Here is a 114,759-nt window from a genome sequence, read left to right on the forward strand (position 1 = left end):
GACGGAGACCAGCAGCCGGGAGCCGGTCAGGACCGCCGAAACGACGGCCGAGAGGTCCTCGCCGTGGACCCGGCGCTCATCGTCTTCCTCCATGGCCACTGTTGTACCGCTCCGTCAGAGTCCCCGGGCCCTCCTTCAGGCCGGAATTGCGGCACATCACCACCCAGCGATGCCCTGAAGTCCCCTTTTACGCGAAATTTCACGATTCGGCGGGCGAAGGCCTGATGAGACGCCCAGCCCCACGCCACGGCTCCGCGCGACACCCGGACCTCTCGCCCCCGAACGCCACGGCCGTGGGCGGACGAGGAGCCCTTCGTTCTCCGCGCCGGCGGCTGGTCACCAGGGCGCCGCATGCTCACCCGCGAGGAACTTGCGCGCATTCTCAAGCTGTACCTGATTGATGATCTTTATCCGGTTCAGCCGGTCCCGATTCTTCGCGATGATCTTCTGCTGGGCGTCCCGTAAAGCCGCCAGCCGTACACCGTGGTAGTTCGTCCTGGTGCGGCACGCCACATCGGCCCGCGCCGTTTCGAGCTCCGCCGCGCTGAGGGGAACCCGCGGAAGCTCGTCGTTGGCCGCGGTCACCGCCCATCGCGGATCTCCAATGGCGGCACTGGTGTCTGGATAGTCGAGGCCCACCGCCTTCATGCAGGCGCTCCACGCGCGTTCCGCCGCCCGGCTGCGGGAATCTCTGAAAGCGGCTTCGGCGGCGGCGTCGGCGAGTATGAACAGGTCCTGCTCCTCGCGAAGCCTGGCGGGCCGGCCGGCGAGGAGATCCAGCGTTCCTCGGCCGAGGAACGCTTCCGTCGCGCCGGCGCATCCTCCAGCGGGGAGCGGCCTGCCGCGGAAACTCCGCTTGGTACCGTCCAGGACGGCGGCCTGGTCGTCGGTCACGACATAGCCGGTGTATCCGGGGTTCATCCGAGAGGGCGGATTCGCGTAGCCGTGCTTCGCCGCTTGGGCGCCGTCCAGCCAGCCCATGGCGAGGGCGTTCCGGGGCAGCGGATGGTCCGGATACGGGGTGCGTTCCAGCCGCGCGCCGAACGTGCCCGTACAACCGGCCAGCAGCAGGAACCGGGCCTTGTCGACGAGCTCACGTGCGGGCGCAGGCAGATCGAACGCGTCCATGGGGAGCACGAGGTCGGCGACGGCTCGTGGAGTCGGAAGCACGGGAGCCGGCGCCACCCGCCCGCTCGCGGTGCAACCCGTCACGATGATCATGCAGACCGCGGCCGGCAGGCAGCGTCCGATGTTCCGCTTCACCACAGGAGGACTCCCTTTCAGCGGGTGCATCCGGCGCGGCAGCCGGGTGGCACCACGGGGCGGACATCGGTCCAGTAAGGCCTTTTGATGATGACGGCCAGCCACACGGTCTTCTCGGACAGGCTCGGGTGCGGAGCCACCTCCTGGACGGCCAGCGCCTCCCCGCTCCGCTTGTCGATGACCAGCTGGATTTGAACCGCATCCCGCGCGGGCGGGAACTGCACGATCAGTCCCTGACGGCCGAGCACATCGCCCGCCTCGTCGATCACGTCCGCGCCCGGCAGAGCGGCCAGCATCCGGTACCCCGCCGCCCGCGTACCGGGAGTGGCCGGAGTCTGCGCGACCAGCTTGACACCGGCTCCCACCAGCCATTGGTCCCGGCTCAGCGCGGAGCCGGCGGGGTAGCTCTCCAGCAGCCGGGCCCGCAGTGCGGCGGCCTCCTGAGGAAGGGCGAGGAGTTCGCCGAGTGTCGGGGTGAGGCCGTCGGCGAGCTTGAGCGCCTGGTCGAGCTCATGGCGGGCGTAGAAGCGTCCGTTGGGGTCGCAGCCTCGCGCCGGGCAGAGCTTGGGCGAACCCGCCTTCTTCCACGCGCGTTCGGCCGCAGGGCCGTAGGGTGCGGCCGACACCGCTTCGTACCAGGTGTATCGGTGGCCGTCGCGCCCGATGACCAGCACGTTGTTGCCCCGTTCCTGAACCGGGTAGCCCTTCGCGGCGTCCTTGGTGAGCGAGACTTCCTGGGTTTCCAGCCGCCAGTAGCCGCCCGTGGCCGGCGGCTGGGCCGCGAGCCGGTCGGCCGCCGCGCCGAGCACCCCCTGGACTGGGGACACCGCCGATTCCTCGCCCGGCTTGGGCACGGCGACCACCATGATCGTGATCACCAGGACGACCGCCGCCGCTGCCAGCACCGCCATCAGGCCAGGTCCACCGCGTCTGACGCCGCCCGCCTGCCGTACGCGCCGCACCGTGGCCGGATGCGTCTCGCGTACCGCGCCGAAGACGCGGGCCCGCGCGGCGGCCAGCTGCTCGGGCGAGGCGGCTGGCACGTCCGGCATCACCTCGTCGATGAACTGGAACTCCCTCATCACACCTCCACCCCCAGAGCGTCGCGCAGCTTGGTCCTGGCCCTGCTCAGCCGGGACGCGACCGTCCCCTCGGCGACCCCCAGCGCGGCCGCGACCTCGGCGTAGCTCAGCTGCCCGTAGGCCGCGAGCAGCACCGCGTCGCGCTCGCCAGGTGAGAGGCCCGCCAAGGCCCGGGCGAGCCTGCCGACCGCCACCCCCGCCGCGAGCCGGTCCACCACCCGCTCGTCGTACCCCAGGTCGTCGGGCGGCGGCCCGGACCTGACCAGCGCGCGGTAGTGGCGCAGCTCCGCCCGCCGGTAGCGGGCGATGAGCTTGGTCGCGATGCCGTACAGCCAGGGGCGCACGGCCCCTTGTGTGGCGTCGAACGCCTCGCGCCGCTGGAACGCGACGAGGAAGGTCTCCGCCGCGAGATCCTCCGACATGTCCAGGGGGATCCGGCGGGCGATGTAGCGGCGGATCTCCGCGTAATGGGCATCGAAGACCGCTTCGAACGTGTCAGGGGCAAGCGTCACTCAGGGCTCCAGAATCAGGCCGACATCCCTTCTTGCCCGCTGCCGCCCCACTCTTCCCGACAATTTTTCGAACGGGTCACGTGCACGCCGACGTCACCGGATCTTCGGCATCCTGGGCGGCGGCAGCGACGATCCCGGCGAGTCCATGATGGTCTTCACCATGCCGGCCGTCTTCGCCGAGTTCGAAGCCGGCCTGCCCAAGACAGGGAGCACGAGCAGATGAGCTTCGGCGCGTTCGCCCGCAAGGTGCGCGATCCCGCCCTGCCCCACCGGCGGGTGTCCGCGCTGCGCTCGTGCGTACAGCTCTATCGGCCGATCGGCTTCGAGGCGACCCTGAGTTTCCTGCACGCCGAAGCCGGGCCGTTCCGCACCGACGAGGCCGCACACCACCTTCGCGCATGCGTGCGGACATGTCTGAATACGGACGGTCAGCTACCCCCTGAGCAGCGCCGGCTGCTGACCGTGGCCCGGCACCTTCAGGTGGCGACGTCGCCTCTGTAGTGCAGCCGGTCGATCACCTGCTCCCGGTGTACCGCCGCCACGCCTGGAGGGACCTACAGGGGAAGGATCGCCGATATGGCCGTCAGAGCGGCCTGTAAGACGATGATGCCGACGACCGAGCGAAGGATGATCAGCTTCCAGTAGAGCGCCCGCATCACCCGCTGCGCCCGCACCCGTTCGGGGTCCTCACGCTCACTGAGGACGGGCCCCAGCAGAAACGGCCCCGACCCCGGCCGCCGCCAGAGCGCCGCCACCAGCAGCAGGACAGCGCCCGCCGCACATGCCTGCGCCACGATGTTCATGACCGTCGACAGCAGCCCATGAGTCGCCATCCCACGAGCGATCACCAACAAGGCAGCGGTTGCGGCGAGGAGAACGCAGGCGGCGGTGTCCGCGTACAGGATTCTGCGACGACTGCGAGCGGTGTCCGAGGGAGAGGGGACCGGCTCTGTCATCTGGCGACCGTAGCGGAGAACCGACCCTGAGTGACAGAGATCCGCCCGCGTCAGCCCGTCACGTCTGCCAAGGACCGGCGGACCGCGGCCGTGTCGTCGTCGAAGGTGACGCCCAACCGCATGATCATCTGCGGATACCTGCCCGAGCAGACCTCGACCCTCAGGAACTCCCGCAGCAGCTCCATCTCCAGCACCTGCGTGTGAAAGGCCGCGCTGACCCCGTACGCCGCCGCGTGCAGCAGGACGTGCTGCAGCGCCTCCCCCGCGCTGATCCAGTCCTCCCGCCCGTCACCGGCCGTGGTGAGCAGCGCCACCACCCCGAGCCCCGGCTCGGCGCCGCCCTCGCCGCCCCAGTCGTGGCGCCAGGCGTAGTCGCGTTGCGGGAAGTCGGGGTCGGTGCGCACCGCGTGCCGGGGGTAGCCCGTGGCGGGCACCCCGTCGTCGCGGCTGCTGCCGGGCGGGCGGGCCCACCGGATCACTTCCAGGTTGAAGCGCCGATCCTGGCTCTGCACCCCCTGCGCGGCCCGGGTGAGCGAGGCCAGCACGTCCACCGCCGCCGGTGCGCGTACCGGCGTCAGCTCGGCGCCCTCGGCCGCGGCCGCCCTGACCAGCCGGTCGATCAGCCGATCGGGGACGGGCACCTCGGCGAAGCCGGCGCGGTGGGTGCGCCGCCGCTCGATCTGCTCCCCGAGCAGCCGTACCGTCTCGTCGGGGCTCGTCTCCGCGCCCGGCCTGAGCGTCGCGAGCAGCGACGGCCGGTCCGGGTCGGGCAGGACGCGGACGACGGGCTCGTAGCCGTGGCAACGCAGCGCCGTCCGCAGGGTGAACAGGGCCGCGCCGCAGCTGATCGACAGCTCTCGGCCGGAGGCGTCTCCCACGCGCAGCTTCCTGTCGGTGTCGGCCTTGAGGCTGATCTCCTCGCCGGACACCGAGAACGTCCACGGCTGGGTGTTGTGCACGGACGGCGCCCAGCGCGCGGCCTCGACCGCGGCCTCCATGGCGGATTCCAGCGTGTGCTGCCTCGCCGAACGGATGCTCATGACCGTTCCCCCTCCATCGAACGATGTGCCCAGCACACCACGACGACGAACCTCCTGGTCAGGGGCTTAGGTCAATACCTTCGCGGACGTCTCGCCGGGAAGAAAGGACTTTCGTCCCTGTACGCGGACGCCCGGCGGTCGGCAGGCTGCTGGAGTGACGTACCACCACGACCAGCCGCCGGACGCCGATGACACGCGACGGCTCCAGGAACTGCCCCCGGCCGAGGCACTGCGGCTGCTGGCCGGCGTGCCGTTCGGGCGGATCGTCTTCACCCGCCAGGCGCTGCCCGCGATCAGGCCGGTGAACCACGTCGTCGTGGACGGGCACATCGTGATCCGCTCCGATCCCGGCACGATCCTCGGCGTCCAGGTGGCGCGGGCGGAGACCGTGGTGGCGTACGAGGCGGACGAACTGGACGGGCACGAGCGCCTGGGCTGGAGCGTGATCGTCACCGGGGTCGCGCGGGCGGTGACCGATCCCGGGGAGGCGGCCCGGCTGAAGGCGCTGCTGCGGCCGTGGGTGGCGGGCGGGATGGAGCAGGTGATCCGGATCCGTCCGGAGATCACCACCGGATTCCGGCTGCTCCCCGCGGCGGGCGCACCTGAACGTACGGAGGCCGATCTGCGCGGATAGCCGGAACGCGGGTCAGAACCTGATCCAGGCGGTCGACACGCTCAGCCCCGTGACGGTGCGGCACTGCAGGCGGAACGGTTCCGGCGGCTTCTCGTTCAGGACGAACACCCCCATCTCATCCACCGCCGCCACGTGTGAGTACCCCGACTCGCTCAGCACCTGGATCCGCCCCGCCTGGGGCGGCACGAGCTGGCCGATCAGCGTGCGTTCGGTGATCTCCAGTTCGATGCTCAGCTCGGCGGCCACGAACGTCAGCGCCCGCAGCGCGGCGGAGTCGGCGCGCAGCAGCGCCGCTTCCTCGTCCTGCCGCAGGCCGGAGTCGTAGGCCAGCTCGGCGAGTTCGGCGTCGATGTTGTGCCAGGCGAAAGCGGTCTTCCCGGCCTCGACGAAGTCGCGTGGGACGGCGTCTGCGGCCGTCAGGGCCACGATGAGGCGAGCGAGAAGTTCCTCGTCGTCCCACACCTCAGACATGATGTTCACCTTCTCTCGATTCCAGGTCCGCCCGCATGAGGGCGACCAGGGCGGCGTCCGCCCGCAGCCGCGCCAGGCAGCGGGCTCTCGTGGGGCCGACGCTGCCCATGGCCATCCCCAGGCGGCGGCAGATCTCGTGGTACGGCATCTCTTTCATGAGCAGGCCGAGCAGCCGCCGGCAGTCGGGTGACAGCCGGGCGAAGGCGGCGCGCAGCACGGCGTCGCGTTCGGCGTCCTCCACGACCTGCTCGATCGTGGTGGTGCGGTCGTCCATGGTCATGGCCACGTCGAGCAGCTGCTCGGAGTGGTCCTGCTTGCGTCTCGCGCGGCGTACGCGCAGGCATTCGTGTTTCGTGGTGGTCGCCAGCCAGGCGCCGATCTTGTCGGGGTCGCGCAGGCGGCCGAGGTGCTCCACCGCGCGCATCCACACGTACTGGGCCACGTCGTCGATGTCGCGGCGGTCGAGCCCCTGGTCCCGGCAGATCGACCACAACATCGGGGCGTACCGCTCGACGAGCACGTCCCACGCACCCTGGTCACCCGCGCGTGCGCGGACGACCAGGGCCCCGACGACGGACCTCTGCGGCATGACCAAGCCTCCTCCGGCGGTCCTCGCCCCGGTCAGCTCCTGCGCCGAAGCACCGGTCAGCTCCTGCCGGCGCACCGGTCAGTTCCTGCCGACGCACCGTTCAGTTCCTCCTGGGCCGGACCACCTCGATGCCACTCTCGGCGAACCCGTCCAGCTTGACCACACCTTGCCCGCTCAGCAACCGATCCGCCGCCTCCCCCGCGCCGATCCCCTGCGTGCAGGCCTGATGGGCCAGGTAGCCGGCGGTGTAGGCGGCCGCGAAAGAGCTGCCGCTCCAGGTGGCGTGGCCGGGGTGCGGGAAGGTCGCGTGCCGGTCGCTCACGACGACCTTGCCGGACGGTACGTGCAGATCGGCCATCCGGACCAGCCCCGGCAGGTACAGTCCGGGCAGATCGACGCCCGGCGCCAGGCAGTCGGTCCACGGGGCCTCCTCCGGCGTGGGCGAGAAGTAGGCCGGCAGGCCGTCCTTGTCCTTCGCCCCGACCGCGATCACCGTGGAGCTGGCGGCGGGCCACATCGGGATGTTCGACGGCAGGTCGGAGAAGACGGCGCCGGCGGGCGCCCGCTCCTTCGCCTGGCCGTGGTTGCCCAGCGCGGCCACCTTGACCACGCCGGACGTACGCTCGCAGGCGCGCGCCAGGGTCAGCGGCTCACGCCCGTCCGCCGCCGCGCTGCCCAACGCGATGATCATGAGGTCGAGGTCGTCGTCCAGGCTCTCCACCAGCCGGGTGGCCAGCGTCCACGAGGTCGTGACGAGCCGCTCGGCGTCCAGCACCGGGTAGACGACGAAGTCGGCGTCGGGCGCCTGCCGCGCCGCCACCGAGGCGACGAAGACGGCGTGCCCGCTGAAGGAGACCCACTCGGAGCGCGGGCTCAGCAGCGCTCGCGGGGAGTCGATGACATAGCGGCCCGCCAGCGCCTCGTGCGGGTGCAGCGGCGTGTCGAAGACGCCGATCCGCGGCCGCCGCCTGGAGCTGTCGGAACGCGCGGGAAGGTCGAACGCCGCGGCCGGTTTGGGGTCTCCCGCGCTCCCCCCGCTGTACGGCGAGCCCTCGATGTTCTCGTAGACCCGGTTCTTGGCCACGATCGGCTGGTAACCGGCGTGCTTGGCGGCCGAGCTCTCCCGCAGGTGGAACAGCAGCAGATCCAGCGGCGTGGGCGCCTCCCCCGGCTCGTAGCCGCCCGCGGCCCGCGCCCTGACCCGCTGTTCGAGGTCGCCGCCGAGCCGGGTGACCGCCTCGGCCACGCCGACCAGCCCGTACAGGTTCAGCCCGAGGCCCTTGCTGCTCTCGATCGGCTCCACCTTGATGCCGAGGCCGGACAGCTCGTGCCGGACGAGAGCCTCGTCCTTCAAATCGACGACGATCTGATCGGGGTAGAACGCCTCGATCCTGCGCCGGACCACACCGTACTGACCGGTCGTCATCGCTTCCTCCTTCGCTGGGGTGGTGAAAGCGCGCGCCGAAATACAGAGAGGAGTTGTTGCCGGGTTGATACATCACAAAGCACGGTTTTCACGGCACACTCACCAAGGTGAGTCAGAGCCCCCCTGATCTCGCCACCGAGTTGCTCAGGCTGGCCGAGGCCGATCCCGCGCGGTTGACGGAGCTGGCCACGGAGGTCGCCCGCCGGGCGCGTACCGGAGGCGACCTGAAGCTCGGCTCGTCCGCCCACCGCGCCCTGGGCATCGCCGCGCTGCACGTGACGGACCTGCGCACCGCCGAGCGGCACCTGCGGGACGCGATCCGGCTCGCCGTGCGCGCCGGCTCCCCCGAACTGGCCGCCGAGGCGCGGCTGCGGCTGGCGTTCGTCCGGTGCGTCCAGGGGCGGATGGAGCAGGCGATCTCCGAGGTGGAGCTGGCGCTGCCCGACCTGCACGGCGCCGGCCGGGCCAGGGCGGAGGCGCAGCGGGCGGTGATCTTCAACCATCTGCGCCGTCCCGAGGACGCCCTGGCCTCCTACCGGCTCGCCGTTCCCGTCCTGAGCCGGGCGGGCGATCATCTCTGGCTGCAGCGGGTCCTGTCGAACCGGGGCATCGTGCACGGCTACCGGCACGAGTTCGCCGCCGCGGAGAGCGACTTCCAGGAGGCAGAACGGCTGTGCCGGCGGCTCGATCTCGGTCTGTCGCTGGCCGTCGTGTGGCAGAACCTCGGCTGGCTCAACGCCCTGCGCGGCGAGGTGCCGGCCGCGCTGCGCTACCTCGACCAGGCCGAGGAGCGCTTCCGTACCCTCGACACCCACCAGCTGTGCTGGACCCTGGCCGACCGCACGGAGCTGCTGCTCTCGGCCGGGCTGATCGCCGAGGCCAGGGAGGCGGCCGAGGAGACCGTGCAGGAGTTCGAGCGCCGCGGGCGCAAGGTGGGGCTGCCCGAGGCGCGGCTGCTGCTGGCCCGCACGGCCTATCTCGTACGGGATCACGAGGAGGCGGTACGCGAGGCCCGCCGCGCGGCGCTCGCCTTCGGCCGCCAGCACCGCCGCGAGTGGGTGGCGGTGGCGCGCTTCGTGGCGCTGAGGTCCCTGGCCGCGATGAGCGCGGACGATCGCGCCTCCTCTACCGGCGGGCGGGACGGACGGGTGAGTGTGCGTCAGATGGAGGAGTGCGCCGCGGAGCTGGCCGAGACCGGCTGGCCCGCCTCCGAGGTGGAGGCGCGGATGATCGCCGCGCGGCTGGCTGTGGACGCCGGCCGGCCCGCGCGGGCGGAGCGGCAGTGGGAGATCGCCGCGCGGCGCCGCCACCGGGGCCCGGCCGGCGAACGCATCCACGCCTGGCACGCGGCGGCGCTGCTCCGGCTGGCCAGGGGCAACGTCCGCGGCGCCCGGAGCGCGATCCGCACGGCGTTACGCCTGCACGACGAGCACCGCGCCACGCTGGGGGCGACCGACCTGCGGGCGCACGCGTCCGAGTCGCGGGTGGAGGTGGCCGAGCTGGGGTTGCGGCTGGCGCTGCGGGACGGCGTCCCCGCCGACGTCCTGACCTGGGCGGAACGGGGTCGCGCCCGCCACCTGCTGATGCGGCCGGCCAGACCCGCCCACGACCGGCACCTGGCGGAGGCGCTCGCGCAGCTCCGCCTCACGGTCGCCAGGATCGACGAGAGCCGGACGGCCGGGGAGGACACCGGGGCGCTGGTGGAGCGGCAGATCACCCTGGAACGCGAGATCCGCGACCACTGCCGCCGCCAGGCGAAGACCCCCACCGAATCCGTCCCCACCGCGCCCGCCCCTTCCGCGCCCGCCCCCGCCAGACCCGTCTCCACCGAACCCATCCCCACGGAACTCACCCCCACCGAACCCATCCCCACCGAACCCAGCTCGGCCGAATCCGCCCCTCCCACGCCCATCCCTGCCGGACCCGTCTCCACCGAACCCAGCCCCACCGGGTCCAGCCCCACCGGTCCCGTTCCGTTGCGGCAGGTGGCGGAGGCGCTCGGTGAGCAGGCGCTGGTGGAGTTCGTGCAGGTGGACGACGTGCTGCATGCGATCACCGTGGCCGGCGGGCGGAGCAGGCTGCACGTGCTGGGGCCGCCGGCGGCCGTGCGCACGCTCGTCGACCGGGTGCCGTTCGCGCTGCGGCGGCTGGCCCGGCGTACCTCGGTGCCGGGCAGCCAGGCCGCCGCGCTCAACCTCCTGCGCGACACCGTCGCCAAGCTGGACGCGCTGCTGCTGCGGCCGCTCGCCGCCGACCTGCGCGACCGGCCCCTCGTGCTGGTCCCGAGCGGCCCCATCCAGGCCCTGCCCTGGTCGCTGCTCCCGTCCTGCGCGGGCCGCGCGATCTGTGTGTCCCCTTCGGCGACCCTCTGGTACGCCGGCAGCCAGGCGGGCCACGCCCGTTCCGGGGACGCCCGGGTGGTGGTGGCCGCCGGTCCCGGGCTGCCGGGCGCCCGCTCGGAGGCGGAGGGGGTCGCCTCGATCCACGCGGTGCCGGCCCTGGTGGACGACGCCGCCGGCGCGGAGGCGGTGCTGGCCGACCTGGACGGCGCCGCCCTGGCCCACGTCGCCGCGCACGGCCGCATCCACCCGAGCAACCCGCTGTTCTCCTCCCTGCGCCTGGCCGACGGCCCGCTCACCGTCTACGACCTCGAACGCCTGCGCCGGGCACCGGAGATCGTGGTCCTGGCCGCCTGCGACACCGGGCGCTTCGTCGTCCGGCCCGGCGACGAACTGCTCGGCCTCAGCGCCACGTTCCTGGCCCTGGGCACCCGGACGATCGTGGCGCCGGTCCTGTCGATCCTGGACACCGAGAGCACCACCCTCATGATCGCGCTGCACAAACTGCTGGCCGCCGGCCACTCCACCGCGTCGGCGCTCGCCCAGGCGCAACAGCAGGTGGCCAGGGACAACCTGGAGGCGTACGCGGTCGCGGCCGGCTTCGTCTGCCTGGGCGCCGACTCGACGATGCCGTCGTAACCGTCCAGCACGGCGGGGCGGGCACACCCGGCGTGCCCGAGCGGCGCAGATTCGACTACGTCCGCCCGGTCACCCGGTGAAGGACATCGCTGGTGCTCGCCGCAGGAGCAATCAGCCGACTGAGTGCCACTTCCACAGCTGGTTTCCCTGGTTGGAAGCTCCGCACTCCCATGCTTGGACGATATTGCTCTCACCATGCTCCTTGACGTCGAGGCACACCGAGAAGCCAGGGTTTGATGCGCTTAACTGCATCCATCCAGGAGATGCCTGGCGGCCGGTCCACCAGCGTTGGTGGTCGCCGCCGTCGCAGAACTCCATTCTCATCGGGTCGCCATGACCATAGGAGGTGATGCACTTGTCGGCCGCATCCACATCGTGGCTCCGGATCTGCACGTAGCCGCTGCCGAGCTGGTGGAAGTACCAGCTCTGGTGAGCGTTCGTATGACACGGAGCCATCTGAAGGGACGGGCCGCCCCTGCCGCCAGCGTTCTCGAGGCATTTGCCCGAGGTGTCCCCATCGCCGTTGACCAGCCTTGACCCGACAGCCATCTCGCGGGCCGAGGGCGAGGCCTCGCTTGCGAGGGCCGAACCGCCGGTACTCACCACAAGGCTGGAGATGAGGGTCAGCATGGCGGACAGGCGCACAGCGCGTCGGACGTGCGGCCGGTCCGTGCGGGGTTCGCGGTGGTTGATCGAGTTCATGATTTTCTCCCCATGTCGGCGGCTTTTGAGCCGCGTTGGACGCGTTCGCATCGCCTGCGTTGCGTTGGAACATTGCGGCCGCTCGCCAACAGTGGACGGACCTGAGTGAGCGCGGCCGTTCATTCGCTGGCCAGTTGTGGCCAGCGCAGGTTCGCCGGCGGGCATCCGGTCGCCGACGGCACCGTTCCTCGTGCTCGTTCAACAGTATTTCAGCGTCTACTTATATAAGTCAATACTTAGATTAAGCCCATCGGCCCTGCGCGACGACAGCCGTGGAGTTCCGGCGGGGAGCGCCGTGCGCGAAGTGTTCACCGATCCTTGGCACATCTCGTCTATGTCTGACGAGACAGGGCCCGAGATCATGACAAGGATGGTCGCATCCCCGCAAGGAGGTCCACCTGTGCCCACACCGCCAAAGCCCCGGCCCGCCTGGCCGGCCCGGGTCGCTGTCGTCCTCGCCGTCCTGTCGTCCCTCGTCGGCCTGGCCGGCGTCGCCCCCGCCGGCGCCGACGTCTACAGCTCCTGTACGATCTCCCGCTGCTCCGACGCCCGCTCGGCCCGGGCGACCTGGTCCGGCAAGGGCTTCCCCACCTCCGCCGGCTGGTACTCCTGGCCCGACGGCCGTTACAACTACACCGGCGGCCGCTTCTACAACCGGGAGGGCCGGCTCCCGGCCGGTGCCACCTACTACGAGTACGACGTCTACAGCCGATCGCGGGGCGGCGCGCGGGACGCGTACCGGATCGTGGTGAACCGGAGCACGGGCGCGACATGGTTCACGCCCGACCACTACACCGACTTCTACCGCCTCTAGGACCGCCATGAGCTCCGCCGCACGCCCGCTGCCGCCCTGGCTGACGGTCTCCACCGGCCCGGCGCCCATGGTGGTGGACGGGCGGGCCTGCGCGACCCGCGCCGCCTTCTTCGCGGAGGTGGCGCGGGCGCTGCGCCTGCCCGGCTACTTCGGCCGCAACTGGGACGCGCTCACCGACGCGCTGCGCGATCTCGGCGCGGTCGCCCTGGTGGTGGAGCACGCCGAGGACCTGCTGACCGGCGAGCCTCCCGAGCAGTTCGGCGCGCTGCTGGCCGTGTTCGGCGACGCCGCCGGGTCCGGGGTGACGCTCACGCTGTGCACGGACGAGGAGCACGAGCCCCTGCTCCGCCACCGCGTCACCGACCTCACCGGACGGCCCGCCTAGCGCGGGGACCGGAAACGATCACCGGGTTGGCGCCTGGCTGCCGCCTTCCCATCAATTCTTGTCGCGAGCGTCCAGCATTTCCCTGATCTGTCCGGCGTCCGGACCTGAATGGGCGCTGGGGAACGGGGATACGCGTAGTCCCGCGAGATGGATGTCGAGAAAGCGCTCCCAGGCGTCGGGGGCGACGGAGCCGCTCACGGCGACGACACCGCGCACGCCCCAGATCAGGATCTGCAGGTCGCCCTTCGTGGTGCTGTCGTTGATCATGCGATGCTTCTTCGCCTGGGCCAGGAGTTGCTCGAAGAGGCTGTCGAGTTGCTCGCCCACGCCCGGTCCCAGGCCACGGATGAACCGGTCGGAATAGCCGAGGTGGTCGATCAGAGATCGGCTGAGGAGGCGGAGGAATTCCTCCAAGCCTGTTCCGTCTCCTCGCGCGAGGGCCCCCTGCGCGGCTGCGACGAGGTTCTCGTACATCGTGCCCACCAGGTGGTCGAGCAGGAGTTCTTTGTTCGGGAAATGGCGGTACACGGTGCCGACGCCGACGCCCGCACGGCCGGCGACGACTTCCATGCCCACCTCGGTTCCCAGCTCGGAGAACACCTCATGGGCGGTCCGCAGGATCAGCTCCTGGTTTCGGGCCGCGTCTCGGCGCACGAGAACTCCTCTCCCGGCGCGCCGGGGACGTCCGTTCCCCCGGCACGCCTTGCCAGTTCACCCTGCTCAACCGGCGGCTCGATCGGAGCCGTCCGTTGCGTGGCGGGGGTTTCGGGTATCAGCAGCGCAGCCGCGGCGGCCACCACCAGTACCACCGCCATCGCGGCGAAGCCGAGTGTATAGCCGGACCCCTCCGGCAGGCCGTTCGGCATCAGGTGGGAGGTCACGACGCTTGCCATCAGCGCCGCGCCGATCGAGCCGCCGATCGTTCGGATGTTGGCGTTCATGCCGCTGGCGACGCCGGTTTGCGACGGCGGAACGGCCGCGACGACGAGACCGGACATCGCCGCGTAGACGAGTCCGAGTCCGACTCCGATGAGGGCTGAAGACAGGTAGATCTCCCACGTGTGCTCGTGTGCGACGGCGAGCAGTGCCATGGAGGCGCCGGCGATGAGGCAGCCGAGGACCACGACCCGCTTGGCGCCGATGATCGAGCCAAGGCGGCCGACGAACGCGCCCGACGCGAACATGGTGATCGACGAGGGCAGGAGCAGCAGACCGGACTCGGCGATGCTGGCGCCGAAGCCGTAGCCGGCGGAAGGAGCGGTCTGGACGAACTGCGGCAGGAAGGCGAAGACCGCGTACATCGCGGCGCCTGTGAGCAGAGCGACCAGGTTGCCGGTCCACACGGCCTTCAGGCGCAACATCCGCAGGTCGATCAGGGGAGTCGCGGCACGTCGCTCGGCGGCGATCCATGCTCCGCCCAACACGAGCGCCCCGGTCAGCAGGCCGATGACAGCCGGTGAATCCCAGCCCCAAGCAGGCGCCTGATTCATCGCCAGCAGCAGGCACACCAGCCAGGCCGAGAGCAGGACCGCGGGCAGCCAGCTCACCGTTCCGCCCCTGCGTGCCGGCGATGGCGGCACGAGGAGGTGAGCCGCGGCGGCGGCCGCGACCGTCGCGATCATGGGCAACCAGAACAGCCAGCGGTAACCCAGGTAGTCGACGATGGGACCGGCCAGGACGATGCCGAGACCCCCGCCGACCGCGCTCAGCGAGGCGATCAGCCCGACGGCACCGGCGACTCTGCCCTTCGGGAACTCGTCGCGGATGATGCCGAAGGACAGCGGGAGAGCGCCGGCGCCGACACCTTGGACAACCCGAGCGATGATCATCACCGTGATGTCCGTGGCCAGCGCCGCCAGCAGGGACCCCAGGGACAACGCCAGGAGAGTGAAGACGAGGACACCTCTCCTGCCCAGGATGTCGCCGACACGGCCGATGATCGGCGTGCAGATGGAGGCCGACAGCAGGTACGCGGTCAGGACCCACGTGACGGTGCCCTGGGTGGTGTGCAGGACCGTGACCATCGTCGCGAGGACGGGAGTCAGCAGGGACTGCATCAGGGTGTAAACGACGACTGACGCCGCCAGGACGGCGAAGGTCGCGTTGAGTGGTATACGGCGGGTTCGGGTGTCCAAGGGGATCTCAACCTTCCAGCGGTGCGGTTTACGCCGAGGACTATACCCGAAACGGAAAAGGACTTCCGCTTCCGTTTTCAACCTCCGTCGCCGCGACGAACTCTTCGTCGTCAGGACTCAGCAGGCGGGGACGGTCTCCTGATGATCGTTTCCGGTCACGGCATCAGGAGAGGCGATCGGTGAGCTGGGTGGCCAGGTGGTCGGCCAGGGCGGTGAGGGAGTCCAGGCCCGGGCCGTTCCTGGCGATGCGGTAGCCGTGGCGGCGGCCCCAGAACGCCGTCCGCACGGCGTGGAAGTGGGCCCATCGCAGCACGCGGTCGCGGTCGAGTTCGGCGGCCTCGGCGAAGATGTGCAGGGCGCGCAGGACGGCCGCGCGCAGGTCGCCGGCTCCCAGGAGGAGGAGCGCGAGCGACTTGAGCAGCGTGCCGCCGTCGTAGGCGGGATCGCCCGCGTAGCCCTTGGGGTCGACGGCCAGCCAGGGTTCGCGGTCGGCGCGCAGGATGTTTCTCGGATGCAGGTCGCCGTGGATGAGAAGGTCCGGCTGGACGCGGCCGAGCTCCCGTACGGTCGCCACGGCGGCGTCCACGACGTACGGCGGCATCGTGTGCGCCAGCTCACCGGCGTCCTTGCGCAGTTCCTCCTCCCACTCCCCCGCCCGTTCCCGCAGCCGCGGCAGGCCGGGTGGCGCGGGGACGGCCAGGCGCCGGTTGACGCGCCCGGCGACCGTCACCATCTCCTCGACCTCCGCGACCTGCGCCAAGGTGGACGTGCAGGCCCGTTCGAGCAGCATGGCGAAGTGCTCGTCGGCGCGCTCGTACAGGATGACCGCGCCGCGTCCGCCCCACGCCGCGAACGCGTCCGGCTCGTGCACGTTGCCCGGATGCGGGAACGACACCTTGATCACGGCGCTCGCGCCGTCCCGCCTGCGCACCGGCACGACGACTCCGACGCCGCCGTGCGTGATTTCGCCCTCCTGGACTCAGTCCCAGCGCTCGAAGAGGCGCCCGGCGATGCCGGGCAGTTCGGCGAGCCAGGCCGCTCCCGGCTGCCCTTCGCGCTCGACGGTGCCGCGGGCGAACGCCTCGGGTATCTCGATCATCCGAGCACCCTAGCCCGGCCGAATCGAGTCCGCTCTAGCCGTGGATGCCCCACTATGACCACGGACCCTCAGCGCGGCGGGGCCGGACGGGCGATGCTCGCGAGGCGGGCGCGGGTGCGGGCCGGGGCCGCGTCGGGCAGCTCGCCGAGGATGCCGGCGAGGGTGACGCCGTCGAGGCTGCGCCGCCAGGCGGCGTGCGCGTCGGCCATCTTGGCGGCCAGGACGCAGATCCGCTCGCACTCCTCGGGTGGCAGCGCGCCCCGCCCCTGCCGGCGGATCTCGCGGCACTCGTACGGCGAGGCCGCGCCGTCGACCGCCTCGACGATGCTCAGCAGCGTGATCTCGGAGGCCGGCCGGGCGAGCCTGAAGCCGCCTCTCGGCCCGGTGGTCGCCGCCAGCACGCCGGCCCTGACCAGCGCCTGCAGCTGCTTGGCCAGGTAGGGGGCGGGCAGGTCGTAGTAGTCGGCCAGCTGCGCCGCCGACGCGGTGGCTCCCGGGTCGAGCTGCGCCAGTGTCGTGGCGCAGTGCAACAGCCATTCGGTGCTCACGGGCAGCTTCACGCCGTCCAGACTATCCCAGATATTGAGGATCCGTTTAGTCCGAGATATGGTCGGCAGGCAACAGACCAGCAAGGGGGAGATCATCATGCGGATCGCAGTCGCCGGCGCGACGGGGAACATCGGCGCGCTCACGGTCGCCGCGCTCGAGCGGGCCGGGCACGACACCGTGGCCATCAGCCGCTCGCTCGGCGTCGACCTGCTGAGCGGCGAGGGCCTCGACGACGCCCTCGCCGGGGCCGACGCCGTCGTGGACGTCGTCAACGGCCCGGCGACCGACCGGGAGGAGACGGTGGCCTACTTCGGGACCACCACCCGCAACCTGCTCGCCGCCGAGCAGCGGGCCGGGGTGCGCCACCACGTGCTGCTCTCGATCGCCGGGGTGCACAAGATCGAGGGCAACGCGCACTACGCCGGCAAGCGGGAGCAGGAACGCCTGGTCACCGCCGGCCCGGTGCCGTGGACGATCGTGCCGGCCACGCAGTTCCACGACTTCGCGGCCATGGTGGCGAGCTGGACCGAGCGGGACGGCGTGGCCGAGATCGCGCCGCTGCTCGTGCGGCCGATCGCGCCCGCCGACGTGGCCGACGTCCTCGCCGAGCTCGCCGTGGGCGCGCCGCAGGGCCGGTACGCCGACGTCGCCGGGCCCGAGCAGCAGGACCTCGTGGACATGGCCCGGCGCACCCACCAGGCGCAGGGCAGGAAGGTGAAGCTGGTGCCGACGTGGTCGGGGCTGTTCGGCCCGTCGATGGCGGGCGACGTGCTGCTGCCCGGCGAAGGCGCCCGCATCACGCCGACGACGTTCGAGGACTGGCTGGCCGGCCTGCACCCCGGCGGCCACTGATCGACGCGGCGGACCGCCCGCCGGCCGGCACCCCGGCGGCGGCTGATCCACGCGGCGGACCGGCACCCCGGCGGGGGCTGATCGACGCGGCTGACCGACGGCCGGCCGGGATTCCGGCGGCCGCTGATCCGCACGGGTGCGCGAAGGGGCAGAATGCCCCTGATGCTGGATCTTCATCGGTTACGGCTGCTGCGCGAGTTCCGGCGGCGGGGCACGATCGCCGCCGTCGCGCAGGCGCTGTCGTACAGCCCGTCCACGGTGTCGCATCAGCTCGGCGAGCTGCAGGTCGAGGCCGGGGTACGGCTGCTGGAGCGCGACGGGCGGCGGCTGCGACTCACCGAGGCGGGGCACGTGCTGGCCCGGCACGCCGAGGTGCTGCTGGCCCGCCTGGAGCAGGCGGAGGCCGAGATGGCCGCGGCGGCCGGGGCCGTCGCCGGGGTGGTGCGGGTCGCGGCGTTCCAGACCGCCGCCGTGCACCTGGTCGCGCCCGCCCTGGCCGCGCTGGCGCGGGACCATCCGGGCGTGCGCGGGGAGATCACCGAGCTGGAGTCAGACCAGGCGCTCGACGCGCTGCTGCGCCGCGAGACGGACCTGGCGATCTGCGACGACCACGACGGCCGGCCCCGGCGGGAGCTGCGCGGGCTCACCTTCGAGGACCTGTACGCCGAGCGGGTCCGCCTCGTCGTGCCCCGGGGTCATCCGGCCAGGGAGCTGGCCGATGTGGCGGGGGCGACGTGGGCGGGCGGGCACCGCGGCACCAGCCACGAGCGGCTGGTGCGCGAGGTCTGCCTGGTCAAGGGCGGCTTCCAGCCGGACCTGCGGCATCGCGCGACCGACCTGCTCGTCCTGCTGGCCCTGGTAGGGGCCGGTCAGGCGGTCACGCTGCTGCCCGATCTGGCCGGGCCCGAGCGGGAGAGCTCGGTGGACGTGCTCGACATCGGGGTCGGCCGCCGCATCTTCACCGTCGTACGCGACGACGGCCTGAGCCGGCCGGCCCTGGTGGCGACCCGCGCGGCCCTGCGCACGGCCGCCGCCCGCTTCACATAACCGGCGAACCGTGCGCCCCCACCGCCACCTTCACGTCAGCGAGCGGGCCGCGCGTCCGTCGCCCTCGTCAAGCGACCCGGGCCGGACCAGCGGTCACCTGCCCAGGCCCGTCAGCGCGTCGTCGATGATCTCGGCGGCCGTGTCGATCTCGTCGTCGCTGACCGTCAGCGGCGGGGCGATGCGCAGGCAGGCGGTGGAGCCGGCGGCCCGGCCCTTGGTGATGTTCAGCGACAGGCCGCAGGACAGGCAGGCGTCGGTCAGGGCGTCGCCGAGTTCGGCGGCCGGTTCCCTGCTCTCCCGGTCCTCGACCAGCTCCACGCCCCACAGCAGGCCGAGCCCGCGTACCTCGCCGATGGCCTCGTGCCGCTCCCCCAGCTCCCGCAGCCGGCCGCCGAGCCGTTCGCCCGCCTTGGCGGCGCGGGCGGCGAGGTCGTCGGCCACGACCAGGTCGATCACGGCGAGGGCGGCGGCGGCCGGGAGCGGGTCGGACTGGTGGGAGGTGAAGTACATCAGCCCGCGCTCGTAGGCGGCCTCCTCGATGGCGGCCGTGGTGGTGACGGCGCCGATCGGCAGGCCGCCGCCGAACGTCTTGGACAGCGTCACGAGGTCGGGCACGACGCCGGCCAGGTCCATCCCGAACATGGCGCCGAGCCGGCCGAACCCGGTCTGCGCCTCGTCCAGGATGAACAGCATCCCGCGCTCGCGGGCCAGCTCGGCCAGCCTGGCCAGGTAGCCGGGCGGCGGCACCACGACCCCGCCGGACGACAGCACGGGCTCGGCGATGACGGCGGCGCGGGCGCCGGTGGTCTGCTCGTCGTACAGCTCGAAGCCGACCTCCAGGCAGGTCATGTCGCAAGTGTCCGCGCAGTGCCGGATCGGGCAGCGGTAGGAGTACGGGGCCGGGACGGTGAAGACGCCGGGGACGGTCGGGCCGTGGCCGCGCCGCCCGGCGGAGAAGGTCAGGGCCTGGCTGCCGGCGGTCATGCCGTGCCAGCTCCTGGTCAGCGCGACGACCTCGAACCCTCCGGTGACGAGTTTGGCGATGCGGACGGCGCCCTCGTTCGCCTCTCCCCCGGTGCTGACGAACATCGAGTGGTCCAGCCCCGGCGGCAGCAGGCCGGCCAGCCGCTCGGCGAGCTCCAGCACGGGCGGCGACAGGAAGCGGGAGTTGAGGTGGATCGCGGTGTCGAGGGAGCGGCGGATCGCCTCGGCGATGCGGGGGTGGTTGTGGCCGATGGTGGCGCAGATCTGCCCGGAGGTGAAGTCGAGCAGGCGGCGCCCGTCCACGGTCTCCAGCCAGGAGCCGGAGGCGCGGGCGATCACGTCCGGGGAGAACTCGCCCGAATAGCGGATCAGAGGTGACATGCGCCGATCGTGCCTCCGGCTGAATCGCCTGGTCCAGCGCAGGTTTTCGACCGTTATCCGGTGACAGACCCGCACGGTCGGGCGGTGGCGGGGTGAGGGAGCTGACAGCGCTGTCTTGACACGGTGAGTTGGGTTTGCGAGGTTCTATGCAGATCGGGGTTGACAACGTTGTCATGTTCTTACTGGCCGCTGAACCGTACGAGAGGTCCCCGATGAAAAGATCCGTCCTGACCGCACTCTTATCCCCCCTCATCGCCCTCGCTCTCGCCGCTCCCGCCACCGCGGCACTCACCGCGCAGAAAGGCCCGACTCCCATTCCGAATCCCGGCCCCACGGGCACCCCGTCCCCAGGCCCCTCCTACAGCCCGCCGCCCGATCCGAAGCCGGCCGAACCCGCCGCGCCCGCCGGGGAGGTGAGCAGGGCGGCCCGCGACGGCCAGAGTCTGGCCAAGGCCGAGGGCGCCGCCTTCGCCTCCTCCTTCGAGCCCGGCGATCCGCAGCCGACCTGGGTCAACACCTCCGAGAAGTCCCGTGACATCACCGGCTGGCTGCCCGGCGGCATCGAGGGCACCCTCTCCGACAAGATCACCGCGATCTCGGCCAGCGGCGAGAACATCGGCGGCGGCGAGACGAAGGAGAACCTCGCCGACACCGACGCCGGCACCAAGTGGCTGGTCTTCGCCGCCACCGGCTGGGTCCAGTACACCCTGTCCGAGCCGGTCACGGTCGTCCACTACGCGCTGACCTCGGCGGGCGACGTCCCCGAGCGCGATCCGCGCGACTGGGAACTGCAGGGCTCCCCCGACGGCCGCACCTGGGTGACGCTCGACACCAGGACCGGCGAGACGTTCGGCGCGCGCCTGCAGCGCAAGGAGTACCGCTTCGCCGGCACGACCGCCTACCCGCACTACCGGCTCAACGTCACCCGCATCGGCGCGGGCTCCACGCTGCAGCTGGCCGAGTGGGAGCTGTCGGACGGCAGCACCGGCCCCAAGCCGCCCAGCGCGATGCGCACCCAGGTGGGCAACGGGCCGCACGGCGGCCACGTGTCCAAGCCGCGCGCCGGGTTCTCCGGCCTGCGCGCCCTGCAGTACGCGGGCGGCACCACCTCGGCCAAGGGCGGCCGGGCCACGAACAAGGTGTTCGAGGTGGACATCCCGGTCACGGCCACGACGGAGCTGTCGTACGTTGTCTTCCCCGAGTTCACCGCGGCCGACCTGCGCTACCCCAGCACGTACGTCTCGGTGGACCTGGCCTTCTCCGACGGCACCCACCTCAGCGGCCTGAAGGCGGTCGACCAGCACGGCGTCCGGCTGGCGCCGCGCGAGCAGGGCGAGTCCAAGACGCTCTACGCCGACCAGTGGAACTACAAGCTGTCCCGGATCGGCGAGGTGGCCAGGGGCAAGCGGATCAAGCGCATCCTGGTGGCCTACGACAGCCCGGCCGGGATGGCCGGGTTCCGCGGCTGGGTGGACGACATCAAGATCGTCTCCGAGCGGCGGCGGCAGCCGTACGAGGGGCGCGGCGAGCAAAGGTCCGGCCCTTCGCAGTACGTGGTGACCACCCGGGGCACCCATTCGACCGGCGGTTTCTCGCGCGGCAACAACTTCCCGGCCACGGCGGTGCCGCACGGGTTCAACTTCTGGACCCCGATGACGGACGCGAGCTCGATCAGATGGCTGTACGAGTACCACCGCGCCAACAACGCCGCCAACCTGCCCGAGATCCAGGCGTTCACCGCCAGCCACGAGCCCAGCCCGTGGATGGGCGACCGGCAGACGTTCCAGTTCATGCCGTCGGCGGCCGAGGGAGTGCCCGATCCGTCGCGGACCGGCCGGGCGCTGGCCTTCCGCCACGAGCGTGAGGTGGCGCAGCCGCACCTGTACGCGGTGACGTTCGACAACGGGCTGAAGACGGAGATCGCGCCGGCCGACCACGCGGCGCTGGCCCGCTTCACCTTCCCCGGCACCGCCGCGAAGCTCGTCTTCGACAACGTCAGCAACGACGGCGGGCTGAGCCTCGACGTGTCCGGCGGCGTCGTGACCGGCCACTCCGACGTGCGCAGCGACCTGTCCACCGGGGCCACGCGCATGTACTTCTACGCCGTCTTCGACCGCCCGGTCACCGGCGGCGGCAAGCTGACCGGCCAGGGCCGCGACGACGTGCTCGGCTACCTGTCCTTCGACGCGGGCTCCGCGCGCACGGTGAACATGCGCATCGCCTCCTCGCTGATCAGCGTGGAGCAGGCGAAGAAGAACCTGGAGCTGGAGGTCTCCGCCTCCGACACGGTGGAGACGGTCAGCGAGCGGGCGCGCCGAGCCTGGGACGCCAAGCTCGGCGTGATCGAGGTCGAGGGCGCGAGCCGCGACCAGCTCGTCACGCTCTACTCCAACCTCTACCGTCTGTTCCTGTATCCGAACTCCGCCTTCGAGAACACCGGCACCGCCGGCGCGCCGGTCTACCGGCACGCCGTGCAGTCGTCGACCGAGACGCCGCCGGTCACACGGGTGGCCGACGGGAAGGTGTACGTCAACAACGGCTTCTGGGACACCTATCGCACCACGTGGCCGGCGTACGCGCTGCTCACGCCGCGCGCGGCGGGCGAGATGGTGGACGGGTTCGTGCGCCAGTACGAGGACGGCGGCTGGATCGCCCGCTGGTCCTCGCCCGGCTACGCCGACCTGATGGTCGGGACGAGCTCCGACGTGGCCTTCGCCGACGCCTACCTCAAGGGGATCACCGGGTTCGACCCGGAGAAGGCGTACGAGGCGGCGCTGAAGAACGCCACCGTCGCCCCGCCCACCCGCCACGTGGGCCGCAAGGGCCTGTCGACCTCCCTCTTCCTCGGCTACACCAGCATCCAGTCCACGGGCGAGGCCATGTCGTGGGCCATGGACGGCTACATCAACGACTTCGGCCTGGCGAACATGGCCAAGGCGCTGGCCGGGCGCTCGACGGGCGCGAAGAAGGCCCGCTACCTGGAGGAGTACGAGTACTTCCGCGATCGGGCGCGCAACTACGTGCACATGTTCGACCCGGCGGTCCGCTTCTTCCAGGGCAGGAACGCCGACGGCTCCTTCCGCCGCAAGCCGGCCGCCTACGACCCGGGCCTGTGGGGTTACGACTACACCGAGACCAACGGCTGGAACATGGCCTTCCACGCCCCGCAGGACGGCCGCGGCCTGGCCAACCTGTACGGCGGCGCGGACGAGCTGGCGGCCAAGCTGGACGCCTTCTTCGCCACCCAGGAGCAGGCGCTGTCACCGGGCTCGTACAACGGGATCATCCACGAGATGACCGAGGCCAGGGACGTGCGCATGGGCCAGTACGGCCACAGCAACCAGCCCTCGCACCACATCGCCTACATGTACGACTACGCCGGTCAGCCGTGGAAGACCCAGGCCAAGGTGCGGGAGGCGCTGTCGCGGCTCTACCTGGGCAGCGAGATCGGCCAGGGTTATCCGGGCGACGAGGACAACGGGGAGATGTCGGCCTGGCAGGTCTTCAGCGCGCTCGGCTTCTATCCGCTGCAGATGGGCAGCCCGTACTACGCGATCGGCTCGCCGCTGTTCGAGAAGGCGACCGTGCGCCTGGAGAACGGCAGGACGCTGGTGATCAGGGCGAAGGGCAACAGCGCGCGCAACGTGTACGTGCAGGGGCTCAAGGTGAACGGCAGGCCGTACGGGAAGACGTACCTGCCGCACGATCTGATCGCCAAGGGCGGCGAGCTGGAGTTCGAGATGGGGCCGCGGCCGTCGCGCTGGGGCACCGGCCCGGACGCGGCGCCACCGTCGATCACCCGCGACGACCGGGTGCCCGCCCCGCTGCGTGACGCCACCGGGCCGGGGCGCGGCACCGCGTCGGCGGCCGGCGGCGCGGACGTGAGCGCGCTGTTCGACGACGACTCGGCGACCCGGGCGGCGCTGCCCGCGTGGGTCGGCTACCGCTTCGACGGCGACCGGCGGGTGAGCCACTACACGCTCACCTCGGGGTCCGGCGGGCCCGAGGAGGACCCGGCCGGCTGGGTGCTCGAAGGCTCCGCCGACGGCGAGAAGTGGAAGGTGCTGGACGAGCGGAGCGGCGAGAGCTTCGCGTGGCGGCGGCAGACCCGGCCGTTCAAGGTGGCCAGGCCGGGCGCGTACGCGCACTACCGGATCACGTTCACCGGCGGGACGTCGCTGTCGGAGATCGAGCTGCTCGCCGCGGCGGCGCCGTCCACCTCTCCGGTGGTCGTCGAGGCCGGCGGCGCCTTCGCCGCGCCCGGCGAGAGCGTCACGCTGACCGCGAGGGTGTCCAACCACGCCGACCGGCCCGTCACCGGCTCCCTGACCGCGACGGTGCCGCAGGGCTGGAGCGTCCAACCGGCGTCGGCGGACTTCGGCCGGCTCGCGCCGGGCGCGTCCAGGACGGTGGAGTTCCAGGTGGCGGTGCCGGCGGCGGCCGGTCCCGGATCCCATCCGGTGCTGCTGTCGGCGGTCTCCGCCCTGGGGACGACCGCGGAGCGGGTGACGGTCACCGTCGTCGGCGACACCGTGCAGTTCACGCCGGGCACCCCGGCGGAGGAGCCCTGGCTGCTGGACGAGGGCGGCTCCCAGCTCGACGGCGAGGTGCACGACGGGCGGGCCCGCTTCACCGACGGCAACGCGGCGGCCGTCTACCGGTTCGAGCTGCCGGCCCGGGTGACCGGGGGCACGCTGACGCTGGACATCGGCAACCAGTTCCTGGTCGAGGTCTCGGCCGACGGCCAGACCTGGCGGACGGTGCTGCGGGAGGAGGAGAACGTACGCGATCTGTCCAACCGCGAGGAGCGCGCGCTCGACCTGCGCGAGGTGCGGGGTGACAGCCGCGGCTTCTTCCTGCGCGTCCGCGACAGCCGGCCGCAGGACGGCTGGGGGTCGTGGCTGGCCAGGGTACGGCTCGACCTGACCAGCGGGTGAGACGACGGCCGTGCCCGGGGGATCCCTCCGGGCACGGCCGTCCGCTTCGGCGGGCTCACCGGCTGAGCCCGCTCGCCGTGGCTCTTACTGCACGCTGAAGCCCTGCTCCTGCCCGTACTTGACGGAGGCGTCCTGCCACGCCTTGAGCCCGTCGTCCAGCGTGGTCGAGGAGATGTAGGCCTTGCCGACGCTGTCGTTGAAGACGCTGTTGGCGTACACCTGGTACGGCAGGTACGACCAGCCGGGCACGACCTGGGCGGCGGCCTCGGCGAGCACCTGGTTGACCTGCTGGTCGCCGAAGTAGGGGAATTTCTTGTCCTTGAACTCCGCCGCGTTGAGGTGCGCGGTCGTGGCGGGGAACGCGCCCGCGTCCAGGCGGGTCTGGACGCCCTCGTCGACGCCAGCGTACTTCATGAACGCGTAGGCCAGGGCCTTGTTGGCGCTCGCCTCGGGGACGGCCAGCGAGCTGCCGCCGTTCTCGGAGGTGGCCTTGCCGCCGCTCTCCCACTGCGGCATCGGCGCGACGCGCCACTTGCCGGACGCCGCCTTGACGCCGCTCTCGAAGTTGGCCGGCATCCAGGCGCCGATCACGAGCGTGGCGATGGTGCCGTCACCCAGGCCCTTGTACCACTCGTCGCTCCACCCGTTGATCGGCGCGAGCAGCTTCTCCGAGATGAGCTGCTGCCAGGCGGCGGTGAACTTCCTGGTGCCCTCGTCGGCGAAGTCGATCGCGACCTTGGTCCCGTCGACCTGGTACGGCTTGCCGCCGGCCTGCCAGATCATGCTGGTGGTGAAGCCGGCGTCGCCGGTGTCGCTGGTGATGTACGCCTTCGGGTCGGCCTTGTGCAGCTTCCTGGCCGCCTCGATGTACTCCTCCCAGGTCTCCGGCACCTTGATGTCGTGCTTGTCGAAGACGTCCTTGTTGTAGAACAGGGCCATCGGGCCGGAGTCCATGGGCAGGCCGTAGATGCCGGTGCCGGAGCGGACCGAGTTCCACGGGCCGGGGGTGAAGGTGCCTTCGAGCTTGTCCGCCCCGAAGGGCGTCAGGTCGGTGACCGACTTCGACAGCGCGAACTGCGGCAGGGCGTAGTACTCGATCTGCGCGACGTCGGGGACGCCGGAGCCGGCCTTGATCGCGTTCTGCAGCGCGGTGTACTGGTCGTCGCCGGTGCCGGCGTTGACCAGGTTGACCTTGACCTTCGGGTACTTGGCCTGGAAGCCGGTGACGACCTGCTTGAGCGTCGGCTCCCAGGCCCAGACCGTGATCGTGCCGCCGGCGTTCAGCGCGGCCTCCTGGTCGGTGGCCGACGTGCTCTGGGCCGGGGCCGCGCCCTGCCCGCCGTCTCCCGGCGAGCCGCAGGCGGTGGCGATCAGCGATACCGACAGGGCCGCGCCCGCTAGGAGAGCGCGGCGGCGGGTTATCGTCATGGTTGTCCCTTTCGTGGAGATGCGGCGCCGGTCACTCCTTGACGCTCCCGGCGGCCAGGCCCGACTGCCAGTACCGCTGGAGCAGCAGGAACGCCACGATCAGCGGGACGATGGTGAGCAGGGAACCGGTGATCACGAGGTTGAAGATGGCTTCGCCGCCCGCGGTGGTCGCCTGGGCGTTCCAGGCGCTGAGGCCGAGGGTCAGCGGATACCAGCCGGGGTCCTTCAGCATGATCAGCGGCAGGAAGTAGTTGTTCCACGTCGCGACCACGGTGAACAGCAGCACGGTGACGATCCCGGGGGCCAGCAGCGGCAGGCTGATCCGGAAGAAGATCTGGAACTCCCGCGCGCCGTCCATCCGGGCCGACTCGAGGATCTCCCTCGGCACGGCGTCGACGGCGAAGGTCCACATGAGGTAGAGGCCGAACGGCGACACCAGCGACGGGATGATGACCGCCCACGGCGTGTTGGTCAGGCCGAGGCTGGAGAACATCAGGAACGTCGGCACGGCCAGCGCCGTCCCGGGCACCGCGACCGCGCCGATCACGACGGCGAAGACGGCGGTCTTGCCGGGGAAGTCGAACTTCGCCAGGCCGTACCCGCCGATGGTGGCCAGCAGTGTCGCGCCGCCCGCGCCGGCGACCACGTAGAGCAGGGTGTTGAGCAGCCAGCGGGTGAAGATGCCGCCGTCGTAGCTGAAGGCGGTGGCGATGTTGGAGAACAGCGCGAAGTCGTCGTCGAACCACAGCCCGAAGGAGTTGAGCAGCCCCTCCTGCGTCTTGGAGGCGTTGATCGCCAGCCACGCCAGCGGGAGCAGCGTGTAGATCAGCATGATCGAGGTCAGCACCGTCAGCGTGACGCTGCGCCGGCGGCGCGGCGAGGGGCGGCGGTGGCGGATCACCAGGGGGCCGCGGGTGGTGGCGGTCACGGTCAGACCTCCTTGCGCATGCCGCGCAGCTGGACGGCGTAGGCGATGATCATCGTGATCACGCCCATGACGATCGCGACGGTGGCCGAGTAGTTGTACTGCTGGCCGGCGAAGGACAGCGTGTAGGCGTAGTAGTTGGGCGTGAAGGAGGACGTGATCGCGTTCGGCGCCAGGTTCTTCAGGATCGCGGGCTCGTTGAAGAGCTGGAAGCTGCCGATGATGGAGAAGATCGTGGCGATCAGCAGGGCGCCGCGCAGGGCGGGCAGCTTGATCGCGACGATGATCCGGAACTGGCTGGCGCCGTCGATCTCCGCGGCCTCGTACAGCGACGGGTTGACCACGCGCAGGGCCGAATACAGGATCAGCATGTTGTAGCCGACGAACTCCCAGGTCACGACGTTGCCGAGCGAGGCCAGGATCAGATCGGCCGACAGCGGGTCGGGCAGCCGCACGCCGAGGAGGTCGCTGAGATTGGCGACGAGGCCGAAGCGGGTGCCGTACATGAAGGCCCACATCAGCGTGGCCACGACGGCGGGGACGGCGTAGGGCAGGAACACCGCGATGCGGAAGAAGCTCGCCCCGTACAGCCGGCCGCTGTCGATGGCCAGCGCCACCAGCAGCGCCAGGAACAGCATGATCGGGACCTGCACCACCAGGAAGACCGCCACGTTGCCGAAGGCCGACCAGAACAGCGGGTCGGCCAGCGCCTTGAGGTAGTTGTCCGCGCCGACGAAGGCGGTGCCGCCGATCAGCTGGGTCCTGAACAGGCTCAGATAGATCGAGTACGCGATCGGCGCCAGGAAGACGAGCGCGAACACCGCCATGAAGGGTCCGACGAACCGCCAGCCCGCCCAGGACCGACGCGCCCTGGGCACTGTTGCGACCACCCGTGCACTCCTCACTCGCCGCTTTTCGTCAACGCAAACACCTACTGCGGGGGGAGGCGTGGGATGGCCGCTGACCGAGGGTCGCCGTGGGGTGTCCCACAGTTATGTTTACGTAAACTTCCGTTGCGGTATCGTGGCACCGGCCGTACGGGCCGGTCAAGGCACCCCCCGGGATGCTCGTTGCGGAGGCAGGCGGACGATGGCAGTGACGACCGGGCAGGACCAGGATCCCGGCCCCGAACCGGGAACCGGCAGCGCGCAGCGCGGCGGCTCCGGTGTGCCCGGCGGGCGGCGCAAGCAGCGGGTCTCCATGGCCGACGTCGCCCTGCGGGCGGGGGTCTCCTCGCAGACGGTCTCCCGCGTCTCGAACGGTCATCCCGGCGTGATCGACTCCACCCGCGAGCAGGTGCTCAAGGCGATGCGTGAGCTGGGCTACCGGCCCAACAGCGCTGCCCGCGCGTTGCGTTACGGCCAGTTCAACACCATCGGCGTCATCCTCTTCGGGCTGTCCTCGACCGGCAACAGCCGCACCGTCGAGGCCATCGCCACCCACGCCGCCGCCGAGGGCTACGCGATCACGCTGACGCCCATCGACGTGCCGACCCAGGACAACGTGCTGGGCGCGTTCACCCGGATGGGCGAGCTGGCCGTGGACGCGGTCATCGTCATCATCGAGGTCCACCTGCTCGACGCCGGCACCGTCACGCTGCCGCCAGGTGTGCACGCCGTGGTCGTCGACTCCGACGCCGGCGACCGCTACAGCGTGGTCGACACCGACCAGGCCGACGGGGCGCGGCGGGCCGTGCACCACCTGCTCGGCCTGGGGCACCGGACCGTCTGGCACGTGACGGGGCCGCGGACGTCGTACGCGAGCCAGCGCCGGGCCCAGGCCTGGCGCGACACCCTCCGGGAGGCCGGGCGGCCGGTGCCCGAGCCGCTGCACGGCGACTGGTCGGCCGGGTCCGGCTACGCCGCCGGGCTCACCCTGGCCGACGAGCCCTCCTGCACGGCGGTCTTCGCCGCCAACGACCAGATGGCCCTGGGACTGCTGCGCGCCTTCCACGAACGCGGACGGGCCGTGCCCGGCGACATCAGCGTGGTGGGTTTCGACGACATTCCCGACTCCGCCTTCTTCGTCCCGCCGCTGACCACCGTGCACCAGGACTTCGCCGAGGTCGGGCGGCGGTGCGTGCAGCAGGCGTTGGCGCAGATCCGCGAGAACGAGGCGTCCCGCCCCGGCACCGACCTCGTCCCGACCCGCCTGGTGATCCGCGCCAGCACGGCCCCGCCCCGGCAGCCCTGACACCGGCAGCCCTGACGCCCCGCTCCGGCAGTCCTGACACCGGCAGCCCTGCCCCGGCCGGCCCTGCCGTGAGGTGAAGGGCGTCCGGCCCTGATGCGGGTCGCCCGGGCGTCCGGCGCGCCATTTGCCCTAGAGCCGACTCAAGGTCATAGCGTCGCCGACATGAGCACTGAACAGCACGAACTCGGTTCCGGCTTCGGAATCCGCAGCACCACCGCAGACGTCCTGCGGGGCATCGACCTGTCCGGGCGGCTGGCCCTCGTCACCGGCGGCTACTCGGGCATCGGGCTGGAGACCACCCGGGCGCTGGTGGGGGCGGGCGCGCGCGTGATCGTCCCGGCACGGCGTCCGGAGGCGGCGAAGCAGGCCCTCGCCGGCATCTCCGGCGTGGAGGCCGAGGAGCTTCGCGAGGCCGCCGGCGCGGACGCCGGTGGCGCCGGCGTCGAGGTCGCCGAGCTGGACCTGGCCGATCTCGGCAGCGTACGGCGCTTCGCGGAGCGCTTCCTCGCCTCCGGGCGCGACCTCCACCTGCTGATCGCCAACGCCGGCATCATGGCCGGCCCTGAGCGGCGGGTCGGCCCCGGCTGGGAGTCCCAGTTCGCCGTCAACCACCTCGGCCACTTCGCCCTGGTCAACCGGCTCTGGCCGGCGCTGGCGCGGGGCCGGGCGCGGGTGGTGTCGGTCTCCTCCAACGGCCACCAGCTCTCCGGGATCCGCTGGGACGACGTGCAGTTCGAGCGCGGGTACGACAAGTGGCTGGCCTACGGGCAGGCCAAGACCGCCAACGTGCTGTTCGCCGTGCACCTGGACGCGCTGGGGAAAGAATCGGGCGTGCGCGCGTTCGCGGTGCATCCCGGCGCCATCGCCGGCACGTCCCTGGCCCGTGACATCCCGCCGGAGGAGTTCGCGGAGCTGAAGAAGGCCATCGAGTCCACGCCAGGCAACCCCGGCTGGAAGAGCGTGCAGGAGGGCGCCGCCACCCAGGTGTGGGCGGCCACCTCGCCACAGTTGGAGGGGCTCGGCGGGCTCTACTGCGAGGACGGCGACGTGGCCGACCCCCTCCCGCCCGGCGCGTCGCTGGTCGCCGGGGTGGCCGAGTGGGCGGTGGACCCGCGGGAGGCGGCCCGCCTGTGGCGACTTTCGGCCGACCTGACCGGCGTGAACGCCTTCGGACCGGCCGGAACCGGCTGAACGCCTTCGCGCCCCGCTCGCACCCAGCCGTCCGGCGCGAACGGCTCCGCACCGCCGCCCGCCCGGCTGACCTCCCGCGACACGGCTTCTGTGACGGCTGTCTGACTTCACCGACTGCTACTCTCTGTTACATATTGATGACGTTTCGTGTAGTAGGGGGAGCTCTCGTGAAGGTCGTCTGTGTCGGCGGCGGACCCGCCAGCCTGTACTTCTCGATCCTGATGAAGCGGGTGGATCCGTCCCACGACATCACCGTCTACGAGCGGAACCCGGCCGGATCGTCGTACGGCTGGGGCGTGACGTACTGGGACGAGCTGTTCCACTTCCTGCACGGCGTCGACCCCGAGTCCGCCCGCGCCATCAGCGAGTGCTCCGTCCGCTGGGACAGCTGGATCGTGCACCTGCACGACCGGGCCACGATCACGGTGGAGCACGGTGACGAGGGCTCCGGCGTCAGCCGGCGGCGGCTGCTCGACATCTTCACCGAGCGGGCGCGGGCGCTCGGGGTGCGGATCGAGTTCGAGCGGGAGGTCACCGACGAGCGCGAGTTCCCCGACGCCGACCTGATCGTGGCCGGCGACGGCGTCAACAGCGTGCTGCGCGAACGCCACGCCGCCCACTTCGGCACCGAGATCGCCGTCGGGCGCAACAAGTACGTCTGGCTGGGCACCACGAAGGTCTTCGACTCCTTCACCTTCGCCTTCACCGAGACCCCGCACGGCTGGATCTGGTGCTACGGCTACCGCTACGACCAGGACCGCAGCACGGTCGTGGTCGAATGCTCGCCGGACACGTGGCGGGGGCTCGGCTTCCACGAGGCGAACGAGGCCGACAGCCTGGCCCTGATGGAGAAGCTGTTCGCCGACATCCTCGACGGCCACTCCCTCATGGGCCGCACCCAGATCGACGGCAGCGCCCACTGGCTGAACTTCCGCACCGTGACCAACCGCAGGTGGTACCGCGACAACGTGGTGCTGCTCGGAGACGCCGCGCACACCACCCACTACTCCGTCGGCGCGGGCACTACGCTCGCGCTGGGCGACGTCGCCTTCCTGGTGGACGCCCTGCACGGGGACCCGCGGCTGGCCGGCGCCCTCGCCCGTTACGAACGCGAACGCCGCTCCGTGATCCGGGCCCCGCAGCGGGCGGCGCGCTACAGCGCCCGGTGGTACGAGAACCTGCCACGCTACATCGACCTCCCGCCGCACCAGATGATCACCCTGCTGGACCAGCGGAACTCACGGGTGCTCGCCTACACCCCGCCGTGGCTCTACTACCGGATCGGCCAGATCACCGGCCGCCTGTCGGCCCTGAGGTCGGGCGGCGGCCCCACCTGGCAGTCGCGCTCGTCGGAATAGAGCAGTTCACCAGGTCAGGGCCCGCTCACCGGAGCAGAGCGGCGCACCGGATCAGCGCACGTTCGTCAGAGCAGGGCGGCTCACCAGGGCAGGGCTCGCTCGCGGACCAAGGTGGCGAGTTCCTGTGCGGCGCGGCCGTCGGTCTCGAGGCGCAGGTCGCCAGAGCCCGCGCGTTCCAGCGCCTCCGCCTCGGCCGCGGCCCGTTCGGCGACGCGGTCCAGGGCCCGCGGGCCGAGCCCTTTCAGCTCGTCGCCCGGCAACTGCGGCGCCTGCCCGCCCGCACGCAGGCGGATGCGCTCGGCGAGGGTGGCCGGGGCGGCGTGCACGCGGCACACGGTCAGGTCGACCTTGGGCAGCCGGGCGGCGCAGGCTCGGATGACGTCGTCGGTGTCGGGTCCGCCGGAGACGATCAGGCATCGGGCTCCGGCCGCGCGGTGCCCGGCCCAGACGGCGGCGAGGTTGCCCGCCACGAGCCGGCGCAGGTCAGGGTCGTCGTGCGGGGCCGGTCGCAGCGCGCCGATCTGCTTCACGTCGACGTACGCGGCGCGCACGCCGGTGCGGACGACCTGGCTGAACACCTCGTACCCGACCGTGGACTTGCCCGTCCCCGTGGCGCCGGAGAACCACAGCACGGGCACGGGCTCCCCTTCGACCGCCGGCCCCTCGAAGCCGCCCGCAGGAGTCGGCCCGCCCATCGTGGACGCCTCGTTCCGCCCGTTCGTCGTGGAAGGGCCGAACGTCGTGGACGCGCCGGACGTCGTGTGCGGCCGGTCGCCGGTGCGGGACAGGATCAGCCGGGCGGTCTCGCCGACGGTCAGGCCGGTGGAGTCCACGCACAGGTCGGCGTAGTCGGTACGGTCCTGCGCCAGCGCCTCGGCGACGGTCTGCGCGACCAGGTCGGGCCGCCATCCCCGCCCGAGGAAGCGCCGTTCGAGCTCGCCGGCGTCCACCCGCAACCGGCACACCGTGAACGCCGCGTCCGGCATCAGGCTCGTGTACGCGCCGATCTCGTCCCGCGTGTCCACGAAGCCCGCCAGCACGACGCGGCGCACACCCTCACGCCGGAAGTTGGGCAGCATCGCGGCGAGGTTGCGCGCCCTGATCGCGTGCGGGCCGCCGTCGGGGTCGGGGTAGCACAGCCCGATCTGGTCGCCGTCGACGAACGCGGCCGTGACGCCCGCCCGGCCGAGCTGGGCGAACACCTCCCAGCCCGCCGAGGACTTCCCGGCGCCCGACGGCCCGGACAGCCACAGCACGGACAGGGGTACGTCGCTCATCCGCCCGAAGGTAGCCGCCGCCATGAAAGGATCGCGAACGGTTTTCGCCCGACAGTAGTAGAACGGAACCCTACGTTCCCGTACACTGGATCAATGAGCAGCCCACCCATGAGCGGCCGCAAGGCGCAGGCCGCGCGTAACGACGAGTTGATCCTCCAGGCCGCGCGAGCCGTCTTCACCGCCGACCCCGGCGCCCCCATCGCGGCCGTGGCCGAGAAGGCGGGCGTCGGGATCAGCGCGCTGTATCGCCGCTATCCGAGCAAGGAGGCCCTGCTGCAGAAGTTGTGCGGCGACGGGCTGAAGCTCTACATCGAGGTCGCCGAGCGGGCGCTGGCCGACGAGAGCGACCCGTGGGAGTCGTTCGCCGCCTATCTGCGCGGCATCGTCGAGGCCGACAGCAGCTCGCTGACCATCAAGCTGGCCGGCACGTTCACCCCCACGGAGGAGCTGGGCCGCGACGCCGCCAGGACCTCGGCGCTGGCCGTCGAGGCGCACGGCCGGGCGGTGGCGGCGGGCGTGCTGCGGCCGGACGTGACGCCGGCCGACGTCGCGCTGCTGTTCGAGCAGCTCGCCTCGATCAAGCTGGGCGGCGACGAGCGCGCGGCGCAGCTGCGGCAGCGCTATCTCACGCTGGCGATGGACGCGCTGCGGGTGCCGCCCGCCCACCGCGACCTGCCCGGCCCGCCGCCGGCGGACGCGGAGCTCGCGACCCGCTGGCGCCCGCAGGCTTAGTCCTCGCCGGCCTTCCAGTGATACAGGTACGACATCAGGAAACCGAGCAGCCCGGTCACCCCGGCCGACACGGTCATCGCCATGCCGAGCGCGGACACGGCGCCGGAGACCAGCGCGGAGCTGCCCGCGATCAGCCCGGCCGCCTGGATCAGCACGACGGCGACGCCGAGCACGAGGAACAGCACGAGGCCGATCTTGAACAGGACCATGGTGAGACTCTTCATGACGGGCTCTCCTCTCAGATCGGCAGCGCGCCGACGGCGATCAGCACGCCCATGACCAGGGTCGGGACGACGAACCAGACGATCAGCCGGCCGAACGTCCTGGCCGGGTCCACCTGGGCGATGCCGCTGGCGATGTAGATGGGGGCCGCTCCCGGCGGCGACGCGCCCTCGGTCGAGGCGAAGACCAGAATCGCGGTGGCCGCGGCGGCCGGGGCGATCCCGGCCGCGGTCAGCGCGCTGAAGGCCACCCCGCCGACGGCGGCGATCGTCGCGGTGCCGGTCAGCGGCGCGGCGATGACGACGAGCAGCAGCCCGACGAGCGTGGCGATGACGACGGCGGGCGCGTCCAGAGCCTGCATGATCGCGGTCAGCTGGTCGACCAGGCCCAGCTCGCCCAGGCTGGCGGCGGCAGCGAAGGCGAAGAACAGGGTCGCGCCGATGACGGCGTAGCGGGGGGCCATGTCGCCGAGCAGCTCGCTCCACGCGCGGCCGGTGCGCGGCAGCCGACGCCAGGCCACCGCGAACGTGGCCAGCACGGTCAGCACCGGGATCCACACGACGATGCTGATGTCGTCGGCCGCCTCGCCGACCCGCGACTCCATCAGCGCCACGCCGAAGTCGAGGGTCATCAGCACCGGGATGAGGATGCCCGCGTACACCAGCAGCGACGTCCATCCGGCGCGCAGGGCCGCGCGCAGGGGCAGCAGGTCGGAGGCGTCGGTGGCGGCGATGCGGTGCCTGCGCACCCACAGGAACACCACGACGAACCGGTAGGCCACCGTCCACAACCCGCCCACGAGGGCGGGCACGAAGAGCTGGTCGGCGGTCAGCACGGGCGCCACCGCGGCCGAGCCGAGCAGCAGGAACATCGACGAGCTCGGCGGGATCGAGATGCCCAGCCCGGCGTTGCCCGCCACCAGCGAGGCGGCCAGGTCGGGGCGCCAGTTAGAGCGGATCATCCACGGGATGGTCACCGAGCCCACGGACGCCGAGATGCCCGACCCCGAGCCTGAGGGGCCGCCGAGGAGGGCGGCGGCGGAGGTGGAGACGTAGCCGGCGCCGCCGCGCAGACGGCCGAACACCGAGTTCAGCACGGTGACCTGCTCCTGGATGAGGCCCAGCTTGGTGAGCAGGTAACCCATGAAGACGAAGGCCAGGGCGGCGAAGACGACCTCCTCGGCGAACGCCTCCGCCAGGCCCGCCCAGGCCAGCTCGAAGAACCTGGTGCCGCGAAAGAGGCACACGCCGGCGAAACCGATGAGCATCGCCTCACCGATGTTGCGTTTCAGCACGCCGTTCCAGACGACGATGATGGCGATGTAGGCGATGAGCGCCCATACGGCTATTCCCATGGCGAAGGACCTCCAATGGGGGTGGTGCGGGGGTGGTCGGCACGCGCCGGCGGCGGCCTGCTGTCAGGTGATGGCGTCCGGCGACGGGTTTGAGTGGTGCTGGGCGAGGTCGGGTGGGCCTGCCGGACGTTCCGCGCGGCCGGACGAGGCGGCGGGACGTTCCGTGCGGCCGGACGGGCCTTCTGGACGTTGCGCGGGGTCGGGTGGGTCGGTGAGGCGGGCGGCCAGGGCGACGGTGCGGCGGGCTCTGGCGACGATGGGGACGTCCAGGAACCGGCCGTCGGGCAGCGCCACCGCCCCGACGCCGGCCCGTTCTGCCTGCTCCGCCGCGGCCACGATCTCGGCGGCCCTGGCCACCTCCTCCTCCGCCGGGCGGAACGCCCGCCTGATGACGGGGATCTGGCGCGGGTGGATCGCGGTCCGGCCGAACAGGCCGATGGCGCGGCCCGCCCGGCAGGAGTCCGCCAGGCCCGCCTCGTCCTTGACGTCCGGATAGACGGACATGGGCACCGGCGGCAGCCCGGCCGCGGCGGCGGCGAGGACGACCTGGAGCCTGAGCTGGTTCATCGCCTGCTCGTCGGTGACGGCCAGCTCGGCGGCCAGGTCCTGCTCGCCCAGCGCCACGCCGGCCACGCTGGGGTGCGCGGCGATCTCGCGGGCGGCGAGGATCCCGGCCGCCGACTCCAGCAGCGCGTACGCGGGCGCGCCCGTCACGGCGTCGAGCGCGGCCGTGGACTCGACCTTGGGCAGCCGTACCCCGTCGGCGAACGGCCCGACGGCGGCCAGGTCGTCGCGCCCGCGGGCGGTGGCCGGGTCGTTGACCCGCACGTGCAGCCGCGGCCACCGGGCCGGCCGCCCGTGCTGGGCGCGGAGGTAGGCGACGGCGTTCCGCCGGGCCTCGTCCTTCTTGGCCGGCGCGACCGCGTCCTCCAGGTCGATGATGACGACGTCGGCGCCGGAGGCCACCGCCTTGTCGAACCGCTCGGGCCGATCGCCGGGAACGTACAACCAGGTCACGGGCGGCGCCTGCACGACCTCGGAGGCGGCGGGCCCGGAGGCGGCGGGCCGGTCGGGGGCGGTCATGCGATCACCCCGTCCGCGCGCAGCGCGGCGATGCGGTCGCCGGGGTAGTCGAGCTCGGCCAGCACCTCGTCGGTGTCGCGGCCCAGCCGCCGCCCGGCCCAGCGGATCTCGCCGGGCGTGTCCGAGAGCCGGAACAGCACGTTCTGCATGGTGAGCGAGCCCAGCTCCTCGTCCGGCACCTCGACGAAGGTGTCCAGGGCCGCGTACTGCGGGTCCTCGGCCAGGTCGGAGACGTCGTAGATGGGCGCGACCGCGGCCTGCACCTCCTCGAACCTGGCGATGACCTCGTCGGCGTCGCGCTCGGCGATCCAGGAGGCGACCGCGGCGTCGAGTTCGTCCACGTGCTGCACGCGGCCGTGCCCGCTGGCGAACCACGGCTGCTCGACCAGGTCGGGCCGCCCCACCAGGGTGACCACGCGCTCGGCGATGGGCTGGGCGCTGGTGGAGATCGCCAGCCAGCGCCCGTCGCGGGTGCGGTAGGTGTTGCGCGGCGCGTTGCTGCTGGAGCGGTTGCCGGTCCGCTGGGGCACGACGCCGAGCGCCTTGTACGCGGTCATCTGCGGCCCGAGCAGCCCCAGGATCGGCTCGATGATGGCCAGGTCGATGACCTGCCCGCGGCCGGTGCGCTCGCGGGCGCGCAGGGCGACCATGATGGCGTACGACATGGCCAGGCCCGCGATGCCGTCGGCCAGGGCCAGCGGCGGCAGGGTGGGCGGCCCGTCGGGCTCGCCGGTCATGGCCGCGAAGCCGCTCATGGCCTCGGCCAGGGTGCCGAAGCCCGGCCGCTTGGCCATGGGCCCGAACTGCCCGAAACCGGTCATCCGCGCCACGATCAGCCGCGGGTTGAGCTCCAGGAGGTCTTCGGGCGCCAGGTTCCAGCGTTCGAGGGTGCCGGGGCGGAAGTTCTCGATCAGCACATCGGACCGTTCGGCCAGGCGGCGCAGGATCTCCTGGCCCTCGGCCCGCGACAGGTCCACGGCCGCGCTGCGCTTGTTGCGCGACAGCGTCTTCCACCACAGGCCCACTCCGTCCACGGAGGCGCCGTGCCCGCGCGAGGGGTCGCCCCGGCGGGGATGCTCGATCTTGATCACGTCCGCGCCGAAGTCGCCCAGCATCATGGCCGCGGAGGGACCGGCGAACAGCGTCGCCGCGTCGATGACCCGCAGGTCGTCGAGGCTTGTCATGGGTATGTAACTTATAAGAAATATGTCATAGGTCAACTATGTGACCATTTTGCGAGACACTTGGCGACATGTCACCCAGCGAGCCGCGGCCGCCGATGAGCAAGGCCGACTACGTCTACAGCGTGCTGCTCGACGAGATCCGTACGGGGCGGATCCCGGGCGGGACGGCGCTGCGGGCCGGGGAGGTGGCCAAGCGCCTGGGCGTCTCCGTCACGCCGGTGCGCGAGGCGCTGCGCAGGCTGGAGAAGGACCGGCTGATCAGCTACGAGGCGCACCACGGCGCGACCGTGGTGGACCTGGGGGACGAGGCGCTGGCCGAGTACTACGGGCTGCGCGCCGTGGTCGAGGGCCTGGGCGCGCGGCTGGCGGCGGCCAGGATCACCCCAGGGGAGCTGGACGGGCTGCGCGCGCTGCACGCCTCGATGACCGAGGACGCCGCCCAGGGCAGGAACGACCGCCTCGGCGAGCAGAGCAGGCGCTTCCACCTGACCATCGTCGACATCGGCGGCCCCGCCTTCCTGGGCGAGCACGCCAGGTCGGTGCGCAACAGCTTTCCGGTGCCCGCCGAGGCGTCGCTGTGGCTGGACGAGACGCAGGTCAAGGCGCAGCTGGAGGCGCACGAGGGCATCCTGGCCGCGCTGGAGGCGGCCGACGGCGACAGCGCGGAACGCATCATGATCGACCACGTCCGGCGCGCCGGCGAGTTCCGCCAGCAGCAGTGAGCCACCCGGCCGCCCGGCCACCCGCCGCGCCCGACCATCCACTGCGCCCGCCTGCCCGGCCGCGTCCGCCTGCCCGCGTCCAGCCACCCAGCCACCCAGCCGCCGCGCCGTCAGCCCCAGCCCCAGCCCCAGCCCCAGCCCCAGCCCCAGCCTCAGCCTCAGCCGAGGAGTCTGGCGTGTAGCTCGTCCAGGATGCCGGGGGTGGCGTCCACGGCGTGCGCCGACAGCGACAGCCGGGCGAACGCCTGCTGGTGCTCCTCCACCCGCCGCCGGTCCTCGACCACGATCGGCGCGTGCAGCAGGTGCAGCACCAGCACGTCGGGGCGGGATCGTTCGGGGAAGCGCAGCAGCGTGAACGGCGGCCCCTGGTAGAGGAAGCCGGTCTCGGCGCTGGGCCGGGCGACCTGCACGGCGATGTGCGGCTGCTTGGCGGCCATGGCGACCGCGTCGAGCTGGGCGATCCGCTCCTCCGGCCGGTGCAGCGGCGGGTCGAGCAGCGCGGGCCGGTCGAGCACGGCCCACAGGTGCGGCCCCCGCGGCCGGTCGAGCACCTCCTGCCGGACGGCGACGACCCGCGCCGCCTCGGCGGCCCGCTCGTACGCGCCCCCGCCGGGCTCTCCCGACGACCAGCACGGCGATCCGGCCGGCGCGACCGGCGGCACCGCCGACAGGGCGGCGGCCAGCGCGTACGCCGGGATCTGCAGCAGCGGCGGCACCAGGCGCGGCCCGTAGGTGTAGATCACCTGCGCCCCGTCCTCCAGCTCCAGGTACGCCGACAACCCCAGCGGCACCCCCGGCGCGTCGTACCAGCCGGGCACCCGCTCCTCGCGCAGCAGCGACAGCAGCCGGGGCGCGTGCTCGCCCTGGCCGTACAGCTCCAGCAGGGTGCGCACGGTCGCCTCGCGCGGCGCGACGAGGCCGTGCTCGATGCGGAAGATCGTGGAGGTGTTGAGCCCGGCGGCCTGCGCGGCCGAGGCCATGGACAGCCCGCTCCAGGCCCGCAGGGAGGAGAGCCGGGCCGCGACAACGCTCAACTGCATACGTCTGTCACGACCGTCTGTGACAAAAATCAGCGTTTGCACCTGGTCTGTTGCAAGGGAGTGACGGCTGATGCACGATGGCCACTCTAATGGTCTGACACGTCATGCATACGCCGATCCGAAAGGCCCGACACTGTGGCGGACGCGTGGATCCTCCATCCCGACTACCGGACTCCTCCGGCCCCCACAGACGCGGACTTCCCACCGGGTCCCTGGCGCCATCCCGACGGCGGCCAGATCATGAACGGCACCTACGAGCGGCCCCTGCCCAAGCTGCGGACGGAGGTCGTGACCGTCTGGTACGGCTACGCCCTGAGCCGCTGGCGCGGCCCGCGCATGCCGAGGTTCAGCAGCCCGATGGTGTCGGCCTGGAATCCGGTGCTGGCCCAGGGCCTGGCCGCCGCGCCCGGCACGCCGACGCCGTACCGCGACGAGCTGTGGTGCGACCGGTGGATCGCCGAGGCGCTGCTGTACGGGCGCAAACCGTACGGGGCGTTCACCCTGCCGGCGGACGAGGCGCTGCGCTGGTGCGGCAAGAGCGGCGGGACGAGCCTGATCTACCACGCGCGGACGGAGGACGACGAGCTGGTGCGGGTGGTGGCGGGCACGTCGGAGCGTTACGCGCAGCTCTTCGACCTCGACGCGCTGATCGCCGACTACCGGGAGGCGCTGCCGGAGGAGCTGGCCGAGCCGGAGGTGCGGGCGCTGGAGGAGCACCGCTCCTGTTCCCCCGCGCTGCGTTACGTGCTGTGCGAGGACGCCGAGGCGCTCTTCGCCCGGGCCCCGCTTTCGGTCCGCGGCCTGACGCTCGGCTATCCGCCGCGCGAGACGGCCACCCGCATCGCCGCCCACGTCACCTCGGGAGCGGCGACGTGAGCCTGTCCGGCGTCAAGGGGATCCTGTTCGACCTGGACGGCACCCTGCTCGACCACCGCGGCGCGGCCGACGCCGCGATCACCGCCTGGCTGGAGGATCACTCCCCCGGCCATCCGCGGCTGGGCGAGGCGGCCGCGTTGTGGGCCGGCTTCGAGGTGCCGTACCTGGCGATGTGGCAGGCGGGCCGCTGCTCGGCGCAGGAGCAGCGGCGGCTGCGGCTGTCCGCCCTGTGCGCGGAGCTGGCCGTTCCCGTCCCGGCCGACCTGGACGCCGCCTACGCCGGCTTCGCCGCCCGTTATCGCCGCGGCTGGGCCGCGTTCCCCGACGTCGCGCAGGCGCTGGCCGGGCTCGGCGGGTTCACGCTGGGGGTGCTGACGAACGGCACGCAGCGCATGCAGGAGGAGAAGGTCCGCGTGATCGGGCTGGACGGCCTGGTCGGTCCGGTGCTGACCGGGGAGGTGCTGGACGGCCGGTTCAAGCCCGCGCCCGGCTGCTACGAGGGGGCCGCGGCGGCGCTCGGGCTGAGTCCGCGGGAGGTGCTGCTGGTGGGCGACGACGTACGCAACGACGTGACCGGGCCGGCGGCGGCCGGGATGCGCTCGGTCTGGCTCGACCGGCTCGGCGCCGAGCCCCCGCCCGCCGGTTTCCCGCGCATCACCTCGCTGACCGAGCTGCCCGGCCTGCTCCCCTGATCACCGGGGTACGAACTCCGCCAGCGCCGACGCCTCCAGGTCGAACCCGCCCACGTGCGCCAGGTAGTCCCCCTTGACCAGCGGATCCCCCAGGTAGACCCCGCCCGCGCTGCGCACCAGCAGGGCTCCCGCCGCCACGTCCCACGGGTTGGACCCGGTGCCGTACGCGGCGTCCGACCAGCCGGCCGCGACGTGGGCGAGCTTGAGCGCGGCGCTGCCGACCTTGCGTACGGCGGAGAAGGAGCGCAGCAGCCGGCCGTAGCGCTCCAGCGCGAGCTCGCCGCCGGCGCCGAGGTCGAGCGGGGTCGGGTAGCTGGACAGCAGCATGGCCTCCCGGTCGCCGGTCGCCCCCGCGCTGCGCAGGGGTTTGCCGTTGCACCAGGCGCCGTCGGGGGTGGCGGTGAACTCGTCGTCGCGCACCGGGTCGTACACGACGCCGGCCACCAGCTCCCCGCGTACGGCGGCGGCGATGGACACGCAGAAGAACGGCAGGCCGGCGGCGAAGTTGGCGGTGCCGTCGATGGGGTCGACGTACCAGACGAGGTCGCCGGAGCCGGTGGTGCCGCCCTCCTCGCCCACGATCGCGCTGTGCGGCGCCCGCGCGTCGATGACGGCGCGGATGCTCACCTCGGCCGCGCGGTCGTGCTCGGTGACGGGGTCGTGGAAGTCGCGCTTGGTGCTCACGTCGGGCCGGGACCTGAAGGCCGCGCGCAACTGGGGGCCGACGGCACGGGCCGCCGCGGAGGCGGTGTCGAGCAGGTGGGTCACATCCATGCCCTCTCCCCTACCGCTCGCGCGCCCGTGGCACACGCTTGAACGCTACCTGACTCGTTTGTCAGGACATTCTGACCTGCGTTAAGCTGATCAGCATGACCGCGAACCTGGCCATCGACCTGGATCGATCCAGCCCCGTGCCGCTCTATTTCCAGGTGGCCGAGCAGATCGCCGAGGCGATCCGGCGGGGCGACCTGGCCCCCGGCTCGCGGCTGGACAACGAGATCCTGCTGGCCGACAAGCTCGGCCTGTCCAGGCCCACGATCCGCCAGGCGATCCAATACCTCGTGGACAAGGGCCTGCTGGTGCGCAAGCGCGGCGTCGGCACGCAGGTGGTGCACGGGCAGGTCAAGCGCTCGGTCGAGCTGACGAGTCTCTACGACGACCTGCGCCGGGCCGGCCAGGAGCCGGCCACGCAGGTGCTGGTCCTGGAGCCGCGGCCGGTGCTGGAGGAGATCGCCGCCATCCTGGGCGTGCCGGCCGGCTCCGAGATCCTCTATCTGGAGCGGCTGCGCTTCGCGGCGGGCGAGCCGCTGGCGGTGCTGCACAACTGGCTGCCGATCGGCCTGGCCAAGCTCACCGCCGCCGATCTCGAAGGCCGCGGCCTGTACGAGTTGCTGCGCGGGGCGGGCGTGCGGATGCGGGTGGCCAACCAGCGCATCGGCGCGCGGGCCGCCACGCAGGCCGAGGCCCGGCTGCTGGAGGAGCGCCGGGGCGCGCCGCTGCTGACCATGCTCCGCACCACCTACGACGACCAGGGCCGGGCGGTCGAGCACGGCTCACACGTCTACCGGGCCTCTCACTACTCGCTGGAGGTCACGCTCATCGAGCGCTGAGCGTCGTCGTCCTCCTCCGCGCCGACCACCCGGGCGGCGCGGCGCTTGAGGAAGAGGGTGGTGGCGACGCCGAACAGGACGGCCACCACGAGCCCCGCCCAGGAGAAGCCCTTGAGCCACTTCTCGGCGACGAGCCCGAGACTGTAGATCACCGCGGTGGTGCCGCCCGCCCAGACGATGCCGCCGAGCACGTTGGCGACGGCGAACCTCCAGTACGGCATGCGCAGCGCCCCCGCCAGCGGCCCGGCCAGGATGCGCAGCAGGGCGATGAAGCGCCCGAAGAACACCGCCCACATGCCGAACCGGTGGAAGTACTCCTCCGCCCTGCCCACGTGCCGGGGCCCGAAGTGCTTGGGGAAGCGCCGCCCGAGCCGGGCGAACATGGGAGCGCCACCCTTGCGCCCGATCGCGTATCCGGCCGAGTCGCCGACGATGGCGCCGGCGCTCGCGCAGGCGCCCACCCACACCGGGTCCACCACGCCCCTGGAGGCCAGGATCGAGGCGCTGACCAGGACGATCTCGCCCGGTAGCGGGATGCCGAGGCTCTCCAGCCCGATCACGAGCGCGACCGTCGCGTACAGCCATCCGGCGGGGATCGCCTGCAGCCACTCGTCGATGTGCACCGGCCAACACTAGCGCCGCCCCGGACCTGACCGGCACAGAAATCCGAGCCCCCGGCCACCCCGCTCGCCCGCGGCCGGGCGCGGGCGTTCCGGTCAGCGTTCGCTGTCGAGCTCGGCCATCATGACGTCCGGGTAGCGGTCGCCGGCGGCGGCGCCGGCCGGGACGGCGGCCTCGATCGCGGCCAGGTCGCCGGACGACAGCTTCACGTCGAGCGCGCCGAGCGCCTCGCTCAGCCGCTCGCGGCGGCGGGCGCCGACGAGCGGCACGATGTCCTCGCCCTGCGCGAGCACCCAGGCGATGGCCAGCTGCGCCACCGTGGCGCCCTTGCCGTCGGCGACCGCCCGCAGCGCCTCCACCAGCGCCAGGTTGCGGGCGAGGTTGTCGCCGGAGAAGCGCGGCGAGTACGCGCGGAAGTCGCCGGCGTCCAGCTCGCGGTCCTTGCTCCAGTGGCCGCTCAGCAGCCCGCGCGACAGCACGCCGTAGGCGGTCACGCCGATCCCCAGCTCGCGGCAGACGGGCAGGATCTCCCGCTCGATGCCCCGGGACAGCAGCCCGTACTCGATCTGCACGTCGCTGATGGGATGCACGGCGTGGGCGCGGCGGATGGTGTCGGCGCCGGCCTCGGACAGCCCGATGTGGCGTACGTGGCCCTTGGCGGCCTCCTCGGCGATGGCCCCGACCGTCTCCTCGATGGGCACGGCCGGATCGACGCGGGAGAGCCGGTAGACGTCCACGTGGTCGGTGCCGAGGCGGCGCAGCGTGTAGGCGAGCGAGTTCTTGACCGCGACCGGCCGGCCGTCGACGCCGTGCCAGCCGCCGTCGTGGTCGCGCAGCGCGCCGAACTTCACGCTGATCCGCACGGCGTCGCGCGGGCGGCCGCGCAGTGCCTCGGCGATGAGCAGCTCGTTGGCGCCCATGCCGTAGAAGTCGCCGGTGTCGAGCAGGGTGATGCCCGCGTCGAGCGCGGCGTGGATGGTCGCGATGGCCTCGGTCCTGTCGGCCGGCCCGTAGAGGTCGGTCATGCCCATGCAGCCGAGCCCGAGGTCGGACACGGCGGGGCCGTCGGTTCCCAGAGTTCTCATAGGCAAAGTATGCCCATGAGACTGACAGATTTCAAATTCTGTCAGTCGCTAGTAGGCGCGTCGCGTCGGCCCGGGAGGCGACCCGGACGAACCTCAGGTGCGCGTTGGCCGGATCGGCCCGCGCCCGGGCGTAACGCTCCCGGTAGACGGCGTGCCGCCGCCACGCCCACCACAGGATCGACTCGTCCTTGTCGAGCAGGAACCGGAAGGACTCCTTGTTGCCGTTCCAGAGCTCGGCTCCGGTGGTCATCCTGCGCAGGGTCCTGACCAGCAGCCGGCGCATCACGGTGCGCCTCGGCAGGTCGATCCAGACCACGGTGTCGGCGCGCGACCACACCAGGTCCCGCACGGCGGAGTAGTTGCCGTCCACCACCCAGCCGTCGGCGGCGGTGAACCGCTCGACCTCGGCGCGGAACTCCTCCTCGGGACGGGGCTGCCAGCCGGACATGTGGAAGATCGAGTCGAGTTCGAGCCAGGGCACGCCCAGCCGTCCGGCCAGCGCCGAGGACAACGTCGACTTGCCGGAACCGGAGTTCCCCACCACGGATACGCGTTTCACCCGCGAATCCTCTCAGGCGGCCGTCGTCCGGTCCGCCCTGTTTCGGACGGGTTACGTTCGTCGATGAGCCCCTCCGCAACCCTTGGCAACACACCTCCCCGACACCTAAGGTTCAGTGCAATGCCACACATTACTGGGAAGATTCATGACGTCTAAGCAGGTCAAGGCCCTGGCCGGAGCCGTACGCACGGCCGCCGGGGCCGTACGACCGGTGCCGGGAGCGCGCATCACCGGTGGTCTGTTACACCACTGGCAGGTCCGCAACGGCGCGGCCACGATCCCGCACACCATCGAGCAGCTCCGGGCGGCGGGCAACGTCGCCAACCTGAGCCGGCTCCTGGAGCAGGATCCCGCCCCCTACCGCGGCCGGTACCCGTTCCTGGACACCGATCTGTACAAGACCCTGGAGGGTCTGGCCTACGAGCTCGGCGACGGCCGCGCGGCCGAGCCGGTACGGGAGTTCTACGACGAGGTCGTCGGCCTGCTGGAGCGGGTCCAGGCCGAGGACGGCTACCTCAACTCCTTCTTCCAGGACCCGGCGGCCGCCAGGAAGCCGTGGGAGGACCTGGCCTGGGGGCACGAGCTGTACAACCTGGGCCACCTCATCCAGGCCGCCGTCGCCGCGGCGCGCCGGATGGGCGACGAGCGGCTGCTGCGCGTGGCCGGGCGCTTCGCGGACCTGGTCGTGGAGCGCTTCGCCGAGCGGGGCGTGTGCGGGCATCCCGAGGTCGAGATGGCGCTGGTCGAGCTGTACCGGGAGACGGGCGTGCGCGCCTACCTCGACCTGGCCGCCGCGTTCGTCGACCGCCGCGGTTCCGGCCAGATCGAGCACAGCATCTTCTCCGCCGACTACTTCCAGGACCACGTGCCCTTCCGCGAGCTGCCGTCGGTGACGGGGCACGCGGTGCGGATGGCGTACCTGGCGGCCGGGGCCGCCGACGTCTTCCTGGAGACCGGCGACCGGTCGCTGTTCGCGGCGCTGGAGCGGCTCTGGGACGACATGGTGGCGAGCAAGCTCTACCTCACCGGCGGGCTGGGCAGCCGGCACTCCGACGAGGCCGTCGGCGACCGCTACGAGCTGCCGTCCGAGCGCGCCTACAGCGAGACCTGCGCGGCCATCGCGGTGATGCAGTGGGGCTGGCGGATGTTCCTGGCCACGGGCGGCGCGAAGTACCTCGACGTGTTCGAGCGGGTGCTCTACAACGCCTACGCCGTGGGCCTGTCGGAGGACGGCCGGGCGTTCTTCTACGACAACCCGCTGCAACGCCGTCCCGACCACGAGCAGCGCAGCGGCGCGGAGCCCGGCGGGGAGCCGCTGCGCCGCTCCTGGTTCGGCTGCCCGTGCTGCCCGCCGAACATCGTGCGCTGGATGGCTCAGCTGGCCGACTACGTGGCGGCGGAGCGGGACGGCGCGCTGCTGATCGCCTGCTACACCCCGGCCAGGATCACGGGCGAGCGGCTGGACCTGGCGATGGAGACCTCCTACCCGTGGGACGGCGACGTCCACCTGACGGTCGGGCGGGCGCCGGAGGAGCCGTACGGGATCGTGCTGCGGGTGCCGGGCTGGGCCCGCGGCGCGACGGTCACCGTCAACGGCGAACCGCACGACGCCGCGCCTTCCGCGAAGCGCGCGGAGGCCGCGGCAGACTCCCCCGGCGGGAGTGCGGACGGTGGCTGGCTGAGGATCGAGCGGCGCTGGGCGCCCGGCGACGAGGTGCGGCTCACGCTGCCGATGCCGGTCCGCGCCCACGGCTCGCACCCCCACCTCGACGCCACCAGAGGCGCGCTCGGCATCGCCCGCGGCCCGCTCGTCTACTGCGTCGAGCAGCAGGACAGCCCGTCGGCCGCGGTCGACGACCTGGTGGTCGGCGTGGCCGACGTCGCCGGCGCGCGGACCGGGCGGCGCGGCGAGGCCGTCGTGCTCGGGGTGACGGCCGGCGCCGCTCCCCCGCCGTCCACCGAGCTCTACCCCGAACTGTCCCTGGAGCGGGCGGCGATCACGGAGACGGCGGTCAGCGCGACCTTCGTCCCGTACTTCCTGTGGGGCAACCGCGGCCCCGAAGCCATGCGGGTCTGGGTCAGGTCCCGCACCACCGACGGAAAGAAGGCGACATGAGGAGATCGGCGGCGCTGGCGAGCGTCACCATGACCGGCGTGCTGGCACTCACCGCGTGCGGCGGCGGCGCCGCGCCCGCGGGCGGTGGCCCGGGCGGGTCGTCGTCGGCCCCCGCGACGGGCGGCACCGTGCACGTCCTGGCCAACGCGGACTTCTCGCACCTGGACCCGGCGCGTGGCTGGGACGGCGGGGTGAACAACTTCTACCGGCTCATCTACCGGGGGCTGACCACGTTCGGCGCCGGGCCCGGCGAGGAGAGCACGAAGGTGGTCCCCGACCTGGCCACCGACACGGGCACGCCGTCCGACGACGCCAAGACGTGGACGTTCACGCTGAAGGACGACCTGTTCTTCGAGGACGGCACGCCGATCACGAGCGAGGCGGTCAAGTTCGGGGCCTCGCGGGCGTTCGACCCCGAGGCGGGGATCGGCTCGCCGTACGGGAAGCTGCTGCTGGACGCGCCCAAGGGCTACAAGGGCCCGTACGAGGACGGCGACCTCGACACTATCGAGACCCCCGACGCCAAGACGGTCGTCTTCCACCTGAAGAAGTCCTTCCCCGACTTCCCGAGCGCGCTGACGCAGCCGAACTTCGTCCCCTTCCCCAAGGGCACGGGGGCGGCGGCCGCGTTCGACACCAAGCCGATCGCGAGCGGGCCGTACAAGCTGGAGAGCTACCAGCGCAACGCCTCGCTCAAGCTGGTGCGCAACCCGTACTGGAAGGCCGAGACCGACACCGTGCGCAAGGCCAGGCCGGACGCCTTCGAGTGGACGTTCGGGCTGGACGCGGCCACCATCGACGAGCGCATGCTGGCCGGTCAGGGCGCCGACGCCGACGCCATCATGGGCACGCCCGCCATCCAGGCCGCGACGGTGGCCAGGGCGCAGGCGCCGCAGATCAAGTCGCGCACGCTGAGCGGGCTCGGCGGCTGCACCACGTACATGTCGCTGAACATGACGAAGAAGAACCTGGACGACGTCAAGGTGCGCCAGGCGATCAACCACGCGGTCGACAAGGACACCGTGGTGGCCGCCCTGGGCGGCTCGCAGCTGGCGCTCAAGGGCACCTCGATCCAGCCGCCCACGATCGTCGGCCGGGTCGACTACGACCTCTATCCGCACGACGTGGAGACCGCCAAGAAGCTGCTGGCCGAGGCGGGCCTCGCCGGGGGCTTCGAGCTGACGCTGGACACCCGGCCGGTGCCGAAAATGCAGGCGGCCGCGGTGGCGATCCAGGAGGCGCTGAAGCAGGTGAACATCACCGTCAAGATCAACAACATCGACACCTCCACCTTCTACGAGGTGATCGGCACGCCCGCGCAGCAGCACGACGCGGCCATCACCGGCTGGTGTCCCGACTGGGCCTCCGGCGCCACGTTCCTGCCGCCGCTGTTCGACGGCCGCAACATCACCGCCAAGGGCAACGCGAACCTCGCGCAGATCGACGACAAGAAGATCAACGACCGGATCGACGAGATCGCGGTCATGCCCGACGTGCAGGCGGCCAACGCGGCCTACGGCGAGCTGGACAAGCAGATCATGGAGCAGGCGCCGATGGTGCCGCTGGCCTACGAGAAGGTGGTCACGGTCACGGGCTCGAACATCGCCGGCGCGTACCTGTCGAACGCCTTCTCCGGCGGCATCGACTTCGTCTCCGTCGGACTGGCGAAGCCGACGAAGTAGATGACCGTCGCAGCTCATCCGCAGCAGCAGGTGGCGGGCGCGCCCGCCACCTCGGGCCGGCGCGTCGCCGGCGCGCTGCTCCGCGACCGCGCCGCCGTCCTCAGCACCGCGTACCTCACGCTGATCGTGCTGATGGCGCTCGGCGCGCCGCTGATCAGCGCGATCATCGGCCACGGCCCCAACGACTTCGACACCGCCGCCGTCAACACCGACCTGGGCGGGATCCCGCACGGGTCGCTGGGCGGGATCAGCGCCGGTCATCCGCTCGGCGTCGAACCGCAGAACGGCCGCGACATCCTGGCCCGCATCGCCTACGGGGCCCGCGTCTCGCTGCTCATCGCGGCCGCGGCCACCGCGCTGACCACGCTGCTCGGCGTGGTGCTGGGCATGCTGGCCGGGTTCTACCAGGGCTGGGTGGATCAGGTGATCTGCCGGGTCATGGACTTCCTGATGGCCTTCCCCGCGCTCATCTTCATGATCGCGATCCTGTCGTCGCTGCCGCAGGGCAACCGGTCGGTGCTGCTGGTCGTGGTGATCAGCGTGTTCGGCTGGCCGTACCTGGCGCGGGTCGTGCGCGGGCAGACGATGACGCTGGTCAACCGGGAGTTCGTGGAGGCCGCGCGGGCCTCGGGCGCCTCCACGGGGGCGCTGGTGTTCAAGGAGATCCTGCCGAACCTGCGCAGCTCCCTGATCGTGATGACCACGCTCGCCGTGCCCGGCTACGTGGGCACCGAGGCGGGCCTGTCGTTCCTCGGCGTCGGCGTGGCGCCGCCCACGCCGTCGTGGGGGCAGATGATCGCGAGCTCGGTCGGCTGGTACGCCGTCGATCCGATGTACTTCGCGGTCCCCGGCCTGTTCCTGTTCCTGACGGTGCTGTCGCTGACGGTGCTCGGGGACCGGCTGCGGGCCGCCTTCGACGCTGGGGAGGCCTCCTGATGGCGCGTTACCTGGCCGGACGGCTCGCCGGAGTGGTGCTCATCCTCTTCCTGGTGTGCCTGTTCACGTTCGTCATCTTCTTCACGCTCTCGCCCGACCCGGCGGTGATGATCTGCGGCAAGACGTGCACGCCCGACCGGATCGACCAGATCCGGGACGTGCTCGGCCTGAACCAGCCGTTCCTGACGCAGTTCACCGGCTTCCTCGGCGGCATCTTCGCCGGGCGCGACTACGGCCACGGCGCGAACCTGGTGCACTGCGCCGCGCCGTGCCTGGGCTACAGCTTCCAGACCAACCAGTCCGTGATGGACATGGTGGTGGAGCGGCTGCCGGTCAGCGCCACGGTCGCGATCGGCGCGGCGGTGCTGTGGCTGCTGTTCGGGATCCTCGCCGGGCTGCTCAGCGCGGTCAAGGAGGGCACCTGGTGGGACCGCACCGCCATGGGGCTGGCGCTGGGCGGCTCCAGCATCCCCAACTACGTGCTGGCGCTGGCGCTGCAGTACGTGCTCGTCGTGCGGCTGCAGGTGCTGCCGTTCCCGCAGGCGGTGGCGTTCGGCGACGATCCGGTGGTGTGGTTCCAGTCGTACCTGATGCCGTGGATCGTGCTGGCCACCGGCTACGCCTGCCTGTACGCCCGGCTCACCCGCGCCAACGTGATCGACACCCTGGCGGAGAACTTCATGCGCACGGCCAGGTCCAAGGGCCTGAGCCCGGCGCTGACCATGCGCAGGCACGCGCTGCGGCCGGCGCTGACGCCGATCGCGACGATCTTCGGCATGGACTTCGCCGCGCTGCTCGGCGGCGCGCTGATCACCGAGACGGTGTTCGGCCTCAACGGGGTCGGCAAGATGGCCGCCGACTCCATCGCCAAGAACGACCAGCCGGTCATCATGGCGGTGACGCTGCTGGCGGCGTTCTTCGTGGTGATCGGCAACGTGGTGGTGGACCTCGTCTACACGAGGCTGGACCCGAGAGTGAGGATCACGGCCCGATGAGCGACCTGCTTGTGGTGGAGGACCTCACCGTCACCTTCCCGACCACGCGCGGCCCGGTGGAGGTGGTCAAGGGCGTGTCCTTCACGGTCGGCCGGGACGAGACCGTCGGCATCGTCGGCGAGTCCGGGTCCGGCAAGTCCATGACCAGCCTGGCGATCATGGGGCTGCTGCCCAAGGGCGCCAGGACCCGTGGCAGCGTCCGGCTGGACGGCACGGAACTGCTCGGCCGCCCCGAGCGGGAGCTGCGCCGGCTGCGCGGCGACCAGCTGTCGATGATCTTCCAGGATCCGCTGTCGTCGCTGAACCCGTACTACACGGTGGGGCTGCAGATCGAGGAGATGTACCGGGCGCACCGCGACAAGTCCCGCAGGAACGCGCGCCAAGTCGCGGTCGAGGCGCTCGCGCAGGTGGGCCTGCCCGAGCCGGAGCGGCGGGTCGACCACTACCCGCACCAGTTCTCCGGCGGCCAGCGCCAGCGCGTCATGATCGCCATGGCGCTGGTGTGCGGGCCGAAGCTGCTCATCGCCGACGAGCCGACCACGGCGCTGGACGTGACCGTGCAGGCGCAGATCCTGCGGTTGCTGGCCGACCTGCGCCGCGAGAGCGGCACCGGCATGGTGTTCATCACCCACGACCTGGCCGTGATCAGCTCGATCGCGACCCGCGTGCTGGTGCTGCGCCGGGGCGAGCAGGTCGAGTACGGCACCGCCGAGCAGGTCTTCGCCGAACCCCGCCACGACTACACCCGGATGCTGCTGGACAGCATCCCGCGCATCGACGACGAGGTGAGCGCATGACCCCGTTGCTGCAGGCCGAGAACCTGACCAAGCGGTTCGTCACGCGCGGGCCTTTGGGCGCCAGGGCCGAGTTCACGGCGGTGGACCAGGTGAGCTTCGAGGTACGCCTGGGCGAGACGCTGGCCGTGGTCGGCGAGTCAGGCTCCGGCAAGTCGACGACCGCCCGCATGATCGCCAAACTGATGGACCCGACGGAGGGCTCCCTGCACTTCGACGGCGAGGACGTCACCCGCGCCAAGGGCGCCGCGCTGGCGCGCTTCCGGGGCGATGTCCAGGTCGTCTTCCAGGATCCGTTCTCCTCGCTCAACCCCCGCCACACGGTGGAGCGCATCCTCATGGCGCCGCTGGTCTACCAGGGCATCGCACCCGACGGCAGCCGCCGGGCGCACGCCAAGGAGCTGATGGAGCGGGTCGGGCTCAACCCCGACCACTCGCTGCGTTACCCCGCCCAGTTCTCCGGCGGGCAGGCGCAGCGCATCGGCATCGCCCGCGCGCTGGCCGTCAACCCCAGGCTGGTGATCTGCGACGAGGCCGTCTCGGCGCTGGACGTGTCGGTGCAGGCGCAGGTGATCGAGTTGCTGCGGCGGCTGCAGCGCGAGAGCGGGTTCAGCTACGTGTTCATCGCCCACGACCTGGCCGTGGTCCGGCAGATCGCCCAGCGGGTGGCGGTCATGAGCAAGGGGCGGATCGTCGAGCTGGGCGAGACCGCCCAGGTGTTCGGCGAGCCGCGCGACGCGTACACGCGCACGCTGCTGGCGGCCATCCCGCGCATCGACCCGGAGTGGGACCGCCGCAGGAAGGAGAGGTCTTGATCACCGCTACGTACACGATCCCCGGGATGCGGGTGCGCGACCACGTCGAGCGGGTGCCGCTGGACTGGACGGACCCCGGCGCGACGATCACCCTGTTCGCCCGCGAGCTCGTCGATCCCGCCAGGGACGGCGAGGACCTGCCGTGCCTGCTCTATCTGCAGGGCGGGCCCGGCGGCAAGGGCCCGCGCCCCGTCGGCACGTCGGGCTGGCTGGGGCAGGCATTGGAGCGCTACCGGGTGATCCTGCTCGACCAGCGGGGCACCGGCCGCAGCTCCCGCCTCGACGGGCGGGTGATGAGCGCGCTCGGCGCCAAGGAGGGCGCGGACCATCTGGCCTTCTTCCGGGCGGACTCGATCGTGGCCGACGCCGAGCACCTGCGTAAGAAGGTCTTCGGCGGGCGGCGCTGGTCGACGCTCGGGCAGAGCTACGGCGGGTTCCTGACGCTGACGTACCTGTCGTACGCGCCGGAGGGGCTCAGCGCCTGCTACGTGACCGGCGGCCTGCCGTCGCTCGACCCGGACGCCGAGGAGGTCTACCGGCGCACCTATCCGCGGGTGGCGGCCAAGAACGCCGCCTTCTACCGCCGTTACCCGCACCACGCGGACACGACGGCGAAGCTGGCCGACCTGCTCGCCGGCGGCGGCGTGATCCTGCCCGACGGCGACCGGCTCACCGTGCGGCGGCTGCAGTCGCTCGGCATCGACTTCGGCATGAAGCCCGGCTACGAGCGCATGCACTGGCTGCTCGACGAGGCCGCGCCCGACGACGAGGGACGGCTGCCGGAGACGTTCCTGCACCAGGTGCTGACCCGTTCCTCCTACGCCGACAACCCGCTGTTCGCCGCGCTGCAGGAGAGCATCTACGGCTCGGGGCCCGGCGCGACCGCGTGGGCGGCGCAGCGCGAGCGCGCCCGCCACCCCGCCTTCGCCGAGGACGCCAGGCCGCTGCTGTTCACCGGGGAGATGATCTATCCCTGGATGTTCGCGGAGATCCGCGCGCTGCGCCCGTTCCGTCCCGCCGTGGAGCTGCTCGCCGAGCGGGACGACTGGCCCGCGCTGTACGACCTCGACCGGCTGGCCGCCAACGAGGTGCCGCTGGCCGCCGCCGTCTACTACGACGACATGTACGTCGACTCCGGCCTGCAACTGGACACCGCCGCCAGGGTCGGCAACGCCCATGCCTGGGTCACCAACGAGTACGAGCACGACGGCATCGGCGAGGAACGGGTCTTCGCCCGGCTGAGCGCGCTCGTCCGCGACATCGGAGGAGGAATCACCAGTGAGTGACGGCAGGCTGCCCAGGCTCGCGGAGATCCCCGCGTTCACCGCCTACATCGCCGAGGGCTGGGACACCCCCGCCCGCACCCCCGGCCTGGTGCCCGGCGCGGCGCGGGCGGCCGCCGCGCACCGCGCCCGCCTGGCCGAGGCGCTGCCCGGCGCGACCGTGGTCGTCTCCGCCGGCCGGGCCCCGGTCCGCAGCAACGACACCGCCTACGACTTCCGCGTGGACAGCGACTTCTACTGGCTGACCGGCTGCGTGGCCGAGAACGCGGTCGCCGTGGTCCGCGACGGCGCCGCCACCGTGTACCTGCCGCCGCCGGCCCGGCCCGGCGACACCGGCTTCTTCGCCGACGCCGCCCACGGCGAGCTGTGGGTGGGCCCGTCGCCGTCCCCGGCCGAGTGGTCGGCCGCCCTCGGGGCCGAGGTGCTGCCGCTGCCCGACTTCACCGGCCCGCCCGCCGGCGCCCTCGTCACCGGCGGGGCGGAGCCGTCGCGGGAGGTGCGGCGCGTCCTGGCCGAGCTGCGCATGATCAAGGACGAGTGGGAGGTGGCCCAGCTGCGCGAGGCGGTGGACCGCACGGTCGAGGGCTTCGCGGCCGTGCTGGCCGAGGTGCCCGCCGCGATCGCGGGCGGCGGCGAGCGCTGGCTGCAGGGCACGTTCGACCGGTACGCCAGGACGTACGGCAACGGCCCCGGCTACGCCTCCATCGTGGGCAGCGGCCCGCACGCCCCCACCCTGCACTGGGTGCGCTGCGACGGCCCCGTCCTCCCGGACGAGCTGCTGCTGCTCGACATGGGTGTGGAGACCCGCGCCCACTACACCGCCGACGTCACCCGCACCTTCCCCGTCTCGGGGGCCTTCTCCCCCGCCCAGCGGCAGGTGCACGACCTGGTGGAGCGGGCGCACAGGGCCGGGCTGGCGCAGGTCGCGCCGGGCCGGCCGTTCACCGCCTTCCACCACGCCGCCATGGAGGTCATCGCGCGCGGCCTGCACGACTGGGGCCTGCTGCCGGTGTCGGTCGACGAGGCGCTGTCGGAGCACGGCCAGCACCACCGCCGCTACCTGATCTGCGGCATCGGCCACCACCTGGGCCTGGACGTGCACGACTGCGCATCGTCGCGGTACGAGGCCTACCAGGGCGCGCGGATGGCGCCCGGCATGGTGCTGACCGTGGAGCCCGGCCTGTACTTCCACGCCCACGACCTGACGGTCCCGCCGGAGCTGCGCGGGATCGGCGTGCGCATCGAGGACGACCTGCTCGTGACGGCGGACGGCGCGGAGAACCTGTCCGCCGCGCTGCCCATCGACGCGAGCGGGCTGGAGAACTGGAACAAGGAGAACGTATGACCCGCCCCGTGTGGCACGGCGTGCACGTCGCGACCGCGCTGCCCTTCCACGACGACCTGTCCGTCGACTACGACGGCTACGCCGAGCACGTCCGGTTCCTGGCCGAGGGCGGCTGCGACGGCGTCTGCCCCAACGGCTCGCTCGGCGAGTACCAGACGCTGACGGACGAGGAGCGCGCCCGGGTGGTGCGCACCGCGGTCGAGGCCGCCCCCGAGGGCTTCCACGTGATGCCGGGCGTGGCCGCCTACGGCGCGGCCGAGTCGCGGCGGTGGGCCGAGCAGGCGGCCGAGGCGGGCGCCTCGTCGGTGCTGCTGCTGCCGCCGAACGCCTACCGCGCCGACCGCCGGGCCGTCGTCGGCCACTACCGGGAGGTGGCCAAGGCCGGGCTGCCGGTCGTCGCCTACAACAACCCGATCGACACGAAGGTGGACCTGACCCCCGATCTGCTCGCCGAGCTGCACCAGGAGGGGCTGATCGTCGGGGTCAAGGAGTTCACCGGGGACGTGCGCAGGGCGTACGAGATCGCCGAGCGCGCGCCCGGGCTCGACCTGCTGATCGGCTCGGACGACGTGCTGCTCGAACTCGGCGTCGCCGGCGCGGTCGGCTGGATCGCCGGGTACCCGAACATGATCCCCCGCGCCACCGTCGAGCTCTACCGGCTGGCCGTGGCCGGCGACGTGGCCAAGGCGCTGCCCCTCTACCGGGACCTGCACCCGCTGCTGCGCTGGGACTCCAAGACGGTGTTCGTGCAGTCCATCAAGCTGTCGATGGACCTGGCCGGGCGCAGGGGCGGCCCCTGCCGCCCCCCGCGCACCGCCCTCGCGCCCGAGCAGGCCGCGCAGATCACCCGCGAGACGCGGGAGGTGCTGGCCAAGGGCTACCGGTAGGCGGCGGTTCCGGGGCGGCGGGCGCCGCCGCCCCGGCATCTCCGGCTAGGAGACCTTCTGGGCGGGCGCCGTCCAGGTGTTGCACGCCGCCGGCGAGGCCGCGCGGAAGCCCTTGTCCAGCCAGGCGGCGATGTTGCGGCCCTTGCCGTGGTCGCGCACCTTCGCCTGCTCGTCGCCGCTGTGCCGGTTGATGTCGAGCAGCTGGTCCCAGTCGTCGCCGTCACGGTCGAGCGAGCCCCAGACGCTGCCGATGAACACGCCGCCCAGGCACTCGGCCTGCAGCTCGTTGCGGCGGAACTGCTCGTTCAGCTCCTTCTTGCCCTTGTACGGGTAGCGTTCGAAGGCCCGGTTGATCCCGGTGACGTTCTGCAGGTGGTGCGCGAACTCGTGCGCGGCCAGGCTGAACAGGAACAGGTCGGAGGTCACTTCGAGCAGGTCGTCGTCGAGCAGGATGAGGAAGCGCTTATCGCTCGCGCAGTAGGCCCCCGACGCGTTGCCCCACTTGCTGCCGCAGAAGCGCCGCGGCTTGGTGATGAAGCCCATCCTCGCCTTGGTGAACGGCAGGCCGGCCCGGGTCAGGTGGGCGCCCCAGGAGGCGTTGAGGCAGGTGAGCACCGCCTGCAGGTAGCGCTTGGCCTGGGCGACGTCGTCGGGTTCGATCTTCCGCTCCGGGCACTCGCTGGGCTGGAGCCTGCCGCTGTCGTACAGCTTGTTCGCGGTCAGGGCGCGGTCGCGGATCGGGTACGCGGACGCCTGCGCGGAGTGGGCCGGTAACAGCGCCGCGCAGAGGAGAACGGCGACGAGGGCGGAGAGACGCATGACGGGCATTTTACGGGCAGATCATCCGCGCACGCTGTGCCGTGCACGACAGCCCCGGCCGCCGCCCGATGCTCTGGCGGCGGCCGGGGACGCGCTCTAGACGCGTTCGAGCTCGATGATCAGCGCGGAGGCCGGGCGCAGCGCCGGGGCGGGCAGGCCCAGCTCGGCCAGCACCGCGCCGGGCACCCGCACCGGGGCGGCGGCCCACTCCGGCAGCAGCGCGCGCTCGGGGGCCGGACCGGCCGTGCGCACCTCGTACGTGGCGGCGGGGTCGAGCCCGGGCAGCCGCAGCGGCGCGGGCGCCATGTCCAGGCGGGAGGCCTGCTGCACGTACGCGTACACCGCCCGCTCGGGCAGCACCACCCCGTGCAGCAGCGCCGACGGGTCGGGATGGTCGGCGCGCACCACCCGGCCCGCGTGCAGCAGCGGCCGCAGCCGCTTGTGCAGCGCGATCCAGGTCGCCAGCTCCTCCAGCTCGGCCTCGCTCGCCGAGGTCAGGTCCCACTCCACGCCCATGTGCCCGAACAGCGCCGTCGCCGCCCTGAAGGCCAGCGGCAGCGACCGGCCGGTGATGTGGTCGCCCGGCGCGCCCACGTGGCAGCCCAGCCGCTCCGGCGGGACCAGCAGCCCGGTCCAGCGCTGGATGGCCTGCCGGTCGAGCGCGTCGTTGCTGTCGGAGGTCCACACCCGGTCGGTGCGGGCCAGGATGCCGAGGTCGATCCGGGCGCCGCCGGACGAGCACGACTCGATCTCCAGCCCGGGGTGGCGGGCGCGCAGCTCGTCCAGCAGCCGGTAGGCGGCCAGCGTCTGCGCGTGCACGCCGGGCGCGCCGTCGTGCACGGGCTCGGCGATGTCGCGGTTGTGGTCCCACTTGATGTAGTCGAGCGCGTACTCGCCGACCAGGGCGGAGGTGCGTTCCAGCAGGTACGCGTACGCCTCCGGGCGGGCCAGGTCGAGCACCTGCTGGTTGCGGTACGGCGGCGGCGTGCGCTCGGGCCGGCCGAGGATCCAGTCGGGGTGCTCGCGGGCCAGGTCGGAGTCCGGGTTGACCATCTCCGGCTCGAACCAGAGGCCGAACTGCATGCCGAGCTCGCGCACCCGGACGGCCAGCGGGTGCAGGCCGTCCGGCCAGACGCCCTCGTCCACGTACCAGTCGCCGAGGCCGGCCCGGTCGTCGCGGCGGTGGCGGAACCAGCCGTCGTCCAGCACGAACCGCTCGACCCCGGCCGCCGCCGCCCGCTCGGCCAGCTCCAGCAGCCGGTCGAGACCGTGGTCGAAGTAGGTCGCCTCCCAGTTGTTCAGCGTCACCGGCCGCACCGGCAGCGGACGGGAGCGCAGATGGCCGTGCACCCGCGCGCTCACCTCGTCGAGCCCCGTGCCCGACCAGCTGAAGTACACCCACGGCGTGCGATAGGTCTCGCCCCGCGCCAGGACCACCTCGCCGGGGTCGAGCAGCTCGCCCGCGGCCAGCAGCGCGACGCCCTCGGGCAGCCGCTCGGCGTAGTGCACGTGGCCGCCGCTCCACCCCGCGTGCACCGCCCACACCTCGCCGGACCGGAACCCGAACCTCCCGGTCCCCGCCACCAGCAGCCCGGTGCCGTCGTGCCCGGTGCGGCCGCGCCGGTTCTCCCTGGACCACACCCCGTAGCCGAACTCGCGTCGCTGCGGCACCTTCTCCAGCCCCCACCGGCCGGTGAAGTCGAGCAGCTCACCCGCCCGCGCGGGCACCGGCAGCGCGCACACCAGCCCCTGCATCCGGTACGGCGACGGCGCGGTGTTCGTCACCGCGTGCCGCATCCGCACCAGGCCGCCCTCGTCCATGACCAGCTCGCTCACCAGGCTCAGCCCCGCCTGAGCGTCGGTGGCCGTCACGGTCACCGTGCCGCCCGAGCCGGGCTCCGCCCGCGCCTCCAGCCGGTCCACGCTCCACCGCACCGGCCAGTGCTCGCCGTCCCTGACGCCGGACAGGCCCGGCCGGCCGTACCAGCCGTCCCCCTGCGCGGGCAGCAACGGCGGCGCGGGCGAGGCGAACGCGGGCGCCACGACCGCGGCGGGCAAGGGAGCGTCGAGCGGCCCGAGTGCGGCGCCGAAGTGCCGCACCCGCGGCAGGCCGGGGCCGGAGTCGTCGAGCACCAGCGCGGCGCCCGCCGCGGAGAGGATCACGGGTGACAAAGAGGGGCTCCAATCTGGGGCGGGCCGGGCACGCCGACCTGCGCCTGTCACATTTTCAGCGCTCCGACGCTATCGCCCTCGATCTCGGCCGCGCCATGGCGGAGCCCCTCCTGGAAACGGGCTGCAGGGGTTGAACCGCTCTTCCATCCCTTAACCCTGAGCAAGCCGCCTCAACTGGCCTAAACTGCCGCGATCCTTTAGGTTAGCCTCACCTAATCTAGACGGGAGACCTCGGGGATGACCCAGCCTTTTCGCATGTTCGACGTACGCGTGGACCGCCTCGAAAGGCTGAGCCCGTCGTTCCTGCGGGTGACCTTCACCGGCGAAGACCTGCACCTGTTCGCCGACAACGGCTTCGACCAGCGGCTCAAGCTCATCCTCCCCCTCCCCGGCCACGGCCTGGCCCACCTGCCGACCGGCCCCGACTGGTACCCCCGCTGGCGGCAGCTCGGCGACGACCGGCGCAACCCGATGCGCACCTACACCGCGCGGACCGTCCGCCCCGAGGCCGCCGAAGTGGACGTGGACGTGGTCATGCACCCCGACGGCGGCCCCGTCGCCCGCTGGGCCGAGCAGGTGCGGCCGGGCGACGTCGCCGCCCTCTACGGCCCCGACTCCCGCTACCCGGAGCGCCACGGCGGCCTGGAGTTCCACCCGCCCGCCGGCACGGGCTGCGTCCTCATCGCCGGCGACGAGACCGCCGTGCCCGCCATCTGCGCCGTCCTGGAGCGGCTGCCCGCCCACCTCGCGGGCGAGGTGTTCATGGAGGTGCCCTGCTCCGACGACGTCCTGCCGGTCGAGACGGCCGCCTCCGTCAAGATCACCTGGCTGCCCAGGAACGGCGGCGAACGCGGCGCCGAACTCCTCCCCGCCGTCAAGACCGCCGCCGGCCGCCTCCTGCCGCCGCTGCCCGTCCCCGACACCTTCGACGACGTGGACGTGGACGCGGACGAGCTGTGGGAGGTGCCGCAGGAGGTCACCGACCACGGCCCCCTGTACGCCTGGCTGGCCGGCGAGGCCGGCGTCATCAAGGCCCTCCGGCGGCACCTGGTCGCCGAACGGGGGCTGGACCGGCGCGCGGTGGCCTTCATGGGCTACTGGCGCAACGGCCGCTCGGAGAACGAGTCGTAACCACGCCTCGGCGGAGATGGGCCGGCCCGGCCTGCGAACGACGTGGCGGGCAGGATCCCGCTCATGACGGGCCGTGCAGGGTAGGCCCGACTCATGACACGGTCGGGCGGGCCGGCCCGACCATGGCGCGCCATGCAGGGCCGGGCCCTGGCCTCCGAGCACCGGCAGGCGGCTGTGAGGTCGGCCGATCAGATCGGGTGGTCGCTCCCGGAGTCGTCGCCGGCCGGGCAGGTCGGCGTCACTCCCGGGAGTCGCCCAGCACGGTCCGCAGCTCGGCGGCGGTCGGGGGTCTCGTCCACGTCAGGCCGGGGCCGCCGGAGGCGATCAGGCGGGGCAGCACCTCACGCAGCAGCGCCTCGGCCGCCGCGTCCGGCCGCTTCTCGCGCGCCTCCTGGTAACGGTCGAGCACTCTGGCCAGGTCCACCATCATCGTGTTGGGCTCCCCCGCACCGATCCCGGCGGCACCGGCCTTCGCCCCCGACTCGACCCGCGCCTGCTGGGCTCCCGTCCCAGACCGGGCTTTCGTCCCCGCCTCAGCACGCGGCTCCGCCTCAGGGGTTCCCGCCTCAGGAGTTTCCGCCTCGGCCCCGGCTTGCGCCGCCATCGCGGCGACGGCTTCGGACCCGGGCGAGACCGCGTCATCCGCCCCGCTCCCGGCGACGGTATCCGTCCCGGCCTGAGCTCCGGCCTCCCCATCGGCCCCGGCCCGTAGCGCGCCACCCGCCGCGCCGTCCGCCCCGGCTCCGGACCCGGCGGCGGCGCCGGGGCCGGTCGTGGTCTCCGTTCCGATGCCGGATGTCTCCAGCAGGGCCACGCCGTCCGCTTCCAGGAGGGTCGCGCCGTCCGCGTCCGTCCGGCCCGCCGGCTCCGTCCCCGGTTCGCGGGCCAGGCCGGCGCCGGTGGTCGCGGTGGTCACGGTTTTGAGCGGGGTGCCGTTGACGTGGGACAGCCCGGGCTCGCCGCTCGTCCGCGTGGCGGGAACGATCACCTGCAACGCTCCAAGGCCGGCCTCGCCCGACCAGGCTCCCGGCCGTACCGCCTCGCCCGTCGCGGCAAGGAAGCCGGCCGCGTCCAGGCCGTCCACCTCGCCCTCCAGCCACCCGGCCCGCAGGTGCAGCACCCCGGACCGTTCTGATCCGGCGATCTGCTCCATCAGCTCCGCGACCGTGCCCTGCGGGTCGTGCATCGCGGCGTCCCCCCGGGCCGCGAAGGCGTCCGCGAACAGGTGCAGGGAGATCAGCCGCGGCGGTTCGAACGTCGTCAGCACCCCCCGTTCCCCGTCGAACCGCACGGCGCCACCGCTCTCGTGGTAGGCCCGCAGGCCCTCCGTGAACGCGGCCCGCGCGTCCGGTGCGAGCGAGAGCTCCCAGCCCCACCTCGGCTCGGTCTCCAAACCGGCGAAGCCCTCGCCGCCGTCCGGACCGCGGCGGAGCCACCAGGCCACCGCGCCCACCACGGCGGCGGCCAGCACTGCGACTGCGACTAACACGATGTTTTCGCTTTCCCCTCGTCATGACCGCACGTGATGACAGGGCTAGTAGCGTAGTGTGATCGCCCCTCTTAAACCGGGAAATTTCCCCAAATATCCCCAGCCGTACCACCAGTGACATCGCACACCGTCACGGCTGACAGAATTGGCCATATGACAGATGGCATCCTGACCTCCGAGCAGATCCTCACGGCGGCCCAGGATGTCCTGCGCCGCTACGGCCCGGCCAAGGCCACGGTCGTGGACGTGGCGCGGGCACTGGGCGTCAGCCACGGCAGCGTCTACCGCCATTTCCCCAGCAAGACGGCCCTGCGCGAGGCCGTGACGCACCGCTGGCTGGAGGAGGCCCACGCCGGTCTCGCCAAGGTCATGGCCTCGCCGGCCCCGGCCGAGACCCGGCTGCGCGACTGGCTGACGACGCTGTCCGCCTCCAAGCGGGCCAAGGCGCTCGACGACCCCGAGCTGTTCGCCACGTACATGGTGCTGGTGAACGAGGCCAGCGAGGTCATCCAGGAGCACATCACCGGCCTCGTCGACCAGCTGGAGGAGATCATCGCCACCGGCGCCGCGCGCGGCGAGCTGGCCACCGCCGACCCCGCCGCCTCGGCCCGCACCGTCTTCCTCGCCGCGAACGCCTTCCACGACCCCGCGCACGCCGCCTCCTGGAGCCGTCCCGAGGTCGAGGACGAACTGAACGCTCTGTGCGATCTCCTCCTCCTCGGCCTGAAACCGCGCTGAAGGTGTGGTTTTTTCCAACTGGTAAGCGGAATTGTTCACCCGAGGAGGCTTTCTTATCCTCCAGAACGCGGCTCGGCCACCCGGCGTGCACGGACAGACATGTACACTCCATTCCGGAAGCGTGTAGTCGCTCTATGTGATCCACCTACGACATCGGGTGCCGAAAGGCAAGGGCGGGTCCGCGCCACCGACACATGATCCCGGCCCTGAGAGAGCGCGGAGCCGGAATGGATCCACTGCACCTGACCACCAGCCGCCGCGACGGAACGCTGCTGGTGAGCGTGTCCGGAGAGCTCGACATCGCCACCACCGAACAGCTCCGCAGCCACCTGCTGCACCTGCTCCAGGAGGCCGGCCGCTGCTCCTGCCCCGAGGTGCGGCTGGTGATCGAGCTGAGCCGCCTGTCCTTCATCGACGCGGCCGGCCTCGGCATCCTGGTCGCCGTCCAGAACCAGGCACTGAGCCAGCACACCCCGATGCACATCACCAGCGCGCCGCCCGCCATGCGCCGCCTCCTCCGCATCACCGGCCTCGACCAGCACCTCACCTGAGCAGCGATCCACGTCCGCGCCCCGCCTGCCGCCACCCTCTCGTCGTCGTGACTTTCCGTGAGATCTGGCGCTCCCGATCATGCGCGCCGGTAGGTTGTCCCGTGTGCCGATGATTCAGGTTCCCGATGAGATACCCCTCAAGCTGGAGGACGGTTTCGAGCGGATCGGGCGGGAGCTGAAGCTGCCCGGCGGCTTCCCCCGCGCCGTGCTCGACGAGGCCGCCTGGGTGGCCAAGGTGCCGAGGCTGGACGCGAAGGACATGTCCGACGTCCCGTTCGTCACCATCGACCCGCCCGGCTCGATGGACCTCGACCAGGCCGTGCACCTCGAACGGCTCCGCGCCGGATACCGCGTCTGGTACGCCATCGCCGACGTCGGCGCGTTCGTGCGCCCCGGCGGCGTGATCGACGCCGAGGCCCGCGGGCGGGGCGAGACCGTCTACCTGCCGGCGGGCAAGGTGCCGCTGCACCCGCCGGTGCTGTCGGAGGACGCGGCCAGCCTGCTGCCCGGGGCGCTGCGCCCGGCCGTGGTGTGGCGGATCGACCTCGACGCCGACGGCGAGGCGGTGGGAGCCGACGTGCAGCGCGCCCTCGTCCGCAGCCGCGAGCGCTACGACTACGCCTACGTGCAGGCGGTGCACGACACCGGCACCGCGGACGGCGTACTGGAGCTGCTGGCCGAGATCGGCGAGCTGAGGCTGGCGCTCGAACGCGACCGCGGCGGCGTCACCCTGCCCACGCCCGACCAGGAGGTGGTGCGCGACGACGGCGGCTACCGGCTGGAGTTCCGGCTGCCGCTGCCCGCCGAGGCGTGGAACGCCCAGATCTCGCTGCTGACCGGCATGGCCGCGGCCGCGATGATGCTCGACGCCGAGATCGGCATCCTGCGCGTGCTGCCCCGCCCGCAGCCCGGCGACCTGGCCAAGGTACGCAGGGTGGCGCAGGCGCTGGACGTGCCGTGGCCCGAGGGGGCCGGTTACGGGGCCGTGGTGCACGACCTGGATCCGAAGAACGGCAGGCAGGCGGCGTTCCTGCACGAGTCGAGGGTGCTGCTGCGCGGGGCCGGCTACGTGGCCTTCGACGGCGCGCCGCCCCGGCTGGCCGAGCACGCGGCGGTGGCGGCCCCGTACGCGCACGTCACGGCCCCGCTGCGGCGCCTGGTCGACCGCTACGCGACGGAGGTGTGCCTGGCGGTCGCGGCGGGCGAGCCGGTGCCGTCCGACGTGCGGGCGGCGCTGACGCTCCTGCCCGACCTCATGTCCGCCTCGGGCCGGCGCTCGGGGTCGGTGGAGCGGGCGTGCGTGGACCTGGTGGAGGCGTTCCTGCTGCGGGACCGGGTCGGGCAGGCGTTCGAGGCGGTGGTGATCGACGTGGACGAACGCCGCGGCGGCGGTCAGGTGCAGCTCGTCGACCCCGCCGTGATCGCCCGCTGCGACGGCACCCTCCCCCTGGGCGAGCACGTCACGGTACGCCTGACCCGCGCCGACCCGGCCACCCGCGAGGTCCGCTTCACCCTCGCCGGCTGAGGAGTCAGCTCGTTCTGGCGCGCATGCCGTCGCAGATCACGTCCGCCATCCGCAGCGCGCCGCCCCTGGCCCGGGCCCGCCGCTCGGCGGTCAGGCAGCCGCGGAGCAGGTCGCGTACGTCGTGGGCGGTCAGGTCGGTCCGTGCCGCCCCCACCCGCTGCGCCCGCACCAGCAGGCGGCCGAGCGCGGCGGTGAAGTCGTCCTCCAGTGTGGAGCCCGGCCGCAGGACTGAGCCGCTCTCCAGCATGTCGCACAGCGCCTGGCTGGCCGCGGCCTGCTCGGTCACCCGCGCGAACCAGCCGAAGAACGCCTTGCCGGGGTCCTCGGCGGTGGCCAGCGCGCGGGCGTCGGCCACGAACCGTTCGATCCGCCCGAGCAGCACCGCCTCGAACAGCGCCTCCTTGGTCGGGAAGTGCCGGTAGACGGTCCCGACGCCGAACCCGGCCCGACGGGCGATCTCGTCGAAGGAGATGGTCAGGCCGTCGCCGGCCAGCGCCTCCTGCGCGATCTGCAGCACCCGCTCGCGGTTGCGCCGCGCGTCGGCCCGCAGCGGCCTGGCGGAGCTGTGGTCGTCGCCCATGACCTCCCACCCCTTCGGTCACCCCTTCGGCAACCCTCCGGCAAACGGAGCGAGCTCTCCGATTCTATCGAGGAGATTTCCGACATACACCTTTCGCACGCCGACATGACGGAAGCCTCCGCGATCAGCACACCCGATCGCGAAGGCCCCCGCTTCCCGTCCTGCCGGCGACAGGGTCTCCGCGTCACCCCGGTGACAGCAGGTCCCCGTCCGGCAGGTGACCGAGGTCCCGCGTCACGCCGGTGACAGGGGTTCCGCGGCCTCGTACCGGCGGCGAAGGCGCCCGCGCCCGCGGGCGCCGGCGCGCCGGAACCGGAGGCGCTCCTCGCGCGGCACCGGCTCCACCTCCACCAGGCGCGCCCCCTCCGGCACATGCCGGGGATCGTGCGTGACCATCAGCGTCGTCCGCCCGGCCATGAGCCGCCGCAGCGGCGTCATCACCTGGGCGGCCGTGGCGTCGTCCAGGCCGGTCATCGGCTCGTCGAGCACCAGCACGGGCGTGTCGCGCAGGATCGCCCTGGCGATCGCGATCCGCTGCCGCTGCCCGCCGGACAGCAGCCTGCCCCGCTGCCCCACCGGCGTGTCGTACCCCTGGGGCAGCAGTTTGACGAAGTCGTGCACGCCGGCCGCCTCCGCCGCCCTGATCACCTCGTCGAGCGGGGCGCCGGGACGGCCGTAGGCGATGTTCTCGCGTACGGAGCCGGAGAACAGCATCGTCTCCTGGTGCAGGATCGTCACGTTCTCCCGCAGCGACTCCCTGGTCAGGCTGCGGATGTCGACGCCGTCCAGCAGGATGCGGCCCTCGTCCGGGTCGTAGAAGCGCAGCAGCAGCTTGGCCACCGTGGACTTGCCGGCCCCACTCGGCCCGGCCAGGACCACGACCTCGCCGGGCTCGGCGGTGAACGACATGTCCCGCAGCACCGGCCGTCCCCGCCCCGGATAGGCGAAGCCGACCCCTTCGAAGGCGACTTCGCCCCGCGCGCGCCGTACCGGCTCGGCGTCGCGGGCGTCGGTGACGTCGGGACGCGACCGCAGGATCTCGATGACCCGGTCCGATCCCGCCGCCGCCTCCGACACGGTCAGGGCCAGCTCACCCAGCCCCTGTACGGCCGGGTAGAGCAGGGCCAGGTAGGCCGCGAAGGCCAGCAGCCCGCCGAGCGTCAGCCGGCCCGCCGCGATCTCCCACGCGCCGAACCCGAGGACGACGATCAGGCAGACGGTCTCGATGAGCTGGACCGCGGGGCCGTAGAGTCCGGCCAGCCAGGCCTGCACCATGTTCGCGCGCAGCCAGCCGCGGCCCTCCTGGTGCAGCCGCCGCGACTCGGCGTCCTGCCGGTTGTAGGCCTGCACGAGCGGCTGGTTGGCCAGCCCTTCCTCAAGGACGCTGTTCATCGCCCCGTTGCTGGCCCGCTCGCGTGCCGCCGCCGTCCTGAACCGGGACGCGAACACCTTCGAGACCACCAGGAACAGCGGGATCAGCGCCATGGTGAGCAGCGCGAGGTCCCAGCGGATGAAGAACGCCGCCCCCGCGAAGAAGACGACGCTGGCGGCCGTGGTGATCGCGCGGACGAGCCCGGACCCGACGAGTTCCTCGATGGCCTCGACGTCGTCGGTCATCCGCGCCATCAGGTCGCCCAGGCGCCGGTTCTCGGAGAAGTCGGGCGCGAGCGTCTGCAGGTGGGCGTAGACCCGGTCGCGCAGGGCCAGCAGGAACCGTTCCGCGCCGAGCGCGGTGAGGTAGGCCCCCGCGAAGGAGGTCGCCCCGGCGATCGCGGCGAGCCCGAGCCAGGTGAACGCGGGCACCCAGAAGGCGCCCAGGTCCCGGGTCGTGAGAACGGTGTCGGTGATGTGGCCGAACAGGCGGATCGCGGCGACCTCGCAGAGCGCGGCCAGGATGGCGAACACCACCCCAGCCGCGAAGAGCCGGCGCAATCCGCGGGTGTCCGGCCAGAACTCGCGGAATGTGCGGCGAAGCGAAATCGCCGGCGCGAGTTCACGGCCGGAGGCGTTCAAAGAGAGCCGGCGGCTCAGCCGCCGGCCCTCTCCGCTGGGGTTACTTAGCACCCCCACCACCTACGGCGACCACAGCAGCTCCACCGGCGATGACAGCGGCGGCGCCGACGGCAGCCCCATCCTTGCTGGAAGCCGGCCTGTGAGAGTTTCGTGCTCGCCATGTTTCCTCCCCCGTTGGCGGAACACTGACAAATCGGACGCTAGCACCCGAATTGCGATAAATCAGCAGATAATCGCTGATTTCAAAGAGACTTGACTGGTAAAACCAGACGGGAAAGGCGATGAAGACACCCGCGTAAAGTCAGCGGCCCACAAGTAAAAGAACCAACCGAACACCACCCCGAAGCAAAAAGACGCTCCCGGGAGGCGATTCCCAGGAGCGTCCGCCGCCGACACCGACGTCAGGTCAGGCCAGCTTGTGCAGGTCGGGTCAGGTCAGCTCGGGCAGGTCAGGTCAGCGACGAGTACGCCACCACGCCGCGCCGCATCCCGTCCACCGCCTTGATCGCCGTCTGCTTGATCTTGCTACCGGGCGGCGCCGCGTTCCCGAGCTGCCCGAGCAGGTCCATCAGCTGCTTCACCCAGCGCACGAAGTCACCGGCCGCCAGCTCGTTGCCGTTGATCCCCTCCATCAGCACCGCGTCCAGCGTGTGACCCTTCGTCCAGCGGAACGCCGCCCACGCGAACCCCAGATCCGGCTCCCTGATCGTGGACAGCCCGTGGTCGGACTCGATGCCCTCCAGCTCCCCCCACAGCCGGATCATCGCCGACAGCGCGTCCTGCGCCCGCCCCGCCGGGATCTTCGGCCGGCGGGCGTCGTCGGACGCCCGCGACTCGAACACCAGCGCCGACACGCACGCCGCCAGCTCCGCCGGGTCCAGCTCCTCCCACAGGCCGTTGCGCAGGCACTCGGCGGTCAGCAGGTCCAGCTCGGTGTAGAGGCGCCCCAACCGGCGGCCCTCGTCGGTGACCGCCTCCTCCTCCAGGTAACCGAGCTGCTCCAGCACCGAGCAGATGCGGTCGAACGTACGGGAGATGACGTGCGAACGGCCCTCCACCCGGCGGCGCAGCCCCTCGGTCTCGCGCAGCAGCTTGTAGTAGCGCTCGGCCCAGCGCGCATGGTCCTCCCGCTCGTCGCACCCGTGGCACGGATGCTGCCGGATACGCCGGCGCAGCTCGTTGACCTCGTCGTCCTCCACGGCGTGGTCCCGCGCCCTGACCGGCTTGCCCAGATCGCGGTCACCCATCTTGGCCAGCAGCGTCGAGACCAGGTTGGCGCGCTCCTTCGGCGAGCGGCCGTTGAAGTTCTTCGGGATGCGCAGCTTCTCCAGCGGCTCGACCGGCACCGGGAAGTCCGCCGGATCGAGCTTCTTGATCTGCTTGCCGATCGTCAGCACCAGCGGGCTCGGCCCCGTCCCGCGCGGATTGCGGCCGGGATCGAGCACGATCGCCAGCCCCGCCCTACGCCCGCCCGGCACCCGGATCACGTCACCGGGCTGCAACGCCTCCAGCGACTTCACCGCCGCGGCCCGCCGGGCCGTCCCGCGCTGACGCGACAGCTCCGCCTCCCGGTCCGACAGCCGGCGGCGCAACGCCGCGTATTCCGGGAAGTCACCCAGATGGCACGTCATGGCCTCCTGGTAGCCCTCCAGGGCCTCCTCGTGCTTGCGCAGCTGCTTGGCCAGCCCCACGACCGCCCGGTCGGCCTGGAACTGCGCGAACGACTCCTCCAGCAGCGTCCTGGCCCGCTCCCGCCCGAACTGGCCGACCAGGTTGACCGCCATGTTGTACGAAGGCTGGAAACTCGACCGCAGCGGATACGTCCGCGTGCCCGCCAGCCCCGCCACCGACAGCGGATCCATGCCCGGCTGCCACAGCACCACCGCGTGACCCTCGACGTCGATGCCGCGCCGCCCGGCCCGCCCGGTCAGCTGGGTGTACTCCCCCGGCGTCAGGTCGGCGTGCGTCTCACCGTTCCACTTGTCCAGCTTCTCGATCACCACGCTGCGGGCCGGCATGTTGATGCCCAGCGCCAGCGTCTCCGTCGCGAACACGGCCTTGACCAGCCCGCGGGTGAACAGCTCCTCCACGACCTCCTTGAAGGCCGGCAGCATGCCCGCGTGGTGCGCCGCCAGCCCCCGCTCCAGGCAGTCGCGCCACTCCAGATAACCCAGCACCGCCAGGTCCTCGTCCGGCAGGTGAGCCGTGCGCTCGTCGACGAGCTGCCTGATCTCGTGCCGCTCCCGGTCGGTGGTGAGCCGGATGCCCGCGTACAGGCACTGCTGCACCGCCGCCTGACAGCCGGCCCGCGAGAAGATGAACGTGATCGCCGGCAGCAGCCCCTCGGAGTCCAGCTTCTCGATCACCTGCACCCGGTCGGGCGGGCGCGAGCGCTGCGGCCTGCCGTAACCCCGCCGGCCCCGCCCCGACGTCAGCCGCTCGGCGTCGCGCGTCACCCGCATCAGCGTCGGATTGATCCGCGGCGTCAGGTCGTCGCTGACGAACAGGTCGTAGATCCGGTTGCCGACCATCATGTGCTGCCACAGCGGCACCGGCCGGTGCTCGTCCACGATCACCGTCGTGTCGCCGCGCACCTCGCCCATCCACTCGCCGAACTCCTCGGCGTTGCTCACCGTCGCCGACAGCGCCACCAGCCGGACCGACTCGGGCAGGTGGATGATGACCTCTTCCCACACCGCGCCGCGGAAGCGGTCGGCCAGGTAGTGGACCTCGTCCATCACGGCGAACCCCAGCCCGGCCAGCGTCGCCGAGCCGGCGTAGAGCATGTTGCGCAGCACCTCCGTGGTCATGACCACGATGGGCGCCTCGCCGTTGACGCTGTTGTCGCCGGTCAGCAGGCCGACCTTGCCGGTGCCGTACCGTTTGACCAGGTCGTTGTACTTCTGGTTGGACAACGCCTTGATGGGGGTGGTGTAGAAGCACTTGCGGCCCTGCTCCAGGGCGAGGTGCACGGCGAACTCGCCGACGACCGTCTTGCCCGACCCCGTCGGCGCCGCCACCAGCACCCCGTCTCCTGCCTCCAGGGCCCGGCAGGCGTCCAGCTGGAAGTCGTCCAGAGCGAAGTCGTAGAGACCTCGGAACGATCTGAGAGCGGCCCCGTCGTCCCCGTGCTTCTGACGGAAGGCCGCGTAGCGTTCCGCTGGCGTTGTCATACCCGTCAGCCTACCGAAATCGCCTTTCCGGTCCGTCCCGCCCGTTCCCGCACAGCCCGCGAACGGCCGCCGGCCAACGCCTTTACAAAGTAGATTTCACACGATGACCCGTAACGCCCCAGGTCGCACCGCACACTCCAGCGGCACCGCGCCGACCCGTTCGCCGTCGGCGTAGGCCACCACGTCCTCGTCCGGCGAGCCCACCTCCACCCGCACGGCGCGCACCCGCCGGATCGACACGGCCGGATGGCCGACGTGCGTCCCCCGGTAGACGCCGGGGAACACGCGCAGGAACTCCCGCTTCGACATCGCCCCGATCATCGCCACGTCGAGCAGCCCGTCGTCGGGGGCCGCGTCGGGGCATACGCGCATCCCGGCCCCGTACGAGTGCGTGTTGGCCACCGCCACCAGCATGGCCTCCCGCTCGACCACCTCGTCGCCGTCGAACGTGACGCGGAACGGGATCGGCCGGAACGAGCGCAGTTCGCCGGCCATCGCCACCAGGTAGCGCGCCATCCCCGGCGGCCAGGTCAGCCGGTTGGCCCGCTCGTTGACCCGCGAGTCGAACCCGCAGCACACCACCCCGGCGAACAGCTCGTCGGCCGTCCCGGCGCGGATGCTCGCGGCGTCGACCTGCCGCGTCCGCATCCGCAGCACGGTCCTGGCGGCGGCGATCGGGTCGGCGCGGTGCAGGCCGAGCGCGGCGGCGATGTCGTTGCCCGTGCCCGCGGGGATGATGCCGAGCGGCACGTCGGTGCCGGCCACGGCCTGGACGGCCAGGTGGACCAGGCCGTCGCCGCCGAACGCGACGAGCGCGTCGGGGCGCTCGGACACGGCGGTGCAGGCCCGCTCCAGGGCGTCGGCGGCGTCGTCGCCGACGATCACCGACAGCTCGGCCCCTCCGGCGCGCAGCCGGCGCGCCACGGGTTCGAGCAGGCGCAGCGTACGGCCGCCGCGGGCGGCGGGGTTGACCAGCAGGGCGAGTTGAGGGGACACGACCGGAACCTATCGCCTGCGGCGCGGAACGGGAATGCCCCGGCGCACGCGGCGACACTCGAGAAGGCCCCATCGCACACGGCGACGCTCAGGAAGCCCTCATCGCATGCGGTCCGGGCCGGGAACGCCCCTGCCGCCTCCTATCGCCTGTCGGTGCCGGGCGGCTCCTCGTCGAGCGGCGTGGGATCGGCCGCGGGCTCCGGATCGTCCTGGGCCAGCGGGGACGCCTCGTCGTCGGACAGGTTCGCGAAGTTCTCGGCCGCGGGAGCGCGGCGCTCGCGTACGTACATGACCAGCTCGGCCACGAAGTACAGGATGATCATCGGTGCGGCCAGCGCCATCATCGTCAGCGGATCGCCGCCGGGGGTGATCACGGCGCCGAAGACGAACATGACGAAGATGACCGTGCGGCGGTGCTTCTTCACGGTGCCGTGCGACAGCACGCCGATGAAGTTGAGGAAGACCAGCAGCAACGGCAGCTCGAAGGAGACGCCGAAGATCATCAGCATGATCAGGACGTAGTCGAGGTAGTCGTCGATGCCGATGGTGGCGACGGTGCCGTCGAGCGAGAACCCCAGCAGGATGCCGAGGCTGGTGTCCATGATGATGTAGGCCAGCGCGGCCCCGAGCACGAACAGCGGGACGGCCAGCGCCAGGAACGCGATCGAGTAACGCTTCTCGCTGCGATAGAGCGCGGGAGTCACGAACGCCCAGATCTGGTAGAGCCAGACCGGGGACGCCACCACGAGCCCGATCATCAACGAGACCTTCAGCGTGATGAAGAAGGACTGGAAGATGCCGCTGTAGGTCAGGCTGCACTGCCCGTTGAGCTGACGCGACTGGGCCGTCTCGCAGTAGGGCGCCTTGAGCGCCTCCCACACCGGATCGAAGAAGATCCATCCGATGATGATGCCGACGACGATGGCGGCGATCGCGATGAGCAGCCGGTTGCGCAGCTCACGCAGATGGTCCATGAGGGGCATGCGGCCCTCGGGATCAGGTGCGGGCCGGCTTGACCGTTTGAGCAGCGCCATCTAAGCAGTCCAGGTGACGAGGAGGGGTGGGGTCAGGCGCGCTTGTCGGCCTGGGCGGCGGCGGAGGCGCGCAGCTTGGCGGCCTGCTCCTCCAGCTGGCGGGCCTGCTCCTCGGCGGAGGGCGCGGGAGCCGGCGTGGCCTGGATCTGCTGCGGCTGCACGGGCTGCGGCTGCGGCGCCGGCTGGGCCGGAGCCTGCGTCTGGGCCTCGACCGTGGTGTCGTCGTCGTCGCGCAGCTTGGCGGTCTCGGCCTTGAAGATCCGCAGCGACCGGCCGACGCCCCGCGCCATGTCGGGCAGCTTCTTGGCACCGAACAGCAGGACGAGGACCAGCAGGATGATCAGAAGTTCAGGAACCCCGAGGTTCGGCATGAAAGTCCCTTTTCTAGCGAGTGCCTGTTTCAGCCACGATCGTACGCTGCCTGGGGCATGGTCTCATCCCCCCGGCCCGTCAATCTGGCCCGCCCAGGTTCCAGCCGTGCCTTCGCCTCGGCGATTTCCCTTCTCAGAGTACGTGCCGCCACGACGACGCGAGCACCGGCGAACCCGACCGCGGCCAGCCCGGCCGCCCCCAGCGCCGCCGCCAGATAGATCTGCGTCATGGCCGGTGAGCGTACAGGGCCAGGGCGCGCTCGGCCTCGCGGCGCACGGTCCGCGCCATGTCCGGCGGCGAGACGACCCGGCCGGTGTCGCCGAGCCGCAACGCCAGCCGCAGGATCCAGTCCTCGTCGCGCACCCGCAGCGCCACCCGCAGCCGCCCCTCCCCCAGCTCGGTGACCTGCTCGCACGGGTAGTACTCGGCGACCCACCGCCCGGCGGCGCTCAGCTCCAGCTCCACCAGCTCGTCGGTGGGCGAGGGCCGGAAGACGCCGTCGGTGACGTCCCTCGGCTCGGCCCCGGCGGGCGGGTCGGCGGGCACGTCGAGCACCTCGGCGTCGAGCACCCGGTCGAGCCGGAACAGCCGCATCGCCTCGGCCCGGTAGCACCAGCCCTCCAGGTAGGCGCGGCCGTCGACGATGAGGACCCGCATGGGGTCCACCTCGCGCGGCGTCACCTCGTCGCGGCCGGGCACGTAGTAGCGCAGCGAGAGCCTGCGCCCCTTGGTGAGTCCCTCGCGCACGCGCGGCAGGGCGTCGGGGGCGGCGTCGACGTCCACGGCGACCTGGCTGCTGACGGTGGCCGCGCCCTCGCCGGCGGCCCGTTCCAGCTTGGCGGTCACGCGCGGCAGGGCGTCGCCCGGCACCTCGGCGAGCTCGGGGGAGGCGGCCAGCATGCGCAGGGCGACCAGCAGCGCGCTGGCCTCGTCGATGCCGAGCCGCAGCGGCCTGGCGATGGTGTCGGCGTTGTCGATGAGGATCTCGCCGCCGTCCCATGAGACGTCGATGAGGTCGCCGGGGGTGTGACCGGGCAGCCCGCACATCCACACGAGCTGCAGGTCGTCGATGAGCTGCTTCTCGCTCAGCCCGAACACCGCCGCCACCTCGCCGACCTGCGCCCCGGGGTGGGACATCAGGTACGGCACCAGCGCCAGCAGCCGCGGCAGCCGGTCGGCCGACCCGCTCATGAGTTCTCCTTCACCACTGCCTGCGTCCCCGTTCGATTCGAGAGGTGCCCGCGACCGCTGTCACGCCACGGCCCCCTTCAGGCGGCAGATGACGGCCTCGCGCGCGTCCGGCGGCTGCACCACCTCGACGTCGGCGCCGAGGCTGGCCATCCAGCCGGCCAGCCGTTCGGGGTCGGAGAAGACCAGCTCGGCCTCGTCCCACCCGTCGTCGCCCGCGTGCAGGGCCGTGGACAGCTGGCGCAGCCCCTCGCACGTCCCCTGGCGTACGCGGACGACCGCCACCCGCTCCTCCGCCGGCTCGTCGGGGAAGCCCACCATGGCCTTGAGGTCGACGCCCTCGGGCACCTCGACCACGCCCGGCCTGCCGACGGTGGCGACCTGCCCGGTGATGCGGCTGAGCCGGAAGGCGCGCGGGGCGTCGCGGCCGCGGTCGAAGCCGGCCAGGTACCAGCGTCCGCGCCTGCTGACCACGCCCCACGGCTCGACGGTGCGGCTGCGCACGCTCTCGCTGCCGGCGCCGCGGTAGTCGAAGCGGACCACGCGCCGGTCGCGCACGGCGTCCCACAGCGCGGGGAAGGCCGGGTCGCGGGTGTCCACGCGCAGCTCCAGGGCCCCGGTGCCGACGGGCTGGTCGGTGGAGACGCCGCCGGCCCGCAGCTTCAGCAGCGCCCCTGAGGCGGCCTCGGCCAGGCTGGCGCGCTGCCACACCTGGGCGGCCAGGCCCAGCACGGCGGCCTCGTCGGGTTCGAGGGTGATCTCCGGCAGCTCGTACGACTGCCGCTCGATCCGGTAGCCCGGCTCGTCCTCCCACGGGTCGCGCACGACGTCGATCGGGATGCCGATCTCGCGGAGCTCGTTCTTGTCCCGCTCGAACATGCGCTGGAACGCCTCGTCGCCGTCGCGGTCGTAGCCGGGGACGGCCTGGCGGATCTGCTCGGCCGACAGCGGGCGGCGCGTGGCGAGCAGGCAGATCACGAGATTGAGCAGCCGTTCTGTCTTCCGGCGCGACATCTGCCTCACTCCTCCTTCATCGACGCTACCCTGCCCCCGTGATCAGATGGCGCAAGGGCGAGGTCCTACGGATCCGACGCGAGTGGCCGGGAGCGGTGGAGCTGGACGTCTCCGTCCCCGAGGGGGAGTGCCGGGCGCTGGCGTATCCGCCGCTGGTGGGCCGCCCGGAACCCGGTGACGAGGTGCTGCTCAACACGACCGCGCTCGCGATGGGTCTCGGTACGGGAGGTTACGCCATGGTGGTGGCCGTCCCGAACCGTTTGCCGCAAGACCCGGACGGTCCCGGGCACCTGGTGAAGGCCAGGTACACCCCGCTGCAGGCCACGGTGCTGGGCGCCGACGAGCAGGATTCGCCGCATCATGCCAGGTTGCGCGAGGCGGACTCGCTGGACGGCATGCCGGTGGTGGTGGCCGATCTGCACTCGGCGCTGGCCCCGATCCTGTGCGGGCTGTACGAGGCGCGGCCGGGCACGCGGGTGGCGTACGTGATGTTGGACGGCGGCGCGCTGCCGGTCTGGTTCTCGATGGCGGCGGCGAAACTGCGTGAGATCGGCTGGCTGGCGGGCGTGGTGACGGTCGGCCAGTCGTTCGGCGGCGACGTGGAGGCGGTCACCGCCCACACCGGCCTGCTGGCGGCCAGGCACGTGCTGGAGGCCGACGTGGCGATCGTCACGCAGGGGCCGGGCAATCTGGGCACCGGCACCCGGTGGGGCTTCTCGGGCGTCTCGGCGGGTGAGGCGGTGAACGCGGCCGGCGTGCTGCTGGGGCGGCCGGTGGCGGCGCTGCGGGTCAGCGAGGGCGACCTGCGCGAGCGTCACTACGGCGTCTCGCACCACTCGCTGACCGCCTACGGCCGGGTCGCGCTGACGCCGGCCGAGGTTCCGGTGCCGGAGCTGGCGGGCGAGTTCGGGGAGCGGGTCAGGGACCAGGCCGAGCTCCTGGCCGTCCGGCACCGACTGGTCTCGGTGCCGGTGGACGGCCTGCACGAGGCGCTGCGCGAGTCGCCGGTCAGGCTGTCGACGATGGGCAGGGGGCTGGAGGAGGACCTGGCCTACTTCCTGGCCTCGGCGGCGGCGGGCAGGCTGGCGGCCTCGATGCTGCCGTAGGAGTCCTTGAAGGTGAACGCCTCGGGGCCGGGCCCCTCGGTCTTGAGGCGTTCGAGCCGCTCCATGGCCTCCGTCAGGGAGGGGATGGTGCCCTCGGGGACCCACCACATCACCAGGTACGGCTCCACGGCGCGCAGGAACCACTCCCTGCGCCGGCGCAGCACCCCCAGATGCGGGCTGCGGTAGACGTAGTTCCACACCGACTCCAGCGACTCCCACACCGAGAAGTTGACCAGCAGCAGGTCCCCGTAGTCGTGGGTGACGGTCGCGGTGGGGTCGCTCTCGCTCTCCTTGAGCCGCCACACGAAGCCGGGCGCCTCGTCGGCCAGGGCGTTGATGGGTTCGAGCAGGGCGACGAACTCGGCGAGCTCCGGGCTGTCGACGGGCGCGCGCAGATGGGCGATGTTGAGCTGGGCGAGATGCATGAGGCTCAGCACACCATTCAGCCGGCTTCTATGTCAACGTCTATTTGTTTTAGAGAGACGCAGCACTCCCCCGGCCGTGGATCCAGCTCGGCCCGGCGTGGGTCGTCACCGAGCCCTTCGAGCAGCCCCTGGCACAGGGCCAGGTTCATGGAGCACACCAGCAGCGGCTGCTCCACCGACAAGGCGTGGAACGGGCAGTTGCGCAGCCGCACCACCCCGCCCTCCGCGTACGGCTCGTAGCCGCGCCGCTCCAGCACGCTCTCGGCCCGCTCGCCGCGATGCCGTCCGGCCAGCCCCGCGCCCGCGGCCCGCGCCGCCTCCTCGGCCTGTTCCTCGGCGCCGAGCAGGTCCACCACGGCGGCCAGGACGGAGGCGAGGGTGGCGTAGTCGCGCGGCGGCAGGCTCACCGACCGCTCGCCCCTGGCCCGGCGGTAGATCTTGGCGGGCCGGCCGCTGCCCGGCCCCTTCTTCTCCTGCTGCCGAAAGCCGCTCTCCAGCAGTCCGGCCTCGACGAGCTTGTCGAGGTGGTGCCCGGCCAGCGTCCTGGACACGCCCGCCGCCTGCGCGGCCTCGCCGCGGCCCATGTCGCCGCCGGCGGCGGTCACGGCGGCGTACAAGGTGCGCCGGACGGGGTCGTGCAGGAGGGCCAGCGCCTCGATGTCGTCGCTACTCACAGCGGGAGTCTATGAAAGGCCGCCCGCCCCTCGCCCTCCTCGACGGCCCTGTGGTGGCCCGTACGGCCCCGTGGTGCCCCCGTGGCGGCTCCCCCGGGCTCAGTAGGCGGCGATGACGTCCACGACGAAGACGAGCGTGTCAGAGCCCTTGATCCCGTACGCGGGATGCCCGGCCGGGCCGTAACCGTACGCGGGCGGGACGATCATCAGGACGCGGCTGCCCACGGGCACGCCGGCCAGGGCCTTGTCCCACGCCTTGACGGTGGTGCCGTCGCCGAGCTTGAACGCCCTGGGCCGGCCCGCCGGCCAGGTGGCGTCGAAGACGCGGCGCCCGGCCCAGACGGCGGCCTCGTACTGGGTGACGACGAGCTGCCCCGCCCGCACCGTGGGCCCGCCGCCCCTGGCCAGCACCTTGGCCGCGAACCCGCCCGGCGGCGCGGTGGCGGGCACGACCAGCCCCGGCCGGGGGCCGCCACCGGCCCGCACCCCCGCCAGGGTCCCGGCGGGGGCCTCGACCGAGGCGCCCTTGTGGTGGGCGCCGAGGATGTCGACGACGTAGAACAGCTCGTCACCGGCGCCGACACCCTTCGGCGGGTCGGCGCCGAAGCCGTCGCCGGGCGGGATCGCGGCGATGACCCTGCTGCCCACCCTGCGGCCGCTGAGCGCCCGTTCGAGCCCGGGGAGCAGCTGCCCCACCGGGAACGCGGCCGGGGTGCCGCGGTTGAAGCTGGAGTCGACCAGGCGGTTGTCCCTGCCGTTCCACACGTGCGCGGTGTACTGGACGATGGCCACGTCGCCGGCGGCCAGCCGTTCGCCGTCGCCGGCGGCCAGCTCGTCCACCCGCAGGCCCGCGGCGGGCTTGCCGCCGGGGAAGACGATCGTCGGCCGGGCGCCGAACGTGCCGCCCACCTTCAGGTCCAGCGGCCCCGCCGCCCCGCCCGTACAGCCGGCCAGCAGCAGCGGCGCCAGCAGCAGTGACACGGCACGGCGGCGCATCGGTCCTCCCAGCACGGATGGCCCGGCGGCGCTGCGCCACCGGGCCCGGCGATGCTACCGCGCCGGGAGAACGCCCGTCAGCGACTCCCGGCGAGTGCGCGTACGCGGCCGGTCAGTAGGCGGCCAGGACGTCCACCACGAACACCAGCGTGCTCTTGGCCGGGATGCCCTGCTGCGCCTGGTCGCCGTAGCCGAGGTCCGGCGGGATGCTCATCACGACGCGGCTGCCGACGGGCACGCCCGCGAGGCCCTTCTGCCAGCCCTGGATGACCTGCGCGAGCGGGAACTCGGCCGGCTGGCCCCGCTCCCAGCTGGAGTCGAACTGCTTGTCGGTGCCCCAGATCTTGCCCGTGTAGTGCACCGACAGCGTCTGCGTGGCCGCGACCTTCGGGCCCGTCCCCTGGATGACCGTCTTGACGACGAGCTCCTTCGGCGGCTTCTCGCCGGTCTTCGTGGTCAGCGTGGGCGCCTTGTCGCCGCCCGGGTTGCTCACCTTGACGCCCTTGATGCTGTCGCCGGTCTCCTTGCCGGTGGCGGCCTTCAGCGGCGGCGGCTGGGTGCCGACGACGTCGAACACGAACACCTTGGTCGGCTCGGCCGGCGCTGTGGCCTGCGGCTGGGCGACGGAGTCGTTGGCCAGCACGGCCAGCAACCGGCCGCCGTGCTTGACCTTGGTGAAGCCCTCGCGCAGCACCTGCGGCAGCTGCTCGTTGACCTGGATCGTCTCCGGCGCCTTGGTGTCGTAGGAGGAGCCCTGGACCGCGTTGCCCTTGCCGTCCCAGTTGTAGACCGTCAGGTTGACGATCACCCGGTCGCCGGCCTTGACGCCGTCGCCCGCACCGGGCTGAATCACCTCGTACGAGGATTTCTTCGCGGGCGTGCCGGAGGGGAACGTCACGCTGGGCTTGGCGCCCACGTTCCCGGCGACCTTGACCCCGGACGCCCCTCCCGAGGGCGCGGCGGCGGTGGTGGCGCCGTCGTCGGAGCCGCACGCGGCGGCGAACAGGATCATAGGCACAGCGGCCAGTACGGCCAGAGCGCGGCGCATGGGTTTCCCTAGGAAAGACGTCAGATTCGCGTCACCCTACCCGACTTCCCGGTAGGGCCGGGGTAAACGGACCACCACATCCCGGGCAGCCCGGCGGCGTCCCGGCCCAGTTCGGCGGCGGCCTCGCGCCGGCCTGCGCGCTCGCGGGCCCGCGCCACCGGCGACGGGCCCGCACCCGCGTGCACCTTTCATCCAGCCACCGCCACCCCGCCCCCGCCGCACCGGCGGGGAGGGCATGGCTACATGCCGGCGATCAGCTTGTCCACCCGCTCGTCCACGCTCCGGAACGGGTCCTTGCACAGCACCGTGCGCTGCGCCTGGTCGTTCAGCTTGAGATGCACCCAGTCGACGGTGAAGTCGCGCCGCTTCTCCTGCGCCTTGCGGATGAACTCGCCCCGCAGCCGCGCCCTCGTCGTCTGCGGCGGCACCGACTTGGCCTCGAAGATCTTCAGGTCGGAGGCCACCCGCTCCACCGAGCCGCGCTTCTGCAGCAGGTAGAACAGGCCGCGCTTGCGGTGCACGTCGTGGTAGGCCAGGTCGAGCTGGGCCACCCTGGGCGACGACAGCGGCAGGTCGTACTTCTTCCGGTAGCGCTCGATGAGCTGGTATTTCGTCACCCAGTCGATCTCGCGCGAGACCAGGTCGAGGTTGCCGGTGTCGACCGCGTTGAGCGTGCGCTCCCACAGCTCCAGCACCCGATGGGCGATGGCGTCGCCGCCGCGCCGGTCGACGAAGTCCTTCGCCTTCGACAGGTATTCCTGCTGGATCTCCAGGCTTGAGGCCTCGCGGCCGTTGGCCAGGCGCACCCTGCGCCGGCCCGTCATGTCGTGGGAGACCTCGCGGATCGCCCTGATCGGGTTCTCCAGCGACAGGTCGCGCATCACGGTGCCCGACTCGATCATGCGCAGCACCAGGTCGGTGGCGCCGACCTTGAGCAGCATGGTGGTCTCGCTCATGTTGGAGTCGCCCACGATGACGTGCAGGCGGCGGAACCGCTCGGCGTCGGCGTGCGGCTCGTCCCTGGTGTTGATGATCGGCCGCGACCGGGTGGTGGCGCTGGAGACGCCCTCCCAGATGTGCTCGGCCCGCTGCGAGACGCAGTAGACCGCGCCGCGCGGCGTCTGCAGCACCTTGCCCGCGCCGCACACGATCTGCCGCGTCACCAGGAACGGGATCAGCACGTCGGCCAGCCGTCCGAACTCGCCGTGCCGGCCGACCAGATAGTTCTCGTGACAGCCGTAGGAGTTGCCGGCCGAGTCGGTGTTGTTCTTGAACAGATAGATGTCACCCGCGATGCCCTCTTCACGCAGCCGCTTCTCGGCGTCCACGAGCAGGCCCTCGAGGATCCGCTCGCCCGCCTTGTCGTGGGTGACGAGCTCGACGACGTTGTCACACTCGGGTGTTGCGTATTCAGGATGGCTGCCCACGTCGAGGTAGAGACGTGCGCCGTTGCGGAGGAAGACGTTGCTCGATCGGCCCCAGGACACGACCCGCCGGAACAGGTAGCGCGCGACCTCGTCGGGGGACAGCCTGCGCTGGCCCCTGAACGTGCAGGTCACGCCGTACTCGTTCTCCAGCCCGAAGATGCGACGATCCATCACCTCACACTATGCCCACGGATCGGCGAGCGGGAGAGATCTTCCCGGGTGTTTTCCCCGACGGCCCCCTATCACCCGCTTCGTCCCCGCGCCCGCCCCCACGGGGCGCGGGTGCCGACGCGCAGGTCAGGGGGTGTAGATCTCCTGAACCTTGACGATCTGCCCCCGGTAGACGGTGATCAGGGCGGGCTGCCCGTTACGGGCGTGCCGCTTGAGCAGCACGCTCCTGGAGCAGCGCTTGGCGCCCAGGCCCGTGCTGCGGCTGACGGTCAGGTCCGCCATCCCCGTCTTGCAGCCGAACGCGGACAGGAAGACGACGTCCTCGGCGACGACGGACCTGTACGCCATCGCGTCACCCTCGGGCGGCCCCACGAAGCGCCCCTCGGTGTGGGTGCCCTTCTTCCACTTGATCGGCTCGTACTCGGCCACGCCACCCCGCAGGTAGGTGATCCAGCCGCGCAGGACGCCGTTGTGGCGGGGGCTGATCCGCTTGGTGAAGTCGTGCTTCGGGTCGGCCTGGAACGTGGTGCCGAAGGTCTTCGGCGCCTTGTACCTCGGGTAGGCGGTGGCCGCTTCGGCCGCCACGCCGGAGGTGAGCATCACGGCCGCCGCGGCACCGGCCGCCAGGAGGCCACGCAAGGGAGTGTTCACGAACAGTGAGATCCTCGATCACCTCGGCGAGTTCAGACAAGCCAGGGTGAAACAGGTCACATCCCCTCCGGGCCGGAGCGACGACGACCCCCACGATCTCCTCTCCCCGACAGCCCGGCGCCTTTACAACGTAGATCACAAACCATGCCTCAGGGATCACCCACCCGGAAACCGCCCGACCACCGACATCCGAGGCGCCCTCCACCCGGAACCCAGCGCACGAACGTGTGGCGGAGCGGGCCCCACGAACGGCGAAACGGGGGCCCGCCGAAGCGAACCCCCGTCTGCGTGAACTTTTCTACCCGGTTACAGCGGCGGCGAGGAGCCGTCGTCGACGTCGCCCTCCGGCCCCGTGGGAGGCGGGCCGGTGGGGGCGTCATCGGGGGCGGGCGTCTCCCCCGCGGGCGGCGGCGTGGCGGCCGGCGGGGTGCTGGTCGTCTGGGCGAGCAGCCGTTCCAGCCGCGCCCCGGTCAGCCGCAGGAACTTGCGGTGCTCCCGGTTACGGTCGAGCACGGCCACCTCGAGCTGCCCCACCGGCGGACGCTCACCGCCCGGCTCGGTCAGCGCCGCCAGCGCCACCTCCAGCGCGTCGGCCAGCGACATCGACTCGCGGTAACGGTCCTTCAGCCGCCCCGCCACCGCCTCGGCCTGGCCGCCCATGGCCGCGAAGCCGTGCTCGTCGAACACCGACCCGTCGAAGGTCAGCCGGTAGATCGCGTCGCCGTCCTTCGTCTCGCCCACCTCGGCGACGACGACCTCCACCTCCAGCGACTTGATCGACTCGGTGAAGATGCGGCCCAGGTTGGAGGCGTAGAGGTTGGCCAGGCCGCGCCCGGTCACGTCGGAACGGTCGTAGGTGTAGCCGTTGATGTCGGCGTAACGGATGCCGCCGAGCCGCAGCTCCTCGAACTCGTTGTACCGGCCGACCGCCGCGAACCCGATCCGGTCGTAGATCTCACTGATCTTGTGCAGCGCCCGGGACGGGTTGGGCGCGACGAACAGGATCCCGTCCACGTATTGCAGCACGACCACGGAACGGCCCCGCGCGATGCCCTTGCGCGCGTAGTCGGCCTTGTCCCGCATGATCTGCTCGGGGGACGCATATCCGAAAGGCATGGACACAGTGGTGATCCTCCGTTAGCGCAGCGGGGCGATGGGGCCGTCGGGCGAGATCAGCCGGGCCTCGAGCATCTGCTCGACGTAACCGGAGACCTCCTCGTCGGACAGGCGGCGGAAACCGTCGGCGTCGATCACGGACACGATCGGCCAGATCTTCCTGGTCACGTCGGGCCCGCCGGTCGCCGAGTCGTCGTCGGCGGCGTCGTAGAGCGCCTGGATCAGCGTCATCACCATGTCGTCGGCCGAGGCGCCGTCGCGGTAGAGCTTCTTCAGCGACCCGCGGGCGAAGATCGAACCCGAACCGATCGCGTCGAACCGCTCCCGCTCATAGGGCCCGCCGGCCACGTCGTAGCTGAAGATGCGCCCCTCGTCGCGGTCGGGATCGTAGGCGGCGAACAGGGGCACCACCACCAGCCCCTGCATCGCCATGCCGAGATTGCCCCTGATCATGGTGGCCAGCCGGTTGGCCTTGCCCGCCACCGACATGGTGCGGCCCTCGAGCTTCTCGTAGTGCTCCAGCTCCACCCGGTAGAGCCGGGCCATCTCGATGCCCGTGCTGGCCGTGCCCGCGATGCCCATGCACGAATAGTCGTCGGCGCGGAACACCTTCTCCACGTCACGCTGCGAAATAATGTTGCCCGACGTCGCCCGCCGGTCGCCCGCCATGACCACGCCACCGGCGAAGGTGGCTGCCAGGATCGTGGTCGCGTGCGGAACCTGGTCGCCGATCGGGGTGGCCAGCACCTCGTCCCGCCGCGGCAGCACGTCTGGCGCATATGAGGTGACGAATTCCGTGAACGAGGAACTCCCGGTGTTGCGGAAGAGCTCGTTCGCCAAGCCGACGGGCAGATCCCTGTGCGATGCCACGCGACTCCCTCCAAACGTTCAGTGTTCCTAGGGCGACCCTACTCATGTTGGGTTGCTGTCTGCACTTCCCACGATCAGCTCACGGCGAACCATCCCCCCGAGATCGCCGGAAACACGCGAATAGTGCGGAAGATCCGCGTTGGGAGCGTTCCTTTACGGCCGCCACCGCCCGTGCGATGGTCGGTACGTCAGCACATCCTGAAGCAGGAGGCCGACGATGCGACTCCCCCGCCGGCCCGCGCTGACCGCCGCCGCCACGTTGCTCGCCCTCACCGCCTGCGGCACCGGCGCGGAATCCGGCGGCGGCAGCGTCACCGTCACCATCGCGGCCAACTCCATCGAAGGCGGCAAGAACGCCGAATCCGCCCAGTGGATCAAGCAATGGGTCATCCCCGAGTTCGAGAAGACCCACCCCGGCGTCAAGGTGCTCTTCCGGCCCAGCGGCGTCGACGACGAACAGTACAAGACCAAGATCGCACTCGACTTCAGGTCCAGGACCGGCGCCGACGTCATCGACCTCGACGGCATCTGGGTCGGCGAATTCGCCCAGGCCGGCTACATCAAACCCCTCACCGACGTCGGCGGCGCCACCGTCGAGCAATGGGAGGGCTGGGCCAAGATCCCCCAAGCCGTCCAGGGCCTGGGCGTCTTCGACGGCAAGAAGTACGGCCTGCCCCAAGGCACCGACGGCCGCGTCCTCTACTACAACAAGACCCTGTTCGACAAAGCCGGCCTGCCCGCCACCTGGCAGCCCACCAGCTGGCAGGACATCATCGACGCCGCCACCGAACTCAAGGCCGCCGGCGTACGCACCCCCCTCCAGATCAACGCCGGCACCGCCATGGGCGAAGCCACCACCATGCAGGGCGTACTCCCCCTGCTCGCCGGCGCCGGATCCGAGATCTACGCCGACGGCAAATGGACCGGCGCCTCCTCCGCCCTCAAAGACGCCCTCGGCCTCTACCAGCGCATCTACGGCCGCAGCGGCCTCGGCGACCCCCGCCTCCAGCAGGAGGCCAAAGGCCGCGACAAATCCTTCACCCAGTTCGCCGCGGGCCAGATCGGCATCCTCGCGGAAAGCGACTACTTCTGGCGCTCCGTCATCGAACCCCGAGCCGGCGTCGCCCCCATGAAGAACCGCGACCAGACCGTCGGCTACGCCAAGATCCCCGCCCAGCGGCCCGGCGGCGGCCTGCGCGGCCAGGACTTCGTCAGCATGTCAGGCGGCGCCGTACGCGTGCTCAACCCCCACTCCAAGCACCCCGGGACCGCCTGGGACCTGCTCGCCTTCATGCACTCGGCCGCCGCCACCAAAGCCCAGCTCGCCGGACAGGTCCGCATCAGCGCACGCACCGACGTCAACGCCGACGTCCTCACCGCCGACCCCATGCTCGACTACGTCGCCCGCGAAGTGCTCCCCCTGACCGCCTACCGCCCGGGCCTGGCCGTCTACCCCCAGGTCTCCGCCGCCCTCCAGGAAGCCACCGCCGCCGTCCTCAACGGCACACCCCCCGACGAAGCCGCCACCGCCTACCAGGACGAACTCGAAGACATCGTCGGCGGCGCGGCCAACATCGCCGGCTGACACCCCACCCCGGCACACCACCCCCGACCAGGCCATACTGGACACCATGGGCAGCACGTCCACCCGGCGCGACTGGATACTCCACCTCGACCTCGACCAGTTCATCGCCGGCGTCGAACTCCTGCGCCACCCCGAACTACGCGGCAGACCCGTCGTCGTCGGCGGCTCAGGCGACCCCACCCAGCCCCGCACCGTCGCCGCCACCGCCACCTACGAAGCCCGCGAACACGGCATCCACTCCGGCACACCCCTCCGCACCGCCCTGCGGCGCTGCCCCGACGCCGTCTTCCTCCCCACCGACCCGCCCGCCTACGAAGCCGCCTCAGCACGCGTCATGGCCGTCCTGCGCGACTTCCCCGTCCGCGTCGAAATCTGGGGCTGGGACGAAGCCTTCCTCGGCGCCACCACCGACGACCCGGAAACCCTCGCCGCCGACCTCCAGCGAGCCGTACACACCCGCACCCACCTCGACTGCTCCATCGGCATCGGCGACAACAAACACCAGGCCAAACTCGCCTCCGGCCTCGCCAAACCCGCCGGCATCCACCGCCTCACCAGCGACAACTGGGCCACCGTCATGAACGAACGCCCCACCCACGCCCTCTGGGGCATCGGCGCCAGAACCGCCGCCAAACTCGCCGCACTCGGCCTGCACACCGTCGCCCAGCTCGCCGCCGCCGACCCCGCCGACCTCGCCGCCCGCTTCGGCCCCACCAACGGCCCCTGGTACCGCTACCTCGCCCTCGGCAAAGGCGAAGCCGAAATCGTCACCACCCCCTGGATCCCCCGCGGCCACAGCCGCGAGATCACCTTCCAGCACGACCTCACCGACCGCGCCGACATCGACCACCACCTCACCACCCTCGCCGAACACGTCACCCACGACGCCACTACGGCCGGCCGCGAGATCACCAAGGTCACCGTCAAGGTCCGCACCACCCCGTTCCAGACCCGCACCCGCCAGAGCACCCTCCCCGCCCCCACGACCGACCCCGCCACGATCACCAGAACAGCCCTCGCCATCCTCGACCGCCACGACCTCACCCGTCCGGTCCGCCTCCTCGGCGTGGCCGTCGACTACACCATGCCACCCACCACCCGCTGACCCTCCGGACCCGTGACCCGCGCACACACCGCCCGACCACCACCGCACCCACCAGACAGACAGCCCTTCGCCCGCGCAGGACGCTAACCCACCCGCGTCACCCGCCCATAGAACTCCGACCGGAGCTCCTCCTCCGCCCGCACCAACGCCTCCAGCTCGGCATCGGACACCTCCAACTCGGGGACCAGAGCCTCCCCCGCGTCCCCCGCACCCGCCTCCACATAGGCGAGCGCCCGCCACACCACCCCGGCATCATCACGGAACTGCCCGATCCCCGTGTTGCACGGCAGACACAACGCATACCGCACATCACCGGTCCGATGACAATGATCCACATGCTCGGGCGGCCGATCCCAGCACACCACGCACAGCCCGTGCTGAGCCGAGATCATCCTCTCCACGTCCTCATGCCGCACCTGATAACGCTGCGCCAGGTGATAACCCCGCGTCGGCGGCACAACCCCGCCGTCCCGCCGCTCCGGCAGGACCACGAACTCCGGCCAGAGCACCTCCCCGTCCAGATACAGCGCGGCCAGCTCCAGCAACACCAGATTGTCGCCGAAGTGCCCGAGCCCGTTGTTGCAGTTGAAACAGAGAATGCCGCGGACGGCACCGCTCCGGTGACAGTGATCGACGAACGTGCCCGGAACGTTCTGACAGACGGCGCAGAGCCCGCCCTGCCGGGCGAGCATGCGCTCGAAGTCGTCCTCGGTGATGCCGTAGCGGTATTGGAGCAGGTAGTTCCGCTCGCTCCCGTATTTTTTGATCTTGTTCTCCCGCGTCACGATGGTGTGGCACGGCTTGCAGTACGCGGCGAGCCCCGATCGTGTGGACCGGTTGCCCCCGAAATCGGCTACAGGCTTCACCTCTTCACAACGCGGGCAGTATTTGTGCCCGTCCGGAACAGCGACCGCCTCTCGCACGGCCTTCCCCTGCTCCTCCTTGCGCTTGCGATAGCTCTGAATGGACCGCCGCCGAAAGCACGTTCTGCAGTAGCGCGCGAGCCCATCAGCCATGCGCTTGTTGAGCCCGAACTCGGAGACGTCCTTCTCCTCCTCGCAGTCCGGACACCGCTTACGCCCTTCCATCCCTCCCCTCCCCGATCACCCGATGTCCTATATTTCCCTCACTGTCCGCCCTTCTGGACGTATGACCTGACGAACTCCTCTGCGTTCTCTTCGAGAACTTCGTCGATTTCGTCCAGAATCGCGTCGACATCGTCAGTGAGCTTCTCCTGCCGCTCCTGCACATCCGGCGCCGCCGAGGCCTCGGTCTCCTCGACCTCGTTCTCGCGGCGTCCGGTCTGCTTCTGGCCGCCGGTGTCCTTGCTCGCCATGTCCTACCTCCGCTTCGGGGGACTGCCTCTAGTGCATATCTTCCCCGAACGGGACGACATTTCGCGCCGATCGGCCGTCGATCTTGCCGGGATGGCCAGATAGTAGCCCTATCCAATCGCGAAGCCCAGTGGCCCTCGGACTCTGAGCACGCCGGTGTGCTCCTCATCACAGTGCCTATGCCGCGAAAGGGGACCGCCTTGTCGTGACGATCCCCTGGGATGCCGATGATCGGCCGGTGTGGGTCAGTCGCCGCCGGTGAGCGCGGCGACGAGGTCGGCGGCGGTGCGGCAGCGGTCGAAGAGTTCGCCGACGTGGGCCTTGGTGCCGCGGAGTGGTTCGAGGGTGGGGACGCGCTGGAGGGATTCGCGGCCGGGGATGTCGAAGATGACGGAGTCCCAGGAGGCGGCGGCGACGGATTCGCTGTATTGGCTGAGACAGCGGCCGCGGAAGTAGGCGCGGGTGTCGCTGGGTGGTTGTTCGACGGCGCGCTGGACCTCGTCTTCGGTGACGAGGCGTTGCATGCGTCCGCGGGCGACGAGGCGGTTGTAGAGGCCGCGGTCGGGGCGGATGTCGGAGTATTGGAGGTCGACGAGCTGGAGGCGGGGGTGGGACCAGGCGAGGCCGTCGCGGCTGCGGTAGCCCTCGAGGAGTTCGAGTTTGGCGACCCAGTCGAGTTCGCGGGCGAGTTGCATGGGGTCTTCGGCGAGGCGGGTGAGGATGGACTCCCACCTGTCGAGGATGTCCTTGTTCATCTCGTCTTGGGCGGTGCCGCGCTCTTCGACGTATTTGCGGGCTTGTTCCAGGTATTCCATCTGGAGCTGGACGGCGGTGAGCTTGCGGCCGTCGCGCATGGGGATCTCGTAGCGGCAGGTGGGGTCGTGGGAGACGGCCCTGAGTGCTTGTACAGGGTTTTCGACGGCGAGGTCGCGGGTGAGGAAGCCCTCTTCGATCATGGCGAGGACGAGGGCGGTGGAGCCGAGTTTCAGATAAGTCGATATTTCCGACATGTTGGCGTCGCCGATGATCACGTGCAGGCGCCGGTACTTCTCCGGGTCGGCGTGCGGTTCGTCGCGCGTGTTGATGATCGGGCGCTTGAGCGTGGTCTCGAGGCCCACTTCGACTTCGAAGAAGTCGGCGCGCTGGCTGATCTGGAAGCCTTCGCCGCGGGAGTCCTGACCGATGCCGACCTTGCCGGCGCCGACGACGATCTGGCGGGAGACGAAGAAGGGGGTGAGGTGCCTGACGATGTCGGCGAAGGGGGTGGCGCGCCGCATGAGGTAGTTCTCGTGGCAGCCGTAGGAGGCGCCCTTGGCGTCGGTGTTGTTCTTGTAGAGCTGGATGGGCGCGTTGGAGGGGATGGCCGAGGCGCGGGTGGCGGCGTCGTACATGACGCGTTCGCCGGCTTTGTCCCAGAGGACGGCGGCCCGGGGGTTGGTGCATTCGGGCGCGCTGTATTCGGGGTGGGCGTGGTCGACGTAGAGCCTGGCGCCGTTGGTGAGGATGACGTTGGCCAGGCCGAGGTCCTCGTCGGTCAGCTGGGTGGGGTCCGCCACCTCTCTGGCCAGGTCGAAGCCGCGCGCGTCGCGCAGCGGGTTTTCCTCTTCGAAGTCCCATCGTGCCCTGCGCGCGCGGGCCGCCGAGGCGGCCAGGTAGGCGTTCACGACCTGTGAGGAGGTCACCATCGCGTTGGCGCCTGGCTGACCTGGTACGGAGATGCCGTACTCGGTCTCGATGCCCATCACCCGACGCACCGTCATGCAACACCCTCTGTTCGTCCGGGTCTGTCTATCCGCCGTTTATATGCCCGAGCCTATGCCCTTCACAGTGCCCCGGGGCCACAGAGTTATGGCACCGACGCCTTTTCAACCTGTACGCCGGGAGCTGATGGGGTTTGTGGTGATCTGCGTGGCTTGAGGAGCCGCTGGATGGGGCGTTCGGCAAAGGAGTAGACGAGATACGACACCACGATCGCGGTCAGGGTCGTGGTCAGGGCGACGGCCCAGGGCGGCAGGTCCCCGGTGAGCAGCGGGATGAGGGCCACCGCGATGACGCTATGGAAGAGGTAAAGCGGGTATGTCGTACCGCCGAGCGCGGTGAGCGTCCTGGATGGTTTGAGGCGGAGCAGCCCGAGGGCGACGAGGGACGTGGCGAGGTAGATGAGGGTGACGGTGACGACCACGCTGACGGGGGTGACGGGCATGTTCTTGAATCCGGCGAGGTCGACGCGACGCTGCACGCGGTCGAGCGCGGAGCCGATCGACAGGCCGTAGCCGGCGGCGACGTAGAGCCACGGGAGCCAGGAACTGCCGTGTTTGTGGATGAGGTACAGGGCCATGCCGGCGATGAAGTAGGGCGCGTAGTCCGGCATGACGATCTCGTCGACGGTGCCGTTCTCGAGGATCCTGGCGCCGATCACGGCGGCCAGCCAGACGCCGGCGAAGATCAGTACGCGCCGGTGGGTGACGCCGACGATGACCAGGATGGACATCAGGAGGTAGAAGCGCAGCTCGGCCCAGAGGGACCAGTAGACGCCGCTGGCGTCGGTGAGTTTGAACAGCCGCTGGAACATGGTGGCGTTCACCAGGTATTCACCTGGGGAAAGTTTTGGGTCGAGCGGCTTGGCTCCGGTGAGGCCGTAGAGGGCGGCGATGGCGGCCAGGCTGAGCCAGTAGGCGGGGTAGAGGCGGATCAGGCGGGAGCGGGCGAAGGCGGCGAGGCCGCGTCCCCAGACGCTCATGAGGATGACGAATCCGCTGATGATGAAGAAGAGCTCAACGCCTAAGATGCCGAGCCCCGCGACGGGTGCCAGGGCCGGGAAGAGTTCCGCGGGCCGGTCGCCCCACACGGAGGCGTAGGCGACCAGGTAGTGGAAGGCGACGACGGCCAGGGCGGCGAGGAAGCGCAGGAGGTCGAGTTCGGCCAACCGGCCGTTTCCTCGTGCGTGGCGCGGCCGGTTGGGTTGATGCACGCCCCCTTTGACGTATTTCTGATCACTTCGGTTCCACTGGTCCCTCAGTTCCCACGAGCAGCACGCGTGCGGTGTGGTCGAGGCCGAGGGCGTGGCGGGCGGAGGGGGTGAGCGCGAGCAGCCCGGCGGCTCCGGCGGCGCCGCAGGCGGACAGGGCGACGCCGGCCCGGCCGAGTTCGCGCGCGGCGGCGGCGGCCTGGTCGTCGGTGATGGTCAGGTAGAGGTCGGCCAGGTGGTTCAGGAGGCGGTGGGCGAGGAGTGAGGGTTCCCTGCAGTCGAGCCGGCCGAGGGTGGTGGGGGCTCCGTGGACGTGTACGGGCGCGCCGGCGCGGGCGCTCTCGACGAGGCAGGGGGCGCCTTCGGGCTCGACGACGACGACCCTGGGTCGCTCGCCCCAGCGGTCGCGGACGTATCCGGCCGCGGCGGCGGCCAGTCCTCCGACGCCGGCCTGCACGAAGACGTGCGTCGGCCCGAGGTCGTCCGCGACGGCTCCGGGGTCGGTGAGTTCGTCGAACAGGACGGTGTAGCCGCGCATGACGTCCAGGGGGACGCTGGTGTAGCCCTCCCATGAGGTGTCGGCGACGAGCCGCCAGCCGTGCTCCTGGGCGGCGCTGAGGGCCGCCCGCAGGCCGGCGTCGTAGTCGGGGCCGTCGCGGTGTACGCGGGCGCCGAGGTCGCGCAGCCGCCGGGCGAACGTCTCGGGTACGTCTTCGGCGAGGTAGACGTGGCAGGGCAGGCCGGCTTCGGCCGCGCCGGCGGCGACGGAGATGCCGTGGTTGCCGGCGCTGGCGCAGACGACGGGCGTGCGGGTGCCGTCGCGTCCGGCGAGCAGGTGGACGGCGTACGCGCCGCCGAGCGCCTTGAAGCTGCCCAGCCCCATGCGCGCGCTCTCGTCCTTGACGTGGACGGCGGCGGTCCCGGCCAGGCCGGGGATGGTGTGGACGGGGGTGGGCCGGTAGGCGGGCCGCCGGGCGAAGTGGGCGCGGGCGCGGCGGGCGTGCGCGGTGCCGATGAGTTCCCGGTCCTGGCCGGTGTACGGGGCGCGGGCGGGATTGAGGTACTCCATGATCGCCATGCTAGGCCGGGGGGCCTCGTACCCGTGTGCTGCCGTCATCGGCGCCCGCGGGCCGTCATGAGCGGTCGCGGGCGGCGGCGACGGCGGCCTGGCCCAGGCTGATGCCGCCGTCGTTGGGCGGCACCCGTACGTGCTTGAGCACGCGGAACCCGGCGGCCCGCAGCCGCTGGACGGTGCGTTCGAGCAGCAGCGCGTTCTGGAAGACACCGCCGGACAGCGCGACGGCGGTCAGCCCGGTGGCCTGGCGCAGGGCGACGCAGGAGCGGCTGATGGCGGCGGCGACGCTGTTGTGGAAGCGTCCGGCGATGACGGCGGGGTCGATCCCGGCGGCGAGGTCGTCGGCGGCGGCGCGGACGAGGTCGCCGCCCTCGACGACGAACGGGCCGCCATCGGGGAGGCCGGAGGGGGTGATGGCGGCGGCGTAGACGCCCGTCTCGGAGGTGTCGGCGCGCTGTTCGAGTTCGATCGCCGCCTGCCCCTCGTACGTGATCGTGTCGCGGATGCCGAGCAGGGCCGAGACGGCGTCGAAGAGGCGGCCGGCGCTGGAGGTGAGGGGTGAGTTGAGTCCGCTGGCGGCGAGCTGGAGGACGGCGGGCCAGCGTTCGGCGTTGCGGGCGGCGACGTCGAGGCCGGGGCGTTCCTCGCGCAGGTAGGCGGCGGTCATGCGCCAGGGCTGGCGGATGGCGGCGGTGCCGCCGGGCATGGGGACCTGGGCGAGGTGGCCGAGGCGTTCGTAGCAGGTCAGGTCGGCGCGCAGGAACTCGCCGCCCCACAGGGTGCCGTCGGGTCCGTGGCCGAGGCCGTCGAAGGCGACGCCGATCACGGGGCCGGGGTCGCCGTTGTCGGCGAGGCAGGAGGCGATGTGGGCGTGGTGGTGCTGGACGCCGACGTGTTCGACGCCGGTCTGCTGGAGGGCGTGCCGGGTGGACAGGTAGTCGGGGTGCAGGTCGTGGGCGATGAGTTCGGGCCGGATGCCGAACAGGTCGCGGTAGTGGTCGATGCTCTCGGCGTAGGCGCGCAGGGTGTCGTAGTTCTCCAGGTCGCCGAGGTGGTGGGAGACGAAGGCGCGGCGTCCGTTCAGGAGGCAGAAGGTGCTCTTGAGTTCGGCGCCGCAGCCGAGCACGGGTCTGGGGGCGGGCCGGCGCAGGGCGAGGGGTTCGGGGGCGTAGCCGCGGGCCCGGCGCAGCACGGTGACCTCGCCGGAGCCGGGTCGTACGACGGAGTCGTCGGTGCGGGTGTGGATGGCGCGGTCGTGGACGAGGAAGGCGTCGGCGATGCCGCCGAGGCGGGTGAGGGCGTCGGCGTCCTCGTAGGCGATGGGTTCGTCGGAGACGTTGCCGCTGGTCAGGACGATGGGTTCGGCGAGTTCGGCGAGCAGGAGGTGGTGCAGCGGCGTGTACGGCAGCATGAGGCCGAGGTGGCGGCCGGCCGGGGCGACGGAGGGGGCGACGCGGGCGGCGGGGGTGTCCTGGCGGCGGGGCAGCAGCACGATGGGGCGGGCGCGGCTGGTGAGCAGCGCGGCCGCGGCGTCGTCGATCTCGCACAGCCGCCGGGCCTGGGCGAGGTCGGCGGCCATGACGGCGAACGGTTTCTCCTCTCGGTGTTTGCGCCCGCGCAGGGTGGCGACGGCGCGTTCGTCGGAGGCGGTGACGGCGAGGTGGTAGCCGCCGAGTCCTTTGACGGCGACGACGCGGCCGGCCCGCAGGAGGGTGGCGGCGCAGGCGACGGGGTCGCCGCACAGGTCGACGCCGCGGGCGTCGCGCAGCCGCAGCCGGGGGCCGCAGGCGGGGCAGCAGGTGGGCTGGGCGTGGAAGCGGCGGTCGCCGGGGTCGTGGTATTCGCGGGCGCAGTCGTCGCACATGCCGTATCCGGCCATGGTGGTGCGGAGCCGGTCGTAGGGGACGCCGCGCACGATGGTGAAGCGGGGGCCGCAGTTGGTGCAGTTGATGAACGGGTAGCGGTGGCGGCGGTCGGCCGGGTCGGCGAGTTCGCGCAGGCAGTCGTCGCAGGTGGCGGTGTCGGCGGAGACGAGTGCGCGGTGCGGGCCCGAGGGGTCGCTGGTGGCGATGGTGAAGCCGCTGTGCCCGGCGGGTTCGCCGCTGACGACGGTGACGCGTTCGATCTCGGACAGGGCGGGCGCGTCGCGTTCGAGGGCGGTGAGGAATTCCGCGACGCCGGCGTGGGCTCCTTCGACCTCGATGTGGACGCCGTTGACGTCGTTGCGCACGCGTCCCGCCAGGCCGAGCCGGTTGGCGAGCGAGTAGACGAAGGGGCGGAAGCCGACCCCTTGGACTATGCCTTCGACGTGCACGTCCACCCGTTTGAGCGTGGTCACAGGCTCAGTGTGCGCCTCATCGGGGTGGCGTGCATGTGTATCGGCCGTGTCGCGCGCGTTCCTGGTGGGATCTTGTACGCGTCACGCCGCGAAGGGGACGTAAGGCCGTGGATGGCAGCGTTCCCACATGGCCGCGAAAAGACGGCAGGGCCGCGCGGCGGATGTCGCGCGACCCTGCCGTCCAGGGGTTCTACAGGTACTGACCGGTGTTGGCGACGGTGTCGATGGACCGGCCGGCTTCGGTGCCCTGCTTGCCGGAGACGAGCGTGCGGATGTAGACGATCCGTTCGCCCTTCTTGCCGGAGATGCGGGCCCAGTCGTCGGGGTTGGTGGTGTTGGGCAGGTCCTCGTTCTCGGAGAACTCGTCCACGCAGGCCGTGAGCAGGTGCTGCACCCGCAGGCCCTTCTGGCCGCTTTCGAGGAACTGCTTGATGGCCATCTTCTTGCCCCGGTCGACGATGTTCTGGATCATCGCGCCGGAGTTGAAGTCCTTGAAGTAGAGGACTTCCTTGTCGCCGTTGGCGTAGGTCACCTCGAGGAAGCGGTTCTCCTCGCTCTCGGTGTACATGCGCTCGACGACGCTCTGGATCATGCCCACGATGGTGGCCTCGCGGGAGCCGGAGTGCTCCGTGAGGTCGTCCGGGTGCAGGGGCAGGTCGGAGACGAGGTACTTGGAGAAGATGTCCTTGGCCGCCTCGGCGTCCGGCCGCTCGATCTTGATCTTGACGTCCAGGCGGCCGGGCCGCAGGATCGCCGGGTCGATCATGTCCTCGCGGTTGGAGGCACCGATGACGATGACGTTCTCCAGGCCCTCGACGCCGTCGATCTCCGACAGCAGCTGAGGGACGATGGTGTTCTCCACGTCGGAGGACACGCCGGAGCCTCGGGTGCGGAAGATCGAGTCCATCTCGTCGAAGAACACGATCACCGGAGTGCCCTCTGAGGCCTTCTCGCGGGCCCGCTGGAAGACCAGGCGGATGTGCCGCTCGGTCTCGCCGACGTACTTGTTGAGCAGTTCCGGGCCCTTGATGTTGAGGAAGAAGCTCTTGCCGGACTGGCCGGTCTTCTCCGCGACCTGCTTGGCCAGGGAGTTGGCGACGGCCTTGGCGATGAGCGTCTTGCCGCAGCCGGGCGGGCCGTACAGGAGCACGCCCTTGGGCGGACGGAGTTTGTGCTCGCGGAACAGGTCGGCGTGCAGGTAGGGCAGCTCGATGGCGTCCCTGATCTGCTCGATCTGCCGCATGAGGCCGCCGATCTCCTCGTAGGAGATGTCGGGGACCTCTTCGAGCACGAGCTCTTCGACTTCGGACTTGGGTATGCGCTCGTAGACGTAGCCGGAGCGAGGTTCGAGCAGGAGTGAGTCGCCGGCCCTGATGGGCTGGCCGACCAGCGACTCGGCCAGTCGCACGACGCGTTCCTCGTCGGCGTGCGAGATGACCAGGGCCCGCTTGCCCTCGTCGAGCAGTTCTTTGAGCATCACGATCTCGCCGACCTCTTCGTAGCCGAGTGCTTCGACCACGTTGAGCGCCTCGTTGAGCATGACCTCCTGGCCACGCCGCAGCGAGTCGACGTCGACGGCCGGGCTGACGTTCACCCTGAGCTTGCGGCCGCCGGTGAACACCTCGATCGTGCCGTCTTCTCTGGCCTCCAGGAAGGTGCCGAAGCCGGATGGCGGCTGCGCCAGCCGGTCGACCTCCTCCTTGAGAGCGACGATTTGGTCCCGGGCCTCCTTGAGGGTGGCCACCAGGCGTTCGTTCTGGCCGGTAACGGCCGCGAGGTTCGCCTGTGCCTCATGGAGGCGCTCTTCGAGGACCCTGGCCTGACGGGGTGACTCGGCCAGCTTCCGCCTCAGCGCGGTGATCTCCTCCTGGAGGAAGGAGACCTGTGTTGAAAGATCAGCGACCTCCCGTTCGCGCTGCGCGGCTCGAGCCTCAGCATCATCGCGAGCTGCCACGCCCCGTCACCTCCTTCCCAGTCGAGAGCGACTACTAAGGACCTTACCTATCTCGGGCCCCTCCGTAACCTGGCCGGGCAGTGTTCGTAGAGTGACATTCAGTATTCGTTGATTAATCCCCAATAGGGCGTTTAATACTCCCAGCATATGAACACGGCGATCTGTTCCCGTGTCACGCACCAACGCACCCTCGTGGCCAAATTGTCATAGTTCCTCAGTCGTCCCCTTCGGTCGTCGACGGCGCGGCGGCGGGGTCACGCCGTCGGCCATGCGGCGGGCGGCGACGAGGAAACCGGTGTGGCCGATCATCCGATGATCGGGTCTTACCGCGAGCCCTTCGACGTGCCAGTCGCGAACCAGGGTCTCCCACGCCTGCGGCTCGGTGAAACACCCGTGATCGCGAATGGCCTCCACGGTCTTGGACATCTGGGTCGTCGTGGCCACGTAGCAGCAGATCACGCCGCCGGGCGTGAGCGCCTTCGCGGCGGCGTCGACGCACTCCCAGGGGGCGAGCATGTCGAGGACGACCCGGTCGACGTCGACCTCGTCGATGGAGGCCACCAGGTCGCCGACGACCAGCCGCCAGTTGTCGTCCATGGGGCCGCCGTAGAACTTCTCCACGTTCTTGCGCGCGACGTCGGCGAACTCCTCGCGCCGCTCGTAGGAGGTCACGTGGCCCTCGGGGCCGACGGCGCGCAGCAGGAAGCAGGTCAGCGCGCCGGAGCCGACGCCGGCCTCGATGACGCGGGCGCCGGGGAACACGTCGGCCATGCCGACGATCATCGAGGCGTCCTTGGGGTAGATCACGGCCGCGCCGCGCGGCATGGCGAGCGTGTAGTCCTGGAGCAGGTGGCGGAAGGCGAGGTACTGCGTGCCGCCGGAGGAGCGCACGACGGAGCCCTCGGGCTGCCCGATCAGGTCGCCGTGCGGGATGGCCCCTTTGTGGGTGTGGAAGACGCCGTCCTCTTTGAGGGTGATCGTGTGGCGCTTGTTCTTGGGGTCGGTGAGCTGCACCTGATCCCCCACCTGGAAAGGCCCATGCCTGCGGAAACCCATGGCGGCAAGGTTATAGGGCTTTCGAGGGCTCCAGGACGCGCGATATCTATGGGGGATGTTTCCGCGTGACGTGCTCTCGACCGGTCCCCTGATCCTCCGTCCGCCGGTGGAGGCGGACGTGGCGGAGGTGGTGCGGATGTGCTCGGATCCGGTGACGGCCAGGTTCATGCCGTTACTGCCCGACCCGTACGAGCCGCAGCACGCGCTGGAGTACGTGAAGAACGCCCCGGCGAAGTGGGCGGACGGCGGGGCCGAGTACGCGATCACCTTGGACGGCCGTTTCGCCGGCGCGATCGGGGTGCGCCCGCCGGACGACTGGGGGGTGGCGCGGCTCGGCTACCTGGTGGCGCCGTGGGCGCGCGGGCGTGACGTGGCGGCGACCGCGGCCAGGGCGGTGACGGACTGGCTGTTCGACCGGGGGGTGCGCCGGGTCGAGCTGGAGGCCGAGGTGGAGAACGTGGCGAGCCTGCGGGTGGCGTACAAGGCGGGCTTTCGCGAGGAGGGGCTGCGGCGGGAGGCGCGGCGGCTGCGTGACGGGCGCTTCGCCGATTATGTGACGTTCGCCCGGCTGGAGGGGGAGGTGGTGGCGGGGGCGGCGCCGTACCTGCCGTTCTTCGAGGGCGGTGAGCTGGGCGACGGCGTGGTGCGGCTGACCCCCGTGGAGCCGGCCGACGCCGGCGACTACCACCGGATGATGGCCGAGCCGAGCGTGGCGGCCTTCTCCGTGGGGCAGGCCACGTCGCTGGAGGACGACGAGCGCCGCTGCCGCTGCACCCGTTACTGGTGGGTGTCGGGGCAGCGGATCGAGCTGGCGATCAGGGACGCGGCCTCGGGGGCGTTCGCGGGGCACGTGCAGCTGACGCAGGTCGTGCCGCCGCTGGGGCAGGCGATGATCGGCTACTCGCTGCTGCCCGCCTTCCGCGGCAGGGGGTTCATGACGCGGGCGGTCACGCTGCTGACCGGGTGGGCGTTCGCGAACACGCCGCTGCATCGCATCGTGGCCGGCACCGACGTGGCGAACACGGCCTCGCACGCGGTGCTGCGGCGGGCCGGGTTCGAGCGGGAGGGCGTGCAGAAGGAGCTGTTCCCGAGGCCGGACGGCACGCGGGCGGACGACGTGCAGTGGGCGCTGGTGCGGCGCGCGGACCGGCACGGGCGGCTGCGGCTGCCGTGGAGCGCGGGGCGGCGGCCTTAGGTGGGGCGTGACGGGCGTTGAGGGAACGCGTGGGAGTGCCGTGAACTGGTACGGGACAGGACCGGCGTTGCGGCACGGCCCCCGCGGCTGCCCGAAATGCTCAAAAATCCTGATTTCCTGTTGGGGGGTAGTCAAGGGCGGCGTCGGGGGCGATAGTCAGGGCACCCGCAGGTGAGCGTCGCGTGATCGGGCTGCGCGATCTCGCCCCCCTCCGCTCCGAGGGATCATCGCCATGCCGTACAACCGCCTCGATGCCGCCATGCGTGATCTCATCACCTCCTTCTCCTGCCCGGAGGCCGCCGACCTGGTCGACCGGCTGGCGCGTGCCGCCGCGGCCGTGGCCGGGACCCCTTACGCGGGTTTCGTCCGGGTGGACGTCCTGCGTCAGGAGACGAGCTGCGTCCACGTGCACGCCCCGGCCGGGGACCCGCTGCGGCGGTGGCTGGCCGAGTCGGGGGTGATGAAGGAGCTGGCGACCTCCTCGGTGGCGCTGCGGCTGGCGCGGGACGCGTCGGTGGGCGAGCCGGGGTTCCTGGCCACGCCCGTGCCCGTGGTGGCGCGCGACCACGTGTTCGTGTGGGTCGCGGGGCGGGGGTTCTGCGACGGGGACGAGCACCTGCTGGGCCGCTTCGCGACGGCGGCGGGGCGGGCGATGGAGGCGGCCTGCGGGATGGAGGCGGCAGTGCGGCTGTTGCGCGGCGTACGGGCCTTCCGTCCTGCGCAGCCGTGAGCGGCTCTTTGCGTACGGCCGGATCGCGGGATAGGGATGACCGGTACGGGGTGCGTTTCGCGGCTTTCCTCCGGAGCCAGTGCGTTTCTTTTCCGAAGAATCTTCCCCTTTCACCGCCTAAACCAAGATAATCCCGATTTTTCATTAGAAAGCGTAATACGATCTTCGCGTCCTGCTTCCTGGCGCGCCCGCACCCCCTGCCCCGCCGCCGCTCCCGCCCTCCCCTTGCTTCCGGCCACCTCTCCCCCGCCCCTTGACCGAGGCGCTGACAGAACGGCTCCGGCCGGCGACAACCCTGGTCGATTGTCGCCTTTCTCCCCGAATGAGCCATAAACCGGGAAATAGATGATCATCTCCCATATCCGGGGCGTAACCTCGCATTATGGGGACCAGCTGGCCCTTCGCCGGGCGGGAGCAGGAGCTCGGGCACCTGCTCCGCCTCGCCCGCGACCCGACCGCCCAGGGGGTGATCGTCACGGGGCCGCCGGGGGCCGGCAAGAGCGCGCTCGCGGCGCGGCTGGCGGTGCGGCTCGGGGGCGCGTTCACGGTCAGGGCGTCCCGGGCGCTGCGCGACGTACCGGGCGGGTCACCGCCGCTGGCGTACGGGACCGCTTCGGGGTGCGGCGGGACGATGGCGTCTGCCGGAGGAACCGGACATTGTGGCGGGAGAACCGAACACGCCGGCCTTGAGAGCGAAGGGGGCGGCGGGTGCCGGTGCTCCCCCGGCATCGAGGTCCTGACGCTCGTGGACGACGCTCACCTGCTGGACAGCCACTCGGCCGAGGTCCTGGCCGCCCTCGTACGCGCCCGGCGGATCCGCCTGATCGCGACCGTGTGCTCGGAAGAGGACGGCGGCGGCCCGGTCGTGGGGTCGTGGCGGGACGGACGGCTCAGACGATTCGAGCTGGACCCCCTCGGCAAGGCGGACATGGCGGCCGTCCTGGCAACGGCGCTGAACGGCCCCGCCGACGACACAGTCGTGACCACGCTGGCGGAACTCACCGGCGGAAACGCATTGTGGCTGCGCGAACTGGTGCACGCCATGCGTACCTCTGGAGCACTCCAGCAGGCGGGCGGGGTGTGGCGGCTGTCCGGGGACCCGCCACCGGCCTACGGCCCGGCCGACCTCGTGGACCACCGGGTGGGATCGTTGCCGGACGGCGCGGGCTCGGTGCTGGAGTACGCGACGTTCGGGGAGCCCATCGGGGTGAGGACGCTCGCGGGCCTGTGCTCGGAGGCGGCCGTGCTGGAGGCACTGGAACTCGGCGTGATCGAGGTTACCCACGAAGCGCGCGGGAAGGTGGCACGGCCGGTCCACCCCCTGTACGGGGAGGCGGCCCGCGCCCGGTGCCCCGCTGAACGCCGCACGCAGCGCTACGCCGACCTCGTCGCCGCGGTGGAGTCCGACCTGGAGTCCCCAGCGGAAACCGCGATCGGGACCGGGGTGACGCATGGAGGACAGCTCACGGCGCAGGCCGCAGCTGGTCCCACCATGGTGACCCCCATGAAGGCGACCACGGGTGTCACCATGGAAGCGACCTCGAACACGACTCCAGAAGCGACCTTGGAGGCGGCACTGGAGACGACCTTGGGTGCCACGGCAGGAGCGCCCTTGGGTACCACCGCAGCGGGTGCCGCTGTCGAAGCCTCATCGCAGGCCGTTGAGGCCCGCAGGAGCTGCGACGCTGCCCGGGTGGCGGCGTGGCGGCTGGCGGGCGGTCTGCGGGCGGACGCGGGAACGCTGGCGGGGGCGTGCAGGCTGGCGGAGGCCGTACATGATCACGCGTCGGCCATCCGTCTCGGGCGAGCCGCGATGCGCGAGGGCGGAGGCGCCGGCGCGGCAATCGAACTGGCGGCCGCCCTGAACGGAGCCGGACAGCCGAACCAAGCACACGCGGTGCTCTCCGCAGCGGCGGACGCGCGCCATGCGAGGCGCGACGACCAGGAGCGGGTACGCCTGACCCTGGCCAGAGCCCGGACCCTGGCCTGGGGACTGGACCGACTCGGCGACGCACTCGACCTGCTGTCCACCACGCGCAAGGACCTGCGAGACCCGGAACCACGTCCCGACCCGGACCCAGCAAGGACCTCTCCGCCACGCCTCCTGGCCGCCCGACATTCACCAGACGAGACGAACCTCGACCAAGCAGGCCCACCCCACCAATCGACCACCGACCGGACAGAACCGCCTGACGAGACAGACCCTGACCGAGCACACGCCCCGGACGAGACGAACCTCGACCGGGGCAGTTCACTCCACCGAACGGCCGCCCAGCAGATGACACTCTCGAACGAGACGGAAGCCGACCCAGCGACGCTGGGATGGCGATCGGAACTGGAAGGTTCGGCACTCCGACATGAGCTGGACGTGGAGAGGGTGAGGCTGTTGGCTGAGGCGGCCCGCCCGGAGGAGGCGCTGAGGGCTGTGGAGCAGCTCTCGTCCGATTCCAAGCCACCCTGCACGAAAGGCCGGCCTCCGCAGCGCTCACGTTGTTCTCAGGGCCCCGCACCAAGCACGTCGCTCTCCGACGGCCAGCCGTCCCGAGCCCCCGGTCCCATCGGTTCACCGGCCAACGATCACCCCTCCCAAATCGCCCAACCGACTACATCACTCACCGACGACCACACGACTGGGACGATAACCCCGCCACCGAACGACCACTCGACCCACACCACCGGACCCATCGCACCACCCGCGACCGATCACACCCGCCAATCCGCCCAACCGACTAGACGATCAACACACGACCACACGACCCACACCGCCGGAGCAATCACACCGCCAGCCGACGATCGAGTGTCTCTGGCATTGGCACTGGCTCTGTGTCACCAGGGGCGAACCGACGAAGCGGTGGCAGTGCTTCGCGACGTCTTGCCTGCCGTACAAGCCGGAAAGCCCCAGAAGCCACCGAGGCCGCAGGAGTCGCCCCTCACCCACAGCTCGCCACCCCATGAGCAGGGGCCTGCGCACGCCGGCAACGGCCTCGCCGAGACAGAGCCCACTCCCCCGTGGACGTCGGCTCACATGACGTGGGCGCTGTGCGGATGGTTCGCCGGCGATCTGGTGGCCGTCGAACGGGCGATCGCCTCCATGGGGCCCGGTTGGCCGGGCACGAGCGAGCAGGCGCTTGCCCGGGCCCGGCTGGCGCTGTTGAGGGGCGAACTGGGAGCGGCGCTGTTCCTCCTACGGGCTCCGGCCAGGCATGAGACGCCGCTGGCCGCCGCCGAACGCAGAACGGCGTACGCGATGGCACAGGCCCTGCGCGGGGACGCGGCGGGAGCGCGAGCGTCGCTGGACATGAGCGAGGCGCGGGAGCCCTTCGCCGCGACAGAGGCGAGGGCATCGCTGGGCGCGGCGGAGAGGCCGACGTCACTGAACGCGAGAAGGGCGCTGGCGTCACCAGACGCGACGGAGGGACGGCAGTCGCTGGGCGTGACAGGGGCGCTGGCGTCACCGGACGCGGTCGAAGAGAGGGCGTCCCTGAACGCGACAGGAGCGCTGGTGTCACCCAACACCGTAGAAGGTCGGGCGTCACTGGACGTGACAGGAACTGCGTTGTCACCGGACGCAGCGCGGGTGCCAGTCACATGGACCGCGCTGCGCCACTGGGTGGCGCTTGCAGAAGTATGGGTGAACGCTGCGGCGGGACGGCGGTCGCGGGCCGTGGATCTGGCTCTGGCCCATGCGGAGGAGTGCCGTGCGGGCGGCTCCTCGTCGTTCGAGGCGGTGGCATTGCACGACGCCGTACGCCTGGGCGCACCCGTCAGTGCACTACCCCGGCTGGCCGTGCTCGCGGCGACACATGACGGCCTCCGGGTACGGCTCGCACTACGCCACGCCGAAGCCCTGGCCGGCGCTGACGCGGATGCGCTGACGGCGGTGGCCGACGACTACGGCGCCGCAGGTCTGTGGCTCTTCGCATCCGAAGCAGAAGCACAGGCAAAGGCGCTGCAGGCCGGCTCCGCACCGTCCTGGCGCCCCCATCCCGGCTGAGACCGCAACCACCTCATCCGATCAGGGTCGGCACGTGGTGCAGGGCTGTAGCTCCCCGCGTCCTAAGCACCAGCACAGGCGAAGGCGCTGCAGGGCCGCCGGCGGTCACGGGTCACGTCCCGCGGGGTGGTGTAGTTCGGTTCTCGCGCGAGGCCCTGCTGATTCGACTTAGGTCCGGTGCCGGTGCCGGTGCCTCTTTCGGTGCAGGTCCGGTGTTGGCTCCGGGTCGAGACGAACAAGCCGGACCGAGGCGAGGAGGCAAGGCGGGACCGAGCAGGGCGGGACGAGCGGAGCCGGACGAAACAGGGCCGGACGAAGCGGACCGAGCAAGGCCGGAAAGATTTGTCCCGATCAATAAGTGCATGTCCGTGTGGAGTAGCGTGGCCGATCGTGAGAGTGCTGATCGTCGGCGGGAGCGGGTTTCTAGGCCGCGAACTCGTGCAGTTGTGCGCCGCGGCAGGTCATGAGGTGGGCGCGTCGTACCTGTCCGGGACCGGCGCGAAGGCCACGGATGCCGAGTGGCTGCGGGTGGATGTGCGTTCGCGGTCCGGCGTCGCCGACGTGGTGAGGGCGTTCGGGCCCGAGGTGACGATCAACGCCGCGTACCGTCAGGCCGACTGGACGACCACGGCCGACGGCGCGGCGAACGTGGCGGCGGCCGTCGCGGCGACGGGTGGCCGGCTGGTGCACGTCTCCAGCGACGTCGTCTTCTCCGGTTCGGCTTTCTCGTACGACGAGTCCTGCTCCCCCGACCCCATCAGCCCGTACGGTGCGGCGAAGGCGGCGGCGGAGACGGCCGTCCGGGCCGTGCTGCCGGATGCCGCCATCGCCAGGACGTCGCTGATCGTCGGGCGCGGCGAGTCGGCGCACGAGGCGCTGGTGCACTCGCTGGCCTCGGGGTCTCGCACAGGGGTGCTGTTCACGGATGACGTACGGTGCCCGGTGCACGTTTCTGACCTGGCGGCGGCGCTGCTGGAGCTGGCGGTACAGGGACACTCCGGCATCCAGCACGTGGCGGGCTCCGACGCGGTGAGCCGGTACGAGATGGGCGTGCTCATCGCCCGCCGCGACGGCCTCGACGCCACCCGTCTCTCGACCGGACGCCGTGCCAACGCCCGGGTGACCGGCCCGGTGGCGGTACGGCTGGACTGCTCGGCGACACAAGAGCGGCTCAGGACCCGCCTGCGTGGAGCCCGTGAGTTCCTGACACCCTCCGCCGAACCGGCCTCCACCACTTCTTGACCGAGCACGCTCCCCGCGCGACACGTGCGATCCCGTCCGCGTGCGTGGTGCCCGAGCCACGTGGTGTCCAGGCGCGCGGTACGCGGGCGCGTGGTGCCCAGGCGCGTGGTGCCCGGTTCGCGGTTGTGTGCGAGCTGCGGCGGCATGATCCCGGGGTGTCCAGAGGCGTCCTCGAGGTCCCGGCTCAATGCACGCCTGCCCCGGAGCGGTTGGCCAGCCGACGGAGTGAGTCGAGCGGCGGAGTGGGGCGAGCCGCAGAGCCGGTCAAGGAGCGGAGCCGAGCAAGGGGCGTGCTCGGTCAAGAGGCGAAATCTGCCGAGGAGCGGAGCCCGTCAAGGGGCGGCGTTGAGCGGGGGCGCTCGGTCAAGGGGTGGCGTCGGGCACGACCGCGTCCCCCATCACGACCGCAGGCCGAACACGACCACAGGCCGAGGCTCGACCGCGTACCCGAGCACGACGCACACCCTGGCACGACCGCGAACCCGCACACGATCGCAGGCCCGAGCAGGACGGACGGCCTATGACGGGGCCGACACCGCGGCGCCCAGCCCCTGGGGTTCACAGCGCGGCGCCCCGGCCCCGGAGGTTCGTCCGGGGCGCGGGCGGCAGGCGGCGGCGTCCCCGGCTAGCCCCGGTGCGCCTCGAAGCGCAGGGTGCGGGACACCCCCACGCGGACCGTGGTCCCCGGCGCGATGGTGACGGGCTCGTTGGGTGGGATGTCGTAGAAGTTGGGGTCGCCGGGTGGCTGGATCTGGGTGCCGTTGACCGAGCCCAGGTCGACCAGGTTGACGTCCCACCCGTCGAGCGCCACCCGCAGGTGACGCCGGGAGACGGAGCCGTCGGGGCTGGTCACCTTGGCGGGTCTGGCGTTGCCGCCGGCCACCTCGGGCGCGCGCTCCGGGTCGCGGCCGAGGAGGTAGTCGCTCTCCAGGGGCAGGGCCGTGCCGTCGTCGAGGATGAGGACGCCGAGCGAGGGGCGCGGGCCCTTGTAGGGGACGAGGGTGCGCTGCACGAGGGCGATGCCGCAGACGGCGCAGTAGGGGACGCGGGGGTCGTTGAAGTGGTCGTTCTTGCAGTCGACGCCGTAGACGAGCGGGCGGTCGCCGTGTTCGGCCTGCTGCTGCTCCTGTTGCGGCGGGCCCTGGTCGAAGTGGTCGGGCGGGCCGAGCAGGGGCGGTGCGGGCTGGTCGAAGTGGTCGGGCGGGCCGAGGTGCTGGGGGACCTGCTGGTCGCCGGCGCCGTTGCCGGCGGGCGGCGGCTCGTCGTAGGAGGGGAACTGCTGCGGCTCGGGCAGCGGCGGCGGCTGCTCCTGCTGGTAGGGGGCCTCCTGGTGGAAGGCCGGCTCCTGCTGGAACGGCGGCTCGTGCGGCGCCTGGAACGGGGGCTCGTGCGGGGGCTGGTAGGCGGGCTCCTGCGGCGGCAGGTAGGGCGGCTGCTCCGGGGGCTGGTAGGGCGGCTGCTCGACGGCCGACGGCGCGGGCTGGGGGCCGGAGGGCGGGCCGGGCTGGATCGGCGGCTGGTCGGCGAGCGGGTATGGGGGCCGTTCGACGGGCTGCTGGGCCGGCGGCTGGATCAGGTCGGCTTCCAGGTGGAAGGCGGTGGCGGGCATCTCGCTGGTCAGCGGCCTGGACTGGGCCGCGGCAGCCGAGGCGGCCGGGGCGGAGGCCGCGGGCTGGTCGGTGAGGTCGCCGATGAGGCCGCCGCCGTGCACGATGCCGCCTTCGAAGCGGACCGCGGGGTGCGGGCTGCCGGCGCCGGGCAGGCTGAGCTCGACGCGTTCGACGGTGCTGGTGACGAGCCGGTCGGCCCAGGTCAGGGAGTCGCTGCCGGCCAGCCGCGTCTCGCCGGCGGCGGTGCCGATGGTGGCCGCGGCCGAGCCGCTGACCAGGACGGCGACGCCGTCGCCGACGGGCCCGGCGACCGCGCACGTGGTGGGGTCGCCGGCCATGTTGGCGGCGAGCACCTGGGCGGCCCTGCGGGCCAGGGCACGGCCGTCGCCGCCCGCGGCGGCCGTCTCGCGCAGCGCCTCCAGCAGGTCGTCGGCGGCGGACTCGGCCGAGTCGCAGACCAGCAGCAGCCCGCCCACGTAGGCGACCAGCCCGTTTCCAGGAAGCGGACGCACCACTCCGAAGCCTTGGCCGCTCATGCGCCCCTCCTCATGACGACCGTGCTGCGCTCATCGGTGCCCTCGCTGCGCTCGGTCACTCAACTCTCCTCCCCGGAAACCGGCGATGTTACGGCACCCGCACTGCCGTGCCGGCCACCAGCCCTACGCATACCCAGACGGCGAGGCCGTGTCGCGGGCCCACCGTCTCGATTCGATGAACCGCGGACCGCAACAAACCTCTTAACTGTGCAAGTTTGGCCAAACAGCACACTATCGGCCAGTCGTCGCATCGCTGAAATCGCCTGAGGCGGCCCCGGAGCCCGAAACTGCTGGACACGACCCTATCGAGGGGTCGCCGCAGAAACGAGTGGGACAAATCAGACGCCTGTGAAAACCCGGTTCACATCGGCCGTGGCGAGCACCCCGAAGATCTCGCCGCCGTCCTCGATGAGCAGGTATTCGCTGCCCGGCGCCTCGCGCATGGCGTCGATGAGCGCCTCGCCCTCCAGCGCGGCCCCCAGCATCATGGCGGGCTCCAGCGACTTGGCCACGGCGCCGGCGTTCACCCATGGCCGGCGGTGCTCCGGGGTGGCCTGGACGGCGGCCTCGCTGACGATGGCCACGGGCCTGCCCTCGTGGTCGACGACGACGATCGCCCCCGCCCGCTGCTCGCCGGCCTGCCGCAGCGCCTCGGCGAGCGGCGTCTCGGCGGTCACCGGGATGGCTCTGCGGGCCAGGGCGCGCGCGTTGACCCGCGGGATGCGCTGGCGGATCTTGGCGATGCGCAGCGACTGGCTGGCGCCCATCCAGATGAACGCGGACAGCACCAGCGGCCACACCAGGTCGACGGTGTCGAGGGCGCGCCCGCTCGTCAGCGCGGTCGTCACCGGGAAGACCACCAGCGCCACGGCCAGCACCCGCCCGCCCCAGGCCGCCACGACGGTGCCGGAGCCCGGGTTGCCGCTGAGCTTCCAGACGCCGGCGCGCAACATCCTGCCGCCGTCGAGCGGCAGCCCCGGCAGCAGGTTGAACACGCCGACGATGAGGTTGGCGAACCACAGCTGCCAGGTCAGCGCCTCGAGGATGCCGCCGTCGTTGATCAGCCACACGTCGGCGGCCAGGCCGGCGCCGGCCAGCCCGAGCGAGAGCGCGGGGCCCGCGGCGGCGACCATGAACTCCTTGCCCGGCGTGGGCGGCTCCTTCTCGATCTCCGAGACGCCGCCGAGGAGGTAGAGGGTGATCCGGCGGACCGGCAGGCCGTAGGACTTGGCCAGGACGCTGTGGGCCAGCTCGTGCAGCAGCACCGAGACGTAGAGCAGCACGGCGAACAGGAACGCGACCCCGTACGCGGCGAACTCGCCGAGGTCGGGCAGCATCTGCCGCATCCGGGGGCCGAACATGACGGTGATGAACGCCGCCACCAGGAACCACGTCCACGACACGTACACCGGAATACCGAACGGCTTCCCCATCCGGATGCCGGAGAACTCCTGCCGCGGGCTCTGCTCGCTCACCGCACTCCTTGAACGTCCATTTACGTGCTGTTGCTGCCTTGATGCTACGCGCCGGATCACGTGATCCTCGTCCCGCGGGAGTTATTCTGTCGGGCTCTTGACCTAGAGTGCGGTGCATGACGTTGACCGAACCGGTGATCATCGGAGCTCTCTCCCCGTCCCGGGCGGGCGATTTCATGACATGTCCGCTGCTCTACCGCTTCCGGGTGATCGACCGGCTGCCCGAGAAGCCGTCGCAGGCGGCGGTGCGTGGCACGGTGGTCCACGCGGTCCTGGAGCGCCTCTACGACCTGCCCGCGCCCCGGCGTTCGGTGCCGGCCGCGCTGGAGCTGCTGGAGCCGCAGTGGCAGCGGTTACTGGCCGAGGAGCCGCAATACGCGCAGATGTTCGCCGACGCGGCCGAGCAGGCGGAGTGGCTGGATCAGGCGCGCGGCATGCTGGAGCGCTATTTCACGCTGGAGGACCCGACCCGGCTGGAGCCGGCCGAGCGGGAGCTCTACGTGGAGGCGGTGCTCGACGGCGGGCTGATGCTGCGCGGCTACGTCGACCGGCTCGACGTCGCGCCGACCGGCGAGGTCCGGGTGGTCGACTACAAGACGGGCAACGCGCCGGGGCCCGACTTCGAGGCCAAGGCGCTGTTTCAGATGAAGTTCTACGCGCTGGTGCTGTGGCGGCTGCGCGGGCAGGTCCCGCGGCTGCTGCAGCTGGTCTATCTGGGCGGCCGGGGCGAGGTGCTGCGGTACGCGCCCGACGAGGCCGACCTGCTGGCCACCGAGCGCAAGGTGATGGCGTTGTGGGCGGCGATCGAGCGGTCGCTGGAGTCGGGCGAGTGGCGGGCGCGCAGGAGCCGGCTGTGCGACTGGTGCGATCACCAGGCGCTGTGCCCGGAGTTCGGCGGCACCCCGCCGCCGGTGCCCGACCGGCAGCCGGGCGACACCGTGCGCAGCAGCCGCCGCGCCGCGACCGACGAGCTCTGACCGGCCGGCGGGGACGACCAGGCGGATCGCGCTTATCCTCCCGTGGGAGGAGGTTCCGGGCTCTCACCTGGTCTTACAGTGAAGCGGTGCGCATAGATCGGAGCGGGCTCCACGACACGGTTCTGGCCGGGGTGGTGGCCGCGGCCTCCGTGGCGCAGTTCGTGCTCTACGGGCCCGCCCGGCTGCAGGCCGAAGGGCTGCCGGCCGAGGGCGTGCGCGCGCCCGACCCGCTCGGCGCCCTGCTGGTGGTGCTGGCGTGCGCGCCGGTGGCCGTGCGCCGCCGCTGGCCGCTGGCGGCGCTGTGCGCGGGGCTGGTGCCGGAGGCGCTGCTCGACGTGGCCGGTTACGGCACGGGCGTGTCGGCGCTGTCCGGCATGGTGCTGCTCTATTCGGTGGCCTCCCATCGGGGGCTGGCGGTGGCGCTGGGCGCGCTGCTGCTGGCGGTGACGACCTACGCGGTCGGCGCGGTGGCGGGCCCGGTCATGGCGTCCGGGCCGAACGAGCACGTGGTCTTCGCGGTGGTGCTGGTGGCGGTGTGGGGGGCGGGCCGCAGCCTGCGGTTGCGCCGGGCGTACCTGGAGGAGCTGAAGGACCGGGCGGCCAGGCTGGAGCGGGCGCACGCGGCCGACACCAGGGCGGCGCGGGCCGAGGAGCGGTCGAGGATCGCCCGCGAGCTGCACGACGTGGTGGCCCACCACGTCAGCGTGATGACCGTGCAGGCGGCGGCGGCGCGGCGGGTGCTGGCCGCCGACCCCGACCTGGCCCGTGAGGCGCTGTCGGCGATCGAGCACACGGGCCGGCTGGCGATGACGGAGATGCGCAACATCGTGGGTGTGCTGCGCACGGACGCGCGCGCGGAGCTGGGCCCGCAGCCGGGCGTGCGGGATCTGCCGTCGCTGGTGGAGCAGATGCGCGAGGCGGGGCTGCCCACGTCGCTGCGGGTGGAGGGTGAGCCGGTGCCGCTGCCCGCCGGGGTGGACCTGGCGGCCTACCGGCTGGTCCAGGAGGGGCTGACCAACAGCCTGCGGCACGCGGGGGCGGGGGTGAAGGCGGTGGTGACCGTCCGCCACGATCCGGGCGAGCTGGACGTGGAGGTACGCGACGACGGCAACGGCGGCAAGAGCGGCGACGGCGGCGGCAGAGGCGGCGACAGCAGGGACGGCGAGGTGTCGCTGCCGTCAGGGCATGGTTTGGTGGGCATTCGCGAGCGCGTCGCCCTCTATGGTGGAATCCTCAGCATCGGTCCGCTACCGGGGGGCGGTTTCGAAGTGCGGGCGAGGTTCCCGTTGAAGGACGGTCTATGACGATCAGAGTGCTGCTGGTGGACGACCAGCCGCTGCTGCGTACCGGATTCCGCCTGATCCTCGAGGCCGAGCCCGACATCACGGTGGTGGGGCAGGCGGGGGACGGCAAGGACGCTCAGGAGCAGACCAGGGCGCTGCTGCCCGACGTGGTGCTGATGGACATCCGGATGCCCGGGGTCGACGGCATCGAGGCGACCCGCCGGATCGTGCGGGAGGCGGCGCCGGCGGCGCACGTGCCGAAGGTGCTGGTGCTGACGACGTTCGACCTGGACGAGTACATCGTGGAGGCGCTGCGTTCGGGCGCGTCGGGGTTCCTGCTGAAGGACGTGCCGCCGGACGAGCTGGTGCAGGCCATCCGGGTGGTGGCGGCCGGCGACGCGATCGTGGCGCCGAGCGTGACCCGGCGGCTGCTGGACCGGTTCGCGGCGCGGCTGCCGTCGGCGTACGAGCAGGCCGCGCCCGCGCGGCTGGACCGGCTGACGGAGCGGGAGCTGGAGGTGCTGCGGCTGATCGCCAAGGGCATGTCCAACGCCGAGATCGCGGCCAAGCTCGTGGTGAGCGAGACGACGGTGAAGACGCACGTGGGCAACGTGCTGACCAAGCTGGGGCTGCGTGACCGCGTGCAGGCGGTGGTGCTGGCGTACGAGACGGGCCTGATCACGCCGGGCGCCATCTCCTGAGCCCGCCCGTCCGGCGCGCCTCGCGGGGGCACGCCGGACGGGCGGTCAGCCGGTCTCGGCGGGTGTCTCCGGGGCCGGCTCGGTCACGTTCTCCGGGAAGTGGCAGGCCACCTGGTGGCCGCTGGCCAGTTCCGCCAGCGGCGGCTCGACCGTCTTGCAGACCTCCTGCGCCTTCCAGCAGCGGGTGTGGAAGCGGCAGGCGGGCGGCGGGTTGAGCGGGCTGGGCACGTCGCCGGTCAGCCGGATGCGCTCGCGGTCCTTGCGCACCTTCGGGTCGGGCACGGGCACGGCGGACAGCAGCGCGTTGGTGTACGGGTGCATGGGCGAGCTGTAGAGCCGCTTGCGGTCGGCCACCTCGACGATCTTGCCGAGGTACATGACCGCGACCCGGTCGCTGATGTGGCGGACCACCGACAGGTCGTGGGCGATCACGACGTAGGTCAGGTCCAGCTCGTTCTGCAGGTCTTCGAGCAGGTTGACGACCTGGGCCTGGATCGACACGTCGAGCGCGGAGACCGGCTCGTCGGCGATGATCAGCTTGGGCTTGAGCGCGAGGGTGCGGGCGATGCCGATGCGCTGCCGCTGCCCGCCGGAGAACTCGTGCGGGTAGCGATTGTAGTGCTCGGGGTTGAGCCCGACCATCTCCAGGATGTCCTGGACGGCCTTCTTGACGCCGTTCTCGGTCTTGACGCCCTGGATGCGGAAGGGCGCGCCGACGATGGCGCCGACCGTGTGGCGGGGGTTGAGCGACGAGTACGGGTCCTGGAAGATCATCTGCATGTCGCGCCGGAGCGGCCGGAGCCGGCCCTGGCTCATGTGCGTGATGTCCTCGCCCTCGAAGACGACCTTGCCGGCCGTGGGTTCGAGCAACCTGGTGACCAGCCGTCCCGTGGTGGACTTGCCGCAGCCCGACTCGCCCACCAGGCCGAGCGTCTCGCCCTTGAACACCTCGAAGCTGATCCCGTCGACCGCCTTGACGGCGCCGACCTGCCTTTTGAGCAGGCCCTTGGTGACGGGGAAGTGCTTCTCCATGTTCTGCACGGACAGAAGCGGCTGATTCTCGCTCACTGGATCTCCAGCACTGGCTTGATCTCGTTCTCCCATAGGCCTTGGCGCTCGCTCCTGCTCATGTGGCAGCGCACCAGGTGGCCTCCCTCGGTCTCGGCGAGGGCGGGCACCTCGGTGAGGGCCTTGCCGCCGGTGCGCTCGGCGTACGGGCAGCGGGGGTGGAAGGCGCAGCCCTGCGGCACGTTGATCAGGGACGGCGGTGAGCCCTTGATCGGCAGCAGCCGTTCGGTGGGCTCGCGGTCGAGGCGGGGCATGGAGCCCAGCAGCCCCCAGGTGTAGGGGTGCTCCGGCCGGTAGAAGATGTCGTCGGCGCTGCCGTATTCGACGCACTTGCCGCCGTACATGACGAGGATGTCGTCGGACAGCTCGGCCACCACGCCGAGGTCGTGCGTGATGACGATCAGCGCGGAGTTGAACTCGCGCTGCAGGTCGCGCATGAGATCGAGGATCTGGGCCTGCACGGTCACGTCGAGCGCGGTGGTCGGCTCGTCGGCGATGAGCAGCTCGGGGTCGCAGGAGAGCGCCATGGCGATCATGGCGCGCTGGCGCATGCCGCCGGAGAACTCATGCGGGTAGCTGTCGACCCGGCCGGCGGGCTCGGGGATGCCGACGCGGCCGAGCATGTCGATGGCGTGCTTGCGGGCCACCTGCTTGGAGACGTCGTTGTGGATCCGGTAGGCCTCCATGATCTGGTGGCCGACCGTGTAGTAGGGGTGCATCGACGACAGCGGATCCTGGAAGATCATCGCCATCTTCTTGCCGCGCAGCCGGCGGACGTGCTCGGCGCTGGCGCCGTTGAGCTCCTCGCCGTCGAGCCAGATCTCGCCGCTGATCCGCGCGCGGCCGCCCTTGTGCAGGCCGAGCACGCCGAGGCTGGTCACGCTCTTGCCGGAGCCCGACTCGCCCACGATGCCGAGGGTCTTGCCGCGCTCGACGCCGAACGACAGCCCGTCGACGGACTTGACCAGCCCGTCGTCCGTCGGGAAGTGGATCTTCAGGTCCTTGACGTCAAGAAAGCTCACGACAACCTCACCCTCGGGTCGACCACCGCGTACAGGAGGTCGACGATCAGGCTCGCGACGACCACGAAGCCGGCGGCCACCAGCACCACGCCCATCACCTGGGGCAGGTCCTGGTTCCTGATGGCCAGGATGGCGAACTGGCCGAGCCCGGGCAGAGTATAGGTGGTCTCGGTGAGGACGGCGCCGCCGATGAGCAGGCCGAAGTCGATGCCGAACAGGGTCAGGATCGGGGTGAGCGCGGCGCGCAGGCCGTGCTTGACCACGACCTTGCCCTCGCGCAGGCCCTTGGCCCTGGCCGTGCGGATGTAGTCCTCGCCCATCGTCTCCAGCATCCCGGCACGGGTCAGGCGCGCGTATCCGGCGGCGAACAGGAACGCCAGCGTGATCCACGGCAGCAACAGGTTGAAGGCCCATTGTGCCGGGTTGACGGTGAAGTCCGTCCACGCGCCGCCCGGCGGTGTCCAGCCGAGGCCGTAACTGAAGACGACCAGGGAGATCATGCCGGTGAAGAAGATCGGCAGTGACACGCCCGCCAGCGCGGTGCCCATGGACAGGCGGTCGAAGAAGCTGCCTCTGCGCAGCGCGGAGATCACGCCCACGCTCACGCCGGCCAGCACCCAGATGATCGCGGCTCCGACGGCCAGGGAGAAGGTGACCGGCAATCGGTCGACCAGGTCCGGCCAGACGGGCTGCCCGCTGATGAAGGAGTAGCCGAAGCAGGGTGCGGGGCACTGCTCGACACCCGCGCCGTAGTCATACTCGGCGCCGGTGAACAGGCCTTTGACGAACCTGCCGTACTGCACGACCACCGGGTCGTTGAAGCCGAGCCGCTCGGCCACCAGGTGGACCGTCTCCGGTGTGGCCGCCCGGCCGACGTAACGCGACGCGAGAGCCTCGGGTGTCGCCCCGGCCCACTGCGGCACGACGAAGAAGATGCCGAACGTGACCATGCTGATCACTATCAGCATGGCGAACGCGCCGATAAGACGCCTGATGATGTATGTGACCACCGCTACCGGCCGAGTGGCCCGCCCGCGGCGGGCGGGCCACTCCTGCCTTCACCTGCCTTCGCTAGATCCCCGAACCTCGCCTGGTCACTCGACGCCGAGCAAGATGTAGTCGTACATGCTCTGGCCCTCGTTGTAGGCGACGTTGGTCACGCGCGTGCCGCGCATGAGCAGCGACTTGGCCCACACGACCGGAAGGATGGAGGCGTCCTCCATGACCTTCTTGTCGACGTCGACCCACAGCTTGGCGCGGGCCGTCTCGTCGAGCTCGGAGGAGGCCTGGTCGATCAGCTTGTCGACCTCGGGGTTCTTGACACTGAGGTTGTAGTTGCCGGCCTTGCGGATGGTCCGGCTGTCGACGATGGCCTGCATGAAGCCGTATCCGTCGGGCCAGTCGGAGCCCCAGCCGTGGCCGGCCAGGCCGATGCCGTTCTTCTTGACGTAGTCGGTGTTACCCGCGTAGTCGGAGAAGTAGCTGGAGCCGGGGAAGCCCTTGAGCTCGACCTTGATGTTGACCTTGGCCAGCGCCTGCTGCATCGCCTCGGCCAGCGCCTTCTCGCGGGGGCGGTCGGAGCGGAAGGCCATGGTGGTGGAGAAGCCGTTGGGCTGGCCGCAGGCGGTCAGCGCCTCCTTGGCCTTGGCCACGTCACCCTTGTTCTCGGGGGTGGTGTAGAGGTCGAACTTCTCCTGGCCGACGATGGGCGGCGGCATGACGTTGGTGGCGATGTCGCCGCCGGCCAGCGGGCCTCCGTAGGCGGTCTGGTTGGCGACGCGGTCGGCCGCCCACATGACGGCCTTGCGGCACTCGACGTTGTCCATGGGCGGGTTGTCCGGGATGACCGAGACGTACCAGAGCCTGGGGATCGTCGGGTTGTCCGTGCGGGCCTTCAGCGCCGGGTCGGGCAGGACCTTGCCCAGGGCGGCCGGCTGCAGGCCGGTGCCGGGGATGTCGAGGTCGATGTCGCCGGAGATGAGCTGGTTGTCCAGGTCATCGGCGTTGACGTTGAGCTGGACCTCGATCCGGTCCGGCAGCGCCGGGCGGTTGGGGTCGGTCGCCGGGTCCCACTGGTCGTTGCGGACGAGCGTGAAGCGCTTGCCGATCTCGTTCGTCTCGAACTTGTACGGGCCCGAGGAGAGGACCTTCTCCTTGTACTTGGCGCCCGTGTCCTTGTCCTTCGGCACCGGCGCGCTCATCGGCATCTGCACGATGTAGTCCATGGACGCGAACGGCTTCTTCAGGTGGAAGACGACCGTGCTGTCGTCGGTCGCCTCGACGGCCGACTTGTAGTCCACGTCGGCGGACTTGTAGACGCCCTTGAAGTCCTTCGGCCAGTCGAGCAGCTCGTTGAGGTAGGAGGGGCCGTGCGGGAAGGTCTCCTTGTCG

The 114,759-nt window shown here is 71.4% G+C and carries 101 protein-coding genes (2 of these 101 running past the window's edge); 39 read left to right on the forward strand and 62 right to left on the reverse strand.

Going from position 1 to position 114,759, the window contains the following annotated elements; genetic code table 11:
• The 4 genes from B0I32_RS44315 to B0I32_RS44330 form a co-directional block, all read right to left on the reverse strand.
• Positions 1-93: the 5' portion of a MarR family winged helix-turn-helix transcriptional regulator gene (locus tag B0I32_RS44315; protein ID WP_106250215.1), read on the reverse strand. Its footprint begins 411 nt before the window's first position; 93 of the gene's 504 nt are visible here — the first part of the coding sequence; the start codon lies at positions 91-93; its stop codon lies beyond the left edge, outside the window.
• Between the two features lie 243 nt (positions 94-336).
• Positions 337-1,263: a hypothetical protein gene (locus tag B0I32_RS44320; protein ID WP_146178536.1), complete on the reverse strand. Its 927-nt coding sequence runs from the start codon at positions 1,261-1,263 to the stop codon at positions 337-339.
• Positions 1,264-1,280: 17 nt separating this feature from the next.
• Positions 1,281-2,345 (reverse strand): CU044_5270 family protein, encoded by a 1,065-nt coding sequence (locus B0I32_RS44325; protein ID WP_106249980.1) that lies wholly within the window; start codon positions 2,343-2,345, stop codon positions 1,281-1,283.
• The gene (locus B0I32_RS44330; RefSeq protein ID WP_106249982.1) at positions 2,345-2,857 is read right to left on the reverse strand and encodes an RNA polymerase sigma factor; all 513 of its coding nucleotides are present in this window, start codon (positions 2,855-2,857) and stop codon (positions 2,345-2,347) included. The genes B0I32_RS44325 and B0I32_RS44330 overlap by 1 nt, the downstream gene beginning before the upstream one ends.
• A gap of 219 nt (positions 2,858-3,076) precedes the next feature.
• On the opposite strand from B0I32_RS44330, the gene B0I32_RS44335 reads away from it, so the two are divergent.
• Positions 3,077-3,358, forward strand: a complete 282-nt coding sequence (locus tag B0I32_RS44335; RefSeq protein WP_106249984.1) for a hypothetical protein — start codon at positions 3,077-3,079, stop codon at positions 3,356-3,358.
• 53 nt (positions 3,359-3,411) lie between these two features.
• Here the strand turns inward: B0I32_RS44335 and B0I32_RS44340 are convergent, their stop codons facing one another.
• Together B0I32_RS44340 and B0I32_RS44345 are read right to left on the reverse strand one after the other, a co-directional pair.
• On the reverse strand, positions 3,412-3,813 hold the full coding sequence (locus B0I32_RS44340) for a hypothetical protein (RefSeq protein WP_146178537.1): 402 nt from the start codon (positions 3,811-3,813) through the stop codon (positions 3,412-3,414).
• A 50-nt stretch (positions 3,814-3,863) separates the two neighbouring features.
• Positions 3,864-4,853 carry an Acg family FMN-binding oxidoreductase gene (locus B0I32_RS44345; RefSeq protein WP_106249987.1) on the reverse strand — a complete coding sequence of 330 codons (990 nt, stop codon included), beginning with the start codon at positions 4,851-4,853 and terminating at the stop codon, positions 3,864-3,866.
• A 154-nt stretch (positions 4,854-5,007) separates the two neighbouring features.
• Here B0I32_RS44345 and B0I32_RS44350 point away from each other — a divergent pair, with 154 nt between their 5' ends.
• Complete coding sequence (locus B0I32_RS44350; protein ID WP_106249989.1) at positions 5,008-5,487, forward strand: pyridoxamine 5'-phosphate oxidase family protein; 480 nt, start codon at positions 5,008-5,010, stop codon at positions 5,485-5,487.
• A gap of 12 nt (positions 5,488-5,499) precedes the next feature.
• Here the strand turns inward: B0I32_RS44350 and B0I32_RS44355 are convergent, their stop codons facing one another.
• The 3 genes from B0I32_RS44355 to B0I32_RS44365 all read right to left on the reverse strand — a co-directional run bounded on the left by B0I32_RS44355 (position 5,500) and on the right by B0I32_RS44365 (position 7,973).
• A complete protein-coding gene (locus tag B0I32_RS44355) occupies positions 5,500-5,958 on the reverse strand; it encodes a hypothetical protein (protein ID WP_146178538.1) in 459 nt (152 codons plus the stop codon).
• On the reverse strand, positions 5,951-6,547 hold the full coding sequence (locus B0I32_RS44360) for an RNA polymerase sigma factor (RefSeq protein WP_146178539.1): 597 nt from the start codon (positions 6,545-6,547) through the stop codon (positions 5,951-5,953). The genes B0I32_RS44355 and B0I32_RS44360 overlap by 8 nt, the downstream gene beginning before the upstream one ends.
• 100 nt (positions 6,548-6,647) lie before the next feature.
• A complete protein-coding gene (locus B0I32_RS44365) occupies positions 6,648-7,973 on the reverse strand; it encodes a S8/S53 family peptidase (RefSeq protein WP_106249993.1) in 1,326 nt (441 codons plus the stop codon).
• A gap of 107 nt (positions 7,974-8,080) precedes the next feature.
• On the opposite strand from B0I32_RS44365, the gene B0I32_RS44370 reads away from it, so the two are divergent.
• Complete coding sequence (locus tag B0I32_RS44370) at positions 8,081-10,951, forward strand: CHAT domain-containing protein (protein WP_146178540.1); 2,871 nt, start codon at positions 8,081-8,083, stop codon at positions 10,949-10,951.
• A gap of 111 nt (positions 10,952-11,062) precedes the next feature.
• Here B0I32_RS44370 and B0I32_RS44375 read toward each other — a convergent pair whose 3' ends face one another.
• The gene (locus B0I32_RS44375) at positions 11,063-11,653 is read right to left on the reverse strand and encodes an RICIN domain-containing protein (RefSeq protein WP_181308449.1); all 591 of its coding nucleotides are present in this window, start codon (positions 11,651-11,653) and stop codon (positions 11,063-11,065) included.
• Positions 11,654-12,053: 400 nt separating this feature from the next.
• Here B0I32_RS44375 and B0I32_RS44380 point away from each other — a divergent pair, with 400 nt between their 5' ends.
• Together B0I32_RS44380 and B0I32_RS44385 are read left to right on the forward strand one after the other, a co-directional pair.
• Complete coding sequence (locus B0I32_RS44380) at positions 12,054-12,467, forward strand: ribonuclease domain-containing protein (protein ID WP_219912331.1); 414 nt, start codon at positions 12,054-12,056, stop codon at positions 12,465-12,467.
• A 7-nt stretch (positions 12,468-12,474) separates the two neighbouring features.
• Positions 12,475-12,852, forward strand: coding sequence for a barstar family protein (locus B0I32_RS44385; RefSeq protein WP_106250001.1), 378 nt, complete (start codon positions 12,475-12,477; stop codon positions 12,850-12,852).
• Between the two features lie 51 nt (positions 12,853-12,903).
• Here the strand turns inward: B0I32_RS44385 and B0I32_RS44390 are convergent, their stop codons facing one another.
• From B0I32_RS44390 to B0I32_RS44405, 4 genes are all read right to left on the reverse strand, one after another.
• On the reverse strand, positions 12,904-13,506 hold the full coding sequence (locus B0I32_RS44390) for a TetR/AcrR family transcriptional regulator (RefSeq protein ID WP_106250002.1): 603 nt from the start codon (positions 13,504-13,506) through the stop codon (positions 12,904-12,906).
• Positions 13,473-15,068 carry an MFS transporter gene (locus B0I32_RS44395; protein ID WP_219912332.1) on the reverse strand — a complete coding sequence of 532 codons (1,596 nt, stop codon included), beginning with the start codon at positions 15,066-15,068 and terminating at the stop codon, positions 13,473-13,475. The genes B0I32_RS44390 and B0I32_RS44395 overlap by 34 nt, the downstream gene beginning before the upstream one ends.
• 82 nt (positions 15,069-15,150) lie before the next feature.
• A complete protein-coding gene (locus B0I32_RS44400; RefSeq protein WP_281262664.1) occupies positions 15,151-15,951 on the reverse strand; it encodes an aminoglycoside phosphotransferase family protein in 801 nt (266 codons plus the stop codon).
• A gap of 203 nt (positions 15,952-16,154) precedes the next feature.
• Positions 16,155-16,646, reverse strand: a complete 492-nt coding sequence (locus B0I32_RS44405; RefSeq protein WP_106250004.1) for an RrF2 family transcriptional regulator — start codon at positions 16,644-16,646, stop codon at positions 16,155-16,157.
• Between the two features lie 85 nt (positions 16,647-16,731).
• Here B0I32_RS44405 and B0I32_RS44410 point away from each other — a divergent pair, with 85 nt between their 5' ends.
• Together B0I32_RS44410 and B0I32_RS44415 are read left to right on the forward strand one after the other, a co-directional pair.
• Complete coding sequence (locus tag B0I32_RS44410; protein WP_106250218.1) at positions 16,732-17,487, forward strand: SDR family oxidoreductase; 756 nt, start codon at positions 16,732-16,734, stop codon at positions 17,485-17,487.
• Between the two features lie 162 nt (positions 17,488-17,649).
• Positions 17,650-18,534, forward strand: a complete 885-nt coding sequence (locus tag B0I32_RS44415) for a LysR family transcriptional regulator (RefSeq protein WP_181308451.1) — start codon at positions 17,650-17,652, stop codon at positions 18,532-18,534.
• Between the two features lie 93 nt (positions 18,535-18,627).
• Here the strand turns inward: B0I32_RS44415 and B0I32_RS44420 are convergent, their stop codons facing one another.
• On the reverse strand, positions 18,628-19,899 hold the full coding sequence (locus B0I32_RS44420) for an aspartate aminotransferase family protein (RefSeq protein WP_106250007.1): 1,272 nt from the start codon (positions 19,897-19,899) through the stop codon (positions 18,628-18,630).
• Between the two features lie 212 nt (positions 19,900-20,111).
• On the opposite strand from B0I32_RS44420, the gene B0I32_RS44425 reads away from it, so the two are divergent.
• Positions 20,112-24,836, forward strand: a complete 4,725-nt coding sequence (locus B0I32_RS44425) for a GH92 family glycosyl hydrolase (RefSeq protein WP_181308453.1) — start codon at positions 20,112-20,114, stop codon at positions 24,834-24,836.
• An 84-nt stretch (positions 24,837-24,920) separates the two neighbouring features.
• Here the strand turns inward: B0I32_RS44425 and B0I32_RS44430 are convergent, their stop codons facing one another.
• Genes B0I32_RS44430 through B0I32_RS44440 form a run of 3 tightly spaced genes read right to left on the reverse strand, consistent with a single transcriptional unit; the run spans position 24,921 to position 28,079 of the window.
• Complete coding sequence (locus B0I32_RS44430; protein WP_106250008.1) at positions 24,921-26,264, reverse strand: ABC transporter substrate-binding protein; 1,344 nt, start codon at positions 26,262-26,264, stop codon at positions 24,921-24,923.
• 31 nt (positions 26,265-26,295) lie between these two features.
• Positions 26,296-27,192, reverse strand: a complete 897-nt coding sequence (locus B0I32_RS44435) for a carbohydrate ABC transporter permease (protein WP_245956433.1) — start codon at positions 27,190-27,192, stop codon at positions 26,296-26,298.
• 2 nt (positions 27,193-27,194) lie between these two features.
• Complete coding sequence (locus B0I32_RS44440; protein WP_245956434.1) at positions 27,195-28,079, reverse strand: carbohydrate ABC transporter permease; 885 nt, start codon at positions 28,077-28,079, stop codon at positions 27,195-27,197.
• A 199-nt stretch (positions 28,080-28,278) separates the two neighbouring features.
• Between B0I32_RS44440 and B0I32_RS44445 the strand changes: the two genes are divergently transcribed.
• From B0I32_RS44445 to B0I32_RS44455, 3 genes are all read left to right on the forward strand, one after another.
• Positions 28,279-29,382, forward strand: coding sequence for a LacI family DNA-binding transcriptional regulator (locus B0I32_RS44445; RefSeq protein WP_219912334.1), 1,104 nt, complete (start codon positions 28,279-28,281; stop codon positions 29,380-29,382).
• Positions 29,383-29,544: 162 nt separating this feature from the next.
• Positions 29,545-30,573 carry an SDR family NAD(P)-dependent oxidoreductase gene (locus B0I32_RS44450; protein ID WP_106250010.1) on the forward strand — a complete coding sequence of 343 codons (1,029 nt, stop codon included), beginning with the start codon at positions 29,545-29,547 and terminating at the stop codon, positions 30,571-30,573.
• A 167-nt stretch (positions 30,574-30,740) separates the two neighbouring features.
• Entirely contained in the window at positions 30,741-31,931 is a 1,191-nt protein-coding gene (locus B0I32_RS44455) for an FAD-dependent monooxygenase (RefSeq protein ID WP_106250012.1), read from the forward strand.
• An 80-nt stretch (positions 31,932-32,011) separates the two neighbouring features.
• Here the strand turns inward: B0I32_RS44455 and B0I32_RS44460 are convergent, their stop codons facing one another.
• Positions 32,012-33,208: a hypothetical protein gene (locus B0I32_RS44460; protein WP_146178542.1), complete on the reverse strand. Its 1,197-nt coding sequence runs from the start codon at positions 33,206-33,208 to the stop codon at positions 32,012-32,014.
• Between the two features lie 93 nt (positions 33,209-33,301).
• Between B0I32_RS44460 and B0I32_RS44465 the strand changes: the two genes are divergently transcribed.
• Complete coding sequence (locus B0I32_RS44465) at positions 33,302-33,940, forward strand: TetR/AcrR family transcriptional regulator (protein WP_245956435.1); 639 nt, start codon at positions 33,302-33,304, stop codon at positions 33,938-33,940.
• Here the strand turns inward: B0I32_RS44465 and B0I32_RS44470 are convergent.
• The 4 genes from B0I32_RS44470 to B0I32_RS44485 form a co-directional block, all read right to left on the reverse strand.
• Positions 33,937-34,164: a hypothetical protein gene (locus B0I32_RS44470; protein WP_106250017.1), complete on the reverse strand. Its 228-nt coding sequence runs from the start codon at positions 34,162-34,164 to the stop codon at positions 33,937-33,939. The two genes, B0I32_RS44465 and B0I32_RS44470, sit on opposite strands and share 4 nt — an antisense overlap.
• 14 nt (positions 34,165-34,178) lie before the next feature.
• Positions 34,179-35,516, reverse strand: a complete 1,338-nt coding sequence (locus tag B0I32_RS44475; RefSeq protein ID WP_106250018.1) for a TRAP transporter large permease subunit — start codon at positions 35,514-35,516, stop codon at positions 34,179-34,181.
• A 63-nt stretch (positions 35,517-35,579) separates the two neighbouring features.
• Positions 35,580-36,599, reverse strand: coding sequence for an HpcH/HpaI aldolase/citrate lyase family protein (locus B0I32_RS44480; protein ID WP_219912335.1), 1,020 nt, complete (start codon positions 36,597-36,599; stop codon positions 35,580-35,582).
• Positions 36,596-37,783 carry a CaiB/BaiF CoA transferase family protein gene (locus B0I32_RS44485; protein WP_106250020.1) on the reverse strand — a complete coding sequence of 396 codons (1,188 nt, stop codon included), beginning with the start codon at positions 37,781-37,783 and terminating at the stop codon, positions 36,596-36,598. Before B0I32_RS44485 ends, B0I32_RS44480 begins: the two co-directional genes overlap by 4 nt.
• A 68-nt stretch (positions 37,784-37,851) precedes the next feature.
• On the opposite strand from B0I32_RS44485, the gene B0I32_RS44490 reads away from it, so the two are divergent.
• Positions 37,852-38,505 carry a GntR family transcriptional regulator gene (locus tag B0I32_RS44490; protein WP_245956436.1) on the forward strand — a complete coding sequence of 218 codons (654 nt, stop codon included), beginning with the start codon at positions 37,852-37,854 and terminating at the stop codon, positions 38,503-38,505.
• 158 nt (positions 38,506-38,663) lie between these two features.
• Here the strand turns inward: B0I32_RS44490 and B0I32_RS44495 are convergent, their stop codons facing one another.
• Positions 38,664-39,539 carry a Scr1 family TA system antitoxin-like transcriptional regulator gene (locus tag B0I32_RS44495; protein WP_181308455.1) on the reverse strand — a complete coding sequence of 292 codons (876 nt, stop codon included), beginning with the start codon at positions 39,537-39,539 and terminating at the stop codon, positions 38,664-38,666.
• Between the two features lie 141 nt (positions 39,540-39,680).
• Between B0I32_RS44495 and B0I32_RS58320 the strand changes: the two genes are divergently transcribed.
• Positions 39,681-40,421, forward strand: a complete 741-nt coding sequence (locus B0I32_RS58320) for a hypothetical protein (RefSeq protein ID WP_181308457.1) — start codon at positions 39,681-39,683, stop codon at positions 40,419-40,421.
• Positions 40,418-41,113 carry an HAD family hydrolase gene (locus B0I32_RS58325; RefSeq protein ID WP_181308459.1) on the forward strand — a complete coding sequence of 232 codons (696 nt, stop codon included), beginning with the start codon at positions 40,418-40,420 and terminating at the stop codon, positions 41,111-41,113. The genes B0I32_RS58320 and B0I32_RS58325 overlap by 4 nt, the downstream gene beginning before the upstream one ends.
• Here B0I32_RS58325 and B0I32_RS44505 read toward each other — a convergent pair whose 3' ends face one another.
• Positions 41,114-41,887, reverse strand: coding sequence for an inositol monophosphatase family protein (locus tag B0I32_RS44505; protein ID WP_106250027.1), 774 nt, complete (start codon positions 41,885-41,887; stop codon positions 41,114-41,116).
• A gap of 95 nt (positions 41,888-41,982) precedes the next feature.
• On the opposite strand from B0I32_RS44505, the gene B0I32_RS44510 reads away from it, so the two are divergent.
• On the forward strand, positions 41,983-42,723 hold the full coding sequence (locus B0I32_RS44510) for a GntR family transcriptional regulator (protein ID WP_106250029.1): 741 nt from the start codon (positions 41,983-41,985) through the stop codon (positions 42,721-42,723).
• Here the strand turns inward: B0I32_RS44510 and B0I32_RS44515 are convergent.
• The 3 genes from B0I32_RS44515 to B0I32_RS44525 all read right to left on the reverse strand — a co-directional run bounded on the left by B0I32_RS44515 (position 42,690) and on the right by B0I32_RS44525 (position 44,988).
• A complete protein-coding gene (locus B0I32_RS44515; protein WP_106250030.1) occupies positions 42,690-43,346 on the reverse strand; it encodes a DedA family protein in 657 nt (218 codons plus the stop codon). The genes B0I32_RS44510 and B0I32_RS44515 overlap by 34 nt on opposite strands.
• Before the next feature lie 93 nt (positions 43,347-43,439).
• Positions 43,440-44,429: an aldo/keto reductase gene (locus B0I32_RS44520; protein ID WP_181308460.1), complete on the reverse strand. Its 990-nt coding sequence runs from the start codon at positions 44,427-44,429 to the stop codon at positions 43,440-43,442.
• A gap of 31 nt (positions 44,430-44,460) precedes the next feature.
• Positions 44,461-44,988, reverse strand: a complete 528-nt coding sequence (locus B0I32_RS44525) for a P-loop NTPase family protein (RefSeq protein WP_219912336.1) — start codon at positions 44,986-44,988, stop codon at positions 44,461-44,463.
• 145 nt (positions 44,989-45,133) lie between these two features.
• Here B0I32_RS44525 and B0I32_RS44530 point away from each other — a divergent pair, with 145 nt between their 5' ends.
• The 9 genes from B0I32_RS44530 to B0I32_RS44570 are packed head-to-tail and all read left to right on the forward strand — an operon-like array spanning position 45,134 to position 55,841.
• Entirely contained in the window at positions 45,134-47,104 is a 1,971-nt protein-coding gene (locus B0I32_RS44530; protein WP_106250035.1) for a glycoside hydrolase family 127 protein, read from the forward strand.
• Positions 47,101-48,786, forward strand: coding sequence for an ABC transporter substrate-binding protein (locus B0I32_RS44535; protein ID WP_106250037.1), 1,686 nt, complete (start codon positions 47,101-47,103; stop codon positions 48,784-48,786). Before B0I32_RS44530 ends, B0I32_RS44535 begins: the two co-directional genes overlap by 4 nt.
• Positions 48,787-49,722: an ABC transporter permease gene (locus B0I32_RS44540; protein WP_106250038.1), complete on the forward strand. Its 936-nt coding sequence runs from the start codon at positions 48,787-48,789 to the stop codon at positions 49,720-49,722. It begins immediately after the preceding gene.
• Positions 49,722-50,717, forward strand: a complete 996-nt coding sequence (locus B0I32_RS44545; RefSeq protein ID WP_106250040.1) for an ABC transporter permease — start codon at positions 49,722-49,724, stop codon at positions 50,715-50,717. Before B0I32_RS44540 ends, B0I32_RS44545 begins: the two co-directional genes overlap by 1 nt.
• Positions 50,714-51,514: an ABC transporter ATP-binding protein gene (locus B0I32_RS61495; protein WP_106250042.1), complete on the forward strand. Its 801-nt coding sequence runs from the start codon at positions 50,714-50,716 to the stop codon at positions 51,512-51,514. Before B0I32_RS44545 ends, B0I32_RS61495 begins: the two co-directional genes overlap by 4 nt.
• Positions 51,511-52,326: an ATP-binding cassette domain-containing protein gene (locus B0I32_RS61500; protein ID WP_106250043.1), complete on the forward strand. Its 816-nt coding sequence runs from the start codon at positions 51,511-51,513 to the stop codon at positions 52,324-52,326. The genes B0I32_RS61495 and B0I32_RS61500 overlap by 4 nt, the downstream gene beginning before the upstream one ends.
• Positions 52,323-53,612: an alpha/beta fold hydrolase gene (locus B0I32_RS44560; protein ID WP_106250045.1), complete on the forward strand. Its 1,290-nt coding sequence runs from the start codon at positions 52,323-52,325 to the stop codon at positions 53,610-53,612. Before B0I32_RS61500 ends, B0I32_RS44560 begins: the two co-directional genes overlap by 4 nt.
• Positions 53,605-54,954, forward strand: a complete 1,350-nt coding sequence (locus B0I32_RS44565; protein ID WP_106250046.1) for an aminopeptidase P family protein — start codon at positions 53,605-53,607, stop codon at positions 54,952-54,954. The genes B0I32_RS44560 and B0I32_RS44565 overlap by 8 nt, the downstream gene beginning before the upstream one ends.
• Positions 54,951-55,841 carry a dihydrodipicolinate synthase family protein gene (locus B0I32_RS44570; RefSeq protein ID WP_106250048.1) on the forward strand — a complete coding sequence of 297 codons (891 nt, stop codon included), beginning with the start codon at positions 54,951-54,953 and terminating at the stop codon, positions 55,839-55,841. Before B0I32_RS44565 ends, B0I32_RS44570 begins: the two co-directional genes overlap by 4 nt.
• 45 nt (positions 55,842-55,886) lie before the next feature.
• Here B0I32_RS44570 and B0I32_RS44575 read toward each other — a convergent pair whose 3' ends face one another.
• Positions 55,887-56,660: a neutral zinc metallopeptidase gene (locus B0I32_RS44575; RefSeq protein ID WP_181308462.1), complete on the reverse strand. Its 774-nt coding sequence runs from the start codon at positions 56,658-56,660 to the stop codon at positions 55,887-55,889.
• Between the two features lie 96 nt (positions 56,661-56,756).
• Positions 56,757-58,823, reverse strand: a complete 2,067-nt coding sequence (locus tag B0I32_RS44580; RefSeq protein ID WP_425438144.1) for an alpha-galactosidase — start codon at positions 58,821-58,823, stop codon at positions 56,757-56,759.
• Between the two features lie 264 nt (positions 58,824-59,087).
• Here B0I32_RS44580 and B0I32_RS44585 point away from each other — a divergent pair, with 264 nt between their 5' ends.
• Positions 59,088-59,963, forward strand: coding sequence for a siderophore-interacting protein (locus B0I32_RS44585; RefSeq protein ID WP_219912337.1), 876 nt, complete (start codon positions 59,088-59,090; stop codon positions 59,961-59,963).
• 238 nt (positions 59,964-60,201) lie between these two features.
• Here the strand turns inward: B0I32_RS44585 and B0I32_RS44590 are convergent, their stop codons facing one another.
• Positions 60,202-61,452, reverse strand: a complete 1,251-nt coding sequence (locus B0I32_RS44590) for a hypothetical protein (RefSeq protein WP_146178544.1) — start codon at positions 61,450-61,452, stop codon at positions 60,202-60,204.
• Between the two features lie 153 nt (positions 61,453-61,605).
• On the opposite strand from B0I32_RS44590, the gene B0I32_RS44595 reads away from it, so the two are divergent.
• The 3 genes from B0I32_RS44595 to B0I32_RS44605 all read left to right on the forward strand — a co-directional run bounded on the left by B0I32_RS44595 (position 61,606) and on the right by B0I32_RS44605 (position 64,266).
• Positions 61,606-62,190: a TetR/AcrR family transcriptional regulator gene (locus B0I32_RS44595; RefSeq protein ID WP_106250056.1), complete on the forward strand. Its 585-nt coding sequence runs from the start codon at positions 61,606-61,608 to the stop codon at positions 62,188-62,190.
• A gap of 227 nt (positions 62,191-62,417) precedes the next feature.
• On the forward strand, positions 62,418-62,741 hold the full coding sequence (locus tag B0I32_RS44600) for an STAS domain-containing protein (RefSeq protein WP_181308464.1): 324 nt from the start codon (positions 62,418-62,420) through the stop codon (positions 62,739-62,741).
• Between the two features lie 109 nt (positions 62,742-62,850).
• Positions 62,851-64,266 (forward strand): RNB domain-containing ribonuclease, encoded by a 1,416-nt coding sequence (locus B0I32_RS44605; RefSeq protein WP_106250059.1) that lies wholly within the window; start codon positions 62,851-62,853, stop codon positions 64,264-64,266.
• 4 nt (positions 64,267-64,270) lie between these two features.
• Here B0I32_RS44605 and B0I32_RS44610 read toward each other — a convergent pair whose 3' ends face one another.
• The 9 genes from B0I32_RS44610 to B0I32_RS60500 form a co-directional block, all read right to left on the reverse strand.
• Positions 64,271-64,846 (reverse strand): TetR/AcrR family transcriptional regulator, encoded by a 576-nt coding sequence (locus tag B0I32_RS44610; RefSeq protein WP_106250060.1) that lies wholly within the window; start codon positions 64,844-64,846, stop codon positions 64,271-64,273.
• 234 nt (positions 64,847-65,080) lie between these two features.
• Positions 65,081-66,778, reverse strand: a complete 1,698-nt coding sequence (locus tag B0I32_RS44615; protein WP_245956438.1) for an ABC transporter ATP-binding protein — start codon at positions 66,776-66,778, stop codon at positions 65,081-65,083.
• A 530-nt stretch (positions 66,779-67,308) separates the two neighbouring features.
• A complete protein-coding gene (locus tag B0I32_RS44620; protein ID WP_106250063.1) occupies positions 67,309-70,032 on the reverse strand; it encodes a DEAD/DEAH box helicase in 2,724 nt (907 codons plus the stop codon).
• 96 nt (positions 70,033-70,128) lie between these two features.
• The gene (locus B0I32_RS44625; RefSeq protein ID WP_106250065.1) at positions 70,129-71,028 is read right to left on the reverse strand and encodes a diacylglycerol/lipid kinase family protein; all 900 of its coding nucleotides are present in this window, start codon (positions 71,026-71,028) and stop codon (positions 70,129-70,131) included.
• A 140-nt stretch (positions 71,029-71,168) separates the two neighbouring features.
• Positions 71,169-72,002: a twin-arginine translocase subunit TatC gene (tatC, locus tag B0I32_RS44630; protein ID WP_245956440.1), complete on the reverse strand. Its 834-nt coding sequence runs from the start codon at positions 72,000-72,002 to the stop codon at positions 71,169-71,171.
• A 92-nt stretch (positions 72,003-72,094) separates the two neighbouring features.
• On the reverse strand, positions 72,095-72,433 hold the full coding sequence (tatA, locus tag B0I32_RS44635; protein WP_106250069.1) for a Sec-independent protein translocase subunit TatA: 339 nt from the start codon (positions 72,431-72,433) through the stop codon (positions 72,095-72,097).
• 29 nt (positions 72,434-72,462) lie between these two features.
• Entirely contained in the window at positions 72,463-72,663 is a 201-nt protein-coding gene (locus B0I32_RS44640; protein WP_106250071.1) for a hypothetical protein, read from the reverse strand.
• Positions 72,660-73,625 carry a helix-turn-helix transcriptional regulator gene (locus B0I32_RS60495; protein ID WP_106250073.1) on the reverse strand — a complete coding sequence of 322 codons (966 nt, stop codon included), beginning with the start codon at positions 73,623-73,625 and terminating at the stop codon, positions 72,660-72,662. Before B0I32_RS60495 ends, B0I32_RS44640 begins: the two co-directional genes overlap by 4 nt.
• A gap of 60 nt (positions 73,626-73,685) precedes the next feature.
• Positions 73,686-74,636, reverse strand: coding sequence for a helix-turn-helix transcriptional regulator (locus B0I32_RS60500; RefSeq protein ID WP_106250226.1), 951 nt, complete (start codon positions 74,634-74,636; stop codon positions 73,686-73,688).
• Between the two features lie 38 nt (positions 74,637-74,674).
• Between B0I32_RS60500 and B0I32_RS44655 the strand changes: the two genes are divergently transcribed.
• Positions 74,675-75,742 carry a DUF3866 family protein gene (locus B0I32_RS44655; protein WP_106250075.1) on the forward strand — a complete coding sequence of 356 codons (1,068 nt, stop codon included), beginning with the start codon at positions 74,675-74,677 and terminating at the stop codon, positions 75,740-75,742.
• Here the strand turns inward: B0I32_RS44655 and B0I32_RS44660 are convergent.
• The 8 genes from B0I32_RS44660 to prcB all read right to left on the reverse strand — a co-directional run bounded on the left by B0I32_RS44660 (position 75,688) and on the right by prcB (position 83,120).
• Positions 75,688-76,167, reverse strand: coding sequence for a DUF3291 domain-containing protein (locus B0I32_RS44660; protein WP_106250228.1), 480 nt, complete (start codon positions 76,165-76,167; stop codon positions 75,688-75,690). The genes B0I32_RS44655 and B0I32_RS44660 overlap by 55 nt on opposite strands.
• Positions 76,168-76,184: 17 nt before the next feature.
• Positions 76,185-76,841 (reverse strand): helix-turn-helix transcriptional regulator, encoded by a 657-nt coding sequence (locus tag B0I32_RS44665; RefSeq protein ID WP_106250077.1) that lies wholly within the window; start codon positions 76,839-76,841, stop codon positions 76,185-76,187.
• A 99-nt stretch (positions 76,842-76,940) separates the two neighbouring features.
• Positions 76,941-77,837, reverse strand: coding sequence for an FKBP-type peptidyl-prolyl cis-trans isomerase (locus B0I32_RS44670; protein ID WP_106250079.1), 897 nt, complete (start codon positions 77,835-77,837; stop codon positions 76,941-76,943).
• Positions 77,838-77,949: 112 nt separating this feature from the next.
• Entirely contained in the window at positions 77,950-78,885 is a 936-nt protein-coding gene (locus B0I32_RS59225; RefSeq protein ID WP_219912338.1) for an FKBP-type peptidyl-prolyl cis-trans isomerase, read from the reverse strand.
• A 239-nt stretch (positions 78,886-79,124) separates the two neighbouring features.
• Complete coding sequence (gene pafA, locus B0I32_RS44680; protein ID WP_106250081.1) at positions 79,125-80,483, reverse strand: Pup--protein ligase; 1,359 nt, start codon at positions 80,481-80,483, stop codon at positions 79,125-79,127.
• 126 nt (positions 80,484-80,609) lie between these two features.
• The gene (locus tag B0I32_RS44685) at positions 80,610-81,134 is read right to left on the reverse strand and encodes a hypothetical protein (protein WP_245956442.1); all 525 of its coding nucleotides are present in this window, start codon (positions 81,132-81,134) and stop codon (positions 80,610-80,612) included.
• Between the two features lie 306 nt (positions 81,135-81,440).
• Positions 81,441-82,250, reverse strand: a complete 810-nt coding sequence (prcA, locus tag B0I32_RS44690; protein WP_106250085.1) for a proteasome subunit alpha — start codon at positions 82,248-82,250, stop codon at positions 81,441-81,443.
• Between the two features lie 21 nt (positions 82,251-82,271).
• The gene (gene prcB / locus B0I32_RS44695; RefSeq protein ID WP_106250087.1) at positions 82,272-83,120 is read right to left on the reverse strand and encodes a proteasome subunit beta; all 849 of its coding nucleotides are present in this window, start codon (positions 83,118-83,120) and stop codon (positions 82,272-82,274) included.
• Positions 83,121-83,337: 217 nt separating this feature from the next.
• Here prcB and B0I32_RS44700 point away from each other — a divergent pair, with 217 nt between their 5' ends.
• On the forward strand, positions 83,338-84,705 hold the full coding sequence (locus tag B0I32_RS44700; protein WP_106250089.1) for an extracellular solute-binding protein: 1,368 nt from the start codon (positions 83,338-83,340) through the stop codon (positions 84,703-84,705).
• A gap of 46 nt (positions 84,706-84,751) precedes the next feature.
• Positions 84,752-85,810 (forward strand): DNA polymerase IV, encoded by a 1,059-nt coding sequence (locus B0I32_RS44705; protein WP_106250091.1) that lies wholly within the window; start codon positions 84,752-84,754, stop codon positions 85,808-85,810.
• A gap of 83 nt (positions 85,811-85,893) precedes the next feature.
• Here the strand turns inward: B0I32_RS44705 and B0I32_RS44710 are convergent, their stop codons facing one another.
• The 8 genes from B0I32_RS44710 to B0I32_RS44745 form a co-directional block, all read right to left on the reverse strand.
• Entirely contained in the window at positions 85,894-86,898 is a 1,005-nt protein-coding gene (locus B0I32_RS44710; RefSeq protein ID WP_106250093.1) for an endonuclease domain-containing protein, read from the reverse strand.
• A gap of 38 nt (positions 86,899-86,936) precedes the next feature.
• Positions 86,937-87,146, reverse strand: coding sequence for a ubiquitin-like protein Pup (locus tag B0I32_RS44715; protein ID WP_106250095.1), 210 nt, complete (start codon positions 87,144-87,146; stop codon positions 86,937-86,939).
• 243 nt (positions 87,147-87,389) lie between these two features.
• Positions 87,390-88,904, reverse strand: coding sequence for a depupylase/deamidase Dop (dop, locus tag B0I32_RS44720; RefSeq protein ID WP_106250097.1), 1,515 nt, complete (start codon positions 88,902-88,904; stop codon positions 87,390-87,392).
• Between the two features lie 86 nt (positions 88,905-88,990).
• The gene (locus tag B0I32_RS44725) at positions 88,991-90,070 is read right to left on the reverse strand and encodes an acyltransferase family protein (RefSeq protein WP_245956443.1); all 1,080 of its coding nucleotides are present in this window, start codon (positions 90,068-90,070) and stop codon (positions 88,991-88,993) included.
• Between the two features lie 67 nt (positions 90,071-90,137).
• A complete protein-coding gene (locus tag B0I32_RS44730) occupies positions 90,138-91,181 on the reverse strand; it encodes a pyridoxal-phosphate dependent enzyme (RefSeq protein WP_106250232.1) in 1,044 nt (347 codons plus the stop codon).
• Positions 91,182-91,245: 64 nt separating this feature from the next.
• The gene (gene hypF / locus B0I32_RS44735; protein WP_219912339.1) at positions 91,246-93,525 is read right to left on the reverse strand and encodes a carbamoyltransferase HypF; all 2,280 of its coding nucleotides are present in this window, start codon (positions 93,523-93,525) and stop codon (positions 91,246-91,248) included.
• Positions 93,526-93,715: 190 nt separating this feature from the next.
• Entirely contained in the window at positions 93,716-95,479 is a 1,764-nt protein-coding gene (gene arc / locus B0I32_RS44740; protein ID WP_106250101.1) for a proteasome ATPase, read from the reverse strand.
• A gap of 204 nt (positions 95,480-95,683) precedes the next feature.
• Positions 95,684-96,535 (reverse strand): tRNA (adenine-N1)-methyltransferase, encoded by an 852-nt coding sequence (locus tag B0I32_RS44745; RefSeq protein ID WP_106250103.1) that lies wholly within the window; start codon positions 96,533-96,535, stop codon positions 95,684-95,686.
• A 55-nt stretch (positions 96,536-96,590) separates the two neighbouring features.
• Here B0I32_RS44745 and B0I32_RS44750 point away from each other — a divergent pair, with 55 nt between their 5' ends.
• The 4 genes from B0I32_RS44750 (at position 96,591) to B0I32_RS44765 (ending at position 103,696) form a co-directional block, all read left to right on the forward strand.
• Positions 96,591-97,730 (forward strand): GNAT family N-acetyltransferase, encoded by a 1,140-nt coding sequence (locus B0I32_RS44750; protein ID WP_106250104.1) that lies wholly within the window; start codon positions 96,591-96,593, stop codon positions 97,728-97,730.
• 232 nt (positions 97,731-97,962) lie between these two features.
• Positions 97,963-98,460, forward strand: a complete 498-nt coding sequence (locus B0I32_RS44755) for a hypothetical protein (RefSeq protein ID WP_106250106.1) — start codon at positions 97,963-97,965, stop codon at positions 98,458-98,460.
• Between the two features lie 382 nt (positions 98,461-98,842).
• Positions 98,843-102,454: an ATP-binding protein gene (locus B0I32_RS44760; RefSeq protein ID WP_106250108.1), complete on the forward strand. Its 3,612-nt coding sequence runs from the start codon at positions 98,843-98,845 to the stop codon at positions 102,452-102,454.
• Between the two features lie 390 nt (positions 102,455-102,844).
• A complete protein-coding gene (locus B0I32_RS44765; protein WP_106250109.1) occupies positions 102,845-103,696 on the forward strand; it encodes a sugar nucleotide-binding protein in 852 nt (283 codons plus the stop codon).
• A gap of 625 nt (positions 103,697-104,321) precedes the next feature.
• Here the strand turns inward: B0I32_RS44765 and B0I32_RS61185 are convergent.
• Together B0I32_RS61185 and B0I32_RS44775 are read right to left on the reverse strand one after the other, a co-directional pair.
• Positions 104,322-105,842, reverse strand: a complete 1,521-nt coding sequence (locus tag B0I32_RS61185) for an FHA domain-containing protein (RefSeq protein WP_106250111.1) — start codon at positions 105,840-105,842, stop codon at positions 104,322-104,324.
• A gap of 338 nt (positions 105,843-106,180) precedes the next feature.
• On the reverse strand, positions 106,181-107,317 hold the full coding sequence (locus B0I32_RS44775; RefSeq protein ID WP_106250112.1) for a site-2 protease family protein: 1,137 nt from the start codon (positions 107,315-107,317) through the stop codon (positions 106,181-106,183).
• Between the two features lie 116 nt (positions 107,318-107,433).
• Between B0I32_RS44775 and B0I32_RS44780 the strand changes: the two genes are divergently transcribed.
• The 3 genes from B0I32_RS44780 to B0I32_RS44790 all read left to right on the forward strand — a co-directional run bounded on the left by B0I32_RS44780 (position 107,434) and on the right by B0I32_RS44790 (position 110,278).
• The gene (locus B0I32_RS44780) at positions 107,434-108,294 is read left to right on the forward strand and encodes a RecB family exonuclease (RefSeq protein WP_106250114.1); all 861 of its coding nucleotides are present in this window, start codon (positions 107,434-107,436) and stop codon (positions 108,292-108,294) included.
• Positions 108,295-108,380: 86 nt separating this feature from the next.
• Complete coding sequence (locus B0I32_RS61190) at positions 108,381-109,598, forward strand: sensor histidine kinase (RefSeq protein WP_106250115.1); 1,218 nt, start codon at positions 108,381-108,383, stop codon at positions 109,596-109,598.
• On the forward strand, positions 109,595-110,278 hold the full coding sequence (locus B0I32_RS44790) for a response regulator (RefSeq protein WP_106250117.1): 684 nt from the start codon (positions 109,595-109,597) through the stop codon (positions 110,276-110,278). The genes B0I32_RS61190 and B0I32_RS44790 overlap by 4 nt, the downstream gene beginning before the upstream one ends.
• 45 nt (positions 110,279-110,323) lie before the next feature.
• Here the strand turns inward: B0I32_RS44790 and B0I32_RS44795 are convergent, their stop codons facing one another.
• The 4 genes from B0I32_RS44795 to B0I32_RS44810 form a co-directional block, all read right to left on the reverse strand.
• Complete coding sequence (locus B0I32_RS44795) at positions 110,324-111,382, reverse strand: ABC transporter ATP-binding protein (protein WP_106250118.1); 1,059 nt, start codon at positions 111,380-111,382, stop codon at positions 110,324-110,326.
• On the reverse strand, positions 111,343-112,368 hold the full coding sequence (locus B0I32_RS44800) for an ABC transporter ATP-binding protein (RefSeq protein WP_106250120.1): 1,026 nt from the start codon (positions 112,366-112,368) through the stop codon (positions 111,343-111,345). Before B0I32_RS44800 ends, B0I32_RS44795 begins: the two co-directional genes overlap by 40 nt.
• Complete coding sequence (locus B0I32_RS44805) at positions 112,365-113,378, reverse strand: ABC transporter permease (RefSeq protein ID WP_106250122.1); 1,014 nt, start codon at positions 113,376-113,378, stop codon at positions 112,365-112,367. The genes B0I32_RS44800 and B0I32_RS44805 overlap by 4 nt, the downstream gene beginning before the upstream one ends.
• An 84-nt stretch (positions 113,379-113,462) precedes the next feature.
• Positions 113,463-114,759, reverse strand: the 3' portion of a protein-coding gene (locus tag B0I32_RS44810; protein WP_181308466.1) for an ABC transporter substrate-binding protein. 467 nt of this gene lie beyond the right edge of the window; the window shows 1,297 of its 1,764 coding nt (coding positions 468-1,764); the start codon falls outside the window, past its right edge — the gene reads right to left on this strand; its stop codon occupies positions 113,463-113,465.

The organism is Nonomuraea fuscirosea (genome assembly GCF_003001935.1).
Lineage (GTDB): Bacteria > Actinomycetota > Actinomycetes > Streptosporangiales > Streptosporangiaceae > Nonomuraea > Nonomuraea fuscirosea.

Excerpts from the sequence above, each read along its gene's own strand:
- B0I32_RS44325 (WP_106249980.1), bottom strand. The coding sequence starts at position 2,345 with ATGAGGGAGTTCCAGTTCATCGACGAGGTGATGCCGGACGTGCCAGCC.
- B0I32_RS44335 (WP_106249984.1), top strand. The coding sequence starts at position 3,077 with ATGAGCTTCGGCGCGTTCGCCCGCAAGGTGCGCGATCCCGCCCTGCCC.
- B0I32_RS44340 (WP_146178537.1), bottom strand. The coding sequence starts at position 3,813 with ATGACAGAGCCGGTCCCCTCTCCCTCGGACACCGCTCGCAGTCGTCGC.
- B0I32_RS44345 (WP_106249987.1), bottom strand. The coding sequence starts at position 4,853 with ATGAGCATCCGTTCGGCGAGGCAGCACACGCTGGAATCCGCCATGGAG.
- B0I32_RS44355 (WP_146178538.1), bottom strand. The coding sequence starts at position 5,958 with ATGTCTGAGGTGTGGGACGACGAGGAACTTCTCGCTCGCCTCATCGTG.
- B0I32_RS44360 (WP_146178539.1), bottom strand. The coding sequence starts at position 6,547 with ATGCCGCAGAGGTCCGTCGTCGGGGCCCTGGTCGTCCGCGCACGCGCG.
- B0I32_RS44365 (WP_106249993.1), bottom strand. The coding sequence starts at position 7,973 with ATGACGACCGGTCAGTACGGTGTGGTCCGGCGCAGGATCGAGGCGTTC.
- B0I32_RS44375 (WP_181308449.1), bottom strand. The coding sequence starts at position 11,653 with ATGAACTCGATCAACCACCGCGAACCCCGCACGGACCGGCCGCACGTC.
- B0I32_RS44385 (WP_106250001.1), top strand. The coding sequence starts at position 12,475 with ATGAGCTCCGCCGCACGCCCGCTGCCGCCCTGGCTGACGGTCTCCACC.
- B0I32_RS44410 (WP_106250218.1), top strand. The coding sequence starts at position 16,732 with ATGCGGATCGCAGTCGCCGGCGCGACGGGGAACATCGGCGCGCTCACG.
- B0I32_RS44415 (WP_181308451.1), top strand. The coding sequence starts at position 17,650 with ATGCTGGATCTTCATCGGTTACGGCTGCTGCGCGAGTTCCGGCGGCGG.
- B0I32_RS44420 (WP_106250007.1), bottom strand. The coding sequence starts at position 19,899 with ATGTCACCTCTGATCCGCTATTCGGGCGAGTTCTCCCCGGACGTGATC.
- B0I32_RS44425 (WP_181308453.1), top strand. The coding sequence starts at position 20,112 with ATGAAAAGATCCGTCCTGACCGCACTCTTATCCCCCCTCATCGCCCTC.
- B0I32_RS44430 (WP_106250008.1), bottom strand. The coding sequence starts at position 26,264 with ATGACGATAACCCGCCGCCGCGCTCTCCTAGCGGGCGCGGCCCTGTCG.
- B0I32_RS44445 (WP_219912334.1), top strand. The coding sequence starts at position 28,279 with ATGGCAGTGACGACCGGGCAGGACCAGGATCCCGGCCCCGAACCGGGA.
- B0I32_RS44450 (WP_106250010.1), top strand. The coding sequence starts at position 29,545 with ATGAGCACTGAACAGCACGAACTCGGTTCCGGCTTCGGAATCCGCAGC.
- B0I32_RS44460 (WP_146178542.1), bottom strand. The coding sequence starts at position 33,208 with ATGAGCGACGTACCCCTGTCCGTGCTGTGGCTGTCCGGGCCGTCGGGC.
- B0I32_RS44465 (WP_245956435.1), top strand. The coding sequence starts at position 33,302 with ATGAGCAGCCCACCCATGAGCGGCCGCAAGGCGCAGGCCGCGCGTAAC.
- B0I32_RS44470 (WP_106250017.1), bottom strand. The coding sequence starts at position 34,164 with ATGAAGAGTCTCACCATGGTCCTGTTCAAGATCGGCCTCGTGCTGTTC.
- B0I32_RS44475 (WP_106250018.1), bottom strand. The coding sequence starts at position 35,516 with ATGGGAATAGCCGTATGGGCGCTCATCGCCTACATCGCCATCATCGTC.
- B0I32_RS44480 (WP_219912335.1), bottom strand. The coding sequence starts at position 36,599 with ATGACCGCCCCCGACCGGCCCGCCGCCTCCGGGCCCGCCGCCTCCGAG.
- B0I32_RS44485 (WP_106250020.1), bottom strand. The coding sequence starts at position 37,783 with ATGACAAGCCTCGACGACCTGCGGGTCATCGACGCGGCGACGCTGTTC.
- B0I32_RS44490 (WP_245956436.1), top strand. The coding sequence starts at position 37,852 with ATGTCACCCAGCGAGCCGCGGCCGCCGATGAGCAAGGCCGACTACGTC.
- B0I32_RS44505 (WP_106250027.1), bottom strand. The coding sequence starts at position 41,887 with ATGGATGTGACCCACCTGCTCGACACCGCCTCCGCGGCGGCCCGTGCC.
- B0I32_RS44510 (WP_106250029.1), top strand. The coding sequence starts at position 41,983 with ATGACCGCGAACCTGGCCATCGACCTGGATCGATCCAGCCCCGTGCCG.
- B0I32_RS44520 (WP_181308460.1), bottom strand. The coding sequence starts at position 44,429 with ATGAGAACTCTGGGAACCGACGGCCCCGCCGTGTCCGACCTCGGGCTC.
- B0I32_RS44530 (WP_106250035.1), top strand. The coding sequence starts at position 45,134 with ATGACGTCTAAGCAGGTCAAGGCCCTGGCCGGAGCCGTACGCACGGCC.
- B0I32_RS44535 (WP_106250037.1), top strand. The coding sequence starts at position 47,101 with ATGAGGAGATCGGCGGCGCTGGCGAGCGTCACCATGACCGGCGTGCTG.
- B0I32_RS44540 (WP_106250038.1), top strand. The coding sequence starts at position 48,787 with ATGACCGTCGCAGCTCATCCGCAGCAGCAGGTGGCGGGCGCGCCCGCC.
- B0I32_RS44545 (WP_106250040.1), top strand. The coding sequence starts at position 49,722 with ATGGCGCGTTACCTGGCCGGACGGCTCGCCGGAGTGGTGCTCATCCTC.
- B0I32_RS61495 (WP_106250042.1), top strand. The coding sequence starts at position 50,714 with ATGAGCGACCTGCTTGTGGTGGAGGACCTCACCGTCACCTTCCCGACC.
- B0I32_RS61500 (WP_106250043.1), top strand. The coding sequence starts at position 51,511 with ATGACCCCGTTGCTGCAGGCCGAGAACCTGACCAAGCGGTTCGTCACG.
- B0I32_RS44570 (WP_106250048.1), top strand. The coding sequence starts at position 54,951 with ATGACCCGCCCCGTGTGGCACGGCGTGCACGTCGCGACCGCGCTGCCC.
- B0I32_RS44575 (WP_181308462.1), bottom strand. The coding sequence starts at position 56,660 with ATGCGTCTCTCCGCCCTCGTCGCCGTTCTCCTCTGCGCGGCGCTGTTA.
- B0I32_RS44585 (WP_219912337.1), top strand. The coding sequence starts at position 59,088 with ATGTTCGACGTACGCGTGGACCGCCTCGAAAGGCTGAGCCCGTCGTTC.
- B0I32_RS44595 (WP_106250056.1), top strand. The coding sequence starts at position 61,606 with ATGACAGATGGCATCCTGACCTCCGAGCAGATCCTCACGGCGGCCCAG.
- B0I32_RS44600 (WP_181308464.1), top strand. The coding sequence starts at position 62,418 with ATGGATCCACTGCACCTGACCACCAGCCGCCGCGACGGAACGCTGCTG.
- B0I32_RS44605 (WP_106250059.1), top strand. The coding sequence starts at position 62,851 with ATGATTCAGGTTCCCGATGAGATACCCCTCAAGCTGGAGGACGGTTTC.
- B0I32_RS44610 (WP_106250060.1), bottom strand. The coding sequence starts at position 64,846 with ATGGGCGACGACCACAGCTCCGCCAGGCCGCTGCGGGCCGACGCGCGG.
- B0I32_RS44620 (WP_106250063.1), bottom strand. The coding sequence starts at position 70,032 with ATGACAACGCCAGCGGAACGCTACGCGGCCTTCCGTCAGAAGCACGGG.
- tatC (WP_245956440.1), bottom strand. The coding sequence starts at position 72,002 with ATGGACCATCTGCGTGAGCTGCGCAACCGGCTGCTCATCGCGATCGCC.
- tatA (WP_106250069.1), bottom strand. The coding sequence starts at position 72,433 with ATGCCGAACCTCGGGGTTCCTGAACTTCTGATCATCCTGCTGGTCCTC.
- B0I32_RS44640 (WP_106250071.1), bottom strand. The coding sequence starts at position 72,663 with ATGACGCAGATCTATCTGGCGGCGGCGCTGGGGGCGGCCGGGCTGGCC.
- B0I32_RS60495 (WP_106250073.1), bottom strand. The coding sequence starts at position 73,625 with ATGAGCGGGTCGGCCGACCGGCTGCCGCGGCTGCTGGCGCTGGTGCCG.
- B0I32_RS60500 (WP_106250226.1), bottom strand. The coding sequence starts at position 74,636 with ATGTCGCGCCGGAAGACAGAACGGCTGCTCAATCTCGTGATCTGCCTG.
- B0I32_RS44660 (WP_106250228.1), bottom strand. The coding sequence starts at position 76,167 with ATGCATCTCGCCCAGCTCAACATCGCCCATCTGCGCGCGCCCGTCGAC.
- B0I32_RS44670 (WP_106250079.1), bottom strand. The coding sequence starts at position 77,837 with ATGCGCCGCCGTGCCGTGTCACTGCTGCTGGCGCCGCTGCTGCTGGCC.
- B0I32_RS59225 (WP_219912338.1), bottom strand. The coding sequence starts at position 78,885 with ATGCGCCGCGCTCTGGCCGTACTGGCCGCTGTGCCTATGATCCTGTTC.
- pafA (WP_106250081.1), bottom strand. The coding sequence starts at position 80,483 with ATGGATCGTCGCATCTTCGGGCTGGAGAACGAGTACGGCGTGACCTGC.
- prcA (WP_106250085.1), bottom strand. The coding sequence starts at position 82,250 with ATGCCTTTCGGATATGCGTCCCCCGAGCAGATCATGCGGGACAAGGCC.
- B0I32_RS44700 (WP_106250089.1), top strand. The coding sequence starts at position 83,338 with ATGCGACTCCCCCGCCGGCCCGCGCTGACCGCCGCCGCCACGTTGCTC.
- B0I32_RS44705 (WP_106250091.1), top strand. The coding sequence starts at position 84,752 with ATGGGCAGCACGTCCACCCGGCGCGACTGGATACTCCACCTCGACCTC.
- B0I32_RS44710 (WP_106250093.1), bottom strand. The coding sequence starts at position 86,898 with ATGGAAGGGCGTAAGCGGTGTCCGGACTGCGAGGAGGAGAAGGACGTC.
- B0I32_RS44715 (WP_106250095.1), bottom strand. The coding sequence starts at position 87,146 with ATGGCGAGCAAGGACACCGGCGGCCAGAAGCAGACCGGACGCCGCGAG.
- dop (WP_106250097.1), bottom strand. The coding sequence starts at position 88,904 with ATGACGGTGCGTCGGGTGATGGGCATCGAGACCGAGTACGGCATCTCC.
- B0I32_RS44730 (WP_106250232.1), bottom strand. The coding sequence starts at position 91,181 with ATGGAGTACCTCAATCCCGCCCGCGCCCCGTACACCGGCCAGGACCGG.
- B0I32_RS44745 (WP_106250103.1), bottom strand. The coding sequence starts at position 96,535 with ATGGGTTTCCGCAGGCATGGGCCTTTCCAGGTGGGGGATCAGGTGCAG.
- B0I32_RS44750 (WP_106250104.1), top strand. The coding sequence starts at position 96,591 with ATGTTTCCGCGTGACGTGCTCTCGACCGGTCCCCTGATCCTCCGTCCG.
- B0I32_RS44755 (WP_106250106.1), top strand. The coding sequence starts at position 97,963 with ATGCCGTACAACCGCCTCGATGCCGCCATGCGTGATCTCATCACCTCC.
- B0I32_RS44760 (WP_106250108.1), top strand. The coding sequence starts at position 98,843 with ATGGGGACCAGCTGGCCCTTCGCCGGGCGGGAGCAGGAGCTCGGGCAC.
- B0I32_RS61185 (WP_106250111.1), bottom strand. The coding sequence starts at position 105,842 with ATGAGCGGCCAAGGCTTCGGAGTGGTGCGTCCGCTTCCTGGAAACGGG.
- B0I32_RS44780 (WP_106250114.1), top strand. The coding sequence starts at position 107,434 with ATGACGTTGACCGAACCGGTGATCATCGGAGCTCTCTCCCCGTCCCGG.
- B0I32_RS44790 (WP_106250117.1), top strand. The coding sequence starts at position 109,595 with ATGACGATCAGAGTGCTGCTGGTGGACGACCAGCCGCTGCTGCGTACC.
- B0I32_RS44795 (WP_106250118.1), bottom strand. The coding sequence starts at position 111,382 with ATGGGAGAACGAGATCAAGCCAGTGCTGGAGATCCAGTGAGCGAGAAT.